Genomic DNA, 115343 nt, shown 5'->3' with positions numbered 1-115343 from the left:
CGTAGCGACATGTCGCTACGGCCAAAGGGCACCCGGCTCTTCATGTGCCGACGTTTTGCAAAAATATTGCCAACGGTATGTGCGGGGTTGGGCACCGCAACAGACGTGCCAAAGTGGGCATAGCTGGTTTCGGTGAAAGCCGTGTGAAGGGAGAAGTTAAAGTTTGTTGCATCTGAAAATGTCGGCAAAAGCTACCGGTTCAGGAGCTAATGCAGTTTCACCGCCCCCCAATCCCGATCTGCCACCGGCGGCTTGAACGGCTCTGTTGCAAAGATTTCAAATAGCACCGAAATTCCCTAACCCATTGCTTCAAGCGGTCTGACTTTCGAGATTCCGGGCGAGCAGTGCCACGGCTTCCGTGAGAGCGCTCGGCCCGATACCGAAAGCACGCTCAACGATCCGTGCTTCTCCACAAATGTCGCCCGTCAGATTGAAAATAGCTGCCTGACCTTTGCGCAAAGCGCGCATGACCTCAAAACCCTTGATCGTGGCGTAGGCTGTTTTAAGCGTTTTGAACCCTCACCGGTCTAATCAACTGCTTCAGCTTGCCGTGATCAGCCTCAACGACGTTGTTCAGATATTTGACCTGCCGGTGCACGAGCTCTGCCGGGCATTTGCCTTCAGCCTTCAGTTGTGAAAGCGTGATACCGTAGGTCGGTGCCTTGTCGGTGTTGATGACGGTTGGCTTCTCCCAATCCTGAAGGCCATTTAAGGCTTTGCCGAGAAAACGCTTCGCCGCTTTGGCATTGCGGGTTGGGGAAAGATAAAAATCAATCGTGTTGCCGAATTTGTCGACAGCCCGGTAGAGGTAAGTCCATTGTCCGCGAACCTTTACATAGGTTTCGTCAACACGCCAGCTCGTTGACTGCGGTCTGCGCCACTGCCAGCGCAACCGTTTTTCAATCTCCGGGGCGTATTTCTGGACCCAGCGATATCTTGTGGAATGATCCACCGCCACACCCCGCTCACCCATCATTTGCTCAAGATCGCGGTAGCTGACACCATAACGACAGTACCAGCGTACCGCCCAAAGAATAACCTCACCCTGAAAATGTCGCCACTTGAAATCGCTCATCAAAAATCTCGTTAAAAATTACCAGCATTTATTTTGAGCATCATCGGAGTTTTTGCAACAGAGCCGTTTAAGTCTTTCAGAGCCTCAACTCGTTTCATCGGGAGTTGAAGGCAAGTAATACTGAGAAAATTTTTATCGTTACGCCTGCTTTGCGTCAAAAGTAGTGATGGCACCGCATTGTCCAACGTGCCAAATGCTTGCCGATCGCAGCTTGTCAATTGTTGTGCAAAGGCCATAAGCTTGGGGCACCACCCCCTTCATACTGCTGCGAGCTTCATTTTATCCTTCGCTCGACCGATGCGGTTCGGCCATTCAATGATTGCCGATCACTCGGTATCCTTCAGGCAGACGGCTACAAATGATACGGGAAGCTGTACTCACCTGGAGCCGATGAACTGGCTCGGCGAGCACCGGGACGGCACCCTTTTCGAGCTTCGCAATGCAACCAGAAAAAATCGGGCCAATCTGTTTTTTTGCCCCTTATGTGTTTCTAGGAAGGATGCGCAACTTTGATAGATCCGAAGAACCGGGCCAATGTTCAACTAAACTAGTTGCAGATTGTTTCCCACTGTGCAATCCATTCTATATTACGCAATGACTGAGCCCACTCTGGAGGTCCTATGCAAGACAGTGCGAAAAGCGATATGATGGTGCCCGAGAACACAGCGGAGCTGCGGGAGCTATATGCAGCTTTTGAAGCAGAGCACCTCAAGCCTCTATGGACGCAGATCGACGATCTTATGCCGGCCATACCCAATCCCAAAGCTGTTCCACATGTATGGAAATGGTCCACGCTGTATCCTCTTGCCAAAAGGTCCGGGGATCTAGTTCCGGTGGGCCGCGGCGGGGAGCGCCGTGCCATTGGGCTCGCCAATCCCGGACTGGGAGGGCGCGCCTACATTAGCCCGACGCTATGGGCCGCTATTCAGTATCTTGGTCCGTGGGAAACCGCACCAGAACATCGTCACGCGCAGAATGCTTTCCGCTTTGTTGTCGAGGGCGAGGGTGTATGGACAGTTGTGAACGGGGATCCGGTTCGGATGAGCCGGGGTGATTTTCTCCTCACGCCTGGCTGGCATTTCCACGGGCACCACAACAACACTGATCATCCAATGGCCTGGATCGACGGGCTCGACATTCCCTTTTCCTACCAGAATGATGTGGGCTTCTTCGAATTTGGTTCGGAGCGCGTGACGGACTATGCCACGCCGCGGCTGTCTCGCGGTGAGAGGCTGTGGTGCCATCCGGGCCTGCGCCCCCTTTCCAGCCTTGGGGAGACCGTATCTTCTCCTATCGGTGCCTATCGTTGGGAATATACGGATCGCGCACTGACGGAACAGCTACTGCTGGAAGAAGAAGGCCAGCCTGCCACCGTAGAGCAGGGCCATGCGGCCATTCGCTTTGTAAACCCGACCACAGGCGGCGATGTAATGCCGACGATTCGCGCCGAGTTCCACCGGCTTCGCGAAGGGACTGTAACGCCGGCCCGGCGAGAGGTGGGATCAACCGTGTTTCAGGTCTTCGAGGGCCGTGGCTCCGTGCTACTGAATGGCAGGGAACATTTGCTCGACAAGGGCGATATGTTTGTTGTGCCTTCCTGGGTTAAATGGTCGCTGCAAGCGGAAAGCCAGTTTGATCTCTTTCGTTTCTCAGACGCACCGATCATGGAGCGGCTGGGATTTGCCCGTACGCAAATCGAGGGTGATGAACCGCAAGGGTGACGTCGATGGCCCAATCTATTGAGGAAGCGCACGATGCCTTGCGTGAGCGCCAAGGCGAGGGCGCACGCTATGATGCAGTAGAAGCACCAGGCACGGACCTTGCGTTGGCGCGGCTTGGTTCCGCCTATTTTTTCCGAAAACTCAATGAATTGACCGACGCGGAACTGGATCGACCTTCGCTGGTGCCGGGCTGGTCTCGCAGGCATTTAATTGCCGACATTGGCTATCAGGCGCGCAGACTTGCGCGTCTGGTCGAGGCGGCGCGTTCACGCCGGCGCGAGGAAAGTCTCGATGAACCGGACGCGCAAAATGAGGATGTCGATTTTGGTGCCAGCCTGCCTGCCCATGCCCTGCGTTACCTGTACCGACATTCACAGGTGCATCTGGATGTCGAATGGCGCGATCTTGATGCGGCGGGATGGCTATTCACGGTGCGCAGCCTTCGCGGAGATATGGTTCCCGTTGCGGAGACGCCCCGACTGCGTTCGCGGGCAATTTGGCTGGCTGCCGTCGATCTTGACAATGGCGGTTCTTTCCGCGACTTCCCGAATAGTGTGACTGACAGTCTCCTTGAGGATGTCGCAGTTAATCTTCATCGCGGGCCGGCCATTCCGTCAGTCAGACTGTTGCGTTCTGACCGGTCGGACGCGGTCATCGTCGGTTCCGGCGAGTGCATGGTGTCCGGTACATCAAGCGATTTGCTGCGTTGGCTGTCCGGTCGTGGTGCCAGACGTATCTCCGGCGATAAGGCGGGTTTTGAGCCAACTTTTTGGCGCTAACCGCTCGCGGACAGGGGCGGCTGTAGTCAGGCGGGATGTTGCCTATGTCACTGCTTTCCGCTGGAAAACCTTGCCACAAAATCCAGCAGGGCCTGCACCGCCAAATTCTCCGCAGACAGTATCTGCTCGGAGGTGCTGATCAGTGTCACGGCCGCTTCAGCCTCGCCTTGCCAGTTGGTGATTGGCGCTGCAACGGCGCGCAGACCCGGCACGAAGCGACCGTCGATCGTGGCGAAACGGGCTGTTCTGATCGTCTCGATCACTTTTTCGACGCTGCCGGTGCTGAGATCGAGATCGGGCCAGGTCAAGCCACTTTCCAAAGCACGCTCCACTTCCAGCCTCAACCGGGCGGCGGTGACCTGCCGGGGAAGAAAGGCCAGCAAAATTCGGCCACTGGCGGATGTCAGCAGCGGCAGCGTACTCCCCAGTCCGAAGGACGTGACCATCGGGCTGGGGGCGCGGCACCAGCGGATCACGGTTGCGCCATTGTTACCCCAGACGCTTAGCAGAACCGTCATTCCGGTCTGTTCGGCAAGTTCGGAGAGTTCGTCCGCAGCCAGACTGACCACATCGTTGCGTGCAAGCGCGGCAAGACCGAGTGTTGCCGCCGATAGCCCTAACTCATAGCGTCCAGATTTCGCCATCTGCTTGACCAGCCCCGCATGAATGAAGCTTGCCAGATACCGGTGTACCTTGCTCGACGGCATGGATACCGCGCGGGCTAGGTCGATGAGGGCAACGGGTCCGTCTAAATCGGCCAGCGCCCGCAACACGACAAGAGCTGCATCCAGTGCCTGGATACCGCCCCGTGCGTTGCCACTCGCCGCCCCGTCGTTCTCGGTATCCTCGAAAATATCGCTCATGTCATGCGCCTCTTGAACTCTGCTGAAATGGGGGCACCGCGAAGTCCGGTTTCTGTCAAGGCTGCCCAGGCCCTGACTTCATACCCTTCCGCGACCAGCTTTTCACCGCAAATAACGCGATATACAATGCGAAACTGCTTTTCTTGCCATTCAGCAATCTTCGCTTCCACCCGAATTGATTCATCGTAACGTACTGGCGCGCGAAACTGCATGCCGACATCGACCAGAGGCGTCACCGCGCCGAACTCCGTCTGGTTCTGGCGTTGCCCCAGGCCGCGCGAACGCAGCAAACGCTGAAATGTGCAGTCCAGCCAGTAGAAATAGTTGGGATAGAAAACAATTCCCGCTTCATCGCAATCACCCCATTCCACTGAAAATTCTGTTGAAAAATTTTGCATTTAATTTCACCTCATAAAATTGATTGCACTGTACGCAATATAGGCTATCTTGGCAAAACATAAATTTTAAAGGAGGATTCGCATGAAACGCATCGCAGTTCTCGGAGGAGGGCCGGGAGGACTCTATTTCGCATATCTCTGGAAGACACGGCATCCGGAGGATTTTGTTCAGGTTTTTGAACGAAACGCTGAGGGCGCAACGTTCGGCTTTGGAGTCGTATTCTCGGCGCGCGCAATGGACTTTCTGCGTGCAGACGATCCGGATACCGCCGATGAAATTACTTCCCGCATGGAAACGTGGTCTGACATGACGCTTGTTCATCGAGGCGAGAGCGCCACTCTCGACGGCGTCGACTTCTCGGCAATCGGTCGTCTCGATTTGCTTATTCTCCTGACGGATCGGGCGCGGTCGGCCGGCGTCGAGCTAACCTTCGGGACGCTCATACGTTCTGTCGAGGAAGTGGCCGGCTTTGACGTCATCGTCGCTGCTGATGGCGTCAATTCGCTGGTGCGTCGTAGTTTCGAGGGCGATTTTCAAACCTCGATTTCCTATCTTGACGAGAAATTTGCCTGGTTTGGCACCACCAAGCGCTTCGAAACGCTCACACAAACCTTTGTTGAGACAGATTTCGGCACTTTCAACGCTCATCACTATCGCTACTCGCAGACCATGAGCACATTTATTGTGGAATGCGATCGCGCAAGCTGGCTGAAAGCAGGTTTTGACCATCTCGACCCGGAGGGCATGAAGGCGCGATGCGAAACAATCTTTGCAGAGACGCTGGACGGTCACGGCCTAGTCGCCAATAAGTCGAGCTGGCGAAATTTTCCCTGGGTCTGGAATGAGCGATGGTCACATCGCAATATGGTTCTGATCGGGGATGCGCTGCACACCGCGCATTACTCTATCGGTTCGGGCACAAGGCTTGCGTTGGAAGATGTGCTTGCGCTGGTGAAATCCCTCGAAACGCATCCGAACGATTTGCGCGACGCCCTCGAACATTATCAGGCCACCCGGCAGCCGGTGGTTCAAAAGCTGGTGAGGGCCGCGCGGGAGAGCGCTAGTTGGTACGCAGATTTCCCCAGGCACATGCATCTCACACCGATGGAGCTTGCCTACAGCTACATAACTCGTTCTGGCCGTATCGATGATGAGCGGCTGCGTTCGATGTCGCCTGGTTTCATGACGCGCTATGACGCCGTGCGTCCGCGTCCGGCTGCGTGAAGAGGGAGGTTGGTATGACGCTTCAGACCAATTTGATGGCAGAGGTGCCGAATCTCATCGAGGACGGCGTTCCACGGGACGCGGCAGGCAGCATTGAGATCGGCTTTTCGCTGCCCGAAATATACAATGCCAGCGCTATTCTATTCGACAATCTTGAACGGGGAAGGGGAGGTCATCCCGCTGTGGTAGGCCCCGCAGGCTCTTGCACGTACGCGGAACTCTGCACTGATGCTTGCCGATTCGGCAATGCGCTGATCGATGCCGGTCTCCTACGCGGGCAAAGAGTCCTGCTGTTTCTCGATGACACCCCCGCCTATCCGGCAGCCCTGTTCGGCGCGCTCCGCGCCGGGCTGGTGCCGCTGCTCATCAATACGCTCACGCCTTCGGATCTTCTGAATTTCTACCTTCAGGACTCTTCGGCGCGTATCGCTATTGTGGACGCCAGCTTTGCTGCCCGGTTCGATGAGATCGCGTGCACAGCCACACAGCTGGAAAAACTCGTCGTGGTGAACGGTCCAGCCCCATTGAGTTGCCCGGTTGCGGCAGTAGAGGCCCAGGTCTTTCTGCAGCACGCAGGGACAACCCTCGACGCGGCATCGACCCGGCGCGATGACATGGCTTTCTGGCAATATTCCTCCGGTTCGACCGGAAGACCGAAGGGCATCGTCCATCTACAGCATGACATGGTCTACACCGCGCAATCCTTCGGTCGCCATGTCCTTGAATTGTCTTCGGATGATGTGTGCTTCTCAGTTCCGAAAATCTTTTTTGCCTATGGGCTTGGAAACTCTCTCACTTTCCCCTTCTCCGTCGGTGCAACCAGCGTTCTCGTTCCGGGCCAACCGAAGCCCAATCTTGTCTTCGCGGCAATAGGGAACTATCGGCCGACGCATTTTTTTGGTCTCCCGACACTCTATACCGCACTGATCGGCGCACCCGAAGCAGCTGAAGCCGATCTCTCCAGCTTGAAGCTTTGCCTATCGGCAGCCGAAGTCCTTGCAGACGAAGTTGCCGAGGCGTGGCGAGCTCTTTCGGGTCGCGATATCATTGAGGGACTTGGCTCGACCGAGGTTTTGCACATCTACCTTTCCAACACAAAGGATGCTCGACGGTCTGGCGCGGCGGGAATGCGTGTTCCGGGTTACGAGGTATCGTTGCGTGATCCTGACGGCAGGGAGGTCGCCGACGGCGAAAGCGGTATTCTCTGGGTACGAGGCGATTCCAATGCGCCCCTCTACTGGAACCGCCCCGACAAAACAGCAGAAGCCATGCGAAACGGTGGATGGATCTATACGTCCGACCGCATGAAGCGCGATGGCGACGGCTTTTACTACTTCCTCGGACGATCTGACGAGTTCGTCAAGGTTTCGGGCCAGTGGGTCTATCCCCTGGAGGTAGAGCTGTGCCTTGCCGACCATCCGCTGGTGCGCGAATGCGCCGTTCTTGCGGTGGAAATGCCCGATCGGCGCATGACCCTGAAAGCTTTCGTGGTTTTGGAAAACCGGGCAGCGGAGGAGGCGGAGGCTGCCGAAACCCTGAAGCAGCACGTCAAGAAGACCTTGCTGCCCTACAAATATCCCCGCAGCGTCATCTTCTTCGAGGAGCTGCCTAAAACGGGCACCGGCAAGATCGACCGCCAGGCGCTCAAGAGCATCGATCTGGTTGAACGGCCAGTACACTGACAAGAACGCGGAACATAGTGCATCTCCGGTTTGTCTGGATGCACCTGGGCAGCGCCAGCTTCGCCGCAATGTCACGAAGGAACAGATTGGAAAACTGATGAGCAATTTTGAGTTCGACCCACCCGCACCGGCATCCCTCGCCATTAATGACAGCCAGAGCCGTTTCCCGGTGCGGCGCATTTTCTGCGTCGGACGGAATTATGCGGCACATGCCCGTGAGATGGGGAAGGACCCGGATCGGGAACCCCCCTTCTTCTTCACAAAGCCCGCTGATGCGGTGGTGGATAACGGCAGCAAAATCCCTTATCCGTCGGAGACGCAGGATTTCCACTACGAGATCGAGCTTATCGTCGCCATTGGGAAGGATTGCGTCGATATAGCTCAGGAAGACGCACTAGACGTGGTCTGGGGTTATGGCGTCGGCATCGACCTGACCCGGCGTGACCTACAACTGGCGGCACGCGACAAGGGGCGGCCATGGGACTGGGGCAAGGCATTTGACCTTTCAGCCCCGATTGCTCCGCTTCGTCGTGCCTCCGCCATCGGCCATCCGGCGAACGGAAGAATATGGCTTGCGGTCAACGGCAAGGTTCGTCAGGACGCCGATATTGCCGAGCTCATCTGGGATGTGCCGGAAATCGTCTCCATCCTGTCGCGCTCCATGTCGCTGAAACGCGGCGATATCATCATGACGGGAACACCGGCTGGCGTCGGGGCGATTGTGCCCGGTGACAGGGTGACCGGCGGCATCGATGGACTGGGCGAGATCGCCATCGAAATCGTTGAGCGCGCTTCACCCGCAAAGCCTGCAGGAAAAGCCGCATGAACCGCCCGATCCTGCACAACTATTTCCGAAGCTCGACATCCTATCGGGTCCGGATCGCCCTTGCGCTGAAGGGCATCGATTATGATTACCAGGCCTTCCACCTGCGGCAAGGTGAACAGCGCTCCGAGCGGTTTCTCAAATTGAACCCGCAAGGTCTGGTGCCAGCGCTGACCTGGACCGACGGGCGTGTCTACACGCAGTCGCTGGCGATCATTGAATTCCTCGACGAGATGGTGCCGGAGCCGGCGCTGCTGCCGCAGGATGCCACTGGACGTCACCGGGTGCGCAGCCTCTCCCAGATGATTGCGCTCGACATTCATCCAATCAACAATCTTCGGGTGCTTGCTTATCTGAAGGACCATCTCGGAGCCGACGAGGAAGCGCAAGCGGCGTGGTTCCGCCACTGGGTTGCCGAAGCCTTTGGCCCCCTCGAGCAGCGGCTGACTAACGAGCCAGAGACAGGGCGCTACTGCCACGGCGACCATGTCACCATGGCGGACATCTGCCTTGCACCACAGCTGACCAACAACAAGCGCTTCGAGGTGAACATGGATTCCTATCCGACCATCCGCAGGATTGGGTCAGCCCTGGCGGAACTCGAGGAATTTCGCCAAACGGCCCCCGGCAACCAGCCGGATAACGAAGGAGGTTGAGAATCTACTCTGGGAGGGAAACATGAAGAGAATTGCTATAACTGCACTCATGGCGATGCTTGCGGGCGCTGGCATCGCCAAAGGGGCCGACAAACCGGTGAAGATCGGCTTCATCACAACATCGACGACGCCGACCGCATCGACCGGAAATGATATGGTCAACGCCGTCAATCAGGCGGTGGAGCATGTTGGTGGAAAGATCGGCGGGAAGCAGATCGAAGTCTTATTCAAGGATGATGGCCTCAAGCCGGAGTTAGGGCGCCAAAAGGCCGAGAAGCTGATCCGGCAGGACGATGTGGATGGTGTCGCCGGATTTATCTGGTCCAACGTGCTGACGGCGGCGCGCAAATCGGTGATCGATTCAGGCAAGTTCCTGATCAGCACCAATCCAGGCCCTTTTGAATTCGCCGGCAAGCCTTGCAGCCCCGATTTCTTCTCGCTGTGCGGGCAGAATGACATGGTGCCCATCGCCCTTGGCAAGATCATGAATGAGTGCGTGGTGAAAAAGCTCTATGTTATGGTGCCGAACTATACCGCTGGCAAGGATATCGCCGCAGGTTTGGAAAGCAGTTTCAAGGGTGATGTGTTCGGCCGCGACCTGACTGTGTTTCGGCGAGTCATTTGACCCCGCCATAGGTGCCGAAAGATGACCCCAGTTGGGATAGCAAAAAAATAATGCACATCAGCACCTTACTTCGTAGCATCTGGGGTCACTCTTCGGCACTGACGCAATTTTGGTGATCAGAGGGTTACCCGACGCCAATGACGCGGGCCCTGGAGGAGGTCGATTTTTCCTCGCCCGTACATCTGGCGTTTTACAAGCTTGAGCTTGGTGATCTGCCCCTCGGTCTGTCCGTTTGACCATGGCGAACTGATCGCGGCACTCACGGCTGCCCGGTCTTTGGCGACACCATTGGCAAAGGCCGCGACCAAGCTTGATCGGGCGCGTTCCAGCCATGGTTCGAGGACGGCGAGAGATTTCTTGCGGATCCTGGCTTGGAAAGCGGCGACGCCTTCCCGCGCTTCGACAAGTTGAGGCACTCCGCCTTCAATCGCAGCAACCGTAACGGTCTTAGACTTGGAGAGATCGTCGCGACCGATGGTCATGAGGCGTGCGATAGCCCGTGCCGACGGTGTACGGCTCAACGCCTGGCAATCCATATTTTCCGCCTTTCGTCGACGCGTCGCCCATTCGGTTACGACGCGAAGGCAGCCATGGAATCCCTGGCGCGTCAGCTCTCGCCACAACTGTGTGCCATTGCGGTGACCGGCACTCCATTGAGCATCGAGCCATGGCAGATAAACTTCAAGGGAGTTCTCTCGCCCGCGGAATACGTCGGATCGCTGACCGCACAGCACCCGCCTGACGAGGCCACGACTGTGCCCGGTGCGACGAACGATTTCTTTGATTGCAACACCGGACTTGGCCAAGTCCAGAATCGCGGCGTTCGTGTCTTCTCGCTGCAGATATCCCTGATATTAGATCCGCTCAGCGGCTGTCAGCAGGTCCGGATTGATCGTTGCGGATCCAATCGCCGTTCTGATCTGTCGCATAGATTTGCGGACCGCGTCGATGAATGCCCGACTGGCGTTTTCCATCAAGTGCCACCGATCGGCTACTTGGGTTGCGTCCGGCAGCGCCTTGGCTGCAGCAAGGGCGTAGGCGCCACCGCGGTCGCGGGCGACAATAGTGATCTGTTGCTGATCCGAAAGCCAAGCCTGAGCGGTTGCCGGCTCTCGGTCCGGCAGAAGTGCAATGGTTTTGCGCCGCTCGAGATCGCAGATGATCGTCCCATATCGCTGGTTGCGCCGCCACGCCCAGTCGTCGATGCCGATCACCGTCGGCGGAACGAAACGCGGGGTGCCGCGCCGTCGGACGACGCGCAGCAAGGTGTCGTTGCTGACCGGCACCATTAGTCTGCCGGTGAAAGCCGCAGCCGGCCGCCCACCCAAAGCAAGCCCGTATGATCAAGCCGCGCAGTACGCCGCGCCCACGGCGCTAGGACATCTGCCTCGAAACGCTCGGTAAAGATCCTTCGGCCACACAGCACTGTGTCGCAGTAGAACCGGCGTGCGGCAATAACCAATCGCACGGACTTTCCCGCGATGGGCAGATCCGTCAGGCGTCGATGGTAACGACTGTGTATCCGCTCCGATCTTGTTCCGCAGCCTGGACAACTGCTGAACATATCCGCCGATCGGACAGCGAGGATTATCGCGTCACCAGCAGAAGCTGTCTCTTCGATGACAAAGCCTCGGGGTACGAGTGCGGAGGGGCGAAGCGAACGAACCATGGCGCTGATTCCTTTTGCAAAACCAACGCCAGCCAACGCCCAGAATTCATCAAAAGTGAGTCAGAGCCACTCTTCCGCGCCAAAAGGGGTGAACCTTGGGAGCCGGATCACAGTCAAACTTGTTGTTGGCGCTTTGCGAGCGGCCATCATCGGAAAGCTCAATCACAACTTCAATGCTCGTGCCTGGACACAAACAGGATGCCTGCCAGTTCGGTGGACGACGCGGATCGCCTGTCGGCGTAGTTGCGCGTGGAGGAAATCCGGCGAGAGAGACAGACGTCGGCAGAGCTTGCGCCGACCGAAGAGACTACAACAGGACCTGACCCGAACCGTTAGTGGGAAAGACCGGGAGAATTTCCTATTTTATCGTGCACGTACTGAAAGATTGCCTTGCGCGGAATGCAGCCGTCTCGTAATTTTGCAACCACTACAGGCGCAAGGAGGCGGACATTTGAGTGATATCAGGAAAGCCCCGAATGCGATCGATGTCGAAGTCGGGACCCGTATCAAGCTGAAGCGGAAGCTTCATGGCATGTCCCAGCAGGCGCTCGCAAGCGGGCTCGGCGTTACCTTCCAGCAGGTCCAGAAATACGAAAAGGGCGTCAACCGCGTAGGTGCCAGCCGCCTCAGCCAGATCGCCAAAGCGCTGGATGTTCCGCTCTCCTATTTCTTCGACGGAAACCACAATGCGCTGCAAGGCGGCGATGACGCCCATGTCACATGCGAAACCGACGAGGTTTCCCTGTTCCTGTCGTCGACAGAAGGGCTCAACCTCAACCGCGCCTTCGTCAAGATCTCGTCAGCATCTGTGCGGCAGAAGGTGGTCCTGTTGGTGAAGTCTCTCGCACGCGCCGAGGAAGAGGCTCATTAATTGATCTCACCGCAACCCGTCCCGCCTCTGGTCCTGCCGGGGTGAGGGATTCGCGCAAGGGCTTCGCCATGCGCAGCGTGCGGTGAATTATCTCCACAGCTTGCAACTGGTGGCAGTTGAACACAGGGAGGCTGCGTGATAGACGCGACTTCCCCTTCTTGGTTGCTGATCTTTGAATGCGCTGCCACGAAACGTGGGGACCCGAAATATCTCCCGGCGAGCCAGCGTTACGATGGCCCGCTATGTCGCACACTGCGCACGGTCGATCCGGACGGGAAGTAGGTTGCTTTCTTCTCGGCCCATTTCGGGTTTTGATCGGCGGATACACCAATCGAGATGTACGGCAGCCGCATGACCAAAGAGATCGCCGCCGCCATCAAGGCCAGCGGTCTCGGAATGCGGTGGCCGCGCCCGAAAACGCTGCGCCGGTCATGCCGTCAGGCGAACATGCCGGCATGCATATTGCGGCCTTGACGCAATTCGGGCGACGGCCCTTCGCCGAGGTGGCGCTCGTTGGCGGCCACCTCTACCTCGACGTCATGCGCGCTTTTGTGACGCTCTTCCGTGACGGCGGCTATCTCACAGCCAATGCCTCGATCATCGAGATCAACGGGCCGATCGGCGTGATGCGGCAGGACCTCCGGCGCTGGCTGCTTGCCACAAGCGGGGAGGCAGGCTGATGTTCCACGCGCTGATACACGACAGGGAGGGCGCGGCGCTTTCCCCATCCGCCTTCGCGCGCTATCGCTTGGCACCGGCGTCCAGTAGTCCACGACACTGGCATTGATGGCGGCCCATGGCGAGATTAGCCCCGTGCCGGATTGCGCGATCTTCGCCGATACCGGCTGGGAGCCGAAAGCAGTCTATGAGCACCTTGAGTGGCTGATGTCGCCTAACGTTCTGCCATTCCCGGTTCATATCGTCTCGGCCGGAAACATCCGCGAAAGCGTGATGGAGGCGGCGGACGGCCGACGCTGAGCGTCGATCCCAGCCTTCACAAAGATCGTGACACCAGCGGGGGCAGAGGTACCTGTCCTTGACGAGAACGAGGAGGGCGAGCTGGTCGAGGTTTCGATACGGCGAACGGCAACGGAGATGATCGAACAACACATCAAGGAACTGCGCGCCGAGGCTCGTGATGCCGTTTACCTCAACGAACGTCGCTGGATTCAGGGAGAACTGGCAAGAGCGCTGGAGGAGCGCGAGGCGCTTTGGGCCGAGCAAAAGGGCCTCATCGAAAGCGAGCCGCCCTAGAAGGGCGGCTTCCTGCTTCCAGCGCGACCGGCGGCTTCAGCCGTTGAGCGCGTCTTTCAAAGACTTCCCCGCCGCAAACGTTAGCTTCTTCGACGCGGCTATCTTGATGGTCGCGCCGGTTGCGGGATTGCGGCCGTCGCGCTCCGCAGTTTCCTTGACCTTGAATTTGCCGAAGGAAGGGATCGATGTTTCCACGCCTGCCTGTGCCGCGTCTGCAATCTGCTTGAAGACGCTTTCGACGATGGTCTTGGCCTGCGCCTTCGTCAAGTTTTGTTCCGATGCGATCTTGTCTGCGATCTCGTTGGTTGTCGTCATGGAAGAAATCTCCTGTGTGGTTGATGATCTCTTCCGGTATCGCACTCACCTTGAGGCGAGGGTAGGGCGGTCAAGGCCGCGACAGGCTCAATCCACTGGAAACAGCGGATTTTCCTGAGATTGCCAGCCTCACGGCACTTCACTCTCCCAATATCCGCGCCGACTTTTCGCTCGTTCCATGCGCATGGCGGCGGAAATGGCGTTATCACTCGTGTCGAAAGTCTCATCATTTGATTGGCCGTTCATCTCGATCCGGCCCCAGTTTCGGATCACCGAAGCGCCTCCAAACAGCGTCGGGTGGGTTGCGAGCGTATAGAACCGTTGCATGTTTTGCGACGGGTTGATGCGGTGCAGGTGAACCAGGCCACTTTATCGCGTGTCTGGCGAGCCAGACGCCGGAACCCGGCCCCGTCGAAATCCGACCGTAATGAAAGCGCTGAACCCATCGCAAACCTCCTGTTTGCGCTATCGATTTCGATTCGTCGGCTGATGGAAATCCCCCAAAGAGAGTCATAGTCACTGAAGGTTGGTATAAGGCCAGCCATTCGAATGAAAATTGTTGCCTTGCAGGCTTCGCATATCAAGCTCATGACAGCCGGATCCAAGGGCAACGATCAATGCGGAAAAAGACAGGAAACTCCACTACGAGCCTGTCAGCGCCAAAATGGCTTGCGTCCTTTTGCATTGACGCACTTTCGCTGATCCCGAAATCGTCAAGCTTATCATTGTCCATTTCGAGGAGCGCGCGACGCTGGCGATGCCGATCTGGCCAAATACAGAAGATCATTCGGGCGATCTGAAGAAGTCATATCATTGCCTTAGCCTCCTGAAAGGAGAATGACGCCGACGATCAACACTCCGCACCCAACAAGCCCAGGCTCGCAATTCCCTGCGGTGCAATGACGCCATGCTCGGCTAGATGTGCGCGAAGGGCATTGATAAGCTGCCTTCGCTGACGGACGAAGAGGATGACGTTCTGGCGAACATCACTCTGGCAAATTGCGATGCCGTCAGGAGGCGGCATCCACTCCATCAGCTCTCAGTGGAAATCAACACTTCAGCGTCGCGTGGAATGCGTAGCGGCGCGGATCGGCGGTGAGCGCGTGAACCTCGTCCTGCGTCAGGCCTTCCACGTCGGGCGTTGGAAAGCTAGTGTCCGAGAAGGCATCGCGGCCAAGCCAACCACCGGAGCGGCCGATGATGCCAACCATCTGGCCTTGGGGAATCTCGACGTTCACGGCGTTCACCGCGATACGGTCGCCAAACTGGCGGGTGACATTCCTCAACTCAAACTTCATGCTTTTTCGCCCGTCCATACCCTGTCGGGCTTTGGATTAGCGATGGTTGATGAAGTCTGAATGTCGGTTTCATGTCAACTCTGTTACATTAGCGCCGCCCATGTAACACTTCCGCTACACGTTTTACGCTGGTAACGGGCGATGAAATCCTCGGCCGACAGCGCCCGGCGAGGACCAGCTCTCGCTGAGCGATCCGGATGCCCGAGCCATGGGCCGCATGACCAAGGTCGGCGTTGGCTACACAACATCCAGCTTGCTGTTGATGTGAAGCACAAGCTGATCGCCGAGCAGGAGTTCTGCAACCAGCTCCTCGACATGGGGCTTCTTACGCCGACGGTCGAGGCAGCAATGGACAGGCTCGGCGTCGACAGGATCGAGACGGTGGCGGACCAGGGTTACTTCAAGATCGAGGATATCGAGGCTTGTGAGACGGCCGGCATAACCGCTTATGTTCCCAAGCCGATCCGCGGGCCGGCCGTGGCCCAGGGTTTCTTCTCCAAGGAGGATTTCCGCTACGATCCGGACAAGGACATTTACCCTTGCCTGGCAGACCAGGTGCTCTCGCCCCGTCACTTTAGCAAGTCCCGCGACAATGTTAAGATTGACTACGTCAATCGCAACGCCTGCAAGGCGTGCAACCTGTGCGAACGCTGCACCAGAAGCTTCCGTCGCGTATCGTATCTGGAGAACGAATCGGTGCTCGACCGCATGGCGGCGCTCGCCTACAACATCAAAAGCGCCATCACCCGGCTCTCAGGCTTCCTGTCACAACGCGTTTACATGCCCATCGTACCAAAAACTCTCCATTTTTTTGTGAGCACGGCATGATTTTCCAAAAAATAAGAAACGACAACAATGTTGCTGGTTATCTCCTGGCATTTCTTGGTTTCGCATCCTTTTCCGGAATGGACGTGATCTCTAAGAAGCTCGTTGAAACGCACTCTTTGTCTCAGGTGCTTTTTATTTCCGGTATCTTCACGCTGTTGTTCGCCTCAGTGCTTGCAAAGCCGCTGGGTGGCTTTCGGGTCGAGACGACAAAAATCCTCTTCATCATCATCGGTCGCGGCATCATGTCAGTGGCCATGATATGGCTCACCCTCTTTGCATTGACAAGAATGCCGCTTGCGGAGGTCTATTCTATCAGATTTGCTAGTCCTGCGCTCACGGTGCTCCTCGCATTGTTCCTTCTCAAAGAGTCGCCAAGCCATTTGCAATGGCTCTCCGTTGCACTGGGTTTTATGGGCATTGTGGTGATCCTTAAACCGCAGGGGAACTTGGAAACGATCGCTGCGAGTGTGGCGCTGGGCGCAGCTTTCGCCCAATCGATTTCTATCATCATGGTGCGCGCTTGGAGGACACACTCCACTCCCTTGGCCGATACGTTGATTCCTGTTGGAATTCTGGTCGCAATAACAGGCGTCTTTATGCCCAACGGCTACATTCCTCCGACATACCGGGAGTGGGGCCTTTACGCGGCGGCAGGCGCTTTACTCGCCCTCGGCAGATTGTGCCTTACGTACTCAATTCGCATGGCACAGTCATCGGTGATCGCACCCGTCCAGTACAGCCAACTTCTCTGGGGGCTTTTGTTCGGTTGGTTGTTGTTTTCCGATGCACCTACACCAACTCTTCTTGCTGGAGCTGCCTTGATTATACTGAGTAGCACGATCGGTATATGGGACGCACGGCAAAGGCGTGAGCCGCGGGAATCCTGAGGGAGCGCCAAAACTCCTTGAGCGATTCCCGAAATAGATCGTAGCTAGATTGCTGTGATGGCACATTTATCAGGATCTTTGCGAAGCCCTAAAGACGCCGATGCAATCTCAAATCGTGCGGAAAACCCAATGCGTCCCGCGTTCGTTAGCTGAAGGGCGCGGCTTTCCGAAGATCGGGCAACCCAACCGAGATCAAGCGAACGGCTTAAGATCGCAGCGCCGAGCCATCCGGCCAGATGGGGCCGCCGCTCGCTCCAATCGAGGCATGTTCGACAGAATTGTCGTTTGGATGCCTTGGCCAGCTCCAGACCAATCCCGAAATCGCAGAAGAACCGTTGTCCGTCCTCGGTGATAACTCCTGCGCCATCGGAACGGATGACATGGCCTCGCCGGCACAGGGAATACGGCCAGCCAAATGGCGGACTTGAGGGCAGGAGAAGAAAAGACGCCGGGAAAACCGCGCCATATCTGATGGCTGATGGCGGTCGGCGCAACGAGAAGATCTTCGGCCGCCACCTTGAAACTCGTTCTTCGGGCAGGAATTTCTTTATTCTATGAAAACTATAGAATATATCCTCTTGAAGGCAGTTTGAGTCGAGTGTCTATATCCCGGTCATGGTGAACTCTGCCGGAAGCAGAGGGAGGCGTCTGAAACAGATCGACGAATGAGGGTAGGAAGACGAATGTCTCAAAACATCACGGTTCTCGACGGCGGCATGGGCCGGGAGTTGCTGAAGAGTGGCGCCCCGTTTCAGCAGCCCGAATGGTCGGCGTTGGCATTGATCGAAGCACCCGAATACGTCGAGCAGGCGCATGATGCGTTTATCGCAGCCGGAGCCGATGTGATAACCACCAACAGCTACGCCGTCGTGCCGTTCCATATTGGCGATGAGCGCTTTGCGGCGCGTGGCCTCGAACTCGTCGATCTGTCCGGGAGGCTGGCGCGTTCGGCGGCGGACAAGGCAGGACGGAAGGTCCTCGTGGCCGGTTCGCTGCCGCCGGTTTTCGGCTCTTACCGGCCTGATCTGTTCGACGTCGAAAAGGCACCATCCATTCTGTCTGTCCTGGTCGAGGGCCTGTCTCCCCATGTCGATTTCTGGCTGGCGGAAACGCAAGGATCGCTTGTCGAAGTAGAGGCCATCCGCCGGGCATTGGGTGAGGACCATCGGCCGCTTTGGCTTTCCTTCACCTTGGACGACAGACACGGTGTCAAGGATGTCATCGCGGGAAAATGGCCGCCTCGTCTGCGCTCGGGAGAAACCGTGGCGGAGGCTGCTGCCAAGGCTGTCGAACTGGGGGCCGCTGCGCTGCTGTTCAACTGCAGCCAGGCCGAGGTGATGGAGGCTGCGATCAAGGCGGCGCGCCAGTCGCTAAAGGATTCCTCGCTTCATGCCACCATCGGCGTCTACGCCAATGCCTTCGTTCCAAAGCCCGAAAGCACGGAAGAGCTGAAGGCGAACTCCAGTCTCGGCCAACTGCGCGAGGATCTGGACCCGCCGGGCTATCTGGCTTTCGTCCGGCGTTGGGTCGATGCCGGCGCATCCATCGTCGGCGGATGTTGCGGCATAGGGCCAGAACACATCACCCAAATCAAGACGACATTCAGACCGGATCATGCCGCCGCCTGATCGCGCGCCACACCTTAACGGACAAAGACCATGACATTTCGCAACGAGACCAATGCCGGCGGTATCGACCGGCGCACCCTGCTAAAGGCGGCGGGCGTTCTTGCTGCCGGTTCTCTCATCCTGCCGGGTTTTGCCCGTGCAGAGCAGCCGCGCAAGGGCGGCCATCTGATCCTCGGCATCGACAACGCCTCCAGCGCAGATCGGCTCGATCCGGCCTTCTATTTCGAGGCCTACGCCTACAATGTCGGCCTGCAGCTTTTCAACACGCTGACGGATCTTAACGAGGACGGAAGCTTGCGTGCCGGCCTTGCCGAAAGTTGGGAGCCGGCTGCCGGTGGCAGCACATGGATCTTCAAGCTGCGAAAGGGCGTCCAGTTCCACAACGGCAAGGAACTGAAGCCCGAGGACGTCATCTATTCGCTCGACCATCATCGTGGCGAAAAATCGGAGTCGGCCGGCAAGGGATATCTTCTCAGCGTCACCGATATCGTCAAGTCGGCGGACAACGAAGTCACTTTCCGCCTTTCCGGGCCGAATGCCGATTTCCCGTATCTACTCGGTGACGTTCATTTCGGCATCACGCCGAACGGCGCCAATTTCGATGACGGCATCGGCACCGGTGCGTTCATCCTCGAGGATTTTCAGCCCGGTGTCCGCACGCTGGCAAAGCGCAATCCCAACTACTGGGACCCGGAGCGCGGACATGTGGATTCGGTGGAAACCGTTGCCTACAACGACAAATCCGCGCGCGTTGCCGCTCTCATCAGCAACTCGGTTCACCTCATCAACAATGTCGAGCCGCGGATCGCGCAGAAGCTCGTTTCAAACCAGTCGCTCACCCTGCATCGGGAAGACGACAGCTACATCGTTCTGTTCGCAGGCCGTGCCGACAGCGCTCCGTTCAGCAATCTCGATGTGCGTCTTGCACTGAAATACGCGATCGAACGGGAGCAGATTGTCACCTCGATCCTCAGCGGCGCTGGAACGGTGTCCAACGACAATCCGATCTTTCCCTCCAACCGATACTTTGCCTCCGACGTGCCAACACGGCCCTATGACCCGGACAAGGCCGCCTTCCACTGGAAGAAGGCCGGTTACGACGGCAAGATCGTGCTGTCGGCCTCCGATGGTGCCAGCTTCACCGGCGCGCTCGATGCAGCCCAACTCTATCAGCAGTCGGCGACGAAGGCCGGCATACCGTTCGAGGTCAACCGCGTGCCGGCCGACGGATACTGGAGCGATGTCTGGCTGAAACATCCCTTCGTGGCGTCCGGCTGGGGCGCTCGCCCGACGGCAGATGCGATGCTGTCGCTGATCTATCTGTCGGAAGCGCCTTGGAACGAGTCCGGTTGGAAGAACCAGGCCTTCGACCAGCTCGTCCTGTCAGCGCGTGGAGAACTTGACGAGACGAAGCGCAAACAGCTCTATCATGATGCGCAGGTGCTGATCATCGAGGAGAACAGCTCGATCATTCCGGCCTACGCGGCGCAGATCAGTGCATCGAGCAGCAAGCTCAAGGGGTATAAGGCGATCCCGGGTCAAAACGGGCCGCGAACTGCGGAAAAGGTCTGGCTCGAAAGCTGAAAAAGACCATACGGGGCCCGGCGACACACGTTGGATCCCGTTCCCATAGGGCGGAGGTGACCAATGGCGCTTGTCGAAAACCTTGAGATCGGGCAGATCAAGCAGCCGCGATACGGAAACAATCGCCTTGTTCGATTAATCGCCAAGCGGGTTCTGTCCGGTCTGTTGCTGCTGTTCGTGATTTCCACGCTGATTTTCGTCGGTACGGAAGTTTTGCCGGGAGATGCTGCGACGGCACTTCTCGGCCGATCGGCGACACCCGCATCCCTTGCCGAGCTTAGAAGCCAGCTGGGTCTCGACCAGCCGATTGTTGCTCGCTATTTCCTGTGGTTGTCGAACGCCCTGCAGGGCGATTTCGGGGTCAGCCTGATGAACGGCCGGAGCGTTACGTCCAGTATCGGCCTGAGGCTTGGAAACACTCTTGTTCTTGCTGGCGCAGCGGCGCTGGTCTCCGTGCCCTTGTCGGTCTTCCTTGGCATCCTGTCCGTCCGCTATCGGGGTACGATTCTGGATCGTACCATTTCGACCGTGACGCGCGGCATCGTCGCCCTGCCGGAGTTCTTCGTCGGTTACTTGTTGATCTTCATCTTCTCGATTACGCTCGGATGGCTGGCCAGCAGCGCAACGGTGTTTGCGACCATGGGCTTTGGTGATCGGGTTCTGGCAATGATTCTGCCCTGTGCCACGCTCACCCTGGCCGTTACCGGCCATATCACCACCATGACGCGCGCGGCTTTACTGAATGTCCTGACCTTGCCCTATATCGAAATGGCGATCCTGAAAGGGGTTCCGCACGCGACGATCATCTGGCGTCACGCATTGCCCAATGCGCTGGCGGGGATCATCAACGTCGTCCTACTCAACTTGGCCTATCTGATCGCTGGTGTCGTGGTCGTCGAGGTGATTTTCGTTTATCCGGGCATGGGACAGTTCATGGTCGACAGCGTGGTCAACCGCGATGTCCCCGTGGTTCAGGCCTGCTGTCTACTTTTTGCTGCCCTCTACATCAGTCTCAATCTTCTCGCCGATGTTCTCTCGACACTCGCGAACCCGCGACTGAGGCACCCGAAATAGCATGTTCAAACATATCACTGCTTCCGCCGCCACCGGCATGTTCGTCGTCGCCCTGTTTCTGACGATTGCGCTGTTTGCGCCCATTCTGGCGCCTCATGGCGTCAACGACATCGTCGGCGCGAGTTGGGATTATCCTTCGCTCAGCGCGCCGCTGGGAACGGACATGATCGGGCGAGACTTGTTGTCGCGCTTCATCTGGGGCGCGCGGATTACATTGTTCACCGCGGGGGCCGCCACAGGGATAGCCTTTGCCATCGGTACGAGCCTGGGACTTCTGGCGGGGCTGCGAAACGATTGGCTGGACACGGCCCTGTCTCGGGCCGTCGACCTGCTGATGGCCATCCCGACGCTGATATTCGCCCTTGTTCTGCTGACCATCCTGCCGCGATCTGTGATTTTTATCGTCGGCATCATAGCGCTTTTGGAAGCCACCCGCTTCTTCCGGTTGAGCCGTTCGCTGGCAGCCGACATCGCAGTGCTTGACTACATCGAAACGGCGATCCTACGCGGTGAGACAAGGTTGTGGATCGTGTTTCGCGAAATACTGCCCAATGCGCTTGCACCGTTGATGGCCGAAACGGGGCTGCGGTTCATTTTTGCAGTGCTGTTCGTGTCGACCCTTTCCTTTCTCGGCCTCGGAATACAGCCGCCAATCACCGACTGGGGTAGTCTGATCAAGGAGAACAAGGATGGCCTCCTGTTCGGAGTGGGAGCTGCGCTGGTACCTGGGGCAGCGATTGCTCTGCTTGCCATTTCGGTCAACATGGTTGTCGACTGGATTCTCGATGCCGATGCTTTCGTGGAGAACGGTTGACCCAATGACAGAGCCAGTTCTGGATGTCCAAAATCTTTCTATCGGGCGAGCAGGCCCGTCGGACACGCCACCGATCGTCGACAGCATTTCCTTCTCGTTGAAAAAGGGCGAGGTTCTCGGACTCATTGGGGAATCTGGTGCAGGAAAATCGACGATCGGGCTCGCGGCACTTGGCTATGTTCGGCGCGGCTTAGCCTTAAAATCCGGGGTCGTGCTGTTTGACGGCGTGGACCTGGCTTCCCTTAGCGAAGACGATCGCCGGCAGCTGCGAGGAAATCGCATTGCCTATGTGGCCCAATCAGCGAGTGCGGCTTTCAACCCAGCCTATCGCCTGCGCGACCAGATCGCTGAATCGTCCCTACTGTCCGGTGTTATGACGCGCAACCAGGCCAATGCGCGCGCCAACGATCTTCTGCACCTTCTCGGTCTGCCAGACCCGAAAGCCTTTGGCGACCGCTTCCCCCATCAGGTCTCCGGCGGGCAGCTTCAGCGCGCCATGACGGCAATGGCGCTCTGCTCACGACCCGACCTCGTCGTCTTCGACGAGCCCACGACGGCACTGGATGTCACTACCCAGATCGACGTGCTGAAAGCTATTCGTGATGCTCTTGCTCTCGCCGGAGCCGCGGCGCTTTACATTAGTCACGATCTTGCAGTTGTTACGCAGATTGCGGATGAAATCATGGTGCTGCGGCATGGAAAAACAGTCGAACATGGACCTGTCGCTCGCATCGTCGAGCAGCCTGCACAGAATTACACCCGTATGCTCATTACTGCGAGCCGGCTGGAGCCGCGGCCGCAGTCGGATCAGGGCACCAGCGTGTTGGCGGTTTCAGGCATTTCGGCTGCCTATGCCGATGGCCAGCCGGTCCTTGCGGATGTATCGCTTGAAATCCGAGCTGGAGAAACTGCTGCATTGGTTGGCGAATCCGGTTCCGGCAAATCGACACTTGGCCGCGTGATCAACGGTCTGCTGCCGCCTCTGAAGGGCAGTCTTCATTTCAAGGGAGAACTACTCGATCCGCGAACGGCCAGACGGTCGTTTGAACAGCGCCGATTGCTTCAGACGATCCATCAGATGCCGGATACGGCTCTCAATCCACGCCATTCCGTCGAAGATATCGTTGGACGGCCAGTCAGTTTATACGAGGGGCTGCAGGGAGATGCGCGGCGGGCGCGGGTAAATGAACTACTGGCTCAGGTGGAGTTGGATCCGTTGTTGGCGAAGCGGTACCCCCGTTCGCTATCTGGCGGTCAGAAGCAGCGGGTCTGCATTGCTCGCGCTCTTGCTGCCCGTCCACGCCTTATCATCTGTGATGAACCCACGTCGGCACTGGATCCGTTGGTCGCCAAAGACATTCTCGCCTTACTCCTGCGCTTGCAGCGCGAAAATAGCGTTGCCTATCTGTTCATCACCCATGACCTCAACATCGTCAGATCAATCGCTGCGCACGTAACGATCCTGCATCTCGGCAAGGTCGTGCGTAGGGGTAAGACCGATGATGTACTCTCTCCTCCTTTCGATGCGTATTCAGAGCGGCTTGTAAATGCTGTTCCAAAAATAGAGGTCGGTTGGCTGGACCGGCACCAGCGTATCCAGGGCGCGGGAGATATCAATCCGTAGGCAAGCGCTGTCAAAAACGGAGGCAGGAATATCGGCTTTCGGATAGAGCACCAAAAGCTCAATCCAGACCTTGGCGAAGCTCGCGTCCGATTGCATCAAGTCTTCGATGATCTTGGAGATGACCCGTGCCTCGCCGGCAGGATGATCCACCCAATTGGCCAATTGCGGTGGCCTTGCCTCTACCAGTTTGATGATATCCCAACCGAGAGCATGAAAAGTCGTGACCTTGCACTGCAGATCCGCCGGCAGGACGCCAAGCTGATGCGCTATTCGTTCCTTAAGCTCTTCAGCGGCGGTCCTGTTGTAGGCTAGAACAAGGATTTCTTCCGGCTGATACAGTCCCTTGTCCAACACATAGGCAACCTTGCCAACCATTGTCGCCGACTTGCCTGATCCTACAGACGCGATCAGGAGATTACTATCCTCCAACCGAATACAGAACTCCCTCTGTTGGTCGGACAACGATCGGCCATCGAGATCGTCGAAGAAGGGGGCATACCTGGTGAGCTCGATGGCAACAAATTCATTATTGTAGCGATGGCACCCGTCGGGGTCGGTCAGGAAAGACAGAGACCGTGGAAGATTGGCTTCCATGGCTGCTGTTATGCCATCGGCGTCAAACAACGGATGGGGCAGTGCTGCGGCGGCCGGGCCTGAAACACTCGCGATGGCTTGAGCGAGATCCGCCTGTGCCAGGTATTGCCGCTTGCCCTCGATTAATGGCTCGAGTTTCGCATCGACCTCTTTCAAGATCTCCTGATCCGACTTGATCAGTTCGAGCAGGTAGCGATTGATGAATCTGTGAAGGTCGTTCGCGAGCCGGCTCGCGGCCTCCTCGCCGAGGCACGACAGCGTTTCGACATGACTGCGCGTGCGGATTTCGACCGTGTGCAAGAGCAGGGCCTTTTTGATCGCGATCGCAGTAATGTCCAGGCACGGCAGCTCTACCCACGTTCCGGTGTGCAGCTCGGCGGACCCCGCGGTCGCGGTCGGTAGCCGGAGTTTCCACCTGCCGGAAGGAAGCAGACGGGCGAAAAGGCCGGGCCGACAGGTGGTGTTGCGGTTAAAAATCACGGGTCGGCCATCGCATGTATTGTTATTTCATTTGGCTTCCCGCGATCATGGACGCTTTTCTCAGCCGCGCGCATTGGCCTTGTCTTGGATTTTCGCGCATCGTGCGAGGAGTTCGTCGAAGGTCTCTGCCTCATCGAGAAGGAGGCCGTCGTCCAGCATTCGGGCGTAGTCCTGTTCGAGAGCCGCCTGTCCTTCGTCGGAAGGTGTCAGCTGCAGCCCTTCGCCGACGGCGGCTTCATAGTCGATCGGCGTTCTGTCAGCCGCTTTCTCGGCAAAAAACATCGATTTGTGTTGTGCTACCGATTTGGCCAGGTCGCGATCAGCGATTGCGCTGTCGGCGATACCTATATCGTCGAGACGAACGATATCGTGCCAGTGGCGTGAAAAGCGCTCTCCGCGGAGGCGTTCCTGCAGACAGAAGACGTGGATTGCCGTCGCCTTTTCCCAAAACGTGCGTTCGGCATGCATGACCCGCGGCCTTGAGGTGGGAAACTCAATGCCATTCACAAGGCCTGCAGCGTCGCATGAAATGTCACGAACGCTTGCTGGCTCTCCGGTTGATCGAGCCCCAAACTCCAGCATGACGGTTGGGGCGACATAGCCGGATCCTCCAGCAACGGCTTCGTAGTCGATGAACAGCTTGTCGGCGTCGATCCTTATAGTGGCCGGAAGCAGCTGGGCGTCGATCGCATCGACAATGAGTGGGCTCACGGTCTCGGATACCCAGATCGGCAAGCGCTTGCGGACTTCGCTCGACCAAACGCTTTTCCTCGCTTCTGGTTTGCGGCAATGCCTCCTGGTTCCCGCCCACGAGATCATGAGCGAGTTGACGGATATCGTAGGTCAGGTCGACATCTTCCGAAAACCTGCGGATGGCGTTGTAGGCTTTCGACAAGGACGTGCCGCCTTTGAAGACAAGGTGGTCGCCAAGCGCTGTTCCATAAAGAGTTTGCAGCGCCCAGGCGACCCACGCGTCTCTTTCCAGGAGGTGGATAGGCCGCCTCGTTTTATCTGCCGCGATCGCAAGGACTTCGTGTCGATCTTCCCGGAGACAATCCGCAAAAACTGTTCAGCCATGGGCGGCCTTTCCGACATTGCGGGCAAGCCAGCTTGGAAACTGAGGAGCGGCGGCGACGAGTTCGCCGAACGCCTCTGCGGAGAGCCTCCGCTTGATGCTCGAGAGAGCCTCTTCGGCTCTTTCAGGCCCGAGCCAGGCCAGCGCGCGGACAGCTTGGCCTGCAGGCTTGTTCGCCAAGGCGAGCTGCCAGCGCGGCACATGCTTCAATTCGAGAGTCTGGCTGCCAACAGTCATGGTCCGGCTGCGGCCGGATGTGAAATAGACTAACCGGATCGGAACCTGAGTGGAGAGCCCCAGAGCGTTCGCAGCCGCAGCACCATTCGAAACGATCACCTCGCCACGCTGATGTGCAATGGCTTCGACAGCTTGCTCGACTGTTGGCGGGCGGCTTCCGAAGCGGCTCTTGATCGCCTTGAGATAGATCCCACGACCGGCCCGAACGAGCTCGCCGCGCTCATATAGACGTGACAGTGCCTGGTCTACTGCAGCACGGTTTCCCAAATGCAGGAAGGCCTTCGCGGACAGCGCCGTTCCTTCGGGCAGATGTTCGGCATGGGCCATGATCTGTATTGTCAGTCGTTGCATGGCAATTCTCCTGTCAGAAATATATGCAGGTTTCTGACAGTTTGCAATGTGAGTCTGCTACTCATAGTGAGAAGCGCGCATGGTGCATGATTGATACTGGACCAGTGTAGGTTCCCAGCCGTCGTCGCCCATCGACGATATATGATTGCATATCGACAGGCCTCGAGTTCAGCCATAGCCTATGGGTGTCAATATCTGCACGGATTCTCACCAGGAAGCACTATCATGCCTTTCTCCAAGTCCCAGGACCTCATCCGCCTTGCACGGCTGGCTGCGACGAGGCGGACCGGGGTTAGCCTCAATGACATTCGAGAAGAATTCAGTATATCGCATCGAACAGCACAGCGCATGACTGAAGCGCTTGAGACAGTGTTTCTTAATGTAGAAACGGTTGATGGCCCTGATCGTAGGCGGCGGTGGCGCATCGCCGATCCCGTCATAGAAAAATTTCAATTGCGGCAAGAGACAGCGGTCGAAGCTCTGGAAATCGCAAGCAGAACAGCCAGAAGCGATGGCCGTTTGCGCCACGCTACCGCGCTAGATGACGTTCGCAAAGGATTGCTCGCTCGCCTCACGTCAAAAGATGCTCTTCGCACAGAGGCAGATGTCGAAGCGGTCCTGCTTGGAATAGGATCGGTCGCACGCCCCGGACCGCGCGTCAATTTGGTTCCAGCTGTCGCAGACGCTGTTATTGAGGCGTTACGGGGTCCATTCAGATTGCAGATGCGGTACGGAAATGTGGACGCAACGGTACGTATCGTCGAGCCTCACGGTTTTTTACTTGGGCATCGAAGCTACCTCCTAGCGCGCCAGCCAGAACGAGGCGACGAAATGAGAAACTTCCGCATGGATAAGATTCTGAGCGCCCAGTGTTTGGACGAGAGCTTCAACATTGCGTCGGGTTTTTCGCTCGAGGACAACACCGCGAGATCGTTCGGTGTTTACCAGAATCCAAAGCAATACGACGAAGTCATGTGGCGTTTCGCTCCACATGCCGCAGCGCGGGCCGCCGAATTCTCCTTTCACCCAAAGCAGACCGTCGAGCCGCAAGACGATGGAAGCCTAATAGTACGTTTTCATCGACATCGGTAGCGGGCGTGCCGGCCAGGTTGGTCGGCAAGCCAAACTCTGATTGCCGGGCGTCAGCACGGAACGGACGATCACGGGGCCGGATATAGTCTGACAGTATCGCGGATTGAACTTTTCGCATGTCGGGAAGAGGTTTCTGCGATCATCCCAACTCCAAGGAACGTCAAGAAATAGCCCCTGTCTCTGCCGACAGCGGCTATTTCCCGCCTGGAAGCGACCGTTGGGTTTTAGAGCAGATCGGCGTGATGACGCTGGGCGACGTCCGGGTGTGACCGCAGGCGGCTTTTCAAGTTGTTCTGGCCGACTTCGCGGAAGATCGGGTTGAGCGGATCGACCGTGATGCCGCGTTCCTTGCGGCTTAGCTCGTCTGGCAACTGGATGACCGGCACGACGGCGTCGTAGCGGGCACCGAGGAAGAACGGCACGGAGAAGCGTTCCGATCCCGCTGGCGGGGTAACCACATCGTGAACGTCGGCTTTCACGTACCCGTTCGTCGCCAATTCCAGAAGCTCGCCCGTATTGATGACTAAGCTGCCTGGCAGCGGCGGCGCTTCCAGCCAGACACCTTCTTCCGTGCGCACCCGCAAGCCCGGCGTGGTGTCCTGCAGGAGCACCGTTACCAGACCGCCATCCTTGTGCGCGCCAACGCCCTGTTCGCTCTCGGCGGCATCACGGCCGGGATAGCGAACAATCTTCAGAAGTTGGGTCGGCTGCGGCTCGTAGAGTGCTGCAAACACGTTCTCATCCTGGCCGAGAGCGATGCCGATCGCCTTCAGGATATCGATGCTGACACGGGTGACTTCTGCCTGATAGCGCAACAGCAGCGGCTTCAGTTCCGGCAGCGCCGACGGCCATTGATTCGGGCCGATGAGGCGCTTCCAGGCGGGCGTGTCCGCAGCCAGCTCGACGGCTTCGGATTCCGTGTTGACGTCGATCTGTTCGCGCCAATCCTGCTTGCCGCGCGTGTGTTCAAGTCCAGCCCGGTTATAGCCGCGGAAATGCGGCGAGTTGACCATTTCGATTTCCAGCTTGTCCTTCTCCGGCAGGGCGAAGAAACGTTTGGCGGCGGCAAAAACGTCGGCGATCAATTCGGGCGGTACGCCATGGCCGACGAGATAGAAGAAGCCGTGGTCGTGCAGCACGCGGCGCAGGTCGGCGACGAATTCGGTGCGCGATTCCGGCGAGGCGTTAAACCGCAAGAGATCGAGGATGGGCAGCTGGACCGCCGAAGTGTGGATGCTCATGAAAGTCTCCTGCAGGATGTTCGGGACAAAAGATAGTCCGGTATTTGACTGTGTAAACGGCGCGCGCAGCCCAGTCGCCGAGAACCTGAACGGCTGGACGACGACCACGATAATGACGACGGCCAACATGACCTCCGGCATGAAACGCTGATAGCCGAAGCGGATGCCGAGATCCCCGAGCCCTCATCATTCTCCACGGTCCCATGCTGATGCGCATCGGCGATCTCGGCATGATGGGCGGCGATCCGCACTTGGTAGAATTCCACCTTCCTGTCGCTGTCGAATGGGAAGAGGGCGCGCGTCCGGAACTTGCCTTCAGAGGACGAGAGATCTTTCGACTTGACGTGGGTAATCGGCGTGATCGCCAGCTCCTTCCGCTCGGCGATCAGCGAGCCGCAGGGGACATCGAGCGCTGACGCGATTTTTGAGAGGATGCTGATCGTCCGACTGCTTTTGCCGGTTTCAATCTGGCCCAGCATGGCGCAGCTGGCACCGGAAATCTTTCCGAGCCTGTCAAGGAAAAATCCCCGCCTGGTTATTAGGCGGCGCAGACTTCTTCCGGTCAATGCAGAGATATCGTCGATCGTGTCCGACTTGAAATCGTCGTTCAGCTGAAGCACCGCATCAGGTACCATGACTCGTGCTGCCCATCATCATAATTGGAACGAAGCCCCAATATAGCATCCACATCATGACGAGCTGCACCGCATAGGAGTGAGGAATAAATTTTGCAACGGAGGGCTGGTTCTCCTTTGCCTGCGCCTGCCGATAGGCCGTCAGATCAATGACGTTCGCTGTGTGCACTGGCATAAAATACTCCCGCAACCATACTGAAATTAAAGCTATAATTTCCATCGGGAAAAGCACAGGTCAGCCAGTCCAAACCTCGAGCACAGAAAGAAAACTTTTGCCAAGAAATTTCTCTTCAAGGCAAAGGGCGTCTTTGGGCACGTCGCGATGCCAAACCTTCAACCTCTTTGTGACCGGCGTAGGTAGCGTTCGAGCCAAAGGCTGTATCGCGAGCCACTGAAGCAGATTATGAAATAGATCAGAGCGGTGAAGACGTAGGACTCCGTATAAAAACCAAGCCAGAGCGGATCGGTTGCTGCCGTCCTCGCCGTGTTGAGAAGATCGAAGATGCCGATCACCGCCAGCAGGGATGTATTGAGCAGGATGCCGATGGACAGGTTGACGACCGCGGGAATAACGGCGCGAAGCGCCTGCGGCAGGACGATCAGCCGGGTCGTTTTCCAGTAGCCGAACCCAAGCGCTGCGGCGGCTTCTGTCTGTCCGGTAGGAACAACCTGAAGACCGGCGCGGATGACCTCCGCCAGATAGGCCGAGAAAAACAGCGTCACCCCGATCTGCGCCCGCAGGAGCTTGTCGATCAGTGAGCCGCCGGGCACCGCCATCGGCACGATCAGCATGGCGATGTAGAGCACGGCGATCATCGGAATGCCACGTAAGACCTCGATGAAGGCAATAGCGCATATGCGCAGCAGACCCATATTCGACTGGCGGGCAAGGGCCAGCAGAAGGGCGATCGGAAAGGCAAAGGCGAGACCCGCAATGGCGACCCCGAGCGTAATAGGCAGTCCACCCCAATGATTGGTGGAAACGGAAGGTGGCGCAATTGTGCCTGCCATCAGTAACCACGAGAGCACAAGCGCGGCCAACCAGACAGGGATCAACCGAATGGTCCAGAATCTGGGAAGCGCCGAAAAGACCAGAAGCACGGCGATCCCCAGGACGACCACCGCCGGCCGCCATTGCAGATCGGGCGGAAAGAATCCGAACAGGACGAAGCGCAGCTTCGTGCCGATAAAGACCCAACATGCTCCGGCTGTGTCGGCTCCACAGGCCTGCGCCGTGCCGCTCCAGACGGCATCGATCAGCAGCCAACGCAGGACAGGTGCCAGCAGCCAGAGAAGAACTGCAAGCGTCACAACCGTGACGGCGGTGTTGCCAATACCTCCGAACAGGCCGCTCTGCCAGAGCCGCCACTCCGGTGCTCTGGACGGTGGGAGATCGATCTCGCTCATTGTCTGCCTCCGCCCTTCAGCGCCACGCGGTGATTGTAGATATTCATAAGGATGGAGACGCAAATACTCAGCGTCAGATAGACGGCGACGATGATGGTGATGGCCTCGAATGCCTGCCCGGTCGTGTTGCCCGTCGTGTTCGCTACACTGACGAGGTCGGGGAAACCAATGGCGACGGCAAGGCTGGTATTCTTGGTAAGGTCGAGATAGCTCGACGTCATCAAGGGCGTGATGACCCTCAAAGCCTGTGGCAGGACGACAAGCCGCATGATGTGGCCGGGTTTAAGGCCCATGGCGCGCGCCGCTTCCCACTGGCCCCGGTTTACCGATTGAATTCCGCTGCGCACGATCTCAGATATCGTGGCCGAGGCGTTGATCACAAGGCCGACCAGCAGTGCTGCGAATTCCGGAGTGAGCGAGAGACCGCCGCGAATGTTGAAGCCGCCCCTGGTGGGGAATTCGGCGGAGACCGTCAGGCCCAGCGCCCAAAGCAGTGCGAAATACAAGAGGACGACAAAGGTCACGATGCCGGCCGCCCGCAGAAAATAGTACGGCGCGCCGATCAGAAGCCGCCGCGACACAGAAATGGTTACGACGATGAGGGCAAGCAGGATCGGTAGCCAAAGTGCTATTGGTGGCCCTTCGAATTGCAGGTTGGGAATGAAGATGCCGCGATTGCTGAGGAAGAAGCCGTCGAACAGCGAAAACGCACCGTGTGGCGGCGGTAGCTGATGGCTGAGGGCACTCCACAGGAACAGTTGAAGCAGGAGCGGGGTGCTGCGCAGAATCTCGACATAACCGTAGACGAAACCGGAAAGCAGCAGATTGCCGGACAGCCTGGCGATACCCAATGTCACCCCGAGGATTGTTGCGAGCAGACATCCGAAGAGGGCCACCTTGATCGTGTTGGCCAGCCCGGCTGCCAGCGCCCATGCGTAAGTATCGCCGGAAGAATAGGCGATGACGCTTTCACCGATTTCGAAGTTGGCCTGCTGTGCCAGAAAAGAGAAACCGGGCTTGATACCGAGCCGTTCCATGCTGCCGATGGTGTTTGCGCCGAAGAGCCAGACGAGAGCGAGGATACTCGCGAGCATGACAATCTGCTGCAGGGCGCGGGGCCCGACCCATCCTCGTACTTTTGAAAAAACGCCGGGGCCTTCTGGACCCGGCATAGCAATGATTGTCATGGGAAAAACCGGTTCGGGATCAGCGGAACGGCGGGGAGTAGAGCAGGCCGCCATCGGTCCAGAGCTGGTTGTAGCCGCGCTCGAAATTGAGTGTGGTGCCCTTGCCGACATTCCGGTCGAAGATTTCGCCGTAATTGCCGACCGCCTTGATGATGTTGTAGGCGAACTTCGGATCGAGACCGATGGCTTCGCCAAGCGACGGATCGACGCCGAGGAAACGCTGGATGCTCGGATCCTCGCTCTTCAGGAATTCGTCGACATTGGCTTTGGTAATGCCGAATTCTTCTGCCTGAATGGTGGCGAAGACCGTCCAATTGACGATTTCCAACCACTGATCGTCGCCAGCACGAAGGGCAGGTGCCAGGGGCTCCTTCGACAAGCGTTCTGGCAGCAGGATGTAGTCGTCCGGCTTGCTCAGCTGAGTGCGCTTGGCGGCAAGATCGGTGGAATCCTGCGTGAGGGCATCGACGCGCCCCGACTCGAGAGCCTTCAGGAATTCGCCGGTTTCCTCGATCGTCACTGGCGTGAACTTCTTGCCGGTCTTGCGGAAGAAGTCGGCGATGTTCAGCTCGCCAGTCGTGCCACTCTGTACGCCGATTGTCGCTCCATCGAGGTCCCCTCCCTTGGTGACGCCGAGATCCTTGCGGACCAGCAATCCCTGGCCGTCATAGAAGATCACCGGACCGAAATGGAAGCCGAGCTTGAGGGCACGGGTGACGGTTTGCGTCACGCCGGAAAGTAAAATATCGAACTCACCTGACTGGAGTGCCGGCAGACGCTGCTGCGGCGAGGAGTTGGTGAACTCCACCTTTTCCGGATCGTTGAAAACAGTGACGGCGAGCGCGCGACCGAAATCGATGAAGAAGCCTTGCCAGCGGCCGTTGCTGTCGGGAGAAAAGAAGCCAGGCGTCGTGCCAACACCGACCTTGATCAGGCCGCGTTGCTTGATTTTGTCGAGTGTTTCGCCTGCCAGCGCGGATGATGCGATAAGTCCTGTTGCAAGGACAAGAGTGGTCGCGAGCACCTTGCGAAGAAAGCCGCCGCGTGCGGAAAGTCGGTTCATGAAATGGCTCCTAGAAACTTGGTGTCCCCGATCCCGGCGAATGGCTATCCCCAGCGCCGGGACCGTTATCGAGAATAAGTCTACAGAAAATATAGAGTAGATATATTAATTCGATTGTGTGCGTTTTTTTAAAACGGATTGCTCGATTTATGAGCGATTCCACGCGACGTGGACGGGAAACCAAAAGAGGCTCTTGCAACGCCGGCATCAGTAAGCGGTCCGCCAAAAAACAGCAGATGCAATGGAGCCGAACTGGTGCGCATCTCCTTTTGCAAACCAGAATCCAAATCTTTGACGGCTCGTTGCGGTCGACATTCGAGAAATGGTAAACGCGACACGCTTTAAGCATGCAGCCGCGAAACAGACCGATGGTAACCCAGGGAAGCAGCCAGGATGTAAAGCCGCTCGTTCCGAACGTCGGCACCCAGCCGAGCATGACAGAGAAGACGATGACCAGCGGGGCTGCAAAAAAGAAATTCGGCGTTGATGCGCCCACAAGCGAAACGGCATGCAGGACACGGTCAATCGGTCGCCATTGCTGACGGAGTCCGCCAGGCCGAGCGCCAGGGATACGAACAACGCCAGAACTCCGCCACCGGCCAGCCATCGGCCGTAGCGGGTTGGCAACGGGGCAATCAATCCGAGTTCGTCGCCGATCCTCTCAATCATCTGCGCATCCGCGCCGGGGCCTGCCGCACGTTCTGCAATAAGGGCGGAGACATTGCCGCGTGCGGCGGCAACCAGCACGAACGTCAGAGCGGACGCTCCCAAGGTCAGGAGACAGGCAAGAAACGGCCTGCGCCATATCATCTGTTTTAACGACTATGCCTTTGCCGTCTCATGCGCCCGCCTACGTTGTTGGACTGAGGGTCTGCATCATGGCTGTGAGGAATGAAGGTGAGCACATGTTCGGAAACATGTGCTCATTTCCGGGCTATGCCTTGCGGGATATGGCCTCGAACGGCATGTCGTGTTCGGTCGCGGGCAGCGAGAGGTTCTCGATGTTCGCTCCGTAAGCCCATAGTCGCTGCGCGACGACGAGCGGGTATATCGCGGTGTTGGCAGCCAGTTAGCCGTAAATGGCCCGCATCTTCAATTCCCGCTCCGCCCCACTCGCTTCAAAGGCCGTCTTCACGATGACGTCCAGGGCATCCGAGACGTAGATCTTACCGTCTGGCCCGCTATCCGCCGTCGAGACGAACGAATTGCCGAGCGTTCCATGGGGGGTCGTAAGGCGCGCCATCGGTCGTAAAGAAGGCAAGGTCATATTCGCAAGCTGGACGGCGCTCGTGCATGGTCGCATTGTCACCGGAGGAGACCTTCACCTGGAAGCCGACCTCCGACAATTGCCCCTGGATCATTTCGGCGATGCGGCGGGAGCCCGGCAGCGATTCGTCCGACACAAGGAAGTCGAGGGATAGCGGTGAACCGCTCTTCGTCCATGCACCGCCGCTTTCCGCCCAGCCGCCTTCCGTCAGGATGGACTTCGCCTTTGCGATGTCACGGACAGGAACCGGATGTTGTGTACCCGATGACGGCACGTTTGCCGAGAACAGTTCGAAGGTCGGATGCGCAAAACCCTCGAACAGAACTTTGGGCATCGTGGCGCGGTCGATCGAGATTGCGATGGCATCGCGTACCGCCTTGTCGGCGACCATCGGTGATTTCGGGGAGAATCCGAGCAACATCGTTGCCGTGCCGGGTTCGGACGCAACCTTCATGCCGTTGCTTTCGAGAGCAAGGGCACGGCGCGGAGAAAGCGGTGCAAGCCAGTCGCCACCGATCACGTCGAGATCGCCGGAGCGAAGACCATTCGCGCCCGCCAGCTCATCTGGCGCGACCTTTAGCTCCATCCGGGCAAACAGTGGCTTTTCGCCCCAGTATGTGTCGTTGCGCACCAGAACCGTTGCGGACGAATCAAAGCTTTTAACGATCCAACGGCCGGTCCCGATTGGAGCGGTCTGCTTTGCCGTCGGCATTGATGGGCTTGGGGGATAGGAAACGGACGGGACGCACGATGGTGAACTCGAGGAGGGCGGCCGGAACAGGGCGCTTCAGCTTAACAGTCAGCTTGCTCGCACCATCGGTCACGATGCTGTCGAACGCATCGGAGACGCTGATTCAGGAGAAGTCGCTCTTGCCCATCCAGCGTTCGAGGTCGATTCAGCAGACGGCGCGTCAAAAGGTGTGCCATCGCTGAATGTGACGCCTTCGCGCAAATCGAACGCGATCGAAAGCTGGTCTTCGGCCACCGTCCATTTGGTGGCGAGACCGGGCTCCAGCTTGCCGTTCTGGCCGTAGTGGATCAGTGCATCGAAAACGATGGTGTAGGCGCTGAGGGTCGAGACGTTCTGGAGGAGATCCAAATCTCCCGTTTCGGCCGAGATGGCGATCTTCAGGGAGGCATTCGTTTCGGAAAATGCGTTGAGCGGAAAGGCGCTGACAAAGGCTAGGCCGGCGGTCCCCGCCAGAAATTTTCGTCGGTCGATCGTAATCATGGTCATTCCCATTATTGCGAATTCTTGACGTTTGTCCTGTTGACTGGGCGTTGCGATCGCAAGGATTCAAACTTCCGGCCTGCGCAGACACGAATGCCTGCGCATCGGAATTGGCGGATCTATCGAAACGTAGGTTGTGTGCGGCGTGTGAGAAAAAACCGGCTATCAGGCTGCGCGCGCCACGCCGTATTGGGCCGAGAGATATCGGCAGATATCGCCTGGCTGATCGATGAAGCGGACCGAGCCAAATGTCTTGAAGGCAATTGCCGAATCGACTGGCACGGTGCTTTCCGAAAGGATAAGGACTGGTGCCGATTGGTTGTCCGCACCAATTTTTTCGATGATCTCCGCTCGAGGGCGAGGCGCTTCAATGTATTGGACGGCGATCTTGTCGCGCAATTCAGGGAAGAAGCTCAGAACGCCTTCAACGGCCACCGCATCTCCGCAGTAGAAGGGACCTCCCTCATCGATGCCAAATCCAGGTCGCAATATGAACAGTTCGTCTTTCATCATCGTTCTCTTTGGTACTGCTTTGAGGTGAAGTCGCCAGCGTCAGTGCGCCGCCGGCGGGCTTGGCTTCAGGCGCGTGTGCGCCTGAATTTACGAAGCAGGCGTTTCCATCCGATCACGACACCGGTTGCGCTGAAGAGAAACCCTGCCGCCAACAGAACGAGCATTAGCGGCCTCCAGATTGCGTCGTTCTTGAGGAAGGGGAAATCAAGCGTGTGCAGCCCGAAATACAGCCAGCGATATGCGCGGCGGCTGGTGTCCATGACCTCAATGACCCGACCCGTCACAGGATTAACGTAAACGGCACTATTGTTCTCATCCTTGACAACGAGACGCAGGCCATCACTCCCAATGCCATCACTGGAACGCAGGTTTGCATACACATCATCAGCCGGAATGGACGTCGGGCGTTCGACCGTAAGGCCAGGGTAGGCTGCAGATACCGCTTTCCACACGGCATCATCTGAGAAGGCATTGGCCGGAACTTCGAGGGAACCGGATCCGACCTCCGCGACCTTCGGATCCTGCCCTCCGCCCCGAGCAATCAGATAAGGCTTACCGCCAAGCACGGCGACTTCTACGTCGGATGCTGGCAGAAGACTGCGGATCTCGTCCGGTGACACGGCCTTTGCAGCAGCTGCAATGGTCAGGCCTGTATAGGCTTCCGCCTGTTGATCGCTCATCTCGCCAGTCGAAAACAATCTGCCGTGATCCATGGACAGCCAACCGCTAAGCATCCAGGTGAAGATGAAACCGGCTACCATCAAACCGCCAACGTGGTGCCACTTCATCCAACTGGTATAGGGTGAGATTCCACCGCGGCCAGACTTCGCGTATTTGCGCCACCGGACGATTCCGAGCCAGATACCAGCGATCGTCACAGCGATACCCGTGAGCGACAACCACCAGACGGTTCTGTCCCAAGCAACCCAGCTTTGCCGAAGAACGGTCGGATAAATCCAGTGCAACACGGCACCGACATAGTTCCATGAGCGTTCGAAATGCGTCGTTCGCTGCATGATCTCGCCGGAGCGTTGAGAGACGTAGAGATCGGTGCCTGATTCGTCCGCAAGGGTCACGCGGTAGAAAGGACGGTATCGATCAAAACGATGGTGAACCATCCATTGATCGTAATCCATCGGCTCCGAGACATTCGCGACAGGGGTCTTCGAGAAAAACGCGGCAATTGCACGTGCATTGTCCGCAGTTATCCCTCCGTCAACCTTGCCGGTTGATGCGGACACCATGACCTGAGAACCCTTTGGCGGATTCAATACATAGGTTGCCTGGCCGTTAACCGATAAAAGCCTCAGCCGCGCGGGACCGGCGATCCCGGAAGCATCGACGGCAACTGCCGGATCGACAAGCACCTGGGCGGCGTCAATCACTGCCCCCTTGGCGATGCGTACACCGTCTCCCAGAAACGGATAGGGAACATATATCATGACTGCCCCGGTCACGAACCACATCGCAAAGAAAAGACAGAGAAGAATTCCGATCCATCGATGGAATACAACTAGTCCTTTCGTGACCATGGTGTTTGCTTTCGGTCGTCGAATTTCGTTCGTGACTGTTGCCATCAGTAGGTTCCTTTCGAGAGCACGGCACCAGCAAGGGTTATTGTCGATCGCCCCTCTGTCGTCTGGATTTGTCAAGAGACTAAGCCTTGTCCTAACTTCGCAAAAGTGTCACATATGCCTCTTTACGTCAGGATGATGCCAAAATGAGTAGCGCCCAAAAAAACGACGCAGGGCTTGTCGCCGCCGTGGTCTATGAGGACCTGAGCCTTTTCGAGTATGGCTGCGCGGTTGAGGTATTCGGTTTGCCAAGGCCTGAACTGGGCGCTGGGTGGTATCGGTTCACGACCGTCGCGTGCACTCGGGGTCCCTTGCGTGGCGCTGGAGGAATCCAGATCGTCGCCGATGGCGATCTTAAACTCTTCGATGAAGCCAAAACCATAATTGTGCCTGGCTGGAGCAATGTCGCGACGCCCGTCCCGGAGGATTTATGCCAAGCTTTACATCGAGCCAGCGAGCGTGGCACCAGGGTCATGTCGATTTGCACTGGTGCTTTCGTATTAGCCGCCGCGGGCCTACTCAACGGAAAAAAAGCAACGACCCATTGGCGGCATGCAGCGGAACTGGCCCGGCGCTATCCGGACATCCAAGTCGAACCCGATGTGTTATATGTCGATGCCGGGAATATTCTGACCTCTGCGGGAAGCATTGCCGGTATTGATCTTTGTTTGCATCTCATTCGCCGGGACCATGGCGCTCGTATAGCAAACCATGTCGCCCGCCGCCTTGTGATGCCACCTCACCGGGAGGGCGGACAAGCACAATTCATTGAAGAGCCTATATCAAAACACAGCGGGTCGGCGCTGGCGCCGCTTCTGGAATCGGTCCGGGGAGCCCTCCAGGAAGAATGGACGATTCCCCGCCTAGCGGCTGCAGCCGCGATGAGTCCCCGCAGCTTCCAGAGGCACTTTTTTAAGACCACAGGAATGCCGGCAGGCGAATGGCTTCTTAAAGAACGTGTCGCTTGCGCCCAAAGACTGCTAGAGGAGACAGATCTTTCAATCGACGATGTGTCGGAGGAGGTTGGCTTCGGTGCCGCCGCTACATTGAGGGCTCATTTCCGCACACGTTTCTTCACAAGTCCGGGAGTTTACCGTCAACGGTTTCGGGCCAAATAAAAATGCACCAGAGCGACTACTTGCCTCCTTTTAGGGTCCGGACCCAATAATTAGGTTTCCTTGCGCACTTCGACGTGATTCACTCGCCTGAGCAAGGAGGTGGTTGCATGTCTGTCTATTGGTTTTCCGATGCGCAGTGGGAGCGAATACAGCCGGTTTTACCGACAGATGTGCGAGGCAAGCCGCGTGTGGATGACCGCCGGGTCCTGAGCGGGATTGTCCATGCGCTGCGCTGTTGTGGCCGCTGGGCGGATTGCGCAGATGTCTATGGACCGAAAGACACTCTACAACCGCTTTGTCCGGTGGTCCGAACGCGGCATTTGGGAGAGCATCCTCAGTGCGCTGGCAGGGGCTGACGATGCGCCGGACCGGCTGCTCATCGACAGCAGTTGCATCAAGGTCCACCGCTGTGCAGGTGGAGGAAAAGGGGGGGGCTTGGCGCATGGTAATCGGTCGCACCAAAGGTGGACGGAACACCAAGCTCCATGCCGTCTGCGATACAAAAGGCCGCCCTTACGTCCTGCTCCTGATGCCCGGAAACGTCCACGATTGCCAGGTTGCAAGGCTTTGTATCGAGGCTTTGCCACCCGCCACTGAACTCGTCGCGGACAAAGCTTATGACAGCCAGGCTCTGCGCGAGTGGCTCAACGAGCGTGGTACCCAGAGTGCTGCCCTCCGAAGAACTCCGGGTACCAGGGGTAGGGCGGCCTCGATGGTTCCTGGAACTGATGAGATCGCGTGCCGGAGAATGCAAAGAGTTCTGCGTAGGAGCATGTGATGGCAAGAGTCGTATCCATATTTCTACCGAGTTTGCCGACGGACAGGATCAGACGCGACGATCCCGCTATTCCGGATGACCAGCCTATCGCGGTGATCGCGAAGAGCGGATCGAAGCGGTGGGTATCGTCAGCAGATGTCGCGGCGCAAAAGATCGGTGTCCGCGTCGGAATGCCTGCGGCGAAGGCTCAGGCGATATTACGCGGGCTGATGCTCGTTCCCGTATGCGCGTGAGCGCATCTGTGGACGTTAACCCCTTTCAAGAAAATCGATCAGAGCTCCTGCTACTTCTTCTGGTCGCTCGTCTGCGACATAGTGGTTACAACACGCAATCGAGCCACCTGTTACATTGCTTGCAAATTCCTTGAGCATCGGGACCATATGCTCGCCGAAGCGTTGGTCCCCGCCGAGACCCAACACCGGTATCTTGAGCGCTTTTTTCTTGTACTCAAGCGCTGCCACATGGTCGGAGGTGAGCGCGCGATACCATTCCATGCCGCCGCGTGTGCGGCCCGCAAGTGCCATCGCCTTCGCGTAAATGTCGATGTCAGCCGGATTAAAGGTGCTGTTTCGTTTCAGCCCCTATGGGGTGCGGTCCGATCATCCCCGGTCTTTGCGACTGGCATCGAGGTCGGGAAGAGCGCGGCCCGGAACCAGCGAAAGGACATGACAATGGCAACCATCGGCACCTTCACCTCTACCGAAAACGGCTTCACCGGCTCGATCCGCACTCTCGCCCTCAACGTCAAGGCACGCATCGCCCGGGTCGAAAACCCCTCTTATAAAGGCCCGCACTTCCGCATCTACGCCGGCAACGTCGATTATGCAGAGAGCGTGATTATGCGGAGTGTCGGTCGCTGAAGCCTGCTTTTGCCGATACTCGCGGTGGATTTTACTCCGCATAATTCCGGAGCCTTCTGTGCCGCTGAGATGAATAGTGCGTCTTAGAATACGGACGTCTTTGGCCTATGCTGATCCGCATGATCATTTAGGCGGAAGCTTCAAAGTTGGCGGAAAAGAATGATGCTTGGGTGACCTTCACATCGCTTGGGCGAAGGCAGGTGCGACGATCGGCTCGGCGCTATGGGCGCGGTTGCGACCGTTGCGTTTGGCTTCATAGAGCGCTTCGTCTGCCGCTCTCACAGCCTTGTCGAGGGACGAGGCGTGACAGTCGATGCTGGCAACGCCAATGCTGACCGTAACCGTAATCTTTTGGTCTCCTAGATCGAAGGGCTCTTGCGCAACACGCAGACACAGCCGGTCCGCGAACGAAACGGCCTCCGCGAGCGTCATATCGCTCAACACTGCCAGAAATTCTTCGCCGCCCCACCGCCCCGTCACGTCCTGGCCTCGCCGACTGTGTGAGGAGAGGCGGTTGCCAAACTCTTGCAGCACCATATCACCGCAGTCATGGCCATACTGGTCGTTGATCGACTTGAAATGATCGAGGTCCGCGATCAGCACGGCCATCGGCCGTCTTGCGCGACGGCAGGCATCGATCACGGCCGCTGTCTGTTCCTGTACCCCGCGCCGGTTTGCAAGCCCGGTCAGCGGATCGATCGTTGCCAGCTGCTTCATTCGCATCTGTACATGCTCGAGCGACATCGCGACAAGACCGACATAGATCAGGACACTCATCAACTGGTCGATGAATAGTGCCAGGGAAATGTCCGATGCCTGCGGATCCGGAGCCACGCCGGAGACAAAGAGCCTCACTGCGACCAGAACGAAGGAGGTGAAAAGCGCGGCAGAATAGGTGGCCAAAGAAACGCCCACTAGCAACTGCGACGGCAGGAAGCGACGCCCTCTTCGACTTAGGAATGGGTGGGACACAACTGCCATCGCCACAACCAGCGTCGCGATCGTCAGCAGCAAGACTGTGTCGGGCAACATGCCGCCTGTGCGAGCCCCACCATAGACAAGCCCGGGAACGAACCCGATCACCGCGAATATAGCTTTGTTCACCCTGTACCCGAAAAACGCGTGGCCGCCTGCCCACATGCAGGAAAGGCTGAGGCCGATGATGGTGTAGATCAGCCATCCACGCCCGGCCAGATAGTATGGATAGTGGGGATCGCCATAAAACAGAAGGATACCGGTAGCCGATCCGAAAATGCTGATGGTCCACAAACGAAATGCGATACGGGCCTCGCTTTTGACGCTGGCAATCAGGAAAATCAGGATAAATCCACCACGAGCGGCAACACTGGCGAAAAGCAGAGTGTTTATATCCATGACGTCTGACCTCTATCACCTTCCTCGCCAGCACAAATCACGTGAGTAGTCATGCCCCGCACTTTATTTGGATTAAAGTTATGCCTTTTAAAGCTAAATAAACCGCTCGCAATGATGATTTACAAAAAATTTACACGAGGGCGTCGATTGTCTGAAATCTCAGTTGTCAACCGCAAAGCATCTTGTCTCCCAGAACGGTCGTTCGGTGGATCAGTCCTCCTCGCGGCGGTCACTCTGCTCTGCATGAGCGTCGCCATGCCGGTGCTTGCGGACGATCTCGATACAGTGCGCAGCTTCGAACCCGGTGATGTCATGATCCGCGGACGTGTAACGGGTATCGTGCCGTATAATGTGAAGTCGAGCATCGACCTGATTGGCGGACATGTTGATTTGCCTCCGATGATCCTTCCGGATGTCGATGTCAGTGTGTTTCTGAGCGAGCATTGGTCCATCACCGGGCAAACCGGCGTCCTGAACACAAAGATAAAACTCAAGGACACGCTCTACGGGGATATCGATGTCGGCACGGTCTGGAGCCTGCCTCTGTCGCTCGCCGTCCAATATCATGTTGAGAGCCAAGGGCGCTTCAGGCCCTATATAGGCGCGGGGATGATCGCGACTTGGTACTTTGGCGAGAAACCGGCTGGCGGCTTTGTTCAGGATTTCAGCGTCTCGTCCTCATACGCGCCGCTGCTCAAGGCCGGCGTTGACTATCAGCTCAGCGACAGGTGGTTCGCCAACTTCGAGGTCAAACGTATCTTTCCTCCAACGCAGACGATCGAGAACCAAGGTGTCCGCGCCATTACCAGCCTCGATACCATCGCAACTGGCATCGGGGTAGGCTACCGTTTCTGATGCACTGATGTTGTCCGCACCCCAGGGTATAGCCGCCAGTGAAGGGCACCGAGCCACGAAGGTGTTCGATCCATTGCGAGACCCTCTATATTGCGTGTCGGTCAGAATGACTTCCAGCAGGTGAACTCATCTGCACAGTCGCCTTGACTTACCCCACCGGCTCGGAGTTAATCCGCCGATTGCCGCCGTTTCTTCACTACCGCCGCACGCTGTTCGATACTTGTTGAATCGGCCCACCATCAGGCTCTGTTAATCATCCCCGTTGGGGAAACGTCTGTGTTCCCCCCGGCGAGATCGGGGATGGAATGCGGTATCGCACCAGAATTCGGAGAGTTTGACGCGGGACGCGCGGATGCTGCGCACCGCGCTCGGCCCCGCCATTGCGCGCTTTCTGGAAGACCCGGCCGTTGTCGAAGTGATGCTGAACCCGAGGGGCGGCTGTGGATCGACCGGCTCTCGGAAGGCCTGTCCGACACGCGCGAGCGGCTCGCACCTGCCGATGGCGAACACATCGTGCGCCTGGTCGCCCATCATGTCGGCGCGGAGGTCCACGCGGGCGCTCCGCCGCATCATGCGCCAACATCCTCGTCGCCGGCTGACCGCGCCCGACGATAATGAGCACTACGTCTACGCTATAGCCCTCCAACGCCGCCTTTTCACAAGGTGCTCAGGTGCCGTGGCATGAACACGCTGAATTTCCGGGCCTCCGGGTGTTCAAATACGCCGATCCGCGGTATCAGGTCATCGCGACCGGTGACGAGCGCCAGCGGCTATTGCGCGTTTTTCAACAGTCCTGAGAACGCGCTCAGGGCCTCGGTCAATTCGTCGAACGACGGCCCGCCGAGGCAAAGGCGAATGCCGGTCGCCTGATCCCCGCTTTCGACCATTAGCGATGCAGGGGGCGTGACCCTGATGCCGATCGCGGTGGCTGCAGCAACGAGGGTATCGGCGACATCGCGCGGTGCGGGAAGCCAGGTGTGGCACGCTGCCGGATGGGTGATGAGACCGGAGGCCCCGAGCAGCGAGGCGGCCAGACGCGATCTGCGCGCGGCTTCATGGCCGAGATCCTTTTGAACCGATGCTATAACACCACTCGCCAGCCATGCCTCCACCAGTGCGCAGGAAAGGGGTGCCGGTTGCATCGGCATGTCCCGCACGATGTCCTCCGCAGCATCCATCATGGCGGGCGGAAGCGCCAACACCCCGATCCGTAATCCTGGCCCAAGTGACTTCGACAATCCATTGACGTGCAGCGTGATGTCCGGCGCCAAGGCCGCCAGCGGCGGCACGCCCGGCGCGGCGAAGGCATAAACACCGTCTTCGATGATCCGGGCTCCGGCACGGCGGCAGGTATCGACGATCGACAGTCGCCGTGCCGTTCCCATGGTCGCGGTGGTGGGGTTGTGCAGCGTCGGCGTGAGATAGACCGCCTTGCGGACCGCACGCTCATCGGCCAGCGCGATCGCGAGTGCCTCCGGGATCATGCCTTCCGCGTCGATTTCAATCCCGCGCATCTGGTGCCCTCTACGCCGGGCGAGTGCAATCGCGCCTGGGTATGTTATCCTCTCGGTCAGGATGACCCCTTGGGGACCGCAGGCCAGATCGAACGCCAGGGCGATCGCCTGACGGGCATTGCCTGCCAGGACCAGGCACGAGGGATCAGCCGTAACGCCCAGAGTTTCAAGCCAGCGTGCCATGAGACGGCGATGTTCAAGATGCCCGGTGGCCGGCGCATAGAGATTGAGCTGTTCGGCGTCGATCCTCCTGGCGATCCCCGCCAGCGTACGCGCCAAAAGCCGGTCGGTGAGCATGGCCGGTGGCGTGTTGGACGACAGGTCGATCTGTCGCCCTTCATGGGCCTGATGGATCGCCACGAAGGTCCCTCGCCCCTTGACGCTCCGCGTCAGGCCGCGCCTCTCGACGATGCCATAGGCCTTGGTGACGGTCCCGAGACCGATGCCGAGTTTCCAGGCGAGATCGCGATGGGCTGGCAGACGGTCTCCGCCTTTCAGTTGCCCTTCGATGATGTCGTCGGCAAGTGCCATCACGAGCCGGTCAGTGGTGCTGGCCTCGATGTCGGGAAGGCGTGGCACCCACGGGGATTGGAGGCGCATGGAAAATTCCTCAAAAGCGTCACGTGACACTATTTTAATATCGTTCAAGTGTACCACCGGATAGGATGACTGACTACATCACGTCAACTCGCAAAGCGCACGTCGCCCACGACGTCGCAGGGAGGTCGAATGTTCAGCCATGTCACCGTCGGATCCCAGGATCTGGAGCGGTCCGGCCGCTTTTACGATGCGCTGCTCGCCCCGTTCGGGTTGCGGCAACGTGTCGTCACGCCCGATGACGGCCCTTTGGCACTCTGTTGGGTGCTCGGAGACGCGGCACTCCCGCGTTTCTACGTGTACAACCCGCGTGACGGACTGCCGGCAACGGTCGGCAACGGCAGCATGACCGCTTTCCAAGCGTCTACGGCCGAGGCGGTACGAGCGTCATGGACCGCGGGGCTGGCGAACGGCGGGATGGATGAAGGCGCGCCGGGTGAACGCCCACATTATGGCGAGGGCTATTTTGGCGCCTATCTGCGCGATCCCGACGCAAACAAAGTCCACATCGTCTATCGCGGCGACCTTGACCCGCGCGATGAGCCGCCGCTGCTTGAGGAGAACGGTCGATGATCGCTAGCCAGATTATGCTCGTCTATGCCACCTATCTCCTCGCGACCGCCAGTCCAGGGCCGAGCAACATGGCGATCATGGCAACGGCGATGCGCGACGGCCGCGGCCCCGCCCTCGCACTGGCAGCTGGCGTCATCACGGGATCGCTCTTCTGGGCGATCCTTGCCGCAACGGGGATTTCCGCAGTGCTGGCGGCGTATGCGGACGCGCTCTTCGTCATCAAGGTTCTGGGTGGCATCTATTTGCTCTTCCTGGCGTTTCGCGCGGGCCGATCCGCGATGCGTGAGAGGTCCGACAGGATGACGACGCAGGCGAACGCGCCGCCGCCTCGCTATCGCCAACTCTACCGCCAGGGCATTCTCATGCACATCGGCAATCCGAAGGCGGTGCTTGCCTGGATCGCGATCATGTCGCTGGGACTTCGGAACGATACGCCCTCCGGCGTGCTACCGACGATCATCGGTAGCTGCGCCCTGCTGGGCGTCTTCGTGTTCGGTGGCTATGCGTTGCTGTTTTCGACTGCGCCGATGATCGCCCTTTACGGACGGTTGCGGCGCTGGATCGAGGGCGGCCTGTGTGTCTTGTTCACTGTTGCGGGTGTGAAACTGCTCGCGTCCGGGAGGTGACAAGCGCATGAGCGTTTCCGTCCACATGGTCGACGTCTTCGGCTCGGACAATTTCTCCGGTAATCCTCTGGTGGTCATCGTCGGCGCGGAGGCTCTCGCAACCGACGAGATGCAGCGCCTGACGCGCTGGTTCAATCTGTCGGAGACGACCTTCCTACTGCCGACTACAAATCCGGTTGCCGACTATCGCGTCAGGATATTCACGCTGGATCGGGAGATGCCGTTCGCCGGACATCCGACGCTCGGCACCTGCCACGTCTGGCTGAAAAGCGGCGGGGTGCCGAAAAGCGGAACAGACATCATTCAGGAATGCGGGGCTGGTCTGGTCAAAGTCCGGCGCTATCAGGACCGGCTCTCCTTCGCAGCGCCGCCTCTCATCCACTCCGGCGCGCCCTCGCTTGAGGAGCGGATCGAAGCGCAAGAGTTTCTCGGGATCAGCAGCCATGAGATCATCGACGCCGCCTGGGTCGACAACGGTCCGGGGTGGCTCGGCTTCCGGCTGGCATCTGCCGAAAAGGTCCTGTCACTCAAGCCGGCACGAAGCTGGCCGCGGCGCATCGACATCGGCGTGATCGGTCCCCATGCTCCCGGCGGCGATGCCGCCTTCGAGGTTCGCGCCTTCTTCACCGACAATCTGGGAACGATCGTGGAAGACCCGGTGACCGGCAGCCTCAACGCCTCGTTGGCGCAATGGCTGTTTGCGACCCGCGTGGCGGATAGCGACTACATAGCTGCACAGGGCACGTGTCTCGGCCGCAAGGGGCGTCTTCATGTCGGGCGGGATGGCGCGGACCAGGTCTGGGTTGGCGGCCAAACCCGCACGCATGTCGAGGGAACGTTGCTTGGCCTTTCCGGTATCGAATAGCGGCGTGACCGCCGCTTATCACTCTCACGCGACGTACGATGCGCCGCGGATATCAAGTGATGGCGTAGAATTGGCGGTTTTGCTCTGCCGCTTGGTGCCGTGCGGCGATCGGCGGCAAAATCGGGCTGTAGCGTGCAATCGGCGGGGCTGACTGGGCGTGCCCGACGATGATGAGCATTACATCTACGCTAGCCCTCTAACGCCGCCCTTTCTCACAAGTCGGTCAGGTGGGTAGGTATGAACGCCTCGACGAGGGCATCGAACACCACCCATACTTTGGGCGCAAGGTCCCGCGAGCGCGGCCAAAGCACGGTAATGGGGACATCTTCCGCAGGGGTGGCAACCGGTACCATTTCAAGCCGCCCGCTGCGGAGGTCGTCCGCTGCCAGCCAGGTCGAAAGGTAGGCCAATCGCAGTCCTTTTACGGTTGCGTCTCGCAAAGCTTCACCGTGGCTGACCGCATGGCGCGGTTGGATGACGAACAACCTGACCAGTCCGTCGGGGTCGCAGACCGTCCATGGCAGCGGGCGGCCATCATTGGCAAAGGCGAGACAGTCGTGTTTGACAAGTTCCTCGACGGAGGTGGGACGCCCGCGCTGGTCCAGATTGGCTGGCGCGGCGCAGACGACTGAGCGTTGCGTACCAATACGCCGCGCGATCAGGCAAAGCCACCACGGGAGATGACCCGGCATGGCTTGTCACTCGGCGGACCGCTTCAGGGCGTGCTGGCTGAATATGTGTGTCTTCACGAGAACTTCGCCGTCAAGGCACCCACATTGCTGACGGACGAGGAAGCCTCCACTTTGCCGGTTGCAGCGCTCACGGCATGGTTCGCCCTGATCGAAACAGGTCATCTGAAAGAGGGCCAAACGGTTCTGGTGCAGGGCACTAGCGGCGTCGCTCTGTTCGGGCTCCAGTTTGCTCAGGCTTTCGGAGCCCGTGTGATCGTCACCTAGCGGGGCGTGGAGAAGCTTGAACGCGCAAAAGCGCTCGGTGCCTCGGCGTAATCGACACGAGTTCAGACCCCGACTGGTGTGTTCGGCACTAGACCGGACCAACGGGCGGGGCGTCGATCACGTGCTCGAATTGATCGGCGGCGACAATATCAGTCAGTCGGCAGCCGTACTGGCTAACGGCGGGCGTATCGCCCAGATCGGCTTCATGAAGGGATGGGAGATCGTGCTGTCGGCGGTTCCCATGATGCTGAAAAGGGCGATCATCCAAGGCATTTCGGTCGGCCATAGACGATCGTTCGAGGACATGAACCGCGCCATCAACGGACACGCCATCAAGCCGGTAATCGACAGGGTCTACGCCTTTTGAGGATATTAGGAGCAGCGTTCGATCATCTCGAACGTGGTCGTTCGGTAAAGTGGTCGTTCGTTGCAAGAGCAAGGTTGGAAACTGATTCTCAAACCCGCCCTGTCGTGGCGCGAGTTGTTCAGCGGTGCCCGTCATCCGGGGGGTACCGCGGGGATCATGTCGATCGCGTCATAGGACAGGCCGGCGCTGAGGAAGCCCTTGCCGTGGATACCACTGGTCACGGATAGCGCCAGCTCGTTCTGCCCTGTCCGCAGCGCCGAGGTCGGGACGGCGATGGCGTAGATTCGGTTGTTGCCACGATACGTGCCAACCGTGAGCGTCCTGCTCTTTGGTTGGTCGGTCGCGGCCTGCGGTGGTGCCTGCCACCCATTAATGGCTACTTTGGGTCGCGCATTTGCGAATGCGGTGGTGATGCCGATCCGGAGCGTCATCGAAGCCAACTGTGCTTGAGTCAGCGTGAAGCGGATGCGCAGTGGGGAATTGATGTCGATCCATTGATAGGCGGGGAAGCCGGTCGCCGGTTTCGACTGGCCAATCACGTAGGGCGGTGGTGTCCACGACGCCATGCGGACGTCGGAGGGGTGCATGGTCGTCACCTTGTCGCCGTTGAGGAATTCGGTTGGCGTCCCGTCCCACTCGCCGATCCGCCACAGTGGCGCATCGTGCGCGGGATCGTGGTCGGCCCGCAGCGTGGGGAGAGGCGTGCGCGATCCGGCGCGCACCGTGACATCGCGCGACGCCACTTCGCGTTCGTTCTTGTAAATGGTCAGGCGATAGCTGCCGGGCAGCATCCCCTCGCGCACGAAGGCACCGGTGCCCGGCCGCGCCTCGGTCCAATATTGCGCCTGCGCGTTGGCAAAGCCGACGGTGTAGCGGAAGGCCGGATCCATGCCGTCGATCCCAACCCCCGTCACCGCCCCGCGCGCCTGCGGGGCGACATAGCCGGTCAGGCCCATGCGGCCATACCAATCGATATCGAGCGGACCGGGCTCGCCCCCGGTCGTGAATGCCAACGCATAGCTGTCGAGGATGCCGGTCCGCATCGGCTCGGTCTGCGCCTCGCCGTAGTTGACGATATAGGTCAGTTCCTGATCGGTGTCTGTCCCCTGATCGAGCAGGCTGCGATAGAAGGGGCCGCCCGACCCGCCTTCATTGTCGTCGCGCACCATCCATGCCGCCACGCCGGGGCCGCGCGCGCCAAAGAAGCGCCAGTCCTTCAGCCGCATATTCGAATAATGCTTGGAGCGCGACTGGCCGTCGGGGCGTCCGAACACGTCATGCCCCTCGATCAAATGGTCGGTCCCGGTCAGGTTCGACGGTTGCGGCCCATCGGGCAGCACCCCGCGCCGGATCCGCGCGATGTAGCGCACCAGCCCCAATTGCGGCTCGCGCACGAAGTACGTTGCCATGAAGATTGTCGGCACGCCGCGCCGAGCCATGTAATAATGGGTGAGGTCGCCGGCGCGGACGGTCACCTTGATGCGATCGGCATCCACCTGCGTGGCCGCAACGCTGGCGGTCGCCTGTCCCACGTACAGATCGGAAAAGCCGATATTGACCTGACTGCCCTTGGCCGGATCCTGGAACTCGACGCCGCGCCAGCGCATCGACACGATGTCTCCGGCACCCTTGCCGGTGCCCGCCGCCCCGCGCCGGACGGTGAAGACGAGGCCCGCACCCGTATCCACCGTGATCGACGCCGCGTCTTCGGTCAGGCCGAACGAAGAGGGCGCACCTTGCGCGGCCGCCGAACGGGTATCCCAGTCGTGGCTGGCCGCCGGTGAGGAAATCGCCAGCGCGGCTGCAGGAAGCGCGACCAGGATGAAGGCGGCTGTCATGGGCCTCCGTGCGCCGTAGGAGCATGGTGGGGCAGAGGGCAAGACGTCAGGCATACCAGATCCCGTCAAAGGTTACGAAACAATCGGAAAGTGGCCGCACCGAGGAAATCCCATAACCTGCTTGGGATCGACGTGCCGGTCGGATATGTTATCAGCCGAACCAATAGGGTCGGCGCGCGGTGTCGTGTCAGGACTTCGCGTTCCGCACGTCGGCGGCATGAGTGTACGCATTGGCCGCACTTTAGTCGCCATAATAGCCAGCCTCGTGCTGGTCACAGCGTGCCTGCACGTCGCGAGCGCCTGCGCTGCGATACGCCTGATTTGCAATATAGGAGTCATAACCCAGCTCTGCGCATCGGCAACGGTCGCGCTTCGGCGGCAAGAAACGTAATGAGGGCGATACCGAGATTTTTCATCTAAAATCTCCAAAACTGGTTGATAACATCGACAGATATGCGATTTTACGACCTAAATTTGGACTTAATAAGACTCTTCGCTCAGGTCGATGATCGGTCATAGTAATGACTGATATATCAACCACTTAAGTTGTAGCTTGTCCTTAGCCGCCTTAGGGACGAACACACCCCTCCTGCATTTGACGGACCCGGCCTGATCACCGAACAGTCACTGCGACATCGGGCCCGCTTCAATCCCAACTCTTTATGCGGCAGGTGGATATCACGCTGCAGACCAGTGAGATCGTCCGGATAGTGACCGTTTTCCTTTCCCCGTTAGATGTTACCCGTTCATCGACAATAAAAACCGCCTACTCTGTACGGGGAGAAGATCAGCGTAAAGCCGATGTCGCATCTCCGGACGTCTGCAAGAAACTCGCAAAGGTTAACAGCGCTATTTGCGACTTCAAGGCCTCGGGCAAATGGTTGAGACAAACACTGGTAGAAGACCCGTTGAACGCAATGCCCGCATGTAGGCACCGTTTTCACAAGATGCTCTGCTCGTATCGACATCAGCGCATTGAGCGATACCGCCGTTTGAAGAACGCGGAAGAGCTTGGTCCAATTGCTGTTGATCTTGAGTTGAAAGATGTTCTCGAAATGTGTCCAGTCGGTCTAACAGATCAGCTGTTGAAAGCTGAACCGTGATCGCCTTCAAGCAATTCTCCCAGTTGGCATTGACTTCAGCTTTTTCACGATCGGCATCGCCTGGATTACACTCCTGAGAAGTCCCTGGAATGTAGAATCTTCCATCTGGTGCCGGGTTTGTGCCGCCGCCGCATCCGGGAGTTCCGTTGCTAGTACCTTTGCCACCGTTGGCATTCGCTCCTGAACCTCCGTTACCACCGACACCCCCAGCCCCTGTTAGAGCCTCAGATCCAGCGTCTGCAACATGCAATGCAACGGGGAGAAGGATCGTTGTCACCGCTACCAGTTTGCCGATATTCCGGAGCATCTCATCCTCATCGATTTGCAAAAAAAATTGGAACTACCCGTTCAACCCATGTTTTTGACCAATTTGTGATCCTGGATAAGCTTGCTGAAAACCCTTAACAGGAGGACTTCACCCTAGCATCGCGACTTTCTTACACCTCCCATGCCAATCTTCAAAATAGTGTCTGAGTAGGCGGTTAGAAACCCGTACAAGGCTCGCTTGTCATGTAGCATTACAGTTGCGTATACTTACCGGTTGTGAATCTATAGGTCTCCATGATTCGGAGGTCATGGATGATGGGTGCTGCATCGATTGAGACAACGTTGGAACTTTGGGCATCGTCGCTGCGGGACGTTGAGGCGCGTATGCGCGGATTGTTTACGCAGGAGCGCGTTGCGGCTTCGGCGAACCTTTTCCTGGGCGGCTTGTTAGGTGATGAGCGCCGTAAGCAGCTTGGATGCGCGCTGAGGCGGCTGGCGATCCTGGTCCGTGGCGACAGCAAGCCATCTTGGGTCGTCGAAGGAGCGCTGCGCCGAGCCTGCAAAGGTCACGTTCTCGGGGTTAAATCGGACCATCATTTTGGCGCTTGGTCAGGTAAGCCTTTCGTCGCAGGAACCGCTCTGGAGATTGCCCGTGATCTCGATCCGGCTGCATGGCAGCGCCTTTCCGCCGGCGATGGCACAAAAGGCGCGCGGCTTCATGACTGGGCCTACTGCGAACTGGCTGATCTCGATGCCGACGAATACAGTGATACGCAAACCGGGCTTTGGACGCGTGGCTTGTTGATCCGGCGCAATATCCGTAATAGTGATCTCGCATTCTTCACGACTTGGTGCGCGGCCGGAACAGGCATTCAGACGCTCGTATCCGTCGAAGGTCACCGTTGGGCAATCGAAGATAGCTTCGAGACAGCCAAGAACGAACTCGGCCTCGATCATAACGAGACCCGCTCGTGGCATGGCTGGCATCGCCATGTCTCGCTCGTCATGCTCGCCTTCGCAATGATGGCTGTGATCCGATATCGCGATCTGGCTGGGGCGCGATGGGCAACCATCGTCCCCGCCGGGACCGTTTTATAGGCTCGTGGCACATTTGGTTAAACATTTTGAAATCAATAATAGTAACAATTCACACGAAATATCTTTCGGCGCGCCGCCGCCATAAACATTCAAAGTACAATCCAGCGATTTTCCGCCATGACAGCGGAATTGGTTCTCAGCACGGACTTGACGATCCTGTCTCCGCTCGAGCGCTCGTGACCTTCCCAAAAATGTCTTACCCATCATTTCTATTTAGGCGAACGATCATGTCATCATTCAATAATTTGCGTATTCTCACGAAAATTGCCCTAACGTTCTTTCTTTTGATCGGCATTAGCCTAGGCGTCAGTATCCTAAGCTACCAGTCTGTGTCGAAGCTCGAAGAAACAGCAAAAATGACCGATCATACCTATAAGGTCATCGGCACGTTGAACGGCATCGCCATGTCCATGGTCAACCAAGAAACCGGGCTGCGAGGCTATATTCTTTCTGCTGATGACAAGTTTCTCGCACCACAAAAGGCGGGCTTGGTGGACTATCAGAAGAACCTAGGTGAAGTCCGGCAGCTAACCTCGGATAACCCCGCCCAGCAGAAACGCCTTGATGCGCTGGAAGCGCTCGTGGCGACATGGCGCCAAAAAGTTGCAGATCCTGAACTGGCCTACATGGCGAACCCGACGACACGCGATCAAGCGCTAGCGATTGCGGTCAGCGGAGCAGGCAAAGCATCGATGGACGGAATTCGAGCAATCGTCCAGGAGATGATCAACGTCGAATTCGAACTGCTCGGTGCTCGCAGCGCAGCAGCCGAAGCGGCAGCCGCGTCGGCACGCTTCAGCAACTTGGCTGGCGGTGGGGCCATGCTCTGGGTATCTGCTTTGGCATTGGTTGTTCTGAATTTCGGTCTCGTCCGTCCTTTGCGCGGCATGAATGGTGCCATGCGTACTCTTGCGGATGGCCGTACCGATCTCGTCCCTCCGGGACATGACCGCAAAGATGAAATCGGCGAGATGAGCAAGGCCGTCGAAGTGTTCCGGCAGGCAGCGATCACTAACAAGCAGTTGCAAACCGAAGCAGAGGCCATCCGAACCAAGGCGGAAAGCGACCGTGTGCGCCTGACTGCAGAGGCGGAAGCCGCCGCGCAAGCCCGGCTCAACGAGGCGACATCGGGTCTCGCCGCAGGTCTCCAGCGCCTGGCCGCCGGAGATCTATCGTTCACGCTCACCGAACCGTTTTCCGCGGATTTCGAAGCGCTGCGTCACGATCTCAACGGCGCGGTGGCGCAGTTGGGCCAGACGCTGCGGGCAGTCACAGAGGCGACAGGTATGATCGATAGCGGCTCCCAGGAAATCAGCCGCGGCGCGGACGACCTCTCCAAACGGACCGAGCAGCAGGCAGCTTCGCTTGAGGAAACCGCTGCAGCGCTCGATCAGATCACCGCCAATGTCTCAAATTCCTCTAAGCGGGCTGATGAGGCTCGAACCGTCGCGGTTCAGGCAAATGCGAGCGCCAGCGAATCCGGCAAGGTGGTCGCGAAAGCCGTCGAGGCAATGGGCAAGATCGAGGCATCGTCCAAAGAAGTTTCCAACATCATCGGCGTCATCGATGAGATTGCCTTCCAAACCAACCTGCTGGCGCTCAATGCCGGCGTTGAGGCAGCGCGTGCCGGTGATGCAGGCAAGGGCTTTGCGGTCGTGGCGCAGGAGGTGCGTGAACTCGCCCAGCGCTCTGCCAAGGCTGCCAAGGAGATCAAAGATTTGATTCGAAACTCCTCGATCGAGGTTCAGAATGGGGTGAAGTTGGTCAGCGAGACCGGCGAGGCGCTGAAGACCATCGAGGGCTATATCGTCACCGTCAACCAGCACATGGATTCGATAGCGACATCGGCCCGCGAACAGTCGGTCGGTCTTGGGGAAGTCAACACCGCCGTCAACCAGATGGACCAGGTCACCCAGCAGAACGCCGCCATGGTGGAAGAGACGAGTGCGGCCGGTGCGACGCTCGCCGGAGAAAGCAGCAAGCTTCGCGATCTGATCGGCCAGTTCGTCCTCAGTGGGCAGGGGTCGAACACCCGATCACATGTCGAAGCACTCCGGCAGACGGCCAGCGCTATGTCCATTGCGACATCTGCGCCTCGTTCGGTGTCTGCGCCGACGCGCAAGCGTGCGGGTCAGCCCGCCATGGCTTTTTCCGGCAGTGCTGCCGTCAGCGAAAGCTGGGAGGAGTTCTGACGAAAGAGCCAGATCGCACAGACGCCAGCGGACACGGCCTGCGCTAGAGTCGCAGGTCGCTGATCGTTCAACCGCGATTCCTGGCCGGGAGCCTTGCCATTGATCGGGCCTTCGGGAGCGCGCTCGTAAAGCGCATGACCCAGTTCTGCCGCGCCAGCCGCCGGAGATGATCTCCATCAAAATCGTCACGTAAAGAAATCCCTGATCGCATTGTAAACCTCCCGTTTGCACCAGAGATTCAGATTCATCGCGCTTGGGGAAGGCCAAAGAGTCGAAGTCAGCGCGGCGGCGTATAAGCACGCTGTGCCGGAAAGTTTATAATCGCTTAACGCCCACTTGTGGTAACACACGCGTTCCTCGGGTTGGTATGCTGGATTTCCTACACAGAGTGCACGTGACGTCTGCTCACCGATGGCCAGCAGACGTCACGGCAAGATCTATCTTGATCGTATCTGCCATAAAATATATGATTCTGCTCCTGGTAAGGCGAGTGAAGCGGTGTTTTGGGAAGGGGAAGTCGAGCTTTGTGCTCATCGAGTTCAAAAATGTAATAGGTTTTTGCTTGGATCGTAAGATGTTTAGATACAGAATAAAGGTACTGGTCGCGAGAATGAGAGGGCCATTCATCATACCCAATGGAAAAGCGGCATGATGGTATTTCTTCTTGGTCTCACACTAAGTCTCAGTGCGCTTGCTCTTCGCTCAATAGCCGCTGTCGTTGCCATCGGAATATTGATTACTTTCGTCTTTGCAGCGGCCTTTGCCATGTCAGCACCCGGTGTGCATCTTCTGTCGTTGCTGATCGTGCTGGCTGGTTACAATGTCGGCATTGCCGTTGCTATTGTTGCGATGTTGGCTGCGTCGAGGTGCGCTGAGTATGAGAAAAATTTGCGATTAGAGCGCCGTGACACAGGCGCGGCTAACGCTGCCTTGCCTCAACCCTTATGGCGAGAATGGGAAATCATCTTACATCGACCGGTCCATCTCATCTGCGATAATGTTTCTTAAATTTACTGCAAGTGCTCGTTTGGTCGTTTATGTCTTGGCCGGGAATCGCACCCAAGCAGTGCAGTCGTTCAACGGTGGAATGCCGCGGCTCAACAATCGGTTCGAGGTACGCGCGCACTGCGAAATTGTGAAATCGCTTAGAGAGGTAGAGAGCAGCCACAATGGGCTAGCGCGTCCGTTTTAATCCGTGTCATAACCTGCAGCCGCGAAGTAGTTCGCACCTTCCTGTGGTTTGATGAGCGGAACGATTTTACCGACGGTATCCCACAACGCGCTCAACTGAGCGCTCGGCTTTAGCCTGCAGAAGCGCTTTCAGTTTGGAAAAGGCCATCTCGATTGGGTTAAAATCGGGGCTGTAGGGCGGGAGATAAAGCAGCAGCCGAACGCGCAGACATCCCGTCTGAAGACGCAGCCAGAACTCGAATGCGAAGATCGTCGCTTAACGCTCGTGACATTCATACCTCCTGATTCGAAGGTAGAGGATCACACCAAACAAAGCATGTCACCTCAATTTCGCTTCCGCGTTCAATGGAGGCGCTAGGTGCACCCCACATGGCGGTGGCAGGCTGGTAGGACATGTTGCCCCGTCAGTTTACTCGTTGACGAACGTAATAACATTACGTATTAAGTTGTTGTCAATCCCCGGGGAGGCAATGAGTGACGACGGTCTGAAATCTCCCCACCTAACACATGGCTTCAGGGCTTTATCCTCAGTGAAGAACAACGGCAATGCGGCTCGCAGCCTCGGTGCCAGACAGCCAGGCGCATCCGTTGAAGGATGCCGAATTCGACGCTTTTTCAATCTGCTCGGAGTGAAGTGCGCATCATCGCAATTCGCATTTTTGCTACGAAACAGCCTGATCAATTGAAGGAGTCTTCCATGTCCAACACCATACGCTTTGCCACTTTTGTCAGCCCGTTAACGCTTGGCGGCTTCGCCTCAAGCGCGTCTTCGGCAGAGCTGAAGGTCGTTGCCAGTTTCTCCATCATCGCCGACTTCGCCAACATTTTTGGATGCGACCGCGAAAGCTGAATGCAGGACTTGCCCTGTTCATTCCGGGCAGGTCTCTCGCCTGATACTCAAAACTACGGAGTGCCCGAAGCATGATAGGTGGCCTGTTCAAACGGTGGCGCAACCCGCCCAATACCACGGAGGATGAGGTGAGACGGCTCTACGACTCTGTGCCGGTCACGCTCCTGACCGGCTTTCTTGGCTCGGGCAAGACAACGCTGCTAAACGACATCCTGAACGAACCGGCCATGCAAGGGACAGGCGTTATCGTCAACGAGTTCGGAACCGTCCCGATTGATCACGATCTCGTCCGCAAGGGCTCCGAAACCTACTTCCGCACGACGACCGGCTGCATCTGCTGCACGGCAACAAGCGATATCAGAAGCTCACTTTCGGAGCTTCACGAGGCGCGGCTTCGCGGCGACATCCCGCCCGTCTCACGCGTGGTGATCGAGACGACGGGCCTTGCCGACCCCGCCCCGATCATCAACAGCATCATTCCCGGCGGCGCGCCTGCCATGGGGCTGAGAGACCATGTTGTGGCTCGGCACTTTCATCTTGCCGGCGTCGTGACAACCTTCGACGTGCTGGAGGGCCGCACAACCCTCAACAGCTTCATGGAAGGCTGGAAACAGCTTGCCTTCGCCGATCATGTGGTTCTGACCAAGACCGATATCGCAGATGGGGATCACGACTGGCCAGATGAGCTGAGGACTCTCAATCCTGCGGCAATCTACCATGATCGCCATCGGCAGGATTTCCATCTGTCTGGACTTTTTGGAAACGGCGCTTACTCGGCCAGTAGCAAGGTCGAAGACGTGCCCGGCTGGTTGGCCATGGAGAGGCTCGGGACTCATGGCGATCACGCCCATGATCTCAACCGGCATGGGGATGAGATCGAGGCGATCAGTCTGAGCCACCATGTCCCCCTTTCGCCGCAGGCTGTCGAGACCTTTCTGAATATCGTGACGAGCAATGTCGGCTCTGGCCTCCTGCGCCTCAAGGGGCTGTTCGCCCTCACCGATGACCCCACCCGTCCGATGGTCGCCCATGCGGTGCAACACCGGCTCTATCCGCTTCAACGTCTGGACCGCTGGCCTAACGAAGATCGCTACAGCCGCGTGGTCCTCATAGGTCAGGGCATGCCGGCTAAACCGATCCGGGATCTCTTCAAGGTCCTGGCACCGCGCACAGCGAGAGCCAGGTGGGGTGGAGCATGAGCGCGGCCTTCATCAATCCGCTGGCAAGAAACGCAATTGGGGCCGTGAACACTGCCCGCGCTATCAAACAGTGGACAAGAGAGCTCCTGGACCTACCGGTAGAGGCCGTCGTGTGCGTCAATGAACTCGTCTGTCACGTGCCGGGGTGCCCGCCAAAGGAAACCGTTGTTCTGGTAATGCGCGGCCGGGACACAGATCAGGTGTCAGTTCATCAAGCGATGCGGGACATCACATGCGAGGATCTCGCTGCAGCGTTTGCTTTACATATGGAAGGTGAGTAGATGTTCCGCAAAGTTGCAATGATTAAATATACGAGAGCCGGATGCCTCGTGGCAATTTTGGTCTTGCTCACGACGGCTGCTTCGAGCGAACAATTCGACCGAAGCGTAACGGCGCTGACCAAGGCCTCCTTCGCCAATCTGAAGGTCGCGTATGACTGCCGGCATGTCCTGGGAATCGCCCGTTATCACGAAGCCTATATCGCAGTCGAAAATGCTTTGCGGGCAACCGGTTTGCCGACGGATGTTGCGATGGCTGCCGCGGAAGATCTGGCAAAGGAAGCCCGCGCCTCGAGCCTGCGAATGCCAGATCGTGGCTCTCAGAACTGTTTCACGACCTTTGTGCATACAAAGAAAGATCTTGATCGGAGACGTGCGACTGTAACCGCACCACTGTCGTCTCAGCCAAAATGACGCTGCAGTTCCAAGATTGAGCAAAATGGTCGGACTTTGAAACTCTCGCTGCTCTTCACCTGAAGGCTTGGGTCCGGTACTCTCACCCGTCACTCTCGATACCTTGATTTCTGCCGTTTATCCAGAAACTGGGAGCAAACCGTACGCAGCCCCTCACGGCGCACGTAAGCGCGCTTAATTAGAGCTCGATTTCTATCTCACGGAACCGCTGTTTGCGTGTTCATTTCGGGACAGTCTCGGACATGGATTTATAGGTCACTTCAGGAACTATCAGGCCGTCCTTGATGCCCGTATCAAGGCCATCGAGCAGCGCGAGGGGCCGGCCAAGCAAGGCTCGCTCGACGCCAGCATGTGGCAGAACAACGAGCGCAAGGCCCGGTTCATCGCCGCGGCATTGTCGGGCGACACCTCCATCGGCAGGCTGGAAGACAGGGGCGAAGGGCAGGCCAATCAATTCGCCATGGCCAAGGCGATCGCGTCCGGCGACGAGCGGCTGATGCAAAAGGCGGGACTGGAGGCCGATATAGCGCGTCTCGAGCGGCTGCGCGCCGCCCACGAGGACGACCAGTATGCTGTGCGGCACCAGATCCGTGACGCCGAACGCGACATTGAGGTCTCATCCCGCCGCATCGCCGAGATCGCTCAGGATATTGAGCGACGTGTTCTGACGACAAGTGATGCCTTCGCAATGACCGTGACAGGCAAGGCCTACGACGATCGCAAGGTGGCAGGCCGAGCATTGATGAAGGAAATCCTCACGCTGCTGCAGCTGCAGACAGAGGGAGAAGCCGTCCTTGGGACGATTGCCGGATTCGACCTCATTTATGATAGCGAGAGGTTTGGCAAAGGTGACGGCTATCGTTTCCAGACCATACTCCAGCGCACCGGCGCCGACTACGAAATCGACCTCGATGTCACGGTCACGCCGCTTGGCGCTATCTCGCGCCTTGAACATGCACTGGGCGACTTCGAGGCCGAGCAACAACGTTATCGCCATCGCCTGGAAGACGCCCACCGGCCGCTCGCATCCTATCGCTCCCGCGAAGGCGGGACGTTCGCATTCGCTGAGGAACTGGCGGACTAGCGTCGCCAAGTGCGCGAGGTCGAAGAAGCACTCGCCAGTTCCGCTCGCGACAGCTCCGACGCGGAAGATATCGCCGCCTAAACCCCGGCTTGCGCTAGCTTCGACCATGATCTGTTCGATCGAGGACAGGGGAAGATCTTCCAAAACCCAACGAATGCGTTACAAAAGCTTCATGGTCAGATCCGAACTCATTGATATTCTCGCCGCACGCAATCCGCACCTCTATCACCAGGACGCGGGGCGGATCGTCGATACTATCCTTGACGACATAGCAAGCGCCGTGGAACGCGGAGAACGGGTTGAACTTCGAGGTTTCGGGACTTTTGTCGTACGACACCGACCGTCCCGGTCAGGACGAAACCCCAAGAACGGCACGGCGGTCTTCGTCGAGGAGAAATGGGTGTCGTTCTTCCACGCTGGCAAGGAGATCAAGGAGCGCATCAATGATGACGGGAAGCCCGATGCGGCGGCGAACGCATAGCTGCGCTCCACAATAAATGACTTTTCATATGCTTAGAATGTCGTCACGCTGCCTTCAGTTGATGCATTTGGCGGTTTCCTCCCAGTTCCCGCCGCACCAGCTGTTCCCCTTTGGAGGTATTACCTCCACACTTCACGGGCCACGGTTTCCGCAGGCCCATTTCTTTTCTTCGTTCGCCTCATCCGACCATTTTGAGAGGTTTGTAACCATGAGCTTTTGCGCAGACCCCTCCGCTCGGCAGCTTGAAGAGCGATTATATCACTGCAATCGCAGCGGTGTCTGATGTTGTCCTGGGATCCAAAAGAAGGCGCTCCCCTCACGGGTCGAGCGCCTTTTGCGTCGGAGGCGACCGCAAACGTGGTCCTGCACCTTGACCGAAACTGATTTGCAGACGAGACCTCAATCACATTGATCGTCTTCAAGCGTCGGCTCGAATTGAGACGTGAAAATTGAAAAAAGAAAAGCAGGGAGGATGAACCGGTCGCAGACCGGTCCTCCCACCGACGCTGTCGCTCAACCGCCGCCAGCGCGATCCCGGCTGCTTGGCCTTCGCAGGGCTGCGAGCCCCGCTCGTCCCGCGCAGCAGGGATGCTCGGCCGCAGTTGCGGCAGTCCGGCCGCTCGGCGGTCCGGGAGTTGTCTTCGAAAAAATGAAGACAGGAAGGGTCGGCAAGGTGCCGGTCCGTAACCTCTCGAAAGGACAGCTCCCACGCAGATCGTGAAGGTTGACCCGCGCGCGCTGAAGGAAAATCCCGACCGTATGCGCCAGTCGAAGTCGTCGCCGCAGGCCGACGCGCTGATGCTGGCCATGATCAAGGCCGTCGGCATCGTCCAGCCTCCCGTCGTCGCACCGGAACCCGATGGCGGAAATGGCTATATCATCGATGCCGGTCATCGCCGCGTGCGCCTTGCCATCGCCGCCGGCCTGGAAGAAATCGAAATACTTGTCGTGGATGCCGCCAACGACAACGGCGCCATGCGCTCAATGGTCGAAAACTCGGTTCGCGAGGCGCTCAACCCCGTCGATCAGTGGCGTGGCGTCGAACGTCTCGTTGCTCTCGGTTGGACCGAAGAAGCAATAGCGGTCGCTCTCGCTCTTCCCGTCCGTCAGATCCGCAAGCTTCGACTTCTGGCCAATGTTCTTCCAGCCACAGCCAGTAAACCGCATCCTGAAAACGCGCATCAAGCAGGTCGGACTCGATCCGGCGCAGTTTTCGGCGCACGGACTTCGCTCGGGTATCTGACCGAGGCAGCCAACCGCGGGGTCCCCCTGCCGGAAGCCATGCAGCGGTCCGTGCACAAGTCGGTCACGCAGGCGTCGGGTTACTACAACAACACCGAACGGAAGATGGGAGGAGCATATCGCTTGCGACGGGTCCGGCGGGCGAGTGGATGCTCACGGAAGCTCTCCAACCATTAGACTGAATGACCTTCCGACGAACATCACTCTGGCACATTGCGATGCCGTCGGGAGGGTCATCCACATGGGGTAATCGCGGGAGCCATACCCCTTCGGATTCGGACATGATTTGGAAGGTGGCTGTTCCCCGATAAGATGAAGTACGGGCTCTCGACTGGACGCCGGGCCCAGCATCAAAGGAGAACAGCCATGGAAGAGTATATCGGCCTCGATGTATCTATGAAAGAGACGGCAATTGCGATCCGCCGGGATGGGGTGCGTGTCTGGCGCGGAAAATGCGCATCAGATCCTCACGTCATTGCCGAGTTGATCCGTAAAAGGGCACCGATGGTGAACCGCGTGGTGTTTGAAACAGGGCGCTCTCGGTGTGGTTCTATCATGCGCTTCGAGCCGAGGGCCTGCTTGTCATCTGCATTGATGTGCGACACGCTAAAGCGGCTCTCGACATGGCAACGAACAAAACGGACGCGAATGACGCTGATGGGCTAGCTCATCTGGCGGAAGTGGGCTTCTTTCGCGAGGTCCGTGTAAAGGGGTTCGACAGCATGTTAGCGCGCACGCTTGTCGCGGCACGCACCCGGTTGGTCCATATGGCAACCGAACTTTCCAATCAGATCCGCGGAATCATGAAAACGTTCGGCCTGGTGGTCCCAGCAGGCAAAGGAAGTGTATTCGAGAAGAACGTTCGAAATCTTCTTTCCGGCCATGATGGGCTCGCTCATATCCTGCTACCGCTGCTCGATGCCTGGACGGGCCTTCGCACCCGGGCCGCAGAACTCGGTCGCCGACTGCTTGCAGACGCGCGTGCCAGCCAGGCCTGCCGTCTCTTGATGGCCATATCTCCAGACGCGGAGATCGTCATTTGCGCAGGCTTCTCTACGAAGCAGCGTCGGTCATTCTCACGCGCAGCTCAAAAGAGAGCTATTTACGAACATGGGGGCTTCAACTCCGTGAACGCATAGGCTTCAAAAGAGCTGCCGTGGCGGTGGCAAGGAAACTTGCTGTGATCATGCACACTATGCTGAAGACAGGAGAGTTCTTTGATCCGCATGCGGGAGCCGCAGCGTAAATCCGAATAGCGTGCCGGGACGTGAGCCGAGCCATTCCGTTGATGGGGTTGCATCGCTGTCTCAGCCGAATGCGTCGTCCACATTGAAGGCTCGTTCCGCGAAGCTCCATCATGCGGCGACACATGTCGACCGCGAAGACAACCATGCATCCGGCAGTGCCGTTTCAACATCAGAACGCTTGACACCCCACGTGCGATTAGACAACTCCATCAGCTCTTATTGGAAATCAACTGCTAGATTCCTTATCAGGACGGCTAGCGCCTGCTTATTTGTTATGCAATAACATTACACTTGGCATGAAGGCAGTATATTATGACCCTTAAAACAGATCAGATTCCCGTTACCGTGCTTACCGGCTATCTCTGGGCGGGAAAAACAACGCTTCTAAACCGCATTTTGACGGAGCCACACGGCCGAAAGTATGCGGTTCGTGAATGAATTCGGCGAAGTAGGGATCGACAACGATCTCATCGTCGAGTCCGACGAGGACGTCAGATCGAAGACCCGGCTCGATTCGATCACGACCGTTGTCGACGCCAGACACCTGTTGGGCGAGATAGATCGAGCCCATGAGGCTCAGGAGCAGATTGCTTTCGCTGACACAATCATCCTCAACAAGATCGATCTCGTCAACGAGGTGGAGCTCGCGGCAGTCGAAGAGCGTATCCGCCGGATCAATCCGGTGGCGAGCATCGTCAAATCGGAGCGGTGCGATGTCGATATTGCAAGCCTGCTTGATCGCCGCGCCTTTGATCTTGACCGGGTTCTGGAGGTTGAGCCGGACTTCTTCGATGAGGAACACGATCACGAACATGACGACCATATCACCAGCTTCTCGCTGGTGGAGCGCGAGCCGATGGATCCTGAAAAGTTCATCCACTGGATGCAGTCGACAGTGCAGGCATTTGGGCTCGATATGTTGCGGATGAAAGGCATCATCTCCTTTGCCGGAGACAATGATCGATTTGTCATTCAAGCCGTCCACATGCTCCTCAAGGGCGGTAGCCAACGGCCGTGGAAAGAGGGTGAGGAGCGCGTTACTCGCCTCGTATTCATCGGGAGAAATCTTCCAAAGGACGTGATCCGTGCCAGCTTCTAGAAATATCGCGCGTTGCGCATCGCGGAGGAATAACTTCTCAAACTTGATCCGGGGCTTTTGCTGGCTTCCGGATCCTTCTCTTAGCGAGACCATTCTTTCCAGCACTCGGAGGCTCGCTATGAGGAAATTTAGTTACAATCATTACAATTGGAAAATTGACGAACATGCCGCAACTAAACGACCTTGAACAAGAGTGCCCGCACGTTTTGCATGAACTTGAGACCTTAGCATCCGGACATTATCCGGCCATGGATCAAATCTGCAAGCTGGCGTGCAAAATGTTCTCCGTACCAGTTGCCGCCGTCATATTTTCGGATGCTGAGAATCAGCGGCTAATGGCGCAGAGTGGGTTAAATCCAGATGTTGAGCTGACTCCTCTGACGGAGATTTGCAACTACACGATCCTTGCAGATGGTGTCTTGGTTGTTCCAGATGCGCTTCGAGATAATCGGTTTACTTTTAACGCTATAGGATCTGCTGGCGTTGACATTCGTTTTTATGCTGGTGCGCCTCTTGACATTGATCCTGGACTAAAACTTGGCGCCTTATGCGTTATTGCTTACGAGCCTCGATCCTTCTCACCTCAAGATTGTGACCGCCTCGCTCAACTTGCCACTCTCATTGTGAACCAGGTACGTTTGAATAGGAAGAGGTTAAAATTAAGCAAGTATTCTCAGTACCTTGCTCATCTGGAGGAGGAATTACTGTGGACCACGACTCATGACTCTCTGACGCGCCTTCCAAACCGCGTGCTGTTTACGACTACGCTCGAAGCGGCTGTCAATGCGGTGAAAGCCAATGGGGGACGTAGCGGCCTCATGATAATTGATATTGATGACTTCAAGCGGGTTAACGATATCCACGGCTATAATGTTGGCGATTCTTTTCTCGTTGCCGTTACCGAACGCCTTTCATCACTTATTGATGCGCCTGACATGTTGGCTAGGCTAGGTGGCGATGAATTCGCGATACTGATCCACGATGCTAGTGATTTGACGCGACTGACCCTTCTTGCGGAGAGTATGAATTACAATTTATGTCAACCTGTTACGGCTAATGGCGCTGTTTTTAAGTGCTCCGCCAGTATCGGGCTTACCGTGTTTCCTGATCACGCCAGCTCGCCAACGGAAATTCTCAGGAGTGCTGACTTGGCTCTGCACGCCGCAAAGGCTGAGGGTCGGAACAGAACTATACTATACAAACGGGCATTTAGGGAGCAACTCGAAGCTAAAATCGAAGTTCTCGACCGCGCACGTCAAGCGCTTGAGACCAACTCGATCGTGCCTTACTATCAACCCAAAGTATGCCTTAGGTCCGGCGTGATCATTGGTTTTGAGGCCTTACTTCGATGGCGCCACCCGATACTGGGCATACAGACGCCTCAATCGATTTGGGACGCCTTCGCTGATCCGATACTGTCGGTTGAGATCGGACATCGTATGCGTCAGCTTGTACTGGCGGACATGGCGGCATGGACAAAGTTGGGTGTACCATTCGGAGCCATTGCAATTAACATCTCATCTGCGGAGTTCACTAGCGGCGACTTAGCGAAACACATTCATCGATGCCTTCAAGAGCACGGGCTTTCACCTGATGTTCTTCAATTAGAAGTCACAGAAACAGTATTTCTTGGAGACGGATCTGGCGATATCGGAAACGCTTTGCGTTCGCTGAGCGAGGATGGCATCGCGATTGCGTTGGATGACTTTGGCACAGGATACGCCTCCTTGATGCATTTGAGAAGCTTTCCGGTGGGGTGGTTGAAAATCGATAAATCATTTGTGACTGATATGTGTGAACATCGTAAAGCCGCCGTCATTGTTAATACCTGCATTGAGCTTGCGCAGAGCTTTGGCATGGGAGTGGTGGCAGAGGGTGTGGAATCAATCCAGCAACTAAAAATGCTCAAGGAATGGAACTGCGATGTGGGGCAAGGTTATCTCTTTTCCCGCCCAATGGATTCCAGTGCCATACCAGAGTTTCTAACGAGCTGGTCGTTTCCCGAGATTGTGACGTCCTAAAACCTCCAAACGGCCATAGACTGGTTTGACGAACAACGGTTTGCGAAGCGTACAGCATGCAGTCAGGCTCTTAGAAATTATCCTAAGTGCGGTTGGCCACAAGCAATATTCCCTCCGATCGCTTTGTCAAACAAAGCGTCCTGTAAAGAACAAGTATTTAAATCTTTCTTTCGCGGTGGCGCCGCCGATCTTCGCTGCCATCATGACCTCCTGTGGGCCACGCGCTGCGCTGTGGCTGGCTATTGGATTCTCTATCTTTGCCTTCAGCACCTTTCTCGGTTTGTCGGCGCGGCATCGCGGGATGGGTGAAATTACGAGATAAACTGGTCCTTTGGCAGGTCCGCCCTTGACGCTTCATGCCGGACATGTTTTCAGAGGCTGTTCGACAAACGACGCAACTGGCGGGGCCATCGCCCACCCGGCTGTTTTCCTGATGAAACGCTTGCGGCGGCTACTCGGCGGGGTCTCTTAGGTGTTCTTCGTCGTTTGTAGTATTCGAGCCGGCAACAGCCCGGACGAGGTCAACGATTTTCCGCCGAAGCCGGGGGTCAGCTATCCGGGCAAAAGCCTGATTGAGCGAGACGTTTTCACGCGTGACAGGCAACTCTGCTGGCACGCTGCTGGTGTGATGGCGTAACTGCCCGCTGTTCTGAGTGTCGATGCCGTCGAAAAAGCTTCGTACGTCCACATGTAGCGCGCAAGCAATTTCCATAAGCATGCTGGCCGAAACCCGGTTCGTGCCTTTTTGTCGTTTGGCAGTTAACCGTGAGATTGCCACAGTTGTTTTCCCGTTTAGCACTTAATTTGAGATTCTATCGGCCGAGAATCTCAGATTAAGTGCAACTGTGAAGACCCAAGTGACTGACGCGAACAGTCTGATATCTCTTCTGTAGCGCTGTCTGTGATTAGGCATACAGAAATGACCCCGTCAACGTAAAAAATAACAAGGCGTTATCGTGCGTATCGGCATAGAGACCCCTGCCGATTCACAGCCAAGATCGCCGCTGTTCTCGGAACAGGCTCGGCGGATTGCTGGTCACCTGACATCGATACTCCTGCCAACAAACGTTTTATTGCCGATTTCCACGCGAAATATGGTCAAGTCCCGTCCAATTATGTCGCAGCGGCGGATGATGCCATTCCCTACCTGAAAGCGGCGGTGGAGCAGGCCGGCGGCGACATTGCCGCGACGGATGCCGTCCGGGCAGCCCTTGCCAAGGCCGATTACGACTCTGTGCGAGGCCGATACAAGCTTGGCCGCAACCGTTTCCCAATTGATCGATATCGTAGCCTGGAAGGCGCGGCAGAGGTTAGCTGTGCATGGAGCCTGCGATCGGACGGCCCGCAAATGCATGGCTTGGCAGACCCATACGTGGACGACTACCGCAACCCGGACTGAAGAGCGCGTCCGGAAGGGCGCTGCCTCAGGAGGAGACAATGGATATCATCCTGTTTGCCAATCAAATCTTGAATGGGGTCCAGTTCGGGCTGATCCTGTTCTTGCTGGCTGCCGGCCTGTCGTTGGTCTTCGGCATAATGGACTTCATCAACCTGGCACATGGCGTTTTCTAGATGATCGGGGCGTATATATGCGCCACGGTTTCCATCGCTGCTGGCTTGTTCATACTGGGCATGCTGGTAGCCCTTCCCGGGACGCCATTCCTCGGCTTTGTTGCCGAATGGCTGATTGCGCGGAATTACGCTGCCATCCTACAGGCTTTTCATCGTCGTCGTCGCTGCTCTGGTGGCGGTCGGGCTCTGGCAGGTGATTGCCCGACCGCGGGTCGGCATCATGGTGCGGGCTTCGGCCTCTAACGAGGAAATAGCCCCGGGCGCTCGGCATCGAGACGCGCGTGGTCTTCGCGCTCGTCTTTTCCATTAGTGCGGTCCTTGCCGCTATCGCCGGCTTCATGGTAGCGCCGATTACCGGCACCTCTATTGGCATAGAAAACCAGATCGTCATCCTGTCAATGGTGGTCATCATTATCTGTGGTATCGGCTCGATCTTCTGTGCCTTTATGTAGCATTCGGCGCTGGCCTGATCGATACGCTCGGACGTGCCTATCTGCCGTCTCTACTTGGCGCTGTCTTCTCGCCCGATGTAGCATCATCGGCCGGGCCGTCGCTTACCTCCATCCTGATCTATCTTACCATGACCCTTGTGTTGATCTTCCGGCCCACGGGCCTTTTCCCGCTGGCGAACAGGTGACGCGATGACGCAGACACCTTGAGAAATTTTAGCGCCAGCACAGCTCTCGACCACGCGGCAAGGCGTCAGAGGCGGCGTTGTGGATCGCGACCTCGTGGCGGCAATTAGCATCCTCATCGTGCTTGGCGTGGCACCTTTCCTGCTGAATGCACTGAGACAAGATTTTTGGATTGAGGTTCTGCTGCGGGCAATCATCCTTGGACTTCCTTGTTCGGCACGGAAACAAGCCCGAACCGCCCCATTGTCACCGCCACGCCGCGATGAGGCTTGATCGTATCGACAATCCGCTTCTCGACTTTTCCATCAAGAATGTCGGCTTCATCAACGATTTCCTCCGTGTCGGTCCGATCGTAGAACAGCACGAGATGACCATCATGCGGCACGACGTGGCCGGAACGCTTGCCTTCGAATGTCACCGGGAAAAGGGCCGGTTCGGAAATCTCCAGGTCGCGGTGCTCTCCATGTCGGAAAAATTGATGCCAGTCCTGATGACGTGAATGACATCGGCTTCTGTCTGGCCGGCAAACACCGTCTGACCTGATGCACTTGCGGTGAGCGATGCGTATCCCTTAACGTTGTAACGCCCGAGTTCCTTACCGTTTTCGAAGTCTATGACGCGCACGACCCGGTTCGTATGGTTCACAACAAACAGACGCCAAGCCTCCTAGGTCGCATGATCTTTATCGGCAAAAGCGCCGGATGCAGCAAAGACCACGCTTGCGGCTACAGCAGCCAGCAAACGGTTTCTGGTGAGAGACAGTCACCTCGGGTTCCTTCCTCGTGTTAAACTTTTTTCGCGTTTGGCGCGCGCGGCTATTCGGCGGCCTGTCGAACCGCACGGCATTTGGCAAAGCCGTCGGTGATGATATCTTTCGGGAGATCGCGGCCGATGAAGACCAAGCGTGTCACGCGCTCCTCGCTGTCTTTCCACGGCCGCTGATGTTCACCTTCCAACAGCATGTGGACGGCTTGGACGACAAAGCGATCGGCGTCGCCGGCGAAGGAAATGATTCCCTTCATCCGCAGCATATCCATGCCGAATGCCTGGACCGTCGACTGCAACCAGTTTAGAAACATGCCCGGATCCATCGGCTGGCGCTCGACAAGCGAAAAGCTCGTCACGTGTTCGTCGTGCTCGTGCTCATGGGTCTCGTCCAGGAAGTCTGGCTCGATCTCCAGAATGTGGTCGAGATCGAATGCCTTGCGGTCCAGAAGGCTTAATATGTCAACGTCGCAGCGCTGCGACCTGATGATGCTGGCGGTGGGATTAATCCGCCGGATGCGTTGATCCACAGCAAAGATTTCGTCATCACTGACAAGATCGGTCTTGTTGAGGATAATTGTATCGGCAAAGGCTAGCTGTTCCTGCGCCTCATGGGCTCTGTCGACTTCTTCCAAAAGATGTTTGGCGTCCACCACTGTGATGATCGAATCCAGCCGCGTTTTCGACCTCACGTCTTTATCGACGAAGAAGGTCTGAGCCACCGGTGCCGGATCCGCCAATCCGGTCGTCTCAATAAGAATGCCGTCGAAGCGGCCGGGGCGTCGCATCAATCCTTCGATGATGCGGATAAGATCACCTCGCACCGTGCAGCAGATGCAGCCATTGTTCATCTCGAAGACGTCTTCATCGGACTCGACAATCAGATCGTTGTCGATCCCGACCTCGCCGAACTCGTTGACGATCACGGCGAACTTCTTGCCGTGCGGCTCGGTCAGGATCCGGTTGAGAAGTGTGGTTTTACCGGCACCCAGATAGCCTGTCAGAACGGTCACCGGGATTGGCTCAGGCTTTTGCTGTGTCATGGGTTCTCTCCCTAGTAAGGTACGCCATTCAAGAAGTTCGTATGTTATACCGTTACATTTTCAATTGACGAACGTAATAACATTACCTAAGCAGTCGCTGTCAATCCCCGAGGACGCGATGAACGATATTTGTCTTGAGTTCAAAAACTTTACGCTAGGCTATCAAGGCCATGCGGCCGTCCATCATCTGAGCGGGGACGTTCAGCGTGGTTCCTTGACCGCAATCGCGGGAGCAAATGGATCGGGCAAATCGACGCTGCTCAAGGGGAGGCACCAACGCTGGGGCCGAAGCATCGGGCTCCTGCCGCAGGAGCCATGGCTGGCGCTGGACCCGACGATGCGCGTGGGCGCGCAGGTCTCCGAGGTTCACCGCTACGTCAAGGGTAAGACAGAACGAGATAGCCTGGCTGCCACCAGCCAAAATCTCGCTGAGGTCTCCCTTTCCTCGGCCGCGGCTCTCTATCCGTTTCAGATCTCGGGCGGCATGGGTCAGCGGGCGGCAATCGCGATGACCCATGCGGCCGATACTGAATTGTTGATCGCCGACGAGCCGACAAAAGGTCTCGACACGGCGCTGCGGGACTCTTTGACGGCACGGCTGAGGCACGAAGTCGGGGCGGGGCGCTTGCTCCTGACCATCACCCATGATGTCGCGGTTGCGAGGTCGCTCGGTGGCACGATCGGGGTCATGCTTGATGGCAAGCTGGTCGAGTACGGGACTGCCGAAGCGCTGCTCGCAGCACCGGAGCATGTCTACACCAAGGCACTTCTTGCTGCTGAACCTTCGCAATGGGAGCGGCGCACGCGGTCGGCGTCCGGCAACCGTTGTCTCAGCGCAGGGCCTGGAAAAGCGTTATGGTGACAAGGTGCTGTTTTCCGGGTTCGATATTCAAGTTGCCGCAGGCGAGATCGGCTCCGTCGTCGGTCCAAGCGGCTGCGGCAAGACGACGATCGGCAATGTTCTGCTGGGCCTGACCAGGCCCGATGCAGGTGCGGTCGTCAGAGACGAGAAGCTGTCGCCACTCCGTTTCCAGAAGCTCTACCAGGATCCATCGGCGGCCTTCGCACAGCGTCAGACTATCCGCAAGGGATTGAAGGATCTGGCGCGTTTGCATGGCAAGGACTGGAGGGAAATCGAAGACCTGTCTAGACGCCTGCGTTTGCAGGATGTCTTGCTCGATCGTCTTCCGGGACAGGTTTCCGCCGGGGAGCTACAGGGCTTTGCCCTCCTGCGCGCGCTTCTGCTCGACCCCGCCTTCCTCTTTGCCGATGAAGCGACGTCTCGCCTTGATCCCGTCAGCCAAAAGGACGTCATCACGTTCCTCCAAGAGATCGTTGAGGAGACCAGGCTAGCGGTTCTGTTGGTGACCCACGATCGGGATCTTGCAGAACGGGTTTCGACGCGGCTCATCGAGTTAGGAGGCACTCATGAACAAGCCGCTTGAGGTAGTCCGAAGCGCGCAGAGTCGGGCGTATGGGTCGTCAGTTCGCATCCGCTCAAATCGACACACCGTCGTTGGGCGCTCCATTTTGCCTGAAAGGCGGCTGCCAGTCTACAGCAATACCGACTAGCACTACTTTGGCAGATTCGGGCAAGCCAGGTTTGAGATGATTTGCGCTTTCATTTTCGGGGCGCGATATGGTGGATTGGGATACGGAGATTTCAGCCCTTTTGCGGCCGTTTCTGGAAAAGCTTGGACACAAGAAATGACGACAGATGTGTCCACTTTATGTTTCGGGATTTATCGGCCCCGGAAACCGCAAAGGTATTGGGCCGATGGCGGAACGGTTCGCTCCAGGCCAGTATGACCGCCTCCACCATTTCATTTCCGACGGCCTTCGGGATGCTGTTCCTCTTGAGGCCGAGCTCGCGCTGCAGGCGGACAGGATCGTTGGCGCATCCGATGCGTTTCTGGAAATTGATGACACCGGCCTGCCGAAGAAGGATGATCATTCGGTTGGAGTCGCGCCGCAATACGCCTTGATGCTGGGCAAGAGAGCAAATGCTCGCGTCTCCGGAAAGGCCTCCCGGACCCATGCGGTGAGAGTTCCTCGACCAGGGTAGCCAAGCACCCTCATCGTCACAGAGATGCAACGATCATGGGTGCGGTAATGCTCAAGTGCCGCCTGCTTCTGACACTCGGAATACTTCGGCGCTTGAGATACCGGCTGAATACGCAGGTCGATATGTTGTACGTATTCGCGGTACCAGCCCCTCAGCGCATTCTTTGTGGGATAACCCAACTGGCGAATGGTCCCGTTTAGTCGCTTGCCAAGCCTGATGTAAAGCTCAACGGCTCGAAGTCTGTCTGCGTAGGAATACATGAACTACCTCCTGGTGGTCCAAGTTTTCGTCCGCATCCCCCCAACAGCCTGACGGTCCCGTCAGGTTTCCAGCAGCAATGCCGCGGCGCGCAAGCGTTCAGATGCTAGCTCGGCCGAAAGGGATGGAGATGACGCGGGATACTCTCGGGAAGAGCCGGGGCGCGGGAAATCCCCGACCGGATCTGTGAGGGCTAAGCCGAATGGCATATCCACTCGACCACGATATGTCCCCGAGTATAACTGAGAAGAAATTATGAGTAATGTCTCACGTTTTTTGTCTAAATTTATGTACAAACCGTAACTTGATGAAAAGTTTATAAATAAGATAATAGCCGAGGACGATGTGTTTTTTATGGTGATATCCTATGATTGAAATAAGGAGATTATGCTACTTCCTGGCGGTTGCCGAAGCGGGTGGTTTTCGCGAAGCTGCTGACCGTCTTGGAATGACGCAGCCACCTCTCAGCCATCAGATCATGGAGTTGGAAAAGCAGCTCGGGGAACGTGTCTTCGTGCGCTTGCCACGTAGCGTGGAGTTGACTGAGGTTGGGCGACTCTTGAAAGCTGAGGCAACCCCGATTGTCGCGATGGCGTCAGGATTGATAGAGCGTGTTCGAAAGTCTTCCGGTGTGCATCAGGGAGTTCTTCGCATCGGAGTCACCAGTGCGACGGCGGCTAATTCGCTAGTGGCATCCACCTTGAGGGCTTACCGGCAGGAGGCACCACTTATCGACATTCGACTGCATCAGGACGAAACGGCCCGGCTCTGCGAAGCTGTGGCGGAGGGGGAGGTAGATCTTGCTTTCGTGCGGTTCAGAGTGAATACGCACGATCGTTTTATCGTCCGGCGTCTTCTTGATGAGCCAATGCTTCTAGCCGTTCCGCGAAACCATCGTTTGTCCACAGCTCCTGACGTGGCGATGGATGACCTTGCGCAGGAATCTTTCGTCATCATAGAGCGTAGCCACGCGCCAGTCCTTCACGATGCGATACTTACGGCCTGCGAAGCTGCTGGCATTTCCGCGAAGATTGCTCACCAAGCCCCGCAGAAGATGGCGGCGCTCATGCTCGTCGCAGGGGGAGCAGGAATCACCTTCGTTCCCGCTTCCATGGAAGGTGTATTGTCCGATCTTATCGTAATGAAGTCAATCCGATCCGGTGAACCGTCCGCATCGCTCGTCATGCTCAGTCGCAATCCCGAAAAAACTGCGACACGAAAGATGGGCGATGTCGCACGGCGCATCGCTAGCTTGTTCTCGCATCATGGCAACAATGGATCCGGCACGACATCGGACTGATATGTGTCCCTCCTTTGATAGCGAATTGGTATCGAATCTTCGCCTTTCGCGAATGGAGCGAAAGTTGCGACTTAAGGTTCTTCTGATGGCACTCCAAGCTGCCCCAATAGCAACCTCTTTCTAGCCTCAGGCGACAGAAGAGAAACAAAGGACCTTAATCATGAAAATGTCGACCCTGTTTGCCGCCATCCTTGCAACCACGGTTGCTTCCGGCTCCCTAGCGTATGCGGCTGACACAGCAAAGGTACCCGTTACCAAGGAAGTAACGGCGCAGAAGGATTTCACTAAACTGTCGAGAGATGGCATCGCCGCCTTCCGCGACATTCATCTAGCGCGCATCGCCGTCTTCGATGCCGATCCGGCCACCGCGAAGAAGCTGGTCGCTGAGGCGCAAAGCGCATTAAAAAAGGCCAAGGCCGATGACAGCATCTTCTTGAAGGCTGAGGCCGCCATGAAGCCACCGGCAAGCGCTCCGGCTGCAGCCAAGAGTAAGACAGCTGATGCGTCTGCGCAAACGGCATGGATTCCGATCGACGGTCAGTTCACGCTCGAGGAGGACTTCGTTGCGACACCTGAGAAGCAACAGGCTGTTGCGAGGGCCAACGAGCACCTGAAAAAAGGCGAACGGTCGAAGGCAGTCGAGACGTTGCGGCTTGCTGGCATCGATGTTTCCACAACCATTGCTGCGTTGCCTCTCAACCAAACAATAACCGGCGTCGATGATGCCGCCAAGCTTCTCGACGAGAACAAGTTCTATGAAGTAAACGCCAAGCTGAAGACGGTCGAGGACGGGCTCGTTTTCGACACCGTGGCGGCTTTCGACACGCCTGCTCAATAGGACCTGAGTTTTCCTAGCGACGTGTCCGGGCAGCAGCCTGGACCGTCGTTCTGAATGGGCTTGCGTCGTAGGAGCAACACCGGTCTATGCTATTGCCGACAATAAGTTACGCTTCAATCGCCAAGCCAAAGAATAGAGCTAAAATTTCAGAACGGAAGTATACATCATGGCAGAACTCGTTGTAATTGGATTTGACGATTTGACAGAGGCCGAAAATGTCCTGTCAAGGCTTCGTGGGTTGGGAAAAGAGTACTTGATTGATCTGGAAGACGCTGTTGTCGTCACGCGTGACAACGAGCGGAAAATCGACATCAAGCAAAGCTTTAATCTCACGGCGCTCGGAGCGAGCTCAGGTATGCTATCTGGCGTTATCTGGGGAGGCTTGATCGGACTGTTATTCCTTAACCCATTGGCAGGGCTAGCAATCGGCGGAGTAGTTGGAGCTGGGACTGGCGCACTAGCAGGCTCTTTGAGCGATTATGGTATTGATGACGACTTCATCAAGTCGCTAGGCGAGACCATTCCCCTTAACAGCTCAGCGCTTTTCATTCTTATTCGCAAAGTACAGCCTGACAAAGTGATGGCAGAGTTGCAAGATGTCCGAGGTCGGCTGTTGAAGACCTCTCTCTCCCCACAACAGGAATCAAAATTACAGAGGTTGCTGTCTGACCACTATTCACCGTGACGCCGGAATCGTCATGGTGTCCAAACGCGCACCGTTTCCATTGATGGCAACAGCGATGTGGTTAGCTTTGTGGGTATCGACGCCGACGATAATGTGATCCATTGAGTGGCTTTCCGTTAGAATGACCCAGACACCGATCGAAAAGAACAGGACTGTGATGGTACGCTGACCGTTAAGCTCCTATGAAGTCACATCTCGGCCGGTGTCTGGGCAACCTGATGGTCGACATCCAGCGAGGATGCCACCGTGAAAGCTGGCGTCTCTGCCCCCATTGGGAACCGATGGTTTCGGAGTTCATGTGGCATGCCTCCCACACATCTTTCACCTTCGGCAACACCAGTCAAAAACCGCAGCCTGACGTTCAGCGTACGGGAGGAAATTGCATTGGAATGTGCTCGCGGCAGTGGCATTCGTGCCATCGCATGGAAGCTATGTCGAACGCCCAGTAAAATCTTGCGCGAGATCAGGCGCAATTCGGCGACATGCAGCGGCGACTTCGACTACTGGGCCATTACCGCGCAGTGGCATGCTGATCGGGCAGCACGACGGCCGAAAGCCGCAAAGCTTGCAACCAACCTGGTACTTCGTGACTACGTTCATGACCCGGCTCGCCGGCCTCATTGGAACCCCTGACGGCATCGCCTTTGAGGGTCCTGTCGTGGTATGGAAAGGGCGGCGGGCCGTTCATCGGCGAACTCGACGCTGGTCCAAAGCCTGGAGTCCCGAACAGATTGCGCGGCGTCTGAGACTGGACATCCCTGAGGACCCGGCCATGCGAATCAGTCACGAAGCCATCTATCAGTCGCTTTTTATCCAGGGCCGCGGCGCTCTGAAGCGAGAATTATTGGCCTGCTTGCGCTCTGACGGTCGCTGCGCTTACCCCGTGAACGTGCTCGCAACCGTGGCAAATCCTTTCTCGGGGATGCATTGATGATCAGCGACCCTCCTGCGGAGATCGGCGACAGAGCTGTACCTGGCCATTGGGAGGGTGATTTCATTCTGAGTCTCGGCGTTCAGCGATAGGCACGCTGGTCGAACGAACAACTCGGTTCACGATGCTTCTACACCTGCCACGTATGGAACGCCACGGGTTGGAAAAGTCTGTTAAAAAACGGACCAGCCCTTGCTGGGCATGGTGCCGAAGCGGTCCGTGATGCGATCGCCGATATCATCATGGAACTACCGGCGCATCTGCGCCGATCCTTGATTTGGGATCAGGGTGCCGAGATGGCTCGGCACGCACAGCTTCGGACCGACACTGGCCTCTATATCTACTTGTGCGAACCTCAGAGCCTCTGGCAGCGCGGGAGCAATGAAAAACACCAATGGCTTACTGCGACAATGCTTTCCCAAGGGTACGGACCTGAACAGGCATGGGGCAAATGAACTCAGAGCTGTCGTACCTGCGCTCGACACCAGGCCCCGCACGACGCTGGACTGGCGCACCCCTGCAGAGGCTCTCGACGGACTGCTCAAATCAGTTGAATCTGCCTTGGACGCCCCCGTCCGAGTGATGCAAAGGGACACCGCCATGAGCAACGCCGATCATGGAGATCCTGCTCAAGGGCATCGAGGACAACGCCAGCATGCGCCGTCCTGCTCGCCCGCCATCCAATGATGCGATGAGCGAAGACGTCGATGACAAGGGCCACGTAGCAAAGCCCGGCCATGTGGCGAGTGGATTGAGAAGCGCAGATGCGCTTCTCCTGCCCGAACCGTACGTGCACATTTTAGCGCATACGGCTCTCTATATATCGAAGATAATCTTGGCGAACGACATCATCGAGCGGCACAAATCTCTTGGTTCCCGACATGCGAGACGCCGTACTGATGTCGGTTCCGCACATTCACCTCAATGATGGTTACTGGGATTTTAGACTGTCGCAAAAGTGTAATCTTGGACTCGTATGGGTACATTGTACCGGCTGAGAGGGGTGCTGCCAGCAATCCTCTAGGCTGCCCCCTACGCCTATGATCATCCCGGATCATGCGGCCAGCACGAGGATCTGATGGCATGACCCAACTCTCGCAGAGCATGTTCCCGACGTCCCAACTGGAGGAAGCCGATGGCGATGGCCATAACGACACAGACAATGCGACCATGGGCGAGATTATCTCGCGTCGCTTTTCGCGCCGCGGCCTTTTGAAGGGCTGTCTTGCCGTGTCGGCTATCTCCGCAACGGTCAGCCCACTCGCGCTGATGACGGCCGACAATGCCCGCGCCACCTCCGGCTCGGCCTTCTCTTTCCCCGAGGTCGAGGCCGGTGTGGACGAGAAGCATCACATCGCTGAGGGTTACGACGCCGATATACTGCTGCGCTGGGGCGACCCGCTCTTTGCCGATTCGCCAGCCTTTGACCCGAAGAACCAGACGCCGGAAAGCCAAGCCCGCCAGTTCGGCTATAATAACGACTATGTCGGCTTCGTTCCGCTCAACGGCTCATCGGAGCACGGCATCCTCGTCGTCAACCACGAATATACTAACGAACACCTGATGTTTCCGGGTATCGTGAAAGTGGTGGAGAAAGACAATAAGAATGAATCGGGCAAGACGGTGAAGGAACTGGAGATCTCGCCGGCCGACCGGACGCGCGTCGATATCGAAATGGCCGCACATGGCGGCACCGTGGTCGAGATCCGCAAGGACGGCGGCAAGTGGCAGGTGGTCCGCGGCGGCGCGCTGAACCGCCGCATCACCTCAACGACCGAAATGGCCATCTGCGGTCCGGCTGCGGGCCATGCCCGCCTGCAGACCGCGGCCGACGCCAGCGGCACCAAGGTCTACGGCACGATCAATAACTGCGCCGGCGGCGTCACGCCTTGGGGCACCTATATCATGGCCGAGGAAAACATCCACGGCTACTTCATTGGCGAACTGCCGACCGATCATCCAGAAGCCGCCAACTACAAGCGTCTGGGCCTGCCGGAGGGCACCTATGCTTGGGGCAAATTCCACGAGCGCTTCGACGTGTCCAAGGAGCCGAACGAGGCCAACCGCTTCGGCTGGATTGTCGAGGTCGACGTAATGGACCCGATGTCGGTGCCGAAGAAGCGCACCGCCCTCGGCCGCTTCAAGCATGAGGGTGCCGAGTCGATCGTCGCCAAGGATGGCCGCGTCGTCTTCTATCTCGGCGACGACGAACGGTTCGACTATGTCTACAAGTTCGTGACGGCGGGCAAATTCAATCCGGACGATCGGGTGGCCAACATGAACCTTCTGGACGACGGCACGCTTTATGTCGCGAAGTTCGCCGAGGACGGCACAATCGCCTGGCTGCCGCTCACCCATGGCGTCGGTCCGCTGACGGAGGCCAATGGCTTCAAGAGCCAGGCCGACGTCCTGATCGAGACCCGCCGCGCCGGCGACCTTCTGGAAGCCACCAAGATGGACCGTCCAGAAGACGTTGGCCCAGATGCCGCCAACGGCCGCGTCTACGTCATGCTGACCAACAATAGCAAGCGCAAAGGCGACGAGATCGACGCCGCAAACCCGCGCGCCAAGAATGTCTTCGGACATATCATCGAGATCGCCGAGGCCGATGGCGACTTCACCGCGACAACGGGCACTTGGGAAGTTCTGTTGAAGTGTGGGGACCCCTCCGTCGCCGATGTCGGCGCGACGTTCTCGACGGAAACCACGAAGAACGGCTGGTTCGGCATGCCGGACAATTGTGCCGTCGACGCAGATGGTCGCCTCTGGGTGTCCACCGACGGAAACTCGCCGTCTGGTACCGGCCGCACGGATGGCCTCTTTGCCGTCGACACGACGGGTGATGCGCGCGGAACGTCAAAGCTGTTCTTCCGGGTTCCGGTCGGTGCCGAGATGTGCGGTCCGCTGCTTCTGCCCGATATGCAGACGGCCTTCGTCGCTGTTCAGCATCCGGGAGACGGCGGGGACGACTGGGACGGCTTCGGCCGTCTGTCCTACTACGAGGATCTCTCGACCCGTTGGCCTGACTTCAAGGACGACATGCCGGTTCGCCCTTCGGTCGTCGTCATCACCAAGGCTGGCGGCGGCAAGATCGGCGTTTGATGCCCGAACGCTGGCAGCCGCGCCTGAGGGATGCGGCCGCCGTGTTTGTGCCTTTCAATCCACAGATCACGGGAAGGGCGCCATCGGGTCGGGGCGTTTTTCGACCGCGTTTATCGCGTTCTGGTGAGCGCCAAGAACTTTTCCCATTGTGGATGGTCAGGGTCGCTAGCGCATGCAAGCGTCGCCAAACCATTGGGTTCAGCCTTTCAGCGCGGCCCGGGTTTGCAATTTCATGGGCGTCCCATCTGGCGTGCCGGCACTTTTGCGCGCAAGGTTGGGCCGGCGCAAGCAAAGTCAAATCGCCGAGTTTGGTCGCGGGACCATCGTCCGTTTTCCTGGAGACACCACTACGCAGGCTATTCTGTGGCATTTTGCGACGCAGTCGGGCATTGCTGATCTGGGTGAAGGCCTGATTAAGCGAGACAGTTTGACCCGTAACGTGGAGGTCCGCTGAGTTGCCGCCCGTATTGGAGGGGATCTTTGCTCCTTTGAGTGACGGCTGGGCGATCTAAGCAAGACAACTTATTTTTTGACTGCCGAAATCTCTCGGTCTACCTGGCTCCGCCTGAGCGATCTACGCAACCCTCGGAAGTCGAAGGCGAGGGTGGCTACCAGCTAATTTGGTCCCAATACCGCGACTGAGAATTACAGCTATCGGCTTCGCGACCCAGGCGGGCCCTCTTGAGTTGCCTACAAGGAGCATGAACCAGCAAGAACCCGCTTTCTGGTTTTCCTGTGCTCTCAGCGATATCGGTGGTGGTGGTTGCTATTGCGATGCGGCGGCAAGCAAGCCTGCGGTATCGCCGTCATCGTAGGTCTTGCTATTTGCCGCAGAGTCCCGATCCTGTCTCAGTTACGGATGACGAAGACGCTGCCGAACAGCTTCGGCTGCAGCGCAAGCGTATAGAAGCGGGCCATGTTGCGCGGGATCAATCAGGGCTGATCGATTCGTCCGAGTGAAGAATGGCCCCGTCGCGACGTTGGAGGTTTGTGAGAGCCGATCGGGCTGAGCGGACGGCTCTTATCAATCTGCCGTTGGTCGACCATTGGGTCAAATTCCTGAAACTACCGTACCGCCTGTTGTTCCCAGCTATCCTCACCTTTGCGTAGTCTATTTGATCAATTCAATCCCTACGGATGTGATGTTCTTCGCTCTGATCGATTCAGCGGACATCTATTGATGCGCTGTGGTTCTGAGCCTGTGCCAGTGCTTTATGTTCCGTGCTTTGAAAGCAGGAGAATCATCGCCGTTCGGTCATCCTTTCAAACGCATCGTTTTCGACATGCATCACCGAACCGGCCAGTCTGTTTCCTCTGTCAGTTTCTGCGATCATGTTGTTAATTTCTCCGTGGTCGAGGGTCCGCAAAGGTAGAGACCATATTTATCGAAGAACAAACTTTATAAAATAGGTCATTATATCGGATGAATTTACAAATCTGAAGTGAAAACTTAAGGTTATAACCGCATATTGCAACGACATTCGCCGAAGTCATTTTTGTCAGTTGGTTATATCTCGGGGGTACTATGAATCGGGTAATCGGACTTTTCTCTTTTCAGTCGCTATTGACTGTATTGGCTATAACGCCACTGGCGGCTGTCATGTTGCTTGGTGCAATCGTCACTTTTGGAACTTATACTTCATATCTGAAATTATCGGACGCGGTCGCTCTTGAACGGCTTTCGTCCGCAGGAGGAAAGCTAATGCTTGCACTTCCGGGCGAAAGTGCATCTTCGACCGACCAGCGCCTGAAGGCGAGAGAGATCACTGACAATGCGTATAACACTGTAGTCGCAAGCTATGATGACGTTGTGTCACTTGGTCACAGCGAACCGTTTTTGAATGAAATCAAGCGGAATCTCGATGATCGCTTTTCCAGAATTTCTGAGTTTCGTGCCGCGATTGATGCCGGCCCGATCAGTCCGCTGTTGCCTCTTCAATATATGCAGCCGATATCCGCCGCATCCATTCAGCTTGCCTCACGTGCTGGGAACAACATGGAAGATCGCGATCTGTTGCATGGTGTTACGGGGTATAATGCATTTCTGCAATACAATGAGGGCTACTTAGTACTTAACAGACTAGGCATTCAATATACGAGTATCGGAACGCTATCGCTAGAGGAATTCGCTCGTTTCAACTCGGTCATCACTCAGATTAGGATCTACGATCAAATATTGCGCGAATTTGTGGATCCTTCCGTTGTAGACGGTCTCGATAACTTTATGCAGTCCCCTTCGGGTCGTTTTGCCCAACAAACGATCGACAGTATGTCCAAGAACGTCGCCTACTCGCCAACGCCGTCAGATATTGATAACTGGACGAAGGCAATGACAGAACGCCGTGAGATTGCTGGCAAGCTTTTGCTTGAGGCAGGTGACAACCTCCACGCCAACGCAGCGTCGAAACTCAAACAGGCATACTGGTCTCTCCTTATTTACTTGGGTATTCTTGCTGCCTTCGTAGTAGTGGCTGTTGCGCTTTCGATCGCTATTGCGCGCTGGCTTTCAAGTTCGATCCGTCGCGTCAGCCTGAGGATGTCAGACCTTGCTGCAGGTAACACGCAGGATAGTATCCCTTTTGCTGAGCGCAAAGACGAGATCGGCGATATCGCTCGATCTGTCGAAGTCTTCCGCGAGGCTGCGCTGCGCAACCAATCTCTTGAAGAAGAGGCGGAAACTAGTCGTCGTCGTTCCGAAAATGAACGGCTGCAACTTCAGCGGCAGGCCGAAGCTGATGCAGACTCCCGTCTCAATCAAGCGACTTCATCGCTTGCCGCCAGCCTTCGCCGCCTCGCCAGCGGTGACATGCACTGTGAAGTTCGAGAGGCGCTTGCACCCCAGTTTGAAAACCTACGCGAAGATTTCAATTCTTCTGTTCGTCAACTGCGAGACGCGCTTCTGAGTGTCGATAACTCGGTGTCAACAGTGACGGATGGTTCAAAAGAGATTTCGGACGCATCCGACACCTTGGCAAAGCGCACTGAAAAACAGGCAGCATCGCTGGAGGAAACAGCCGCCGCGCTAGAAGAGATCACGTCGAACGTTGTGGCCACATCCAAACGTACATCGGAGGCGCGGGACGTGGTCCGTAATGCCCGTAGCCGCGCTGATCAATCCGGTCAGGTCGTCCGCAACGCAGTTGCTGCCATGGAGCGGATAGAAAAATCGTCGCAGCAGATCGGCCAGATTATTGGTGTGATTGATGAGATCGCCTTCCAGACCAATTTGCTGGCCCTTAATGCCGGTGTCGAAGCTGCAAGGGCAGGGGAAGCAGGTAAAGGCTTTGCAGTTGTTGCCCAGGAAGTTCGTGAACTGGCACAGCGGTCGGCCAAGGCCGCGAAGGAAATCAAGTCGCTTGTTTCTAATTCGGCTGTGGCAGTATCTGAAGGGGTCAAGCTTGTCACCGAAACGGGAGAAGGCCTGACGGCAATAGAGCTACTGGTCCAGGTCGTGAACACACACATGGATGCGATCGCCACCGCTGCGCAGGAGCAGTCTGTCGGCCTTGCCGAAGTAAACACCGCCGTGAACCACATGGACCAGGCAACGCAGCAAAACGCAGCCATGGTTGAAGAAATGAATGCGGCCGGGTCCGCGCTGGCGCAGGAAAGCCTCTCGCTGAGCGCTCTGCTGTCTCAGTTTCAGCTAGAAATGCACACACGGACATCAGATCGACTTTGCTCAGACGCCAAACATAAGGAGATTCCAATATTTGATCAAAAGAGACGCGCCTGATAGGTACCCCCGGGCTTACGTTTCTGTTGGTGCATGAACTGATGGAGACTGCACCATTAGTTCCAAGATCCGGCTTCTTATGGGAATGCTTACATCAGCGAAACCACACCATTGGTGACATCCGGCAGTGACGGTATGATGCCGCTTTAGACATACCAATCGGCAATGGCACCGGTCTGTTTAACATGGGCTTCAGAAACACTGGTCGTCGGAACGGCGCTGTTCTCGCCAATCTTGGCAAGGAACTTCGCAGTGGCAGGTCAATTGAGTTTCAGGATAGGTCTTGAGCTCGCCGGCACCTATCTGCTGTTGCAATATCGGCCATGCCCATTGGCATTCCGGGGTGACCGCTCTTGGCCTGAAGAACGGCGTCTATGGACAAAAACTGGATGCAATTGGCGAGCTCTCGCAGATGAGGGTCGCGTGGCGGCGGCAGAGATTTATGTGGTGAAATGGTAGATTGGTCTTGCATTGGAAGGCCTCCTCGACTTGTGATCGGGTGCGATGCCACCGTGCAAAAGGTCGATCCACTGTCAAATGTTCCAAGAGGCAAGCATTTTTCTTCCTTTGAAGGACAGAAAATTCTGATACGCTGTTCGGTGGTGTCCCGTCACTCCAAAGAGCAATTATTGCCCACCTAGTCGCGACATTCGGTGATACTGATACTTAGAAACGTGTTGAGGAAGATATCCAATAACAGCCTGAACATATAGCTCTAACGACTGCGCTTCAAACATTCCAACTCGCTGGAACCTTGCTGACACATGTAGTGTTTATGCTCACCTACGGCGTGCTCACGACATTCTCACCTCCCAACTGATCTGCACGCCGCGACGTACATCAGGATCTACAAGGAAACTCACATGCAAATCGGAATGATGGGACTGGGCAGGATGGGCGCAAATATGGTTCGGCGTCTGCTGGAAGGAGGCCATGAATGTGTCGTATTTGATATCAACAGCGCAAGTGTAGCTGCTCTTGTTTCCGAGGGCGCGGTCGGCGCGAGCTCCATGTCGGACTTCGTGTCTAAACTTCAAAAGCCTGCTTGTGCATGGCTTATGCTCCCTGCAGCTATTACGGGCGAGAATGTTGATAGGGTCGCAGCCTTGATGGAGCCGGGGGATATCATTATTGATGGCGGCAACTCTTACTACCACGACGATATGGATAAGGCGGAGCAACTGCGTGCTAAGGGCATCGATTATATCGACGTCGGGACGAGTGGGGGTATCTGGGGCGTTGAGCGTGGTTATTGCTTGATGATCGGTGGGCCGGATAAGGCAGTACGCCATCTCGACCCCATCTTCACAACGCTTGCTCCCGGTGACACAACGTCTGCTCAGGAGGTGAGCGAGGGCCTGCGCACAGCCCATCTTGGTTATCTTCATTGCGGCCCGGCGGGTGCCGGTCACTTCGTGAAAATGGTGCATAACGGTATCGAATACGGGATGATGGCGGCCTATGCGGAAGGCATGAATATTCTAAAGGCCGCTAATGCCGGCAAAAAGGCACAGGATGCGGATGCCGAAACCAGCCCGCTGCAAACGCCACAATATTACCAGTTCGATATTGATATGGCTGCGGTTTCAGAAGTATGGCGACACGGTAGCGTCATCAGTTCCTGGCTTCTGGACCTGGCGGCCGATGCATTAAAGCAGGACCCCTCACTTGCGGCATATAGTGGTCGGGTTTCGGATTCCGGCGAAGGCCGCTGGACGCTTAAGGCCGCCGTCGACACCGGCGTTCCTGCCCCGGTTCTTTCCTCGGCGCTTTTCCAGCGCTTCAACTCGCAAGGTGAGTCGTTGTACGCTGACAAGCTCCTCTCTGCCATGCGGTTCTCCTTCGGTGGCCACCGTGAAAAGGCAAAAACTGGTGGTTGACCACAAGTGAGGAACTAATGCTCGGGGTACACCTCGGCGTCTTCTTTAACAAAGTATTCTCCGCGCATGTCGCATTGGCGGCGCGGCGAGCCAGAGCTGGTTCGGTTGGTCTGAACAGTTTCGGGCGTTTTGCTAAGTGGATTTCCGCCTCGATTATGCCGCCACCATCATTGGTGTCAGCGCGTTGAAGTAGGCCTGATCCGGCGTCTCCCGGTCAAGGGATGAATGTGGGCGTCGGCTATTGTAAAAGCTCAGATATCGGATGATTGTAAGCGCCGTTTTGGGAGCACGTCGGTTTACGCTTGACGGAATGGAATGACGTTGTTTCCACGCATGAACGCAAGGGCACCCTCTGCCTCAATGGCTTTCACCGCTACGTCCCGTGCCTCTGCGTCGGATCGGAATTGCTCGTCCCAGGCGTGACTTGTGTTGTTGTGGTCGACCACCTCAAGCGTCCATGTCGTATCGGTTTCCAGTCGGAAGATGTCGATGGAGAACGGATAGCCATCAACGACGATCCTCTTACTTTTGCCAGAAGTCACCAGATTGGGTTCGTCGTCTTCGATCATTTAGCACGTCCAGCTTCTGTATCACGACGACGAGTATGCCGGTGGAGCTGAACCCGTCAAGTGGCTGGCTTGATAGCCCTTTTGAATGCCCACGGCAGCAACTCATCGATCCGGCTCTGCCTGTGGCCATTCACGATTGCCGCGAGTGTACTGGTCAAGTAGGCCAACGGTTCGACCGAATTGAGTTTACAGGTCTCGATGAGCGATGCGATGGCCGCCCAGTTCTCTGCTCCGGCATCGTGGCCCGCAAAGAGCGCGTTTTTCCGGTTCAGTGCAATCGGCCGGATGGTCCGCTCGACGGTGTTGCTGTCGATCTCAATGCGACCGTCGGTCAGGAAGATTTGGAGACCACCCCAGTATTTGGCAATGTAGGCCAAGGCTTCGCCGAGCGGGGATTTTGTAGCGACACGGGCGCGGTTATGCGTGAGCCAAACCTGCATGTCGGCGACAAGCGGTGCAGACCGTTCCTGCCGCCCAGCAAGACGAGCCTGCGGATCAAGGCCGCGCAATTCGGCTTCGATCCGGTACAGCTCGCCGATCCGTTTTACGCCGTCCTCGGCAATGGGTGCTGTTCCGTTACGGGTGATCTCCACCAGCTTGCGACGAGCATGTGCCCAACAATAGGCAAGCCGAATGTCTGGGCCAACGCGCTCTGGTGCGATCAGCCTGTTGTATCCGGCATAGCCGTCCACCTGCAGGACGCCGGAGAAGCCCTGCAATATTCGTTCGGCATGAATGCCTCCGCGACCGGGCGCGTAGGTGAAGGCCACGCCAGGTGGAGCGCCACCGCCCCATGGGCGATCATCCCGTGCCAACGCCGAGAAGTATCCGGTCTTGGTCTTGCGCGTGCCGGGATCGAGAACCGGGGCACGGGTCTCGTCCATGAACAGCTTGGTTGAACGCTTCAGATCGGCAATCAGCGCATCGAAGACCGGACGTAATTCGAACGCTGCTCGCCCGACCCAGTCCGCAAGTGTGGAGCGGTCGAGATCAAGGCCTTGACGACTCATGATCTGAGCCTGCCGATACAGCGGAAGGTGATCGGCATATTTGGAGACCAGAACATGGGCGACGGTCGCTTCCGTCGGCAGCCCTGCCTGGATTAATCGCGCTGGAGCAGGAGCCTGAACGACGCCGTCGGTGCAGGAACGGCAGGCATATTTGGGACGGCGGGTGACCAAAACTCGGAATTGCGCCGGTACGACATCGAGGCGTTCGGAGACATCCTCGCCGATGCAATGCAGGCAGCCGCCGCAGGCGCACACCAGGCTTTCCGGCTCGATCACCTCTTCGACGCGCGGAAGATGTTTTGGAAGGGAGCCGCGATTGGTCGTGCGTTGCTTGGTCGTCTTGGTTCCAGCAGGAGTGTCCCCCTCGTCCTCGGCATGGATCGCGGCCATCGCCGTTTCCAGGTCCTCCAATGCCAGATCGAACTGGTCGGGATCGGTCTTCTCGGATTTACGCCCAAATGCTGCCTGCTTGAAGGCTGCGACCAGCTTCTCAAGCCGTTCGATCCGCTCGTCCTTGCGAGCGATATGCTCGTCCTTACTTGCTATCGCGACGTCCTTGGCCGTCTCGCGTGCCTGGGCTGCGATCAGCATCGCCTTCACGGCAGCAACATCATCAGGAAGATTAGCAACGTCCAACATGGCCAGAGCCTACCAAAACCAAATCCGTTTTGCTTCCGGAATCTATCGTGCTGAGTCATCGTGTCGCAGCTATTCGATGGTCTCCGGCGTTCTCGTCCTGACGGCATGAACCCGCCGCCAATCCAGGCCCGCAAACAGGGCCTCAAACTGGGCATGGGTCAACGTCATCAATCCATCCTTGATACCGGGCCATGTGAACGTGTGCTCTTCCAGCCGTTTGTAGGCCATGACGATACCGGAGCCATCCCAGTAGATCAGCTTCAACCGGTCCGCCTTGCGTGACCGGAACACGAAGACCGTTCCCGTAAACGGGTCCTTGTGCAGTTCGTTCTTCACCAGCGCCGCCAAGCCATCATGACCCTTGCGGAAATCCACCGGCTTGGTCGCCACCATGATCCGCACGCGGTTCGAGGGGAAGATCATGTCGTCGCCACCAAGGCACGCGCGATGGCGGCGATTCTGGCAACAGACGCACCTTCCTCAAGACGGATCGTGACCGGGCCGACAACAATCTCGGTGCGGCAAACTGGGTTGACACTCAGCGGCTCAGGCGCGGGCGTCTCGACGACTACGGCCGCGAATTCGACTGAGTCCTCCGGCTCAGGCAAAACCAGCTTGCCCTGCCGTGCCAGTGTTCGCCAGGTCGATAGGTGGTTGGCCTTCAGCCCGTGGCGGGCCGCAACTTCATTCACCGTCACACCTGGTCGCAAACTCTCCGACACGATGCGCGCCTTGATCTCATCCGGCCATTGACGATGCACCTCACGTCCGCTCCGCCGCGTTGTGAGAACCTCCAACGTAGCACCCATGGAGAAACTCCTTATCGCTCGTCCATGGAACTTCGATCACAGATCAGGCGACAGCGGGCAACGTGGGGGTGGAACAGCGGTTACGGATGATTCCCACGCGGGCCTCGGACACTGTTTTGTAGGCGTGTAGGTAGACTTCCTCGTATTTGATTGACCGCCAGAGCCGCTCGACGAAGACGTTGTCCCGCCACGCGCCCTTGCCGTCCATCGAGATGGCGATTTCCGCCTTCTTCAGCACCGTCGTGAAGTCGATGGTGCGTGTTTCGCTAATCCGGGACAGTCTCGGACGTGGATTTATAGGTCGATATTCGCAAGCGCCGTTCTGGCAGATTGCCTCCTCATCATCGGTTGAGAGGGGCCATGCCAAGACGGAAGCAAGCGAGACGACAGTGAAAGACATTCGATCGATACTGCAGCTGACGCATGAACAGGGCCTTTCGGTTCGCGCCGTTTGGGAACGCCTGAAGATCAGCAAAACCTCTGTGGCGACGTATCTGCTGCGAGCGAAGGAGACCGGACTTTCGGTCTGGCCGTTGCCTGCGGGCCTGCACGATGATGCCGCGCTGGAGCGACATCTCTTCCGGCGGGTTGGCCGACCGCCACAAGACCTGGTCGAGCCGAATTGGCGGTCTGTTTCTGCCGAGCTGAAGCGCAAGGGTGTGACGTTGACGCTGCTCTGGCAGGAATACAGGGCGAGCCGTCCCGACGGCTACGGCTACACATGGTTTTGCGACCGTTTTGCCACCTTCGAACGTCGCGCTCACGCAACCTTCCGCAACCGCCATGAGGCGGGCGCGGTGATGCAGACGGATTACGCCGGCCATACGATACCCATCACCGACCCTTCGACCGGCGTCATCCATTCGGCGCAAATCTTCGTGGCGATGCTTTCCGCCTCGTCGCTGACATTCGCTATGCCAGCTTCAGCCAGAAACTACCGGACTGGATCGAGGGCCAGGAACGGGCACTGAGCTTCTTCGGCGGCGTCACGGAGGCGATCGTGTGCGACAATCTGAAGGCAGGCGTCGCCAAGGCGCTGTGGTTTGCGCCCACGCTCAACGCCACCTTCGCCGCCATGGCCGAACATTATGATACGACCATCCTGCCGACCAGAAGCCGCAAGCCGCGTGACAAAGCCAAGGTCGAAGGCGCCGTGCTGATCGTCGAGCGCTGGATACTGGCTCGCCTCAGAAACCGACGCTTCTTCAGTCTGGCCGATCTGAATGCCGCGATCTCGGTTCTGCTTGACGACTTGAACAACCGCCCGATGCGCCACATCGGCAAGTCGCGCCGAGATCTGTTCAAGGAGGTGGAGAAAAGGGCGCTTGCGCCGCTGCCAGCGCTGCCATTCGACTGACGCCCTTCTAAGAGTCAAGCCGCAATTTGGCTTTGGTTGATTTCCTTGTGCCGCCGCATGATGATTGCGAAGACTTCGCGGGCGATGTAGCGTTTGAGGCAGCGAATAGCCTCAAGCTTCGATTTTCCGGCTGCGATGCGTCGCGCCACGTAGTCCTGTGTGCGTGCATCCAATCGAAGCCTCCCGATGGCGATGATGTGGATGGCACTGTTGGCCGCGCGATCCCCACCCCTGTTCAACCTGTGCCGAACTGTTTTCCCGGAAGAGGCCGGGACTGGACTGACGCCGCACAATGCCGCGAAGCTCGCCTCGGATCTCAGCCGGTCGGAGTTGTCGCCCGCAGTGAGCAGTAACTGGGCCGCGCTGTTCAGACCGATCGCTGTTTGAGCAAGCAGTTCGGGAGCGAGTTCTGAGACGATAGCCTCAATCATGTCGTCTAGGTCAGCGATCTCGTCATGCAGTTCTAGATAACGTCGCGCCAAGGACTTGAGAGAGATGCGGTAGGCTTCCTCGACCTGGCGGTACGCTGTAAGGTCGGGTCGCCAGGCTGCGAGCGTGCGGATCAACTGCATCCGCGTCATGCTGCGTAGCGGATCGCGGATCTTGTCCGGTGCGCAGACGATGGTCGCCTGGATCATCTGCAGGGCAATGCGGCGCGCCTGAATAGCAGTTTTGCGGCAAACCCTTAGAACCCGTAGACTTTCCACCATGCCGTCCCTACTGCGTGGCGTTACGGTGTACCGTCTCGCAAAGGCCGCGTGGGCGGCACTTTCTGCGTCGAAGTCGTCATTCTTGCCGCGCCGGCGACGGTCCAGTTTGTCAGGTGCGGTGACTTCCAGAACCTCGACACCTGCAGCTTGCATGTACCGCAGTAACCCCGCGCCGTAGCTCCCCGAGCATTCAATCCCGACCCGCTGAAGATCCCCGAAGGATCGCATCCAAGCCAGCATCAAGCGATAGCCGTGTCGGGTTGTCGGAAAGCTCTCGGTACCGAGAACGCGATCGCGATGATCAACGACTGCCGCGACATGCAAGTCCTTATGTGTATCGACGCCACCAATGACGAAAGTTTCTGCTCGGTGTTCAGCCATCTAATTATCCTCTCCTGCGTCTTGAGAATTATATGCCTGGAGGATGCAGGGACAGGACAGTCACGGGACCGGATGGTCATGCCCTTCTTGGGTCACAGCAGCACCTTCGAGGCAAGGCCTCGCCGCAGGCGTTCCCGGATGATCGACAGGTCCAGGGAAAGACACATGTGGGTCGATCGGAATGAGGGTCAGATCATACCGGGAAGCCATACGGCACCAACCCAACAGATGGTCGATCGGTGTTTGAGTCAAACCACCCGAGAACTGGCATCAATCATATGACTATCGGTGTTGAAGATGTCGGGTTTGCCATAACGTGCAAGCGCTTCCTCGACCGCTTCGATACAGAACGCTGCTTCCATCGTGATCGACAACCGCCACGACAGAACCCTGCGGCTGAACCAGTCCACGACGGCGCAGAGATAGACAAAACCGCGAGCCATCGGAACGTAGGTTATGTCCATTGCCCACACCTGGTTGGGTCCAGCAACCTCCACCTTGCGCAGAAGATAGGGATAGATTTTGTGACCTGGTGCTGGTTTGGAGGTGTTCGGGCGACGGTAGATCGCCTCAATGCCCATTTTCTTCATCAACGTGGCGACGTGCAGCCGACCGGTTGTAGCCCTTCTCCTCTCAAGAGCCCTTGCAACATACGACTTCCGGCAAAAGGGTAGTCGAGATGCAGTTCGTTGATCCCCGAGCGGATGCGCAGCATTCGTCCGCCAGCGCATCAAAGCCAGATTACCGTCGGGCACTGGACGAGGCAGATAATAGACACTGCCACGGCTGAAGCCGAGAAGCTTTGCCTGACGCACGACCGACAATTTGTGTGAGCGGTCGATCATTTCTTTCCGCCCAGCAATCCCGTCTTGCCGAGCGCTCCAGCTAAAAAATCGTTTTCCAGTGTCAGTTGGCCTATTTTGGCGTGCAGAGTTTTGACATCGACGGTTGGACCTGCTGGTTCAGCCTTCGTTTCATCGCCGAAAACGCCTGTCGCCCCCTCAAGGAGCTGATCTTTCCACTGTTTGATCTGGTTGGCGTGGACGTCGAACTGTTGGGACAATTCCACCAGCGTCTGCTCGCCTCGAACGGCGGCAAGCGCCACTTTCGCTTTGAAAGCTGGGCTATGGTTCCGGCGCGGTCGTCTTGTCATGGTATCTCCTGTTCACGGCATTTAAGCCGAAGTCAGGCAGAAATTCCACTTATCCCCGCTGTGCAATTTCCCCGAACCAGCTCTATCCTATAAGAACCCAACGAGCTCGCGGGCAACTGCGGTGATGGCGACGTTGCTTTTTCTACCTGCTCCGTGTTCATCCATCTTTATAGTTCGCAGCTATTGCCGCCGCTGTTTGATCGAAATTACCAAGCCTTGCTCGGTAGCGGTCTATAGGCGCATTCTGTCACAAGTCGCATCGGCTCAAACAGAAAAAAAACTGTTTGAGTAATTTGTGATCAAACTGGCCCTCCTGCTGAACCATGAATTTGCCAGCATCTGCCGGTTGCCAGGCCTTCTTGTATGGCCTCGTTGATGTGAGCGCGTCATAGACATCACATATGGAAGCGATACGAACCGGCATGCTAATCTGGTTCCCAAACAGGCCTTGCGGGTAACCTCGTCCATCTATTCTCTCGTGGTGGTGTCGGCATATGTCAAGAACCATCTCTGGCATATCACCTTGTCGGGAGAGAATTTCAAAACTGTGCTGCGGATGCTCACGAATTTTCGCCATTTCCTCGTCAGATAGCGAACCAGTCTTATTGAGTATATAAAGGGGAGTTTTTATTTTCCCTATATCATGCAACAATCCGCCCATCGCCAGTGTCTGGATCGACTCCTCATTAATTTTCAGCGATCGCCCAAAGTGCACCATCAATGCGGTTACGGCAATCGAATGTAAAAAAGTGTACTCGTCTCTCCTCCTCAAGCGGGTGACTTCGATTAAAGCGCGTGCACTATCTGTCATACACGCTGCAATCTGTTCGACGACTTGCCTCGCGCCGCCTATGGGGACGCCATTACCTAATCGGGCATCGTTAAACATTGCCTCGATGAGCGGCTTTGATTTTTCGATCGTCCTTAACGCACGTGTTACTTTAGCACTTGAAGCAATGCGGCGTGTTTTGCCTGATAGGGCATTAACTGTGTCTACACCGGCGTCAGTGTTAATAGTTACACTTCTGACCCCACTTAATTTTAGAGAGCGCACGTCATTGACGTTATCAAGAAGAAACCGGCTCCGCCAAAACGGCTGGCCAATCCACTCGCCGTCAATTGCTTCAACAAACATCCCTAGACGTACCTGAATGGGGTTGATACGCTTGAGCATTATTAAACTCTTGCTTGAGACAATGGACTGATCACTTCAGATCAGACAGAGATGCATAGTAAGTTCGAGCTTGGTCACGATGTCGCCCTTGAGGTTGCGTCGGTCTTTTCTTCAGCACGGTGGCTCCTTCCAATCGCGCACGATTACCAAGCTCCTGTCATCGTGATGACCATCCTGGACACATCCTTTGACGGCTCCAAAAAGGCCGATCCGGTGTGGATCGTTTTGATTGGCCATCACGACTAAATTTTCCCAGTCAACGCCACTCGTGCCTTCAGGAATGCCGGGATAGCCGTCCGAAAACAATTCAATGGTCTTGAAACTGCCCCAGGGTAAGACCGTAACAGGCCGTTGCCCGGATTGAGAAGAAAAGCCATCGAAGGCTGGTGAAAAAAGTGCAGAAGATATGTCGCGGGTCTCTCTGATCCCGGCGAGACCGTGAAGCAGCGCCTCTTCCACTACCTGTCTGGAGAAGCGAGGATTTTCCAGGAGCTGCCTCGTCACTCGGTTACAGGCATCCTCGTGCTGTGACGGAGGGCTGATCCCACGTACTAGAAGACTCTTTATCTCTTTATCTCGTTCCGCTGCATCCAACCCGGCAAAAGCTTTATCCTGCCAGAATGCCCGTCGCATCTCGATAAAGACGCGTTCAGCATCATTTGGCTCACTTGGTTTTAATACAACCCCGTCAACCCTCGCGAGAGACAGATCGCCCGATATTCGAAGTCCAGCATGAGTGGCAGCCGCAATGGTGCCTCCGCTTCGGAAACGGAGGGATGGTTGATGCGTGACGGTTTCTGTAAGGTCAAGATGGTCGTAAACTGCTTTAAAAGATCGATCGATCTCACGAGACATCCGAAGGTCGTCCCACTGTTCATTATAAGCTCGGCGGGCGTTACGTTTGAGTGTACGCGCAACGATCTCAGCACTTATCCAACCGGGCTTGTGTCCTCCATATGAGATTCCAAACAAATCCGTCGCTCCGTCGATCACGGCCGCAAGAAATGGGAGAACAACAACCGTCCGATCTTCGCAGTCATTAGGCCTAAGAGGATCTTTTCCTATACAAAGTGATTCGACTTCTGGAGGTAGATCGCTAACTTTATTTCGTCGGATCGTCATCTTCGTGTCCTGCTATTTTTACGAATTTGTCGCGTTATGTTTGGCGTTAGAGTGCTGGCAAACTTTGTTTTTCGCCGAATTTTCGAAGGAGCAGGAAAACCCCAATTGTCACGACAATTTGGACCAGACCCATGGCCGATGCGCTACCGGTTTGATAAGAAAATGCATACCGGTAAGTCATGATTGGTACGGTCACCGTACCAGCGGTGTAGAGCACCACAGACGCACCCAACTCATTGAAAACCTCCAGCCACACAAGGAGTGCGCCAGCGCTGATACCTGGTGCCATCATGGGACGCATTATCTTGAAGAAGGTACGAACGGGGCCGACGCCAAGTACGAGCGACGCTTCTTCAAGCGACCGGTCGATCTGCGTCACGATTGAAGCCGTAGTTCTGACCATAAACGGAAGTTTTCTCACGATGTAAGCGAGCACCAAAATACCCGCAGTGCCGGTGAGATAAAAAGGAGCAGCACCGAAACTGTAAACAAAACCGATACCCAGCACCGTTCCGGGGATGAAGTAGGGAAGCATCACAAGCGTATCGACAATCGACGTCACGCGATCCTTCCGACGTGCAGAGAGGTAACCGACCAAGCTCCCGAGATAAACGATCACGACGAACGCCGCGCCAGAGAGAACGATACTGTTAAAAAGCGAATCCCGCAGTTCCGAGCTCACCGCTCTAAAGTTGTCAAGCGTCCAGTTGAGTGTGACCACAGATGCGTCTACTTGAAGAAAAGCAAAAACCGAGATCATTACCAGTGGGAAGCAGGTGACAAGCACGAGAAAACTAAGAAACAACTGCACTAAGAAATGTGATCCACGGCTCAACTTTATCTTGGGGATCTGCCGCGGCTGATCTGTGGAAATATTCATCTTGCGTATCAAAAACATCATCATTGCAGCGATGCCCATAGAGAGCGCCAATAATAATGTGCTCGTCACGGCAGACAGCCCGCCTTCGGTGCCCATTTCGCTTGTGAAGGTACTGAAAGCCACTGTTGCTAGGACAGGAAAACGCTCGCCTTCACCAATGAGTGAAGCTGTTCCCCAGTCGGCAACAGATCCTAGGAAAACCAACATTGCTCCCGTCAGAATCGCGGGCAGCAGAAGCGGAAGCGTGATGGTGGTGAATACTTTAAAGGGTGACCGACCAAGTGTTGCACCAGCTTCTTCGATTGATGGGTCGATGCGCTTCAGTGCGGCGCTAACAACTAAAAAAACCATCGGATAGGCATTTGCGGCCAGTACGATAATGATCCCCACCGGACCGTAGATGCTAGGTAGGGCTATTCCCCAGTCATTCACGAGTTTAACCAAGACTCCTGCATGGCCGAATACCAGTATCCAGCAGAACGCACCCAAAAAAGGCGGAGAAAGCATGCCGCAGCTGACGGCAAGGAAGAAAAAGCTTGCTCCGCTCACTTGGTAGCGATTTAAGATATAGGCGAACGGAATGCCAACGGCGACAGCAAGTAGGGTTGAACCAATGCCAATAACGAATGTGTTTACTAGACAACGTAGGAAGTAGCGTGACGTAAAGAACTGTATGAACCCGCCGAGGCCAGAGGTACCAGTGTCGTCGCGGAAGCTGTTCATTAAGACGGTTACAAGCGGATAGACGACCAGTATGATCAAGATGATCATTAGAATGGCAAGGAACACACCCCACGGATCAAAAAGATTTCGTGCCATTCTTTTTCTTGGGGCAACGGGAAGTGTGGACTGCCTCATGCTGCGTAATCCCGTTCTTCAGCGTCTGCAAATAAATGGACGTCAGGTCCAGTGAAGATGAGCCGCCACTCGGACGCGGTCGGCGCAGACACTATCGGATGATTTGGCGATACCCGCAGTTCAATTTCTTGACCATCCCTCAGCCGAAGGCGTAGTTGACAGTGTGCACCAAGGAAACTTGAGAGGAGCAGTTGGCATCTGAGACCATTTCCTTCCGCGTTAAAGGATGGCAACAGGCTCGCCTGCGCTTCTGGGCGAAAACCAAACTGAACGGGTCCTGACTTTTCAGCGTTTTCCAGGCACGCAAGTCCGCTTAGATAGCACTCACCTACTACGAGGCGAGGTTCTTTTGAATCGAACTCCACTCGAGCGGCGAGAATGTTGCTTCTTCCTATGAAACGCGCCACCGTGGCGTCGCATGGCATATTGTAAAGATTGAAGGGCGTGTCGTATTGTCGAATATGCCCTCCGCTCATTAGGGCGATCTTGTCGGATACCGCCAATGCCTCTTCCTGATCGTGAGTGACGTAAACGGTCGTTATGCCGAATTCCTGCTGCAGCAAGCGAATTTCTTCTCTCATTTCGATCCGCAAGCTCGCGTCCAGATTGGAAAGAGGCTCATCCATGAGAAGCAGCCTTGGCCTCACGACCAGCGCCCGAGCGAGACCCACCCGCTGCTTCTGTCCACCTGACAATTGCGATGGCATTCGGTCTTGGTAGCCGCCGAGTTGGACCTTGGCGAGGATATCTTTGACGCGACCTTCGCGTTCTGCAGTGCCAACCTTCTGCGCACGTAGTCCGTAAGCTACATTCTCTCCTACAGTCATGTGGGGAAAGATGGCGTAGCTCTGAAAAACCATTCCAGCTCCACGTCTATACGGGGGCTCGTTTTGTATTGGTTTTCCTTGGAACAAAACCTCACCGTCATCGAGTTCCATCAACCCAGCTATGATGCGCAGCAAGGTGGTTTTTCCACATCCCGAATGACCGAGAAGCGACACCATTTTGCCGCTCTCGATTGATAAGTCGACACCCTGAAGTATCTTGGTTGGACCGAATGATTTCCTGATTTGCTTTAGGTCTACATGCATAATATTTCTTCTTTCTCCGACACGCGGAAATCAAAGTGGTTCGGGAAGGACCAAAATTGCCATTGGGTGAGTGGGTTGTGCTACAGCACATGTGCTCTTGATTCGGCCTATTGGCGAACGAGCGACAAATACTTTCTGATCGTGGCGTCACGATCCAAAGTTTCGAGGAAACCCTTCTCAAGATTTGCCTCTTGTGGATGAGTTGGCAGCCCCTCAGGTGGCGAGACACCAATCGCAACCGGACGTCTGTGGAATTTATCAACGACGATTTTCTGCACTTCAGGACGACTTAGATAAGAAATGTAATCTTCGGCAGCCGTCTGGTTTGCCGCACCTTTGATGACCGCTGAACCGTCTGCGTAGGTGACAATGCCTTCCGTTGGGTAAACGATATTCACTGGTGCGCCAGCCTTTTTCTGGACGAATGCTGCATCCTCACCAGTAATACCAATCGCATACTCGCCGCGCGCCACTCCGCTGACCACCTTACTCGAACTATTGGTGATAATTAGATTAGGAAGGGCAGCCTCTAGAACCTTCCAACCCTGTTCTTCACCATAGACGCCCAGGACTGTCGCAAGCTGCGCGTAAGCTGACCCGGATTTGTCCGCGCCAGCATAGGCAATCTTGCCTTTGTAAATTGGATTTGCAAAATCTTTCCAGCTCTTGGGCGCGGGCAAATTCCCGAGAGCATCAGTATTAACGATAAATACACCTGACACCACTTTGCTAAAGCCTGGCCAAGTCCCGGACTGCGGAACTTCCAGGAGGTTCCGGGACTGATCAAGGAGATCGGTAGACATGGCTGCAACAACATCACCAAGTGGACGAGACGCTTCAGCTTGAAGCCGCTTGATGAGTTCACCCGACCCGGCTTCGATCATCTGCACCTTAATACCAGTTTCCTGCTCGAAGGTGACATTAATCGATTTCAAATAATCTCCGCTCGGCGTGTAAACAACAACCTTTTTGTCTGCGGCAGTCGCTATCGCGGGGAGCGCGGCGGTTAATACGGCGAAAGCGGTCATCATGCAAATACGACGTTTCATATCGATCTCTCCTGTGGTGGCAAACGCCGCTTCGAACTGGCTAATACGGCTATATCCAGAAACTTATAACGTTTCAAGTTTCGTATACTCTTATGCTATGTCAGTGATGTGACAGAGAATTTCGGGGTTCTTTCCTTGTTCCGGTCAGGTACGACACGTTATGTAGGCTGATAGACAGGAGAAAGATTGTTGATGAAACCAGAACGTCAGATACGGGCAACAATTGTTGATGTTGCCAGAGAGGCTGGCTTGTCTATAGGGACTGTCTCCAACTACCTCAACGGACAAACGGTACGAAGGAGCAACAGGTATAAGATTGAGACTGCAATTGCTGCGTTGAGCTTCAGCCGCAATCAAATTGCCGTTTCGATGAAGACAACCAAAAGCCGTCTCGTGGGAATGCTGGTTCCATCTCTCAGCGAGTTTCACGGTGCCATAGTCGAGAAAATCTCAGCAGAGTTGCAGGATCAAAAGCGTGCATTGCTGACTTATTGTCACAATAAAGATCCGGCGGTTATGGCCTACGCCTTGAATTTTTTTCAAGAGCAACGGGTATGCGCAATCATAGTGGCGGGCCATTCTGGTCTCGAAGGTCGGTTGCTCGATTTTAGCAAGTACGGCATCCCCATTATCGGTCTGACGAATGACAGCCCGGATGTTCCAATGTATCGCGTCTTGACCGATAGTACCGATGCAGCTCGAAAGGCAGTTGGATATCTATCCGGTCTTGGCCATAGGGAAATCTCGGTGATTACCGGTGACTTGAACGAAGCAACAGCCCGGGAGCGATTCGGTGGATACAGACAAGGTATGGAAGAATGGGGCCTCCCTTTAGATGATAGGTTGGTCATACCAGGACATTATCAGTCCTCAAGGGCTTACGCGGCGCTGGAACGTTCCTTTTCAACGGGTCGCAAGCCGTCTGCGATCTTATCCTGTAGTGGAAGCATGACATTCGGTGCTCTGAGATTCTTCCGCGATGCCGGGATGCAAGTCCCGGCGGATATTTCGCTGATCTCCTTTGATGATAGCAGAGCCTTTCAGCTAAGAGATGCGCCTATCACGGTGCTAGCTCAACCGACCGAAGATTTGGCGCGCACTGTTGGGTCGGTCATCAGTCGCTGCGCAGATTCGGAAGATCAGATTCATCCGTCTATCGAAGTCAAAAGCTATGAATTCGTAAAAAGAGAGTCTTGTCTCGCGTTTGAAACATCATCAAAGATAGAAAAAACCTAAAGATTATTGCCCCTCCGACATCCGCTTGCAAGTCCGCCCATCGCACAAACTGGTGCAGCCTTTGTCCAGGCTCCACCATATAGCCATGCCCACTCTTACATTACGATGGTCTCCCCGACGGAATAGGACGTCGTTATCACAACGTCGGCGTGGCGGAGGATCACTTGTCCTTCACGCTCGGCTTTGAATTTGAGTGAGGAGACTTTACCGTCTTGCCAACTGAAATCCAACAACAGACCTCCGCGGACCCTAATGCCTGATAAGCAGCCGGATTGCCACGTCTTAGGCAAGGCAGGCAGCAGTCGGATCTCGCCAACACGCGACTGAACCAGCATTTCCAGAATGCCAGCCGCGCCTCCAAAGTTGCCGTCGATCTGGAACGGCGGATGGGCGTCGAAGAGGTTTGGATAGGTCCGCTCCGGGGATAGCAGCAATGCCAGAACGTCATGCGCACGGGCACCCCGCCCGAGCCTCGCCCAAAGGTTCAGCCGCCAACCGATGCCCCAGCCCGTCGCGTCGTCACCGCGCCGGTCGAGCGAGATCTCAGCTGCGCGCGCAAGGTCGGGCGTCTCCAAGGTGTCGATCTGCTGGCTGGGATAAACGCCATAGAGATGCGACACGTGACGGTGTTGCGGCTCTGGCGCATCCAGATCCCAATCTTCAAGCCACTCCTGAAGTTGTCCAGCCTGGCCAATGCGGTCAATCGGAAGACGCGTTCGTGCAGCTCTGACGTTGTCGCGCCAGGCAGCCTCGATGCCCAGACGCTCACTGGCTTCGATCGCCGCCGCGAAGAGGTCGCGCAGGATCTGGTTATCCATGGCGGGTCCTGCGCATAGGGTAGAACCAAATGGATGGGAATTTTCGGGAGAAAGGGACGGGCAAGTGACGAGGAGATCAGTACCCGGCAACTGGACGAGCGTATCGAGCATGAAGTCGACGGCTCCCTTAATTAAAGGAAAAATGCGGTCGAGCAGTGGGCGGTTAGGATGGAAGCGCCAGTGATCGAAGAGCTGCGCGCATAGCCAGGCACCACCCATAGGCCATAGACCCCACGGCGGCCCGTCGATCGGTCCCGTCGCGCGCCAAATGTCTGTATTGTGGTGCAGAACCCAGCCACGGGCACCATAATGTGCGCGCGCCATCTCCCGGCCGGTCTCTGAGACATCTTCCACCAGTTCGATCAACGGTATGAAGGTTTCCGGCAGATTGGCTGGATCGGCGAGCCAATAATTCATCTGCAGATTGATGTTGACGGTGTATTTGCTGTTCCAGGGCGGCAAAATCTCCTCGTTCCAGATACCCTGTAAATTCGCGGGCTGGGTGCCTGGCCGCGAGCTTGCCATGGCGAGATATCGGCCGAACCGAACGTAAAGCGCTGCAAGATCGGGGTCGTCACCATTAGCGAATGCGGCGATACGGCCGTCTGTGGGAATGTCTGACGTATCGGGCCCGTCGATGATGATTGACATGCTCTGATACAGGCGGCGATGATCAGCAAGGTGATCGTGCAGAAGTGTCTCGTAGGGAATTGCCGCGACCTCATCGAGCCGGTCCGCTGTTGCCTCATCGGGCGAGCCGCTAACATCGTCGTAACGGCGAAAACTGGTCCCCGCATCGATGAGGAGGGTTACCGCATCGGCCTCACGCACCCGAACGGCTTCCGGGCCCCTATCGCGCATCCCACCCTCCGGCAGGATGCGTGATCGAAATGCGAACCGGAGCAGGCCTGGAATGCCGTTCTGGGACCGGTTGCGACCAAGATATCCGATCGTGTCATCGGAACGCTCCTCGGCAGCGCCGTTCTGCGGGCTGCTCATGAGACAAGTCAGGGACAGGGCGCCGGGCTTTGATACGGTGATCCGGCAGACGAGAACGTTATGGATCGCGGTTGCGAAGACGTCGCGGCGGAAACGCACTCCGCGGCAGTCGTACAGCGTGGTCGCAATGCCGCCGTCGAGATCAAGCGAACGGCGGTAGTTTTCGGTCGTCAGATCGTGGTGAAACGTCAGGTGGACGTCACCAACAGGCTGATAAGACGTCTGAAGATCGGGGGATGCCATGACTTTTTCGTAAGCCAACCGCTCCGCTTCGGCATAGCGGCCCTCCATGATGAGCTTGCGGACTTCCCCGATATTCGCTCCGGCCTGGGCGTTGATGGGCTGATAGGGGCCGCCGTTCCAGAACGTGCTCTCGTTAATCTGGAGGCGCTCGCTCCATGAGCCGCCGAAGACCATAGCGCCAAGGCGGCCGTTGCCGACAGGAAGCGCCTCTGTCCATGCAGATGCGGGGCGGTCGTACCAGAGTTCGTGTGTGGTCACGGGGAAAAGCCTTTTGAAAAGAGATTGAAAAGATCGTCTTGGGAAACGATGTGGGGCCCGCAGGAGTACGTTCACATTGAGGCCTGATCAGATTTGGCGATCAGCGGATCCGATGTTCCGTCTTCGGATCGAACAGGAGCGCCTTGGCAGCCTCAAAAGCCGTCGTGACTGAGCTTCCCACGCGGATGGTGCGGTCTCCACCCAAGTCGATCGTCAACGGATCGCTCTCGTCCAATTGCACATAGCCGTAGGCTGTGCCACCGAGGTTCTCCACCGCGTCGGCGGTGATGCGAACGACGACGTCGCCCGTTGGCGAAAAGGCTTCCGGCCTTAGCCCGACCACGACGTCCGTGCCCGGTTCCGGCGGGGACGTGACCTGCACGGCGACAGGTGCTGCATCGAGATCGCGCAACGTGACCGTAACGCCTGCTTTGACACGGGCCGTGACACGCCCTCTAAGAAGGTTCATGCGGGGGGAGCCGATGAAGCCCGCAACAAACATATTGTCAGGATCGTCGTAAAGCGCCATCGGGGTGCCGCTCTGCTCCACGCGCCCGGCCCGCATCACAACGATGCGATCGGCAAGCGTCATGGCCTCCACCTGATCGTGCGTCACATAAACCATTGTCGCATCAAGCGCCTTGTGTAGGCTTGCGATCTCCAGTCGCATCTGGACGCGCAGTTCAGCGTCAAGATTGGACAGAGGTTCGTCGAAGAGGAAGATGTCGGGATCCCGAACGATGGCGCGGCCGATTGCGACGCGCTGGCGCTGGCCACCCGAAAGCGCGGCCGGCTTTCGGTCGAGAAGCGGCTCGATGCGCAGACGTGACGCCGCCTGTACGACCCTGCGCGCGATCTCTTCCCGTTTCATCCCGGCCATCCGAAGAGGAAAGCCGATGTTGTTACGCACCGTGAGATGGGGGTAGAGAGCGTAATTCTGGAAGACCATTGCGACGCCGCGCTGTGTCGGAGTGGCCTCATTTGCTCGCCGACCCCCAATCCGAACCTCACCGTGCGAGATGGACTCCAACCCGGCGATCATACGCAGAAGTGTCGATTTTCCGCACCCGGAAGGACCGACGAACACTGTTAGCATCCCGTCGTCGAGTGTCAGGTCGAGGCCGTCGATGATCGTGGCGGCCCCATAGGCTTTCCCGATGCCGCGCAGTTCAATAGGGGCCATGACCGAAACTCCTGTCAGTCTGGGTTGTCGCTGGTCGGCGGCTGGAGCCGCGCAGGATGATGCTGCATTCGAGCGTCCGAGAGCGGATGTCCGGAACCTCTGCGTCACCGAGGCGGGTCAGGACAAAGCTTGCAATAGCGTTCGCGATATGCGGGAGCGGCTGCGCAACGGCCGTGATGCCCTCGCTGTAAAGCCGGAAGAGATCGACGTCGTCGAAACTGACGATAGCGATGTCCTCGGGTGTGCGCATTCCGTGTTCGCGCAGCCATTCCAGCATACCTGTGGTCATCTGGTAATTCGAAGAAAATATCGCGGTCGGCGGATCGGGCAGCGCCATGAAGCCCTGCAGTGCGTTGTAGCCGGCCTCCGTTTTCCAGTCGCCGGCAAAGACATAAGCCGGGTCGAGCGGAATACCGTGGCGGCGCAGCGCTTCCTCGTAGCCAAGACGCCGCTCCACGCCACTGGAGTCGAGCGGATCGCCTGCAACAAGCGCGATCTTGCGATGACCGACATCGATGAGATGTCCGACCGCACGGCTCGCTGCCTTGAAATTGTCGACGAAGACCCGATCAAGCCGCTCGCCGCGCACATCGTTGTTGTAGACGACAACCGGTATACCTTCGGAACGGAACGCGGAAATAAGGTCCTCGGAGCGCGGGAGACCGGCCATGATCAAGGCATCGACACGCTGTTCGATCAGAAATTCGAGCGCCTCACGCAAGAGCACGTCGTCGGTCTCGTGTGAATAGGTGAGCAGTTTGCGCCCGCTCGGGCGGAAACTGCGTACGAGATGGTTGAGGAGGCCGGCGTGGAACTCATCGAATGTCGGGGCAAGAAAACCGATCAGGCCCGTTCGGTCGCTCTTCATGGCGGCGGCCGCCGCGCTCCGCCGAAAGCCGAGGTCCTCTACCGCCTTTTCAATGTCCGCACGCTTGCCGCGGCGGACCTCCTGTCCGTTGAGATAGCGTGATACTGTTCCGACTGCGACGCCTGCACGCTGTGCGACATCGTGGATCGTAGGGCGTTTGCGTCGCTCGAGGTCGTCGTTCATTCCTTGCCTCCGGATCTGTTGCGCGCATCTGCGGCGAAGAAACGCTGGAAAACGATAAAAGCCAAAAGTGGTGCCGCCGTCGTCACGATCGCAGCCACCGCCTGCTGATCAAGATTGGGCTCAAAAGAGCCGGCGATACGCGCCAGAAGCACCGTCAACGGCAGTTCGCTGCGCAGGTAGAGCATCGGCAGGAGCATCGAATTCCAAGTCCACAGGAACTGCAGAATGCCGATGGCGGCGATCGGTGTCATGGCATTGGGCAAGACGACATAGAGGAAGGTTGAGATGGGCGCACAGCCATCTACCCGGGAGGCCTCGATCAGATCCTTCGGAAAGTCGGCTAGAAAATTTTTCACCAGAAAGATCGACCAGGCAAAGGACAAGCCGACATAGGGAATGACGACAGCCCACAGATTGTCGATCATTCCGAGATCCCGCCAGAGCGTAAAGAGGGGGATGATGACGACCTGCTGAGGCAGGACGAAGGAATTGACGATGATGAGTAGCAAGATCCGCCGCCCGGGAAACGCCAGGAACTGGAAAGCGAAGGCAGCAGCGGGGGCCAGAAGCATCGTCAGGATTGTTGCCAGGCCGGTGAGGGAAAGCGACGTCCAGAAGGCCGAGACCAGCGGATACTTCGTCCACACGGTTCGCCATGCGTCGAGCGTCAGCGTCACCTCCGTCAGGCCCCACCAGCCGCTTGAGGCGATCTCACCCGCCGGGCGCAGGGAGGTCATCACAAGGCCGACAAGCGGCACGATCCAGGCGATAGCGATCAAGCCGACGAGGATAGGGATCCAAAGTGGTGTACGCCCGATCATTTCGCCTCCGCCGTTCTTTGGCGCAGCAACGGAATGGAGACGATGAACACACCCAGGAGAAGGATGACGGTCGCTGCGGCACCATATCCAAGTTTGAACTGCAGCATGGATTCCCGATACATGAAATAGCCAACCGTTTCGGTGGAGCGCGCCGGCCCACCGCCTGTCAGGACGAAGATCATGTCGAAGGCGCGCAGACTGTTCAAAAGATTAATGAAAACAGCAACGGCGAGACCAGGAAGAGAAAGCGGCACGAGAATATGGCGCATCACCGAAATCGGCCGGGCGCCATCGATATAGGCTGCCTCGAAGATCGTTCTCGGAATGGTGCGTACGGCGGCAAAGCACGTCATCAGTGGTAGGCCAACCTGTGTCCAGGCGTAGGCGACAATGATGCCCCAGAGCGCCGTCGATGTATCTCCAAGCCAAGCATGGTGAAAATCCGAAAGCCCGATGGCACCGAGGATGGCGTTGAGGAGGCCGCTGTCGTCAGGCCGGTAGATGCCAAGCCAGATAAAGCCGCTGACGGCTTCAGCGATGCCGTAGGCACTGAAGATCATCAATCTAAAGGGAGAGGTCGCCCGCGGCGCGAAGGCGCACAGTACGGCAAGCCCCCAGCCGATACCCACCGAAAGAATGGTGGTTGCGAACGTCCAGATAAGTGTCGTGAAAAGGGCCGAACGAAAATTGGGATCGCTTGCCAAGGCCGTATAGTTGCGAAACCCGACCCAGCGCGGAATGCCCAGCCCCCGGGCGTCGTAGAAGGACAGGCGGATGGTTTCGATAAGCGGATAGACGACGGAGCAGGCAAACAGCACAATCATCGGAGCGAGTAGGACGAGGGCAGCGCCCCCGTCCGTGCTGTACCAGCCTCTCCTGCCGCCGGGCTCTGCTTTGTGTCTCATCCAGGCCTTTGATGTGGGCGTGACCATATCAATTCAGGCTCGCCGCTTTGGTTTCCAGCGCCTGCGTCACGGCATCGATATTGGCGTCGCTGGTGTCCTTCAGAAAGCGTTGAAGCTGAACCCGGTATTCGTCCGTCAACTCGCCGGGCAAGGTATCGCCAAGCACAAAGGTAACGTCCGACTGGGCTAAGAAGGCGTTGGACGCTTGGATCGCAGGCGGATAGATCGAAGGTTCGACCAGCTTGGATGGCGAAGAGAGGCCGCTCTCCGCCAAGATCGTCGCAGCCTCCTTGCCAACCATGAAGTCGAGGAAGGCGTCGGCGGCCTCCGGATTGCGTCCGCTCGCCAGTGTGACGATTTCCTTGCTGTCGAGGCTGGAAGCGTTGTCGTGGCCCATCCCCATAGCCGGAAACTGGAACAGGCCGAAATCCGCCTTGCCGTCAAGTTTGTAGGTCTCGAAAGCCCGGTTGTTGATCCACATGCCAAGCTGGACATAGGCTGCGCTGCGCTGTTGCAGGACCTGATCGGCCGCATTGTCCCAATCGGTGCTCAGCATGACGGCGGGGTTGGCGCAGCAGCCTGCGTCGATCAATTCACGCCACTTGCGCAGGATGTCTTTCACACGGTTGTCAGTCCAGGCCACCTCACGGTTGGCGAGAGCCTTGGAAAATGCGGTGCCCTGCATGCACAGGAGCAATGTTTCGAAAATCTCGGCATGTGCCCAGAACTTTCCGGGGACCGCCATCGGCGTCACATTCTTTTCGCGTAGCTTGGTGAAACTGGCGATCAAAGCGTTCCAGTCCTTGGGTGGCGCTTCGATGCCAGAATCCGCCAGCGTCTGCTTGCGATACCAAATACCGGAACGGTCTCCGTATGTGTAGGTCAGACCGTACATCTGCCCTTCGATCGAGCCGAGGTCACGCCAGGATGGATCGATTTTTTCGCTCCACCTCTTTGTGGTATAAACTTCGTTGAGTGGACGCAGGAGTCCCGCATCGGCCAGTTCACGCCGGAAGGTCGGCCAGGTATTGACCATGACGTCAGCGCTCTCGCCGCCCATCAGCGACGCGCGAAGGCTGCCGCGGGGATCGCCCGACCAAGTCACCGCGACTTCACGAACGGTTACCTCAGGATAAGACTTTGAGAATGCTGCTTCGATCCGCTTGAAACTGTCGAGTTCAGAGCCTGTCAGCCACTGCAGGACGACAAGGTCACCCGTCGGATTGGCGCTCGCATCACCTGAAAACTTTAGGACCATCAAACCCGCAATGGCAAGCTTAATGCCACTATTAAACTTGATGGCCGTACCAGTGGATATTTTAGTCATCTCCGCCTCCTCCCAGTCAACGCGAACATAATGCAGCTTAAATGAATCGATGTCAATTATGTTGGTAAGAAAGCGCAGAGGAGCAAACAACGTCCACGCGCCTTCATTCGTTAGGTGCCAACGCCTGCATATTTGGATCAATCTGACACCAATTAATCCGCCCATTAACACGCTGTCCCTTGCGCAAGGAGCACGGCTGAAGGCACATGAGAACATGACCATCGCCCAGTGGCATGACATGATTGGAGAACCGACCACAAAGCAGCTCCCTCGCTTTCAGATCGATGCCGGATGGTCTTGTTTTGTGCAGAGGGCCTTTCCAACAAGGTTGTTGGTAAACGGCTCGGTGTCCATGAGCACACAGTCGGCAAGTGGTGCCGGCGTTTCGCCGAGGACGGCATAAACGGATTGACTAACGAATACCGGGCGGGTCGGCCGCAGACCGTCTCCGATGCACAGGTCGCCGAAGTCGTCGAACGAACACTGAACACAGCTCCGAAAGACACTACGCATGGGTCCATCCGATCCATGGCAGCAGATCGCGGGCTTTCGCACACCACCATCCGTCGGATCTGGTGCATTTGGCCTGCAGCCGCATTGCAACATACGACTTCCGGCAAAAGGGTAGTCGAGATGCAGTTCGTTGATCCCCGAGCGGATGCGCAGCATTCGTCCGCCGGCGCATCAGGGCAAGATCGCCGTCAGGTACTGGACGAGGAAGATAATAAACGCTGCCTCGGCTGAAGCCGAGAAGCTTCGCCTGGCGCACGACGGAGAGTTTGTGCTCGCGGTCGATCGTTTTTTTCCGCCCAGCAAGCCTGCCTTGCCGAGCGCTCCGGCTAAAAAATCATTTTCCAGCGTCAGTTCGCCAATCTTGGCGTGAAGCGTTTTGACGTCCACAGTTGGCCCCGCCGGCTCCGTCTTCGCTTCATCGCCGAAAACGCCTGTCGCCCCCTCAAGGAGCTGGTCTTTCCACTGTTTGATCTGGTTGGCATGCACGTCGAACTGCTGGGATAATTCCACCAGCGTCTGCTCGCCCCGGATGGCGGCGAGCGCCACTTTTGCCTTGAAAGCCGGGCTGTGGTTCCGGCGCGGTCGTCTCGTCATGGTATCTCCTGTTCACGGCATCTAAGCCGAAGTCAGGCAGAAATTCCTGTGTGTTTGAATTATGCTAGATTTTGATCTGCGGGAGGGAGATCGGAGAAATTCAGGTCGTTGGAGACCGTTAAGTGGCTTGATCCCCTTCCGTCCTACTTTGTCAACCTGAACAGTTGCCTGGGGCTATGAACCGCACCGGATTTACCGGAGACCCCAACTCGTGAGAAGTAGGGTCTATGACAAGCAAAACGACGAACAAATTTTCTCCTGAAGTCCGCGCCCGTGCCGTGCGTATGGTGACGGAGCATGAAGCCGAACATCCCTCCCGCTGGGCAGCGGTATCATCGATAGCGTCCAAGATCGGTTGCTCGGCGCATACCCTCCATGAATGGGTGAAGAAGGCCGAGGTCGACAGCGGCAAGCGGACTGGCCTGCCGAGCGACGCGGCCGAGAAGATGAAGGCACTGGAGCGGGAGAACCGGGAGCTTCGTCAGGCGAACGAGATTTTGCGCAAAGCCTCGGCATATTTTGCCCAGGCGGAGCTCGACCGCCCACTGAAGCGATGATTTCCTTCATCGACGAACACCGCGCGGTGCTCGGGGTCGAGCCGATCTGCAGGCTGCTGCCGATTGCCCCGTCCACCTACTATGAGGTCGTTGCCAAGCGCACGGACGTGGACCGCCTGTCGGCCCGCGCCCGTCGCGACATGGCGATGAAGGTCGAGATACGCCGGGTGTTCAACGAGAACTTCCAGGTCTATGGCGTGCGTAAAGTCTGGCGGCAGTTGCAGCGAGAAGGTTACGACATCGCCCGCTGCACCGTCGCTCGGCTTATGAGAGTGATGGGGCTTCAAGGCGTCATTCGCGGCAAGCCAGTCAAAACCACCATGTCGGACAAGTCCGCTCCATGCCCGCTAGACCGGGTGAACCGACAGTTCTTCGCTCCAGCGCCGAACATGCTGTGGTTATCCGATTTCACCTATGTCGCGACCTGGCAGGGCTTCGTTTACGTGGCCTTCGTCACTGATGCCTTCGCCCGCCGTATCGTCGGTTGGCGGGCAAGTCGGACGGCCCATGCGGGCTTTGTGCTCGATGCCCATATTGATCTCGGAACAACAGCCAAGTGTGAATTTCTCAGTTCGACTCTATGAGGTATTTTAACCGCTTAACGTATCGACCTTACGAAGTTCGGGGAAGATCACCATCCATAGTAAGACAATAGCGATAGTACCCACGCCGCCGAGAACGCCAGCGACAATCGGGCCCATAGCGCCTGCCAACAAACCGGATTCGAATTCACCAAGTTGGTTCGATGTGCCGATAAATAGAGAATTAACTGCATTGACGCGACCACGCATAGAATCTGGCGTCATCAACTGGACAAGCGAGCTTCGTACGACAACACTTACAGTGTCGGCCGCACCTACAAAAAAAAGGGCAATCACTGATATTATGATGTTCGATGACAAGGAGAAAAGGGTCGTCGCTACACCGAACGCTGCGACGGCGAACAGCATTGTGTCGCCGACCCGCCTAGTTAGTGGGTTCCGCGCCAGAAAAATCGACATGGCCAAGGCACCGATAGCTGGTGCCGCTCGAAGAAACCCCAGTCCCCAGGGGCCAGCGAGAAGAATATCTCGAGCAAACATGGGTAGTAGGGCCGTCGCACCACCAAGCAGCACTGCAAAAAGATCGAGTGATATGGTTCCCAATATCACCGGCCGGCCCTTAATAAAGGATACGCCGGCAAATACCGACGAAAAAGTAATGGGTTCTCGCTTGGCAGGTACCCACGTTAGTGGGATCGCGATGATGTTTATACTAGCTAGGGAAAAGCAAACGGTCGAGATCACAAACGGTGCCACGGAATGAAAGCCATAGAGTAGCCCGCCAATTGAAGGCCCGATGATGAGAGCTGTCTGCATAAGAGACGTAGACGTCGCCACAGCTTGCTGCAACATGGCGTGCGGAACAATATTCGGCAGAAGCGCAGACATGGTGGGGCGCTCGAAAGCAACCGTTGCCCCCAAAATCGTAATGGCAATAAATATTCCGCTAGGGCTTAGCATATCTTGCCACACGGCAACCGCCAAGGCGAGGGAAACCAGCGCTTCTACGACCTGACAGGTCAATCCAATTCTGCGCCGATCAAACCTGTCAGCAATGTGGCCGACGATGAATGTGAGGATAACCATCGGAAGGAACTGGCAAAGCCCAATCAGTGCAAGAGCGTAAGCGCTATTGGTTTTGTCATAAATCATCCAGCCCAGTGCGACTGCAATGCTTTGGTAGGAAATCGACGAGAACACTCGGGAGGCGACGAAATTCAGATAGCCAGGATGACGAAACACGTCCTTGGCAAGATACGGTTTAGGTGCCATGACATCCTCTGGCGGGGTGAGATCTTAGGCCTCCGCGTTCATCACAAACGCGGTCTCTGCCTGTACTGAGGTTGTGTTTATAGTGGCAACTTAATGATACTGAGACATCATTGTGAGTTTGTTGCCTTTGGACGCATAGTGGAATCAGCGTGAGTTTACACTCCTTGATTTACTTCCGACGACTCCTGGCTGTCACTTGCAACGGAATGCTGTAATTTCATATCGTTTTGTTGCGAGACCGTCCATGAGCATAATCTTACAACGACACCATGCGATCGTAATTAAGACTGTGTCCGCATATCGGTCATCGCTCCAAGAAATCGAGGCGGATCTCCGCGTGCGAGCTATGTCCAATGATGCGTCTCTTCAGGAACTTGCGCTGCTGAGACGTCTCAAGGATGAAATGGCAAATATACTGCGAAGCTATGAAAATCTTGAAGAAGCGTTCAAAGCTTTGGTTCAGAACAACACGATCAGGTCTGGATGAACGCTGCTGTCGCTACGGTGATGTTATTATGAAAGCGTAGCAAAGTGGTGCTCGAAAAACTAGGCGACCCAAGAGTGCTGTCAAAGTTCCACAGTGCTGCTAACCCTGTACGGGCTATCGGGCCCGAAGCATCTCCTCCAAGTTCTTTTGCGACAGCGCAGCATCCTACAAAGCGTCATTCGTAATCCGTAATTTGTGAATCGACACCACGGTTATTCCTTCATATCGTCTCGTTTGAACTCAGTTTCTTATTCCTACCGACAGCGCTTGCAACTCGGCAGGAAAGAAAACCTTTGGTAATAATAGAGGTGGCTCGGTTCGTCTGAACAGTTTCGGGCGTTTCGTTAAGTGGATTTCCGCCTCGATTATGCCGCCACCATCATTGGTGCCAGCGCGTTGAAGTAAGCCTGATCCGGCGTCTGCCGGTCAAGGGATGAATGTGGGCGTCGACTATTGTAGAAGGTCAGATATCGGCCAATGCCGACGCGGGCTTCGGACACGGTTTTGTAGGCGTGGAGGTAGACCTCCTCGTATTTGATCGAACGCCAAAGGCGTTCCACGAAGACATTGTCCCGCCAAGCGCCCTTGCCATCCATCGAGATGGCGATTTCGGCTTTCTTCAACACTGCCGTGAAGTCCATCGAGGTGAACTGCGATCCTTGGTCAGTATTGAATATGTCGGGTTTGCCATAACGGGCCAGCGCTTCCTCGACTGCTTCGATGCAGAAGGCTGCTTCCATCGTGATCGACAGCCGCCACGACAGAACCCGCCGACTGAACCAGTCCACGACGGCGCAGAGATAGACAAAGCCGCGAGCCATCGGAATATATGTCAGGTCCATCGCCCAAACCTGGTTGGAACGGGTCAACGCCAGCTTGCGCAGGAGGTAGGGATAGATTTTGTGACCGGGTGCTGGTTTGGATGTGTTCGGGCGACGGTATATGGCCTCGATGCCCATCTTCTTCATCAGCGTGGCGACATGCAGCCGCCCAGCTTCCAGCCCTTCTCCTCTCAAGAGCCCTTGCAACATCCGACTTCCGGCAAAGGGGTAGTCGAGATGCAACTCGTCAATCCGGCGCATCAGGGCAAGATCACCGTCAGGCACTGGACGAGGCAGATAGTAGACTGTGCCACGGCTGAAGCCGAGAAGCTTCGCCTGGCGCACGACGGATAGCTTGTGCTCGCGGTCGATCATTTCTTTCCGCCCAGCAATCCCGCCTTGCCGAGCGCACCGGACAAAAAATCATTTTCCAGCGTCAGTTCGCCGATCTTGGCGTGCAGCGTTTTGACGTCAACGGTCGGGCCTGCCGCTTCCGTCTTCCCTTCGTCGCCGAAAACGCCTGTCGCCCCTTCAAGGAGTTGGTCCTTCCACTGCTTGATCTGGTTGGCATGCACGTCGAACTGCTGGGATAATTCCACCAGCGTCTGCTCACCTCGGATGGCGGCAAGTGCCACCTTCGCCTTGAAAGCCGGGCTGTGGTTCCGGCGCGGTCGTCTCGTCATGGTATCTCCTGTTCCCGGCATCTAAGCCGAAGTCAGGCAGAAATTCCACTTATCCCCGCTGTGCAGATTTCCCGAGCCAGCTCTCTCTCTACACGACTTCACAATGTATGCGTACTCAGAACAGATTTTTGAGCCGCAGCAGTCCAACGCCGAACCCCTGAAGTGGGTGGTCAGATTCGCGGGCGAGACATAAAACGACGGAACGAGCACTTGCAGTAAATTTACGAAACATCATCATAGATGAAATGGACGGGTCGATGTAAGATAATTTCCCATTCTCGCCATAATGGTTGAGGCAAGGGGGCGCTGGCCGCGACCATTTTATGGTGCTGCAATTGCAGATTTCTCGCATACTCAGCGCACCTCGACGCAGCCAACATCCCAACAATAGAAACGGCAATGCCTACATTATAGCCAGCCAGCACGATCAACAATGACAGAAGGTGTACACCGGGATCTGACAAGGCAAAGGCCGCTGCGGACACGAAAGCAATCAATATTCCAATGCCAACGACAGTGGCTGTCGAGCGAAGAGTAAGCGCAGTGAGACTTAGTGTCAGACCAAGGAGAAATACCATCATACCGCTTCTCCACTGGGCGTGACGAAAGGCCCTTGTATACTCGCGAACAGTACTTTTATTTCGTATCTAAACATCTTACGATCCAAGCAAAGATCTGTTGCATTTGAGCTCGACAACTAGTAAGTCCGATGTGCCTTTCCCAAAACCACCGCTTCACTCATCTTAAAAAACGCGGGATTTTGCATATTTTATGGCAGATACGGTCAAAATAGTTCATTCCATTACGTCTGCTCGCCATTGGTGAGCATCATCAGCCAGTTCACGTGCACATACGCGGGAAATCCAGCATGCTAACCTGAGTTGGGGTGTGTTTTGCCACAAGTGTGCGTTAAGCGATTGCAGACTTTGCGGCACAGCATGCTTTGTTGTTATCGCATTAAGCTTGCAGCGTTATTTTTGTGGGTCAACCGAAAATTTCAATTATCCGAAAAAATCTTGGATTGGTTCACCTAGAATTTCTTTAATTTAAGTAAATATCTATGGAGAGAAAGCAGGTCTAATGCTGTCTAGCCATCTGGGCCCTCGGGACAACGAAAGAATTTGTTGGTACGGACGAAAACCAGTTCAGTCGTGCACAACAAATAACAGATGATCGTTAACGTATTAAACGCTTTTTTCGGAGGGATATTTGGAAGAAGTACTCTTATAATTTTACTATATATCTTCTTTGCGATTTTTTCCTGTTTAAATAAGGCCAAACGTTAGTTCTATTGATAATCAGTCCACCCGGTTGCATTCGAGGTCAACCGCAGCGGTGTGTAGATACAAGCTCCTTTGGTCCAGAGATATCTGGGCGCTGTACGAATCTTTAAGATTTTTCATATATTATATAAGTATATCCTGAAACTGGAACCGTGAATCCGATGCATTTTACTATCAGTCGTAAATTAGGTTGCCTTGTCGCCTTAGCTTTATTGACATGTGTCTTCATGTCTATCGTACAACTCTATGACCTTCGCAGCGTCATCGAGGCGGACCGACGCTTCATGCTGAAGGCGCAGACCGAGGCGGCATCGTCTATCGTTCGCTTCTATGTGGACGAGGCGAATGCCGGTCGCCTGTCAGTCGAGGACGCAAAAACACAGGCCAAGAAAGCGATCAGCGCTATCCGCTTTGGTGCAAAAGACTATGTTTTCATCATCGACGAAAAGGCCGAGATGATTGTCAACCCCAACGCACAGCTGGTTGGAAAGACCTTTTGGAGCAGGGCCGACTCCCAAGGCAGCCTTATGTTCCAAGGACTGATCACACGCGCTCAGGAAGGCGGCGGCTTTACCCCGTATCTTTGGCCGCGTGAAGGGTCAGATGCCCCGGTCGAGAAGCTAAGCTATTCCGAAGGCATAAAGGCTTGGGGCTGGGTGATTGCCACCGGCGTCTACATGGACGATATCGAGACGCTCTTCTGGAACGAGATCAAGACGATCGGCTTTTGGCTGATACCGCTTCTCGTGATTGTTGTGATCGCTGCCTTGTCGATGACGCGCAGCATTGCCCGGCCAATCGCCCGTATCACCTCTCTTATGCGTTCCCTTGCCAGTGGCGAGCTATCGCACACCATTCCCCACACCGACCGTCACGACGAGATTGGCGAGATGGCTTCTGCTGTTGAGGTTTTCCGGGCGAATGCCGTTGCCAACCTTCGCCTCGAACAGGAGGCTGAGGCCAATCGGAGCCTGTCAGAAGAAGAACGTCAACGTAAGGCTGAGAGCGACCGTGTCCGGGCGCAAGAAATGGGGCAAGCGACGGCTGGCCTGGGTGAAGGTCTAAAGCACTTGGCAGGTGGGGATCTGAGCTTCCAGCTTGTCGATCCGTTCGCGGCTGATTTTGAAACCCTGCGCACTGACTTCAATTCCGCCGTCGGGCAGTTATCTGAAACGCTGCGCGCCGTTGCTGACGCCACCCATGGCATCGACACGGGCAGCCGCGAAGTCAGCGCCAGCGCCGACGATCTGTCGAAACGTACCGAACAGCAGGCCGCTGCTCTTGAAGAAACGGCTGCCGCCCTCGATCAGATCACTGTCAATGTCGCCAACTCCTCCAAGCGCGCCGACGAGGCTCGCAAAGTGGCTGTTCTCGCGAATGAAAGCGCTGCTGAGTCGGGTCGGGTTGTCGCCAATGCGGTCGAAGCCATGCAGAAGATCGAGGCATCCTCCAATCAGGTCTCCAACATTATCGGCGTTATTGATGAGATCGCGTTCCAGACGAACCTGTTGGCTCTCAATGCGGGGGTAGAGGCTGCACGTGCCGGTGACGCCGGCAAGGGCTTCGCAGTCGTCGCCCAGGAGGTGCGCGAACTGGCCCAGCGCTCGGCGCAGGCGGCCAGGGAGATCAAGGAGCTGATCCGCAATTCCTCGCTTGAAGTCCAAAGCGGCGTCAAGCTTGTCAGCGACACCGGCGAAGCCTTGAAGACGATCGAAGGCTATATCGTTACGGTCAACCAGCACATGGACTCCATCGCAACATCGGCCAGAGAGCAATCAGTTGGTCTGGCCGAAGTCAACACGGCGGTCAACCAGATGGACCAGGTGACCCAGCAGAACGCCGCCATGGTGGAAGAAACCAGTGCGGCGGGGGCTACGCTTGCCAACGAAAGCGGCAGGTTGCGCGAGTTGATCTCGCAGTTTCAGCTCGGTGGAGCCCTTCGTCAAACAGCCTCCATCATGGCTGCAGGCCCTGACCACCGACCGGTGCAGTCGCCCGTTAGAAAGCTGGCCGGCAAGGTATCGAGGGCGTTTTCCGGCAACGCTAGCGTCAAGGAAAACTGGGAAGACTTTTGATAGGGCGCTCCCTGGGATGGCATGATGGCCCCGCCCGGTTTGGCGCGGGGCCATCATCACTCAGCCCTTTGAAACACTATGAGTCATCCCAAAGCCCTGATCGGTGAATGGGAGCTATATCGACAACTCGTTGACGCGGTCCGCGCGCCGCTACGGATGGTGAATTTTATGGCAGCTATACTTAATTTTCCCAAGCAGCGTGCACGCGGTGCTGTATTGCGAAACCATATCGAGACATTACAAAACGCGAAACCGGACACGCCTGACCCTGTTACCGAGAGCATTATCGCTCTCATGGAACAGATCCAGCGCGTAAATGCCTCGATTGCAACATAT

At 56.8% G+C, this 115343-nt stretch carries 87 protein-coding genes, 33 pseudogenes and 1 other annotated feature; of the genes and pseudogenes, 66 read left to right on the top strand and 54 right to left on the bottom strand.

Annotated elements, in window-relative coordinates:
• Positions 1-309: 309 nt before the first annotated feature.
• A pseudogene (locus DSM25558_RS15850) lies at positions 310-1075 on the bottom strand (IS6 family transposase).
• A 620-nt stretch (positions 1076-1695) separates the two neighbouring features.
• On the opposite strand from DSM25558_RS15850, the gene DSM25558_RS15845 reads away from it, so the two are divergent.
• The gene (locus tag DSM25558_RS15845) at positions 1696-2796 is read left to right on the top strand and encodes a cupin domain-containing protein (RefSeq protein ID WP_077105671.1); all 1101 of its coding nucleotides are present in this window, start codon (positions 1696-1698) and stop codon (positions 2794-2796) included.
• 5 nt (positions 2797-2801) lie between these two features.
• Entirely contained in the window at positions 2802-3575 is a 774-nt protein-coding gene (locus tag DSM25558_RS15840) for a maleylpyruvate isomerase family mycothiol-dependent enzyme (protein ID WP_077105670.1), read from the top strand.
• Between the two features lie 47 nt (positions 3576-3622).
• On the opposite strand, the gene DSM25558_RS15835 is transcribed toward DSM25558_RS15840, so the two are convergent.
• On the bottom strand, positions 3623-4438 hold the full coding sequence (locus DSM25558_RS15835; protein WP_077105669.1) for an IclR family transcriptional regulator: 816 nt from the start codon (positions 4436-4438) through the stop codon (positions 3623-3625).
• Entirely contained in the window at positions 4435-4836 is a 402-nt protein-coding gene (locus DSM25558_RS15830) for an acyl-CoA thioesterase (RefSeq protein ID WP_077105668.1), read from the bottom strand. The genes DSM25558_RS15835 and DSM25558_RS15830 overlap by 4 nt, the downstream gene beginning before the upstream one ends.
• Positions 4837-4918: 82 nt before the next feature.
• Between DSM25558_RS15830 and DSM25558_RS15825 the strand changes: the two genes are divergently transcribed.
• The 5 genes from DSM25558_RS15825 to DSM25558_RS15805 all read left to right on the top strand — a co-directional run bounded on the left by DSM25558_RS15825 (position 4919) and on the right by DSM25558_RS15805 (position 9847).
• Positions 4919-6061 (top strand): FAD-dependent monooxygenase, encoded by a 1143-nt coding sequence (locus DSM25558_RS15825; protein WP_077105667.1) that lies wholly within the window; start codon positions 4919-4921, stop codon positions 6059-6061.
• 44 nt (positions 6062-6105) lie between these two features.
• Entirely contained in the window at positions 6106-7743 is a 1638-nt protein-coding gene (locus tag DSM25558_RS15820) for a benzoate-CoA ligase family protein (RefSeq protein WP_077105682.1), read from the top strand.
• A 97-nt stretch (positions 7744-7840) separates the two neighbouring features.
• Complete coding sequence (locus DSM25558_RS15815; protein ID WP_077105666.1) at positions 7841-8569, top strand: fumarylacetoacetate hydrolase family protein; 729 nt, start codon at positions 7841-7843, stop codon at positions 8567-8569.
• Positions 8566-9222 carry a maleylacetoacetate isomerase gene (gene maiA, locus DSM25558_RS15810; RefSeq protein WP_077105665.1) on the top strand — a complete coding sequence of 219 codons (657 nt, stop codon included), beginning with the start codon at positions 8566-8568 and terminating at the stop codon, positions 9220-9222. Before DSM25558_RS15815 ends, maiA begins: the two co-directional genes overlap by 4 nt.
• A 97-nt stretch (positions 9223-9319) precedes the next feature.
• Complete coding sequence (locus DSM25558_RS15805; RefSeq protein WP_200800765.1) at positions 9320-9847, top strand: ABC transporter substrate-binding protein; 528 nt, start codon at positions 9320-9322, stop codon at positions 9845-9847.
• Between the two features lie 124 nt (positions 9848-9971).
• On the opposite strand, the pseudogene DSM25558_RS27800 reads toward DSM25558_RS15805, so the two are convergent.
• Positions 9972-11516 (bottom strand): annotated as a pseudogene (locus DSM25558_RS27800) (ISL3 family transposase).
• Positions 11517-11967: 451 nt separating this feature from the next.
• Between DSM25558_RS27800 and DSM25558_RS15785 the strand changes: the two are divergent.
• The 3 genes and pseudogenes from DSM25558_RS15785 to DSM25558_RS15775 form a co-directional block, all read left to right on the top strand.
• Positions 11968-12387 (top strand): helix-turn-helix domain-containing protein, encoded by a 420-nt coding sequence (locus DSM25558_RS15785; RefSeq protein WP_077105660.1) that lies wholly within the window; start codon positions 11968-11970, stop codon positions 12385-12387.
• 401 nt (positions 12388-12788) lie between these two features.
• The gene (locus DSM25558_RS29425) at positions 12789-13067 is read left to right on the top strand and encodes a hypothetical protein (protein ID WP_244554220.1); all 279 of its coding nucleotides are present in this window, start codon (positions 12789-12791) and stop codon (positions 13065-13067) included.
• Between the two features lie 46 nt (positions 13068-13113).
• Positions 13114-13482, top strand: a pseudogene (locus tag DSM25558_RS15775) (hypothetical protein); the annotation flags it as partial.
• Positions 13483-13677: 195 nt separating this feature from the next.
• On the opposite strand, the gene DSM25558_RS15770 reads toward DSM25558_RS15775, so the two are convergent.
• The 5 genes and pseudogenes from DSM25558_RS15770 to DSM25558_RS28400 form a co-directional block, all read right to left on the bottom strand.
• Positions 13678-13956, bottom strand: a complete 279-nt coding sequence (locus DSM25558_RS15770) for an HU family DNA-binding protein (protein WP_077105659.1) — start codon at positions 13954-13956, stop codon at positions 13678-13680.
• A 129-nt stretch (positions 13957-14085) separates the two neighbouring features.
• The gene (locus DSM25558_RS15765) at positions 14086-14310 is read right to left on the bottom strand and encodes a WGR domain-containing protein (protein ID WP_371480063.1); all 225 of its coding nucleotides are present in this window, start codon (positions 14308-14310) and stop codon (positions 14086-14088) included.
• A 232-nt stretch (positions 14311-14542) separates the two neighbouring features.
• On the bottom strand, positions 14543-14743 hold the full coding sequence (locus DSM25558_RS29810; protein ID WP_077105657.1) for a YjiS-like domain-containing protein: 201 nt from the start codon (positions 14741-14743) through the stop codon (positions 14543-14545).
• A 72-nt stretch (positions 14744-14815) separates the two neighbouring features.
• Positions 14816-14961: pseudogene (locus DSM25558_RS29805) on the bottom strand (IS110 family transposase); the annotation flags it as partial.
• Positions 14962-15140: 179 nt separating this feature from the next.
• Positions 15141-15254, bottom strand: a pseudogene (locus DSM25558_RS28400) (phosphonate ABC transporter ATP-binding protein); the annotation flags it as partial.
• Between the two features lie 141 nt (positions 15255-15395).
• Between DSM25558_RS28400 and DSM25558_RS15745 the strand changes: the two are divergent.
• From DSM25558_RS15745 to DSM25558_RS15715, 7 genes are all read left to right on the top strand, one after another.
• Entirely contained in the window at positions 15396-16082 is a 687-nt protein-coding gene (locus tag DSM25558_RS15745) for a hypothetical protein (RefSeq protein ID WP_244554219.1), read from the top strand.
• A complete protein-coding gene (locus DSM25558_RS15740) occupies positions 16079-16969 on the top strand; it encodes a DMT family transporter (protein ID WP_077105654.1) in 891 nt (296 codons plus the stop codon). Before DSM25558_RS15745 ends, DSM25558_RS15740 begins: the two co-directional genes overlap by 4 nt.
• A gap of 683 nt (positions 16970-17652) precedes the next feature.
• A complete protein-coding gene (locus DSM25558_RS15735; protein WP_077105653.1) occupies positions 17653-18597 on the top strand; it encodes a homocysteine S-methyltransferase family protein in 945 nt (314 codons plus the stop codon).
• Positions 18598-18627: 30 nt separating this feature from the next.
• Positions 18628-20181: an ABC transporter substrate-binding protein gene (locus DSM25558_RS15730; RefSeq protein WP_077105652.1), complete on the top strand. Its 1554-nt coding sequence runs from the start codon at positions 18628-18630 to the stop codon at positions 20179-20181.
• Positions 20182-20244: 63 nt separating this feature from the next.
• Positions 20245-21255 (top strand): ABC transporter permease, encoded by a 1011-nt coding sequence (locus DSM25558_RS15725; RefSeq protein ID WP_077105651.1) that lies wholly within the window; start codon positions 20245-20247, stop codon positions 21253-21255.
• A gap of 1 nt (position 21256) precedes the next feature.
• A complete protein-coding gene (locus DSM25558_RS15720; RefSeq protein WP_077105650.1) occupies positions 21257-22069 on the top strand; it encodes an ABC transporter permease in 813 nt (270 codons plus the stop codon).
• A 4-nt stretch (positions 22070-22073) separates the two neighbouring features.
• Complete coding sequence (locus DSM25558_RS15715; protein ID WP_077105649.1) at positions 22074-23693, top strand: ABC transporter ATP-binding protein; 1620 nt, start codon at positions 22074-22076, stop codon at positions 23691-23693.
• Here DSM25558_RS15715 and DSM25558_RS15710 read toward each other — a convergent pair.
• From DSM25558_RS15710 to DSM25558_RS15700, 3 genes and pseudogenes are all read right to left on the bottom strand, one after another.
• Entirely contained in the window at positions 23601-24767 is a 1167-nt protein-coding gene (locus DSM25558_RS15710) for a UvrD-helicase domain-containing protein (protein WP_244554218.1), read from the bottom strand. The genes DSM25558_RS15715 and DSM25558_RS15710 overlap by 93 nt on opposite strands.
• Positions 24768-24827: 60 nt before the next feature.
• Positions 24828-25844 (bottom strand): annotated as a pseudogene (locus DSM25558_RS15705) (nucleotidyl transferase AbiEii/AbiGii toxin family protein).
• A complete protein-coding gene (locus DSM25558_RS15700) occupies positions 25837-26430 on the bottom strand; it encodes a DUF6088 family protein (RefSeq protein ID WP_077105648.1) in 594 nt (197 codons plus the stop codon). The pseudogene DSM25558_RS15705 and the gene DSM25558_RS15700 overlap by 8 nt, the downstream one beginning before the upstream one ends.
• A gap of 225 nt (positions 26431-26655) precedes the next feature.
• Between DSM25558_RS15700 and DSM25558_RS15695 the strand changes: the two genes are divergently transcribed.
• A complete protein-coding gene (locus DSM25558_RS15695; protein WP_083716491.1) occupies positions 26656-27522 on the top strand; it encodes a helix-turn-helix transcriptional regulator in 867 nt (288 codons plus the stop codon).
• Between the two features lie 224 nt (positions 27523-27746).
• Here DSM25558_RS15695 and DSM25558_RS15690 read toward each other — a convergent pair whose 3' ends face one another.
• The 6 genes from DSM25558_RS15690 to DSM25558_RS15660 form a co-directional block, all read right to left on the bottom strand.
• Complete coding sequence (locus DSM25558_RS15690) at positions 27747-28763, bottom strand: isopenicillin N synthase family dioxygenase (RefSeq protein WP_077105681.1); 1017 nt, start codon at positions 28761-28763, stop codon at positions 27747-27749.
• A complete protein-coding gene (locus tag DSM25558_RS28395) occupies positions 28760-29398 on the bottom strand; it encodes a helix-turn-helix domain-containing protein (RefSeq protein WP_143240125.1) in 639 nt (212 codons plus the stop codon). Before DSM25558_RS28395 ends, DSM25558_RS15690 begins: the two co-directional genes overlap by 4 nt.
• Positions 29388-29573 carry a hypothetical protein gene (locus DSM25558_RS15675; protein ID WP_077105645.1) on the bottom strand — a complete coding sequence of 62 codons (186 nt, stop codon included), beginning with the start codon at positions 29571-29573 and terminating at the stop codon, positions 29388-29390. The genes DSM25558_RS28395 and DSM25558_RS15675 overlap by 11 nt, the downstream gene beginning before the upstream one ends.
• A 158-nt stretch (positions 29574-29731) precedes the next feature.
• Positions 29732-30805 (bottom strand): amino acid ABC transporter permease, encoded by a 1074-nt coding sequence (locus DSM25558_RS15670; protein ID WP_077105644.1) that lies wholly within the window; start codon positions 30803-30805, stop codon positions 29732-29734.
• Positions 30802-31899: an amino acid ABC transporter permease gene (locus DSM25558_RS15665; protein ID WP_244554217.1), complete on the bottom strand. Its 1098-nt coding sequence runs from the start codon at positions 31897-31899 to the stop codon at positions 30802-30804. Before DSM25558_RS15665 ends, DSM25558_RS15670 begins: the two co-directional genes overlap by 4 nt.
• 112 nt (positions 31900-32011) lie before the next feature.
• Positions 32012-33055 carry an amino acid ABC transporter substrate-binding protein gene (locus DSM25558_RS15660; protein WP_083716488.1) on the bottom strand — a complete coding sequence of 348 codons (1044 nt, stop codon included), beginning with the start codon at positions 33053-33055 and terminating at the stop codon, positions 32012-32014.
• A 483-nt stretch (positions 33056-33538) separates the two neighbouring features.
• On the opposite strand from DSM25558_RS15660, the gene DSM25558_RS15650 reads away from it, so the two are divergent.
• Positions 33539-33874, top strand: coding sequence for a hypothetical protein (locus tag DSM25558_RS15650; protein WP_143240124.1), 336 nt, complete (start codon positions 33539-33541; stop codon positions 33872-33874).
• A 362-nt stretch (positions 33875-34236) separates the two neighbouring features.
• On the opposite strand, the pseudogene DSM25558_RS29665 reads toward DSM25558_RS15650, so the two are convergent.
• The 3 genes and pseudogenes from DSM25558_RS29665 to DSM25558_RS15635 form a co-directional block, all read right to left on the bottom strand.
• A pseudogene (locus DSM25558_RS29665) lies at positions 34237-35553 on the bottom strand (ABC transporter substrate-binding protein).
• A gap of 165 nt (positions 35554-35718) precedes the next feature.
• Positions 35719-36063, bottom strand: a complete 345-nt coding sequence (locus tag DSM25558_RS15640) for a DUF3088 domain-containing protein (protein WP_077105641.1) — start codon at positions 36061-36063, stop codon at positions 35719-35721.
• Positions 36064-36131: 68 nt separating this feature from the next.
• Positions 36132-37598, bottom strand: a complete 1467-nt coding sequence (locus DSM25558_RS15635; RefSeq protein WP_256387072.1) for a PepSY domain-containing protein — start codon at positions 37596-37598, stop codon at positions 36132-36134.
• Between the two features lie 188 nt (positions 37599-37786).
• Between DSM25558_RS15635 and ftrA the strand changes: the two genes are divergently transcribed.
• The 5 genes and pseudogenes from ftrA to DSM25558_RS15610 all read left to right on the top strand — a co-directional run.
• Complete coding sequence (ftrA, locus tag DSM25558_RS15630) at positions 37787-38758, top strand: transcriptional regulator FtrA (RefSeq protein ID WP_077105639.1); 972 nt, start codon at positions 37787-37789, stop codon at positions 38756-38758.
• Between the two features lie 107 nt (positions 38759-38865).
• On the top strand, positions 38866-39114 hold the full coding sequence (locus DSM25558_RS29800; RefSeq protein ID WP_077105638.1) for a transposase: 249 nt from the start codon (positions 38866-38868) through the stop codon (positions 39112-39114).
• A 2-nt stretch (positions 39115-39116) separates the two neighbouring features.
• Positions 39117-39410: pseudogene (locus DSM25558_RS29795) on the top strand (transposase); the annotation flags it as partial.
• A 13-nt stretch (positions 39411-39423) separates the two neighbouring features.
• A pseudogene (locus DSM25558_RS29415) lies at positions 39424-39615 on the top strand (damage-inducible mutagenesis protein); the annotation flags it as partial.
• A pseudogene (locus DSM25558_RS15610) lies at positions 39536-39754 on the top strand (DNA polymerase Y family protein); the annotation flags it as partial. The pseudogenes DSM25558_RS29415 and DSM25558_RS15610, both read left to right, overlap by 80 nt.
• A 30-nt stretch (positions 39755-39784) precedes the next feature.
• On the opposite strand, the pseudogene DSM25558_RS15605 reads toward DSM25558_RS15610, so the two are convergent.
• Positions 39785-40105, bottom strand: a pseudogene (locus DSM25558_RS15605) (alpha/beta fold hydrolase); the annotation flags it as partial.
• Positions 40106-40207: 102 nt separating this feature from the next.
• On the opposite strand from DSM25558_RS15605, the pseudogene DSM25558_RS15600 reads away from it, so the two are divergent.
• Positions 40208-40357: pseudogene (locus DSM25558_RS15600) on the top strand (DUF736 family protein); the annotation flags it as partial.
• A 216-nt stretch (positions 40358-40573) separates the two neighbouring features.
• Here DSM25558_RS15600 and DSM25558_RS15595 read toward each other — a convergent pair.
• The gene (locus DSM25558_RS15595; RefSeq protein ID WP_077105636.1) at positions 40574-41770 is read right to left on the bottom strand and encodes a GGDEF domain-containing protein; all 1197 of its coding nucleotides are present in this window, start codon (positions 41768-41770) and stop codon (positions 40574-40576) included.
• Between the two features lie 51 nt (positions 41771-41821).
• On the opposite strand from DSM25558_RS15595, the gene DSM25558_RS15590 reads away from it, so the two are divergent.
• A complete protein-coding gene (locus DSM25558_RS15590; protein WP_083716486.1) occupies positions 41822-42625 on the top strand; it encodes an OmpW/AlkL family protein in 804 nt (267 codons plus the stop codon).
• A 352-nt stretch (positions 42626-42977) separates the two neighbouring features.
• Positions 42978-43189, top strand: a pseudogene (locus tag DSM25558_RS29410) (P-type conjugative transfer ATPase TrbB); the annotation flags it as partial.
• A 206-nt stretch (positions 43190-43395) separates the two neighbouring features.
• On the opposite strand, the gene DSM25558_RS15580 reads toward DSM25558_RS29410, so the two are convergent.
• Complete coding sequence (locus DSM25558_RS15580; RefSeq protein ID WP_077105634.1) at positions 43396-44739, bottom strand: aminotransferase-like domain-containing protein; 1344 nt, start codon at positions 44737-44739, stop codon at positions 43396-43398.
• A 129-nt stretch (positions 44740-44868) separates the two neighbouring features.
• On the opposite strand from DSM25558_RS15580, the gene DSM25558_RS15575 reads away from it, so the two are divergent.
• The 3 genes from DSM25558_RS15575 to DSM25558_RS15565 are packed head-to-tail and all read left to right on the top strand — an operon-like array spanning position 44869 to position 46800.
• On the top strand, positions 44869-45309 hold the full coding sequence (locus tag DSM25558_RS15575) for a VOC family protein (RefSeq protein WP_077105633.1): 441 nt from the start codon (positions 44869-44871) through the stop codon (positions 45307-45309).
• Positions 45306-45935 (top strand): LysE family translocator, encoded by a 630-nt coding sequence (locus DSM25558_RS15570; protein ID WP_077105632.1) that lies wholly within the window; start codon positions 45306-45308, stop codon positions 45933-45935. The genes DSM25558_RS15575 and DSM25558_RS15570 overlap by 4 nt, the downstream gene beginning before the upstream one ends.
• 7 nt (positions 45936-45942) lie before the next feature.
• Positions 45943-46800 (top strand): PhzF family phenazine biosynthesis protein, encoded by an 858-nt coding sequence (locus DSM25558_RS15565; RefSeq protein WP_077105631.1) that lies wholly within the window; start codon positions 45943-45945, stop codon positions 46798-46800.
• Between the two features lie 212 nt (positions 46801-47012).
• Here the strand turns inward: DSM25558_RS15565 and DSM25558_RS15560 are convergent, their stop codons facing one another.
• Entirely contained in the window at positions 47013-47492 is a 480-nt protein-coding gene (locus DSM25558_RS15560; protein ID WP_077105630.1) for a LysR substrate-binding domain-containing protein, read from the bottom strand.
• On the opposite strand from DSM25558_RS15560, the gene DSM25558_RS29020 reads away from it, so the two are divergent.
• Together DSM25558_RS29020 and DSM25558_RS29015 are read left to right on the top strand one after the other, a co-directional pair.
• Entirely contained in the window at positions 47481-47756 is a 276-nt protein-coding gene (locus DSM25558_RS29020) for an MDR/zinc-dependent alcohol dehydrogenase-like family protein (protein ID WP_077105629.1), read from the top strand. The genes DSM25558_RS15560 and DSM25558_RS29020 overlap by 12 nt on opposite strands.
• Positions 47757-47793: 37 nt before the next feature.
• Entirely contained in the window at positions 47794-48123 is a 330-nt protein-coding gene (locus tag DSM25558_RS29015; RefSeq protein ID WP_371480061.1) for a zinc-binding dehydrogenase, read from the top strand.
• Positions 48124-48254: 131 nt separating this feature from the next.
• Here the strand turns inward: DSM25558_RS29015 and DSM25558_RS15545 are convergent, their stop codons facing one another.
• On the bottom strand, positions 48255-49961 hold the full coding sequence (locus DSM25558_RS15545) for a rhamnogalacturonan lyase B N-terminal domain-containing protein (protein ID WP_077105627.1): 1707 nt from the start codon (positions 49959-49961) through the stop codon (positions 48255-48257).
• Between the two features lie 671 nt (positions 49962-50632).
• Between DSM25558_RS15545 and DSM25558_RS15540 the strand changes: the two genes are divergently transcribed.
• The 4 genes and pseudogenes from DSM25558_RS15540 to DSM25558_RS15520 all read left to right on the top strand — a co-directional run bounded on the left by DSM25558_RS15540 (position 50633) and on the right by DSM25558_RS15520 (position 55629).
• Positions 50633-51064, top strand: a complete 432-nt coding sequence (locus tag DSM25558_RS15540; RefSeq protein ID WP_143240120.1) for a hypothetical protein — start codon at positions 50633-50635, stop codon at positions 51062-51064.
• A gap of 561 nt (positions 51065-51625) precedes the next feature.
• Positions 51626-52429, top strand: a pseudogene (locus DSM25558_RS15535) (hypothetical protein).
• A gap of 227 nt (positions 52430-52656) precedes the next feature.
• Entirely contained in the window at positions 52657-54621 is a 1965-nt protein-coding gene (locus DSM25558_RS15530) for a methyl-accepting chemotaxis protein (protein WP_077105625.1), read from the top strand.
• Positions 54622-55269: 648 nt separating this feature from the next.
• Complete coding sequence (locus DSM25558_RS15520; RefSeq protein ID WP_077105623.1) at positions 55270-55629, top strand: hypothetical protein; 360 nt, start codon at positions 55270-55272, stop codon at positions 55627-55629.
• Positions 55630-55809: 180 nt separating this feature from the next.
• Here the strand turns inward: DSM25558_RS15520 and DSM25558_RS15515 are convergent.
• Positions 55810-56005, bottom strand: a pseudogene (locus DSM25558_RS15515) (transposase); the annotation flags it as partial.
• A 504-nt stretch (positions 56006-56509) separates the two neighbouring features.
• Between DSM25558_RS15515 and DSM25558_RS28380 the strand changes: the two are divergent.
• From DSM25558_RS28380 to DSM25558_RS29400, 14 genes and pseudogenes are all read left to right on the top strand, one after another.
• A pseudogene (locus DSM25558_RS28380) lies at positions 56510-56653 on the top strand (metal ABC transporter substrate-binding protein); the annotation flags it as partial.
• An 80-nt stretch (positions 56654-56733) separates the two neighbouring features.
• Positions 56734-57861: a CobW family GTP-binding protein gene (locus DSM25558_RS15505; RefSeq protein WP_083716485.1), complete on the top strand. Its 1128-nt coding sequence runs from the start codon at positions 56734-56736 to the stop codon at positions 57859-57861.
• Between the two features lie 329 nt (positions 57862-58190).
• Positions 58191-58553 carry a hypothetical protein gene (locus tag DSM25558_RS15495; RefSeq protein WP_143240119.1) on the top strand — a complete coding sequence of 121 codons (363 nt, stop codon included), beginning with the start codon at positions 58191-58193 and terminating at the stop codon, positions 58551-58553.
• Positions 58554-58854: 301 nt separating this feature from the next.
• Positions 58855-59718, top strand: a pseudogene (locus DSM25558_RS15490) (lactate dehydrogenase); the annotation flags it as partial.
• A 91-nt stretch (positions 59719-59809) separates the two neighbouring features.
• Positions 59810-60118: an integration host factor subunit beta gene (locus DSM25558_RS15485; RefSeq protein ID WP_077105677.1), complete on the top strand. Its 309-nt coding sequence runs from the start codon at positions 59810-59812 to the stop codon at positions 60116-60118.
• A gap of 649 nt (positions 60119-60767) precedes the next feature.
• Positions 60768-61267, top strand: a pseudogene (locus DSM25558_RS15480) (ParB/RepB/Spo0J family partition protein); the annotation flags it as partial.
• A pseudogene (locus DSM25558_RS28370) lies at positions 61266-61537 on the top strand (hypothetical protein); the annotation flags it as partial. The pseudogenes DSM25558_RS15480 and DSM25558_RS28370, both read left to right, overlap by 2 nt.
• 189 nt (positions 61538-61726) lie before the next feature.
• Positions 61727-62606: pseudogene (locus tag DSM25558_RS15470) on the top strand (IS110 family transposase).
• 313 nt (positions 62607-62919) lie between these two features.
• A pseudogene (locus tag DSM25558_RS15465) lies at positions 62920-63706 on the top strand (GTP-binding protein).
• 164 nt (positions 63707-63870) lie between these two features.
• Positions 63871-65727, top strand: a complete 1857-nt coding sequence (locus tag DSM25558_RS15460; RefSeq protein ID WP_077105619.1) for a sensor domain-containing phosphodiesterase — start codon at positions 63871-63873, stop codon at positions 65725-65727.
• Positions 65728-66667: 940 nt separating this feature from the next.
• The gene (locus tag DSM25558_RS27785) at positions 66668-67126 is read left to right on the top strand and encodes an ABC transporter substrate-binding protein (RefSeq protein WP_083716483.1); all 459 of its coding nucleotides are present in this window, start codon (positions 66668-66670) and stop codon (positions 67124-67126) included.
• A 38-nt stretch (positions 67127-67164) separates the two neighbouring features.
• Positions 67165-67299, top strand: coding sequence for a hypothetical protein (locus DSM25558_RS29660; RefSeq protein WP_256387069.1), 135 nt, complete (start codon positions 67165-67167; stop codon positions 67297-67299).
• On the top strand, positions 67300-67542 hold the full coding sequence (locus tag DSM25558_RS29405; RefSeq protein WP_244554216.1) for a hypothetical protein: 243 nt from the start codon (positions 67300-67302) through the stop codon (positions 67540-67542). It abuts the gene before it with no gap.
• Positions 67543-67580: 38 nt separating this feature from the next.
• Positions 67581-67751: a hypothetical protein gene (locus DSM25558_RS29400; protein ID WP_244554215.1), complete on the top strand. Its 171-nt coding sequence runs from the start codon at positions 67581-67583 to the stop codon at positions 67749-67751.
• Positions 67752-68133: 382 nt separating this feature from the next.
• Here DSM25558_RS29400 and DSM25558_RS29395 read toward each other — a convergent pair.
• Positions 68134-68651: pseudogene (locus tag DSM25558_RS29395) on the bottom strand (hypothetical protein); the annotation flags it as partial.
• Between the two features lie 98 nt (positions 68652-68749).
• Entirely contained in the window at positions 68750-69742 is a 993-nt protein-coding gene (locus DSM25558_RS15425) for a CobW family GTP-binding protein (RefSeq protein ID WP_077105613.1), read from the bottom strand.
• Positions 69743-69860: 118 nt separating this feature from the next.
• On the opposite strand from DSM25558_RS15425, the gene DSM25558_RS29390 reads away from it, so the two are divergent.
• The 3 genes and pseudogenes from DSM25558_RS29390 to DSM25558_RS15410 all read left to right on the top strand — a co-directional run.
• Positions 69861-70604, top strand: a complete 744-nt coding sequence (locus DSM25558_RS29390) for an ATP-binding cassette domain-containing protein (RefSeq protein WP_077105612.1) — start codon at positions 69861-69863, stop codon at positions 70602-70604.
• Positions 70513-71187: an ATP-binding cassette domain-containing protein gene (locus DSM25558_RS29385; protein WP_244554214.1), complete on the top strand. Its 675-nt coding sequence runs from the start codon at positions 70513-70515 to the stop codon at positions 71185-71187. Before DSM25558_RS29390 ends, DSM25558_RS29385 begins: the two co-directional genes overlap by 92 nt.
• Before the next feature lie 194 nt (positions 71188-71381).
• Positions 71382-71753 (top strand): annotated as a pseudogene (locus DSM25558_RS15410) (transposase); the annotation flags it as partial.
• Here the strand turns inward: DSM25558_RS15410 and DSM25558_RS15405 are convergent.
• Positions 71750-72067, bottom strand: a pseudogene (locus DSM25558_RS15405) (IS3 family transposase); the annotation flags it as partial. The pseudogenes DSM25558_RS15410 and DSM25558_RS15405 overlap by 4 nt on opposite strands.
• A gap of 365 nt (positions 72068-72432) precedes the next feature.
• Here DSM25558_RS15405 and DSM25558_RS15400 point away from each other — a divergent pair.
• The 4 genes and pseudogenes from DSM25558_RS15400 to DSM25558_RS15385 form a co-directional block, all read left to right on the top strand.
• Complete coding sequence (locus DSM25558_RS15400) at positions 72433-73365, top strand: LysR family transcriptional regulator (RefSeq protein WP_083716482.1); 933 nt, start codon at positions 72433-72435, stop codon at positions 73363-73365.
• Between the two features lie 160 nt (positions 73366-73525).
• Complete coding sequence (locus DSM25558_RS15395; protein ID WP_077105609.1) at positions 73526-74203, top strand: YfdX family protein; 678 nt, start codon at positions 73526-73528, stop codon at positions 74201-74203.
• Positions 74204-74369: 166 nt separating this feature from the next.
• On the top strand, positions 74370-74888 hold the full coding sequence (locus tag DSM25558_RS15390) for a DUF1269 domain-containing protein (RefSeq protein WP_077105608.1): 519 nt from the start codon (positions 74370-74372) through the stop codon (positions 74886-74888).
• 228 nt (positions 74889-75116) lie between these two features.
• Positions 75117-76383: pseudogene (locus DSM25558_RS15385) on the top strand (IS30 family transposase); the annotation flags it as partial.
• On the opposite strand, the pseudogene DSM25558_RS15380 reads toward DSM25558_RS15385, so the two are convergent.
• Positions 76381-76566 (bottom strand): annotated as a pseudogene (locus tag DSM25558_RS15380) (IS3 family transposase); the annotation flags it as partial. The pseudogenes DSM25558_RS15385 and DSM25558_RS15380 overlap by 3 nt on opposite strands.
• A gap of 336 nt (positions 76567-76902) precedes the next feature.
• Between DSM25558_RS15380 and DSM25558_RS15375 the strand changes: the two are divergent.
• Both DSM25558_RS15375 and DSM25558_RS15365 read left to right on the top strand, forming a co-directional pair.
• Entirely contained in the window at positions 76903-78921 is a 2019-nt protein-coding gene (locus tag DSM25558_RS15375) for a PhoX family protein (protein ID WP_077105606.1), read from the top strand.
• 1525 nt (positions 78922-80446) lie between these two features.
• On the top strand, positions 80447-82657 hold the full coding sequence (locus DSM25558_RS15365) for a methyl-accepting chemotaxis protein (RefSeq protein WP_083716480.1): 2211 nt from the start codon (positions 80447-80449) through the stop codon (positions 82655-82657).
• 310 nt (positions 82658-82967) lie between these two features.
• Here the strand turns inward: DSM25558_RS15365 and DSM25558_RS15360 are convergent.
• Positions 82968-83129, bottom strand: a pseudogene (locus DSM25558_RS15360) (hypothetical protein); the annotation flags it as partial.
• A 391-nt stretch (positions 83130-83520) separates the two neighbouring features.
• On the opposite strand from DSM25558_RS15360, the gene gnd reads away from it, so the two are divergent.
• The gene (gene gnd, locus DSM25558_RS15355) at positions 83521-84537 is read left to right on the top strand and encodes a phosphogluconate dehydrogenase (NAD(+)-dependent, decarboxylating) (protein ID WP_077105604.1); all 1017 of its coding nucleotides are present in this window, start codon (positions 83521-83523) and stop codon (positions 84535-84537) included.
• Between the two features lie 296 nt (positions 84538-84833).
• Here gnd and DSM25558_RS15345 read toward each other — a convergent pair whose 3' ends face one another.
• The 5 genes and pseudogenes from DSM25558_RS15345 to DSM25558_RS28340 all read right to left on the bottom strand — a co-directional run.
• A complete protein-coding gene (locus DSM25558_RS15345; protein ID WP_045232922.1) occupies positions 84834-85106 on the bottom strand; it encodes a hypothetical protein in 273 nt (90 codons plus the stop codon).
• Between the two features lie 56 nt (positions 85107-85162).
• Positions 85163-86755 (bottom strand): IS66 family transposase, encoded by a 1593-nt coding sequence (locus tag DSM25558_RS15340; protein ID WP_077105603.1) that lies wholly within the window; start codon positions 86753-86755, stop codon positions 85163-85165.
• A 69-nt stretch (positions 86756-86824) separates the two neighbouring features.
• On the bottom strand, positions 86825-87178 hold the full coding sequence (gene tnpB, locus DSM25558_RS15335; protein WP_077105602.1) for an IS66 family insertion sequence element accessory protein TnpB: 354 nt from the start codon (positions 87176-87178) through the stop codon (positions 86825-86827).
• The gene (locus DSM25558_RS15330; RefSeq protein ID WP_077105601.1) at positions 87175-87564 is read right to left on the bottom strand and encodes an IS66-like element accessory protein TnpA; all 390 of its coding nucleotides are present in this window, start codon (positions 87562-87564) and stop codon (positions 87175-87177) included. Before DSM25558_RS15330 ends, tnpB begins: the two co-directional genes overlap by 4 nt.
• 82 nt (positions 87565-87646) lie before the next feature.
• Positions 87647-87790, bottom strand: a pseudogene (locus tag DSM25558_RS28340) (IS3 family transposase); the annotation flags it as partial.
• A gap of 134 nt (positions 87791-87924) precedes the next feature.
• Here DSM25558_RS28340 and istA point away from each other — a divergent pair.
• A pseudogene (istA, locus tag DSM25558_RS15320) lies at positions 87925-88918 on the top strand (IS21 family transposase); the annotation flags it as partial.
• A 17-nt stretch (positions 88919-88935) separates the two neighbouring features.
• Here the strand turns inward: istA and DSM25558_RS15315 are convergent.
• From DSM25558_RS15315 to DSM25558_RS15280, 7 genes and pseudogenes are all read right to left on the bottom strand, one after another.
• Positions 88936-90012 (bottom strand): IS110 family RNA-guided transposase, encoded by a 1077-nt coding sequence (locus DSM25558_RS15315; protein WP_077105600.1) that lies wholly within the window; start codon positions 90010-90012, stop codon positions 88936-88938.
• A 284-nt stretch (positions 90013-90296) separates the two neighbouring features.
• Positions 90297-91165 (bottom strand): annotated as a pseudogene (locus DSM25558_RS27775) (IS3 family transposase); the annotation flags it as partial.
• A gap of 247 nt (positions 91166-91412) precedes the next feature.
• Positions 91413-92339 carry an HD-GYP domain-containing protein gene (locus DSM25558_RS15300; RefSeq protein WP_077105598.1) on the bottom strand — a complete coding sequence of 309 codons (927 nt, stop codon included), beginning with the start codon at positions 92337-92339 and terminating at the stop codon, positions 91413-91415.
• 111 nt (positions 92340-92450) lie between these two features.
• Positions 92451-93461 (bottom strand): hypothetical protein, encoded by a 1011-nt coding sequence (locus tag DSM25558_RS15295; RefSeq protein ID WP_077105597.1) that lies wholly within the window; start codon positions 93459-93461, stop codon positions 92451-92453.
• A gap of 46 nt (positions 93462-93507) precedes the next feature.
• Complete coding sequence (locus DSM25558_RS15290; RefSeq protein ID WP_159442505.1) at positions 93508-95160, bottom strand: ABC transporter permease; 1653 nt, start codon at positions 95158-95160, stop codon at positions 93508-93510.
• Between the two features lie 35 nt (positions 95161-95195).
• The gene (locus DSM25558_RS15285; RefSeq protein WP_077105595.1) at positions 95196-96290 is read right to left on the bottom strand and encodes an ABC transporter ATP-binding protein; all 1095 of its coding nucleotides are present in this window, start codon (positions 96288-96290) and stop codon (positions 95196-95198) included.
• A gap of 107 nt (positions 96291-96397) precedes the next feature.
• Positions 96398-97339, bottom strand: a complete 942-nt coding sequence (locus tag DSM25558_RS15280; protein WP_077105594.1) for an extracellular solute-binding protein — start codon at positions 97337-97339, stop codon at positions 96398-96400.
• Between the two features lie 192 nt (positions 97340-97531).
• Between DSM25558_RS15280 and DSM25558_RS15275 the strand changes: the two genes are divergently transcribed.
• Complete coding sequence (locus DSM25558_RS15275; RefSeq protein WP_077105593.1) at positions 97532-98575, top strand: LacI family DNA-binding transcriptional regulator; 1044 nt, start codon at positions 97532-97534, stop codon at positions 98573-98575.
• A 95-nt stretch (positions 98576-98670) separates the two neighbouring features.
• Here DSM25558_RS15275 and DSM25558_RS15270 read toward each other — a convergent pair whose 3' ends face one another.
• The 6 genes from DSM25558_RS15270 to DSM25558_RS15245 all read right to left on the bottom strand — a co-directional run bounded on the left by DSM25558_RS15270 (position 98671) and on the right by DSM25558_RS15245 (position 106180).
• Positions 98671-100893 (bottom strand): glycoside hydrolase family 95 protein, encoded by a 2223-nt coding sequence (locus tag DSM25558_RS15270; RefSeq protein ID WP_077105592.1) that lies wholly within the window; start codon positions 100891-100893, stop codon positions 98671-98673.
• Between the two features lie 100 nt (positions 100894-100993).
• Positions 100994-102076 (bottom strand): ABC transporter ATP-binding protein, encoded by a 1083-nt coding sequence (locus tag DSM25558_RS15265; RefSeq protein WP_077105591.1) that lies wholly within the window; start codon positions 102074-102076, stop codon positions 100994-100996.
• Positions 102063-103127 carry a LacI family DNA-binding transcriptional regulator gene (locus DSM25558_RS15260; RefSeq protein WP_077105590.1) on the bottom strand — a complete coding sequence of 355 codons (1065 nt, stop codon included), beginning with the start codon at positions 103125-103127 and terminating at the stop codon, positions 102063-102065. Before DSM25558_RS15260 ends, DSM25558_RS15265 begins: the two co-directional genes overlap by 14 nt.
• Positions 103124-103948, bottom strand: coding sequence for a carbohydrate ABC transporter permease (locus DSM25558_RS15255; RefSeq protein WP_077105589.1), 825 nt, complete (start codon positions 103946-103948; stop codon positions 103124-103126). The genes DSM25558_RS15260 and DSM25558_RS15255 overlap by 4 nt, the downstream gene beginning before the upstream one ends.
• Positions 103945-104853: a carbohydrate ABC transporter permease gene (locus DSM25558_RS15250; protein WP_244554213.1), complete on the bottom strand. Its 909-nt coding sequence runs from the start codon at positions 104851-104853 to the stop codon at positions 103945-103947. The genes DSM25558_RS15255 and DSM25558_RS15250 overlap by 4 nt, the downstream gene beginning before the upstream one ends.
• A gap of 28 nt (positions 104854-104881) precedes the next feature.
• Positions 104882-106180, bottom strand: coding sequence for an ABC transporter substrate-binding protein (locus DSM25558_RS15245; protein ID WP_077105675.1), 1299 nt, complete (start codon positions 106178-106180; stop codon positions 104882-104884).
• Between the two features lie 255 nt (positions 106181-106435).
• On the opposite strand from DSM25558_RS15245, the pseudogene DSM25558_RS15240 reads away from it, so the two are divergent.
• Positions 106436-106778 (top strand): annotated as a pseudogene (locus DSM25558_RS15240) (helix-turn-helix domain-containing protein); the annotation flags it as partial.
• Here the strand turns inward: DSM25558_RS15240 and DSM25558_RS27770 are convergent.
• Positions 106778-107287 (bottom strand): annotated as a pseudogene (locus tag DSM25558_RS27770) (IS3 family transposase); the annotation flags it as partial. The pseudogenes DSM25558_RS15240 and DSM25558_RS27770 sit on opposite strands and share 1 nt — an antisense overlap.
• Positions 107288-107514: 227 nt before the next feature.
• Here DSM25558_RS27770 and DSM25558_RS15225 point away from each other — a divergent pair.
• Positions 107515-108374, top strand: a pseudogene (locus DSM25558_RS15225) (IS3 family transposase); the annotation flags it as partial.
• Positions 107799-107915: a sequence feature (AL1L pseudoknot), on the top strand. Its footprint overlaps the pseudogene before it by 117 nt.
• Positions 108375-108434: 60 nt before the next feature.
• On the opposite strand, the gene DSM25558_RS15220 reads toward DSM25558_RS15225, so the two are convergent.
• From DSM25558_RS15220 to DSM25558_RS15200, 3 genes are all read right to left on the bottom strand, one after another.
• Positions 108435-109658 carry an MFS transporter gene (locus DSM25558_RS15220; RefSeq protein ID WP_077105586.1) on the bottom strand — a complete coding sequence of 408 codons (1224 nt, stop codon included), beginning with the start codon at positions 109656-109658 and terminating at the stop codon, positions 108435-108437.
• A gap of 852 nt (positions 109659-110510) precedes the next feature.
• Positions 110511-111649 (bottom strand): IS3 family transposase gene (locus tag DSM25558_RS15210; protein WP_200800761.1). Its coding sequence is split into 2 segments (ribosomal slippage): positions 110511-111391 and positions 111391-111649, totalling 1140 coding nucleotides; the frame shifts between segments, so codons are not numbered across the junction.
• A 221-nt stretch (positions 111650-111870) separates the two neighbouring features.
• A complete protein-coding gene (locus DSM25558_RS15200) occupies positions 111871-112230 on the bottom strand; it encodes a hypothetical protein (RefSeq protein WP_077105582.1) in 360 nt (119 codons plus the stop codon).
• 929 nt (positions 112231-113159) lie between these two features.
• On the opposite strand from DSM25558_RS15200, the gene DSM25558_RS15190 reads away from it, so the two are divergent.
• Positions 113160-115007 carry a methyl-accepting chemotaxis protein gene (locus DSM25558_RS15190; RefSeq protein ID WP_083716477.1) on the top strand — a complete coding sequence of 616 codons (1848 nt, stop codon included), beginning with the start codon at positions 113160-113162 and terminating at the stop codon, positions 115005-115007.
• Positions 115008-115085: 78 nt separating this feature from the next.
• Positions 115086-115343 (top strand): hypothetical protein (locus DSM25558_RS29115; RefSeq protein WP_210189140.1); only part of this gene is annotated, 258 nt, incomplete at its 3' end.

This window comes from Agrobacterium sp. DSM 25558 (assembly GCF_900100825.1).
GTDB lineage: Bacteria > Pseudomonadota > Alphaproteobacteria > Rhizobiales > Rhizobiaceae > Agrobacterium.
This window is presented reverse-complemented; position numbering and strand designations above follow the sequence as displayed.

Coding starts and splice junctions, on each gene's coding strand:
- DSM25558_RS15845 (WP_077105671.1), top strand. CDS start 1,696: ATGCAAGACAGTGCGAAAAGCGATATGATGGTGCCCGAGAACACAGCG.
- DSM25558_RS15840 (WP_077105670.1), top strand. CDS start 2,802: ATGGCCCAATCTATTGAGGAAGCGCACGATGCCTTGCGTGAGCGCCAA.
- DSM25558_RS15835 (WP_077105669.1), bottom strand. CDS start 4,438: ATGAGCGATATTTTCGAGGATACCGAGAACGACGGGGCGGCGAGTGGC.
- DSM25558_RS15830 (WP_077105668.1), bottom strand. CDS start 4,836: ATGCAAAATTTTTCAACAGAATTTTCAGTGGAATGGGGTGATTGCGAT.
- DSM25558_RS15825 (WP_077105667.1), top strand. CDS start 4,919: ATGAAACGCATCGCAGTTCTCGGAGGAGGGCCGGGAGGACTCTATTTC.
- DSM25558_RS15815 (WP_077105666.1), top strand. CDS start 7,841: ATGAGCAATTTTGAGTTCGACCCACCCGCACCGGCATCCCTCGCCATT.
- maiA (WP_077105665.1), top strand. CDS start 8,566: ATGAACCGCCCGATCCTGCACAACTATTTCCGAAGCTCGACATCCTAT.
- DSM25558_RS15770 (WP_077105659.1), bottom strand. CDS start 13,956: ATGACGACAACCAACGAGATCGCAGACAAGATCGCATCGGAACAAAAC.
- DSM25558_RS29810 (WP_077105657.1), bottom strand. CDS start 14,743: ATGATCTTCTGTATTTGGCCAGATCGGCATCGCCAGCGTCGCGCGCTC.
- DSM25558_RS15745 (WP_244554219.1), top strand. CDS start 15,396: ATGAAATCCTCGGCCGACAGCGCCCGGCGAGGACCAGCTCTCGCTGAG.
- DSM25558_RS15740 (WP_077105654.1), top strand. CDS start 16,079: ATGATTTTCCAAAAAATAAGAAACGACAACAATGTTGCTGGTTATCTC.
- DSM25558_RS15735 (WP_077105653.1), top strand. CDS start 17,653: ATGTCTCAAAACATCACGGTTCTCGACGGCGGCATGGGCCGGGAGTTG.
- DSM25558_RS15730 (WP_077105652.1), top strand. CDS start 18,628: ATGACATTTCGCAACGAGACCAATGCCGGCGGTATCGACCGGCGCACC.
- DSM25558_RS15725 (WP_077105651.1), top strand. CDS start 20,245: ATGGCGCTTGTCGAAAACCTTGAGATCGGGCAGATCAAGCAGCCGCGA.
- DSM25558_RS15720 (WP_077105650.1), top strand. CDS start 21,257: ATGTTCAAACATATCACTGCTTCCGCCGCCACCGGCATGTTCGTCGTC.
- DSM25558_RS15715 (WP_077105649.1), top strand. CDS start 22,074: ATGACAGAGCCAGTTCTGGATGTCCAAAATCTTTCTATCGGGCGAGCA.
- DSM25558_RS15700 (WP_077105648.1), bottom strand. CDS start 26,430: ATGCAACGACTGACAATACAGATCATGGCCCATGCCGAACATCTGCCC.
- DSM25558_RS15695 (WP_083716491.1), top strand. CDS start 26,656: ATGCCTTTCTCCAAGTCCCAGGACCTCATCCGCCTTGCACGGCTGGCT.
- DSM25558_RS15690 (WP_077105681.1), bottom strand. CDS start 28,763: ATGAGCATCCACACTTCGGCGGTCCAGCTGCCCATCCTCGATCTCTTG.
- DSM25558_RS28395 (WP_143240125.1), bottom strand. CDS start 29,398: ATGGTACCTGATGCGGTGCTTCAGCTGAACGACGATTTCAAGTCGGAC.
- DSM25558_RS15675 (WP_077105645.1), bottom strand. CDS start 29,573: ATGCCAGTGCACACAGCGAACGTCATTGATCTGACGGCCTATCGGCAG.
- DSM25558_RS15670 (WP_077105644.1), bottom strand. CDS start 30,805: ATGAGCGAGATCGATCTCCCACCGTCCAGAGCACCGGAGTGGCGGCTC.
- DSM25558_RS15665 (WP_244554217.1), bottom strand. CDS start 31,899: ATGCTCGCGAGTATCCTCGCTCTCGTCTGGCTCTTCGGCGCAAACACC.
- DSM25558_RS15660 (WP_083716488.1), bottom strand. CDS start 33,055: ATGAACCGACTTTCCGCACGCGGCGGCTTTCTTCGCAAGGTGCTCGCG.
- DSM25558_RS15640 (WP_077105641.1), bottom strand. CDS start 36,063: ATGAAAGACGAACTGTTCATATTGCGACCTGGATTTGGCATCGATGAG.
- DSM25558_RS15635 (WP_256387072.1), bottom strand. CDS start 37,598: ATGGTCACGAAAGGACTAGTTGTATTCCATCGATGGATCGGAATTCTT.
- ftrA (WP_077105639.1), top strand. CDS start 37,787: ATGAGTAGCGCCCAAAAAAACGACGCAGGGCTTGTCGCCGCCGTGGTC.
- DSM25558_RS29800 (WP_077105638.1), top strand. CDS start 38,866: ATGTCTGTCTATTGGTTTTCCGATGCGCAGTGGGAGCGAATACAGCCG.
- DSM25558_RS15595 (WP_077105636.1), bottom strand. CDS start 41,770: ATGGATATAAACACTCTGCTTTTCGCCAGTGTTGCCGCTCGTGGTGGA.
- DSM25558_RS15590 (WP_083716486.1), top strand. CDS start 41,822: ATGCCCCGCACTTTATTTGGATTAAAGTTATGCCTTTTAAAGCTAAAT.
- DSM25558_RS15580 (WP_077105634.1), bottom strand. CDS start 44,739: ATGCGCCTCCAATCCCCGTGGGTGCCACGCCTTCCCGACATCGAGGCC.
- DSM25558_RS15575 (WP_077105633.1), top strand. CDS start 44,869: ATGTTCAGCCATGTCACCGTCGGATCCCAGGATCTGGAGCGGTCCGGC.
- DSM25558_RS15570 (WP_077105632.1), top strand. CDS start 45,306: ATGATCGCTAGCCAGATTATGCTCGTCTATGCCACCTATCTCCTCGCG.
- DSM25558_RS15565 (WP_077105631.1), top strand. CDS start 45,943: ATGAGCGTTTCCGTCCACATGGTCGACGTCTTCGGCTCGGACAATTTC.
- DSM25558_RS29020 (WP_077105629.1), top strand. CDS start 47,481: ATGACCCGGCATGGCTTGTCACTCGGCGGACCGCTTCAGGGCGTGCTG.
- DSM25558_RS15560 (WP_077105630.1), bottom strand. CDS start 47,492: ATGCCGGGTCATCTCCCGTGGTGGCTTTGCCTGATCGCGCGGCGTATT.
- DSM25558_RS15545 (WP_077105627.1), bottom strand. CDS start 49,961: ATGACAGCCGCCTTCATCCTGGTCGCGCTTCCTGCAGCCGCGCTGGCG.
- DSM25558_RS15530 (WP_077105625.1), top strand. CDS start 52,657: ATGTCATCATTCAATAATTTGCGTATTCTCACGAAAATTGCCCTAACG.
- DSM25558_RS15520 (WP_077105623.1), top strand. CDS start 55,270: ATGATGGTATTTCTTCTTGGTCTCACACTAAGTCTCAGTGCGCTTGCT.
- DSM25558_RS15505 (WP_083716485.1), top strand. CDS start 56,734: ATGATAGGTGGCCTGTTCAAACGGTGGCGCAACCCGCCCAATACCACG.
- DSM25558_RS15485 (WP_077105677.1), top strand. CDS start 59,810: ATGGTCAGATCCGAACTCATTGATATTCTCGCCGCACGCAATCCGCAC.
- DSM25558_RS15460 (WP_077105619.1), top strand. CDS start 63,871: ATGCCGCAACTAAACGACCTTGAACAAGAGTGCCCGCACGTTTTGCAT.
- DSM25558_RS29660 (WP_256387069.1), top strand. CDS start 67,165: ATGGATATCATCCTGTTTGCCAATCAAATCTTGAATGGGGTCCAGTTC.
- DSM25558_RS29405 (WP_244554216.1), top strand. CDS start 67,300: ATGATCGGGGCGTATATATGCGCCACGGTTTCCATCGCTGCTGGCTTG.
- DSM25558_RS15425 (WP_077105613.1), bottom strand. CDS start 69,742: ATGACACAGCAAAAGCCTGAGCCAATCCCGGTGACCGTTCTGACAGGC.
- DSM25558_RS29390 (WP_077105612.1), top strand. CDS start 69,861: ATGAACGATATTTGTCTTGAGTTCAAAAACTTTACGCTAGGCTATCAA.
- DSM25558_RS15400 (WP_083716482.1), top strand. CDS start 72,433: ATGATTGAAATAAGGAGATTATGCTACTTCCTGGCGGTTGCCGAAGCG.
- DSM25558_RS15395 (WP_077105609.1), top strand. CDS start 73,526: ATGAAAATGTCGACCCTGTTTGCCGCCATCCTTGCAACCACGGTTGCT.
- DSM25558_RS15390 (WP_077105608.1), top strand. CDS start 74,370: ATGGCAGAACTCGTTGTAATTGGATTTGACGATTTGACAGAGGCCGAA.
- DSM25558_RS15375 (WP_077105606.1), top strand. CDS start 76,903: ATGACCCAACTCTCGCAGAGCATGTTCCCGACGTCCCAACTGGAGGAA.
- DSM25558_RS15365 (WP_083716480.1), top strand. CDS start 80,447: ATGAATCGGGTAATCGGACTTTTCTCTTTTCAGTCGCTATTGACTGTA.
- gnd (WP_077105604.1), top strand. CDS start 83,521: ATGCAAATCGGAATGATGGGACTGGGCAGGATGGGCGCAAATATGGTT.
- DSM25558_RS15345 (WP_045232922.1), bottom strand. CDS start 85,106: ATGATCGAAGACGACGAACCCAATCTGGTGACTTCTGGCAAAAGTAAG.
- DSM25558_RS15340 (WP_077105603.1), bottom strand. CDS start 86,755: ATGTTGGACGTTGCTAATCTTCCTGATGATGTTGCTGCCGTGAAGGCG.
- tnpB (WP_077105602.1), bottom strand. CDS start 87,178: ATGATCTTCCCCTCGAACCGCGTGCGGATCATGGTGGCGACCAAGCCG.
- DSM25558_RS15330 (WP_077105601.1), bottom strand. CDS start 87,564: ATGGGTGCTACGTTGGAGGTTCTCACAACGCGGCGGAGCGGACGTGAG.
- DSM25558_RS15315 (WP_077105600.1), bottom strand. CDS start 90,012: ATGGCTGAACACCGAGCAGAAACTTTCGTCATTGGTGGCGTCGATACA.
- DSM25558_RS15300 (WP_077105598.1), bottom strand. CDS start 92,339: ATGCTCAAGCGTATCAACCCCATTCAGGTACGTCTAGGGATGTTTGTT.
- DSM25558_RS15295 (WP_077105597.1), bottom strand. CDS start 93,461: ATGACGATCCGACGAAATAAAGTTAGCGATCTACCTCCAGAAGTCGAA.
- DSM25558_RS15290 (WP_159442505.1), bottom strand. CDS start 95,160: ATGGCACGAAATCTTTTTGATCCGTGGGGTGTGTTCCTTGCCATTCTA.
- DSM25558_RS15285 (WP_077105595.1), bottom strand. CDS start 96,290: ATGCATGTAGACCTAAAGCAAATCAGGAAATCATTCGGTCCAACCAAG.
- DSM25558_RS15280 (WP_077105594.1), bottom strand. CDS start 97,339: ATGAAACGTCGTATTTGCATGATGACCGCTTTCGCCGTATTAACCGCC.
- DSM25558_RS15275 (WP_077105593.1), top strand. CDS start 97,532: ATGAAACCAGAACGTCAGATACGGGCAACAATTGTTGATGTTGCCAGA.
- DSM25558_RS15265 (WP_077105591.1), bottom strand. CDS start 102,076: ATGGCCCCTATTGAACTGCGCGGCATCGGGAAAGCCTATGGGGCCGCC.
- DSM25558_RS15260 (WP_077105590.1), bottom strand. CDS start 103,127: ATGAACGACGACCTCGAGCGACGCAAACGCCCTACGATCCACGATGTC.
- DSM25558_RS15255 (WP_077105589.1), bottom strand. CDS start 103,948: ATGATCGGGCGTACACCACTTTGGATCCCTATCCTCGTCGGCTTGATC.
- DSM25558_RS15250 (WP_244554213.1), bottom strand. CDS start 104,853: ATGAGACACAAAGCAGAGCCCGGCGGCAGGAGAGGCTGGTACAGCACG.
- DSM25558_RS15245 (WP_077105675.1), bottom strand. CDS start 106,180: ATGACTAAAATATCCACTGGTACGGCCATCAAGTTTAATAGTGGCATT.
- DSM25558_RS15220 (WP_077105586.1), bottom strand. CDS start 109,658: ATGGCACCTAAACCGTATCTTGCCAAGGACGTGTTTCGTCATCCTGGC.
- DSM25558_RS15200 (WP_077105582.1), bottom strand. CDS start 112,230: ATGATGGTATTTCTCCTTGGTCTGACACTAAGTCTCACTGCGCTTACT.
- DSM25558_RS15190 (WP_083716477.1), top strand. CDS start 113,160: ATGTCTATCGTACAACTCTATGACCTTCGCAGCGTCATCGAGGCGGAC.